The following is a 115,343-nucleotide window of genomic DNA, read 5'->3' on the forward strand; positions in this document are numbered from 1 at the left end:
ATCAAAAGAAAGTCCATTCCATATAGAATTATTATTGTAATCAAAACAGCTAAAATAACGTTTGGTTGGTATCTACCTTTCTTAGCTAAAGAAAATATTCTGTTTTCCTTAGACAAAACTGTCTTTTGTTTTTCCATAGAAAAACCCCCTCTTTCATCTACCCCTTAATTATTTATTATTAAATAATTAATTTTATTCATAAAATCCTCAATATATAATAATAAACATCTCTAAATTACTCTATACATATTTCACTTATCCTTTTCTAGTAAAAAGGATAAAAAAAAGCGACTAACAATAATCCAATATTATTTTTAGTCGTTTTTTAAAAAATTAAAATTTCCTAAGCCATTTCTATGTCATTTATGTCACCATCTCTTTTCTCTACAAGTACATTTTCGCTCCAATTACTTAACTTCAGCCAAATCATACTAACTATTGCAGCGAGACCTTCCGAGGCGGCTATACCCCACCAGATACCAGACTGTTGCAATCCCAAGTTCTTTGAAAATACATATACCATGGGAATTCTCAAGACACCGAATGTAATAATTGAAAGAAACATAGTAGTCGTTGTTTTTCCAGCCCCTCTAAATATTCCAACAACTAGCTAATGATATCATTAAAAATACAATGGGAAAACTAATGGAAACCGCTGCTACTGCTTCTGATCCAAGTCTTCCCACCCAAAGTGTATCAACTAAATTGTAGAATGTTTGAATTAGCTGACCTATCATTATAGGCAATGATAGCTTAAGTAAGGAACTTAAAATAGGTCCTTCAGTTATGTACTCATGTTTCCCTTGTTTCATAATGTTACTCACCCTCTCATCAACTAACGCCATATATATATGTGAGATTAGCGTATCTATTGATACTCTCACATATATATAGATTATTTCATCTATTAAATCTATATCCAGAGCCCCATATAGTTTCGATAATCTTTGGCTCCGATGGATTCTTCTCAATTTTTTTTCTTACTTTTTGTATATGGACTGCAACAGTTGCAACATCTCCGAATTCATCTTCTCCCCAAATCCTGTCAAATAGAGTCTCCTTGCTAAAAACTATATTTGGATTTGAAGCTAGAAAAGTCAAAAGATCAAACTCCTTTGTGGTAAATACAGTATCCTTGCCATTAACAGATACCTGTCTCCCTTGTTTATTTATAACTATTCCATTCACTTCTATATTCGATTTATTACTTGTCTTACCAAGTAACCTTTTATATCTATTAAGATGATTCTTTACCCTTGCAACTAGCTCACTTGGACTAAAGGGTTTTGTCAGATAATCATCGGCACCAAGTCTTAATCCTCTTATCTTATCAATATCAGCATCCTTTGCCGATACGATTATAAGAGGAATCTCCATGGATTCTCTAATAGTCTTGCAAATTTCAAAGCCATCAACACCTGGAATCATTAAATCTACAATTATTAGGTCGAAACTCCCCCCTAGTGCAGCTCTTAGCCCTTCAGTTCCATTTTGAATTATCTCAACGTCAAAGCCATCTATTTCTAAATAGTCTCTCTCAAGCTCTGCAATGTTTTTATCGTCCTCTATAATAAGAATTCTAGCCACGGTATCCTCTCCCTTTAAATCCCTATCAATTTAATTAACCTTTTCATCCAGAATAGTGAAATGAATCGTTGTACCTTCACCAAGTGTACTTTCACACCATATCTTTCCACTATGGGCTTTAACTAATTCCTTTGCTATGGCTAAACCAAGCCCTGTTCCTCCAATGTCCTTATTCCTTGATTCATCGACTCTATAAAATCTATGAAAAATACTGTCTAGCTTTTCATCCTCTATTCCAGGTCCATTATCATTGATCGATATCTTTACACCCTTGTCTACCTCTGATAAAGTACATTTAATTGTACTCTTATCCTTATCATTATATTTTATTGCATTATTAATAATATTAATAATTACTTGATGGATTCTTTTTCTATCAATAGTAAGCTTTTTCTCCTCGGCAAGCGCATCAAGATATTCAATCTTATGACCATTTTCTTCTAATTCAATCTTCTGTTCAGTCATAAGGTCATTCATATATGCCTTCATTGGTGTTTCAACAAATTCAAACTCAACCTGCTGAATATCCAACTTTGAGAAGAGGAACAAATCATCAATCAGCCTATTAGTATAGCTAGCATTATGATAGATAATATCTATATATTTATCTAGTTTTTCAGGACTATTTGCAACCCCTTCTTGAATTCCCTCAACATATCCTACTATGGATGTAATCGGTGTTTTTAAATCATGGGATATGTTTGCTATAAGGGTTTTACGATTCTCTTCATATTTCATCTTGAGTTCTTCACTTTCTTTAAGCTTTAAGCTCATCTGGTTAAACGCCTCAATCAGTTCACCTATTTCATTATTTGGATATTGCTTAACAACTACTCCGTAATTTCCCTCCGAAACTTCATCTACTGCTTTTTTTAACCTCTCTATTGGCATCATAATCTTATGGGACATTTTTCTTGAATATATCAGTGGAGCTATTTCCTTAACCATTATGATTCCAAGAAACATTATTAATATATAAATAGGAAGTTTTATTTTAAAATAGATTACAGCAAAATAGAAAATGGTAATATTAAATACAAGAAAAATCAAATGTGAGAATCTCACGTACCTATGATATCGTTTAAACTCTTCCCTAACAAAATAGGCATGGGGCCTATGCATTCTATGCATGGCCCTATTAATGTAATCTTTATTATGTTTACGATGATGCATTTTATTGTGATTATGATGATGTCTCATTATAACCTCCTGAAAAAACTCGTATTTCATTTATTTTACTAAATCTATATAAAGATGAGGTCCTAAAATTAAGCACTTTTAGGATCACACACCATGATTTCATTAGTTTACCCCATTAACTTTACCCTTTAAAGCAAATTTTACCTCTTTCTTTTCATTATTACTCATTTCAATATTGATTTCAACATTTTCAATATAATCCTTATCATTGATTAAAATCTCAGCCTTCAATCCATTTACTTCCATATCTTCATCGAAGATTCCTAAGCAATCAAGCTTTTTCTTCATGGTTTCAATTTCATCATCATTCATTTTCCCACAGCCCATACCTCTAAAATGTCCAGATTTGTGATGGTGTCCCATGTGATGCTTCATGCTGTGTCTATACTTAATTTTATGCATAATCATTTTCTTAAACTCCTCGTTTGACTCAATGTCAGCTAAATCTATACTTAATTTTTTGTTTCCCCCATCAAGTTTTTCTAGTTCTGCTTTGTTAAGTAAATCTATCATCAACATAAATCTTCCTACCTTATGCTTTCTTGGAAATTCTCCTATTTCATCTCCATGATCCATCATCATCATTTTTTTCATCATTCTCCTATGACCAAATCCTCTTCCAAAATGACGTAATTCATCACCACTGATTGTAGTAGTGCTCTGATGTTCCAAACTATCATCACCATAGGATATCTTAAACTTACAAGCACTTTTTGCGGTTTTCCCAGTTTTGTCTTTATCAAAGGTTTTATTAAACTGAGCAACTGTCTCATCTTCTTTTTTTACATTTACCTCAAACTCACCTGCTACCTTTTCTAATTCCTTCATATTCTTCATCACATTATAAATTGTAGATAATTTATTCATTTTCTATCCCTCCATAAAATTTGTTTTTTCTTCGTTAAGGATAGTATAAAAAATGTATTTAAAAATCCTTTAAAAAAAGTTTAAAATTTTTATAAAATAATCTAGAGGAATCTTAACGATTTAAAAATTCACCGGTTTGGCTAGTACTGACGTACAGCTAAACCGGTGAATTTCAAACTTTTAACTGATTTTATTCTGAAACACCCCACTACTAAGTTCAAAAGGTACTTTTACTTTCCTATAATTTCTTTAACATTTTTGATGTTACCATTTTCAATTTCTTCAACCAATTTATCTCTTTCCTCAACGGTCAACTGACCATCTTCAACCATTTTATCAAGTTGACTTATTATTTGTTCTATTTTTTCTTGTGGTATATCTCCTTCTGTTTTATCTGGTTTTGTACCTTTTGTTTGTTTATTTTTTTCTCTTCCTCTTGAAACTGCAATTATTTTAGAGGCTTCAGCTCTAGTAACAGTGTTATCTGGCTTAAATGAATTATCTGGATATCCATTAACGATATTTAGTTCTACTGCTTTTTTTACATAACCTTTAAATTCTTCTGGTATTTTATCGTCATCAATAAATGATGTATTACCATCGCTTGCTGATTCATTTAAAGCCCTAACTACCATCCTGCATACTTCAGCTCTGGTTATGTTTCTATCATATGTATTGAATTCTCCTTCTACAATAATACCTAGCTCTTTTGCCTTATTAACATAAGGTATATACCACTCACCTGCGTTAGGATTTTCCACTACTTCTCCCCTAGAGTTAATGATTATCTTTGTAAATTCCGACACTTTTATTTGGTTGTCTGGATAAAAATTGCCATCTGGATATCCCGATATAATATTATCTTGAACTAAATTGCTTATGTATTCATTTGCCCAATGATCCTTTGCATCAGAAAGATCATTCGTTAAAGCTGAAGTTATATTTGGTACTAAAACAATTGTTATTAATAAAATTAATAATATACTATTTTTTTTCATTCTTTTGCCTCCTAAAAGTTTTCTTTAATTTTCAAGAATTTCTTTAATACTTCTTAAGTTTCCATTTCTTATTTCTTCAACTAATTTATCTCTTTCTTCAGAAGCTAATTCCCCGTCTTCAACTTTTTTATCAAGTTGCTTAATTATTTCTTCTAACTTTTCTTGAGATAGCTTCTTCCCAGTTCCATCACCACCACCTTGTTGTTTTCTTCCTCCTTCTTCTTTATTTCCAGTTGTTTCTGAGCTCTCACTATCCGCGTTTTGCTTTTCTTTATCAGCTTTCTTTTGAGGTTTTTCTTCATTATTCTCTAACTTATCTGTTTTTTGATCAACCTCTTTCACTTCACTTTTTCCCTTTTCTAAAGCTTGTTCACCATCATTGGAGCTACACCCTAATAATCCAGCTGATAATGCTAATGCTAATACTAGAAATGTTACTTTTTTCATTTAAATGCCTCTCTTTCTTTAATTTGATAACAAAGTCATAATATTAATTTACAATATAAATGTGATATCAATATGATATGTTTTTGAGAATTGAATGAGGTTTTCAGGTTAGTATTTTTTTAACTACTAAATACTTAATTCTGTTAAATGCTATTTATATCCACATGCATTTGTGATGATTTTGTGATGCATTTGTAATGAATTTATGAATTTTTATATAAGTATTATCTAACCTAATACTTATGTGCTATGATAGTTTTAATAATGAATGGTTTTGAAGGGCGGTATATATTATGGAAAATACAAAGATACTTGTTGTTGATGATGAAGATAAAATGCGTCAAGTTATTAGAATCTACCTTGAAAAGGAAGGATATATAGTTGAAGAAGCATGTAATGGTAAAGAGGCTTTAGAGAAAATTGATACAACTAAATTTTCTCTAGTATTATTAGATGTAATGATGCCAGAAGTAGATGGGTGGACCGTATGTAGAAAGGTCCGTGAAGACTCATCTATGCCAATTATAATGCTTACGGCTAGAGGTGAAGAATATGATAAGTTGTTTGGATTTGAACTTGGTGTAGATGACTACATTGTTAAACCATTTAGCCCTAAGGAGGTGGCTGCAAGAGTAAAAGCAGTATTAAAACGAAGTAATGGTAATAAAGAAAGAGACACCCGTATTTTGAAAATGGGAGTTTTAGAAGTAAAACCTATGTATAAGCAAGTATTTTTAGAAGATACGGAAATGTCATTGACTCCTAAAGAATTCGAGCTTTTAAATTTCTTTTGTAAAAATCCAGAAATAGTTTATACAAGGGAGCAACTACTAAATCAGGTTTGGGGTTACGATTTTGTTGGAGACCTCAGAACTGTTGATACCCACATAAAACAACTTAGAGAAAAACTAGGAATATATAAAGGATATGTCAAAACAGTCTGGGGTACTGGATATAGATTCAAGGTAGGGAGCAAAAAATGAAAAGTATTTTAAGTAAGACATGGCTTGCCATTACTTCACTAGTATTAATAATTCTTTTGATTATTTGGCTCTTTCAGATAGGGTTATTAAACAGTTTCTATATTAATGAAAGATCTAATATATTGATGGAAGAAGGCCATAAGTTGGCTTCAATGTTCATAGAGAATAATGATTATAATACTGTTTCCCAAGAGATTATTGAAGAGGTAGAAACCTTCGTTCCCTCTTATGGTACAAGGATTCTGATAGTTGATTCATTGAGCAATATTTTATTCTATAGTCTTCCAAAAGAGTATTTTAAAGGCAATAAAAGTCTTGAAGAAAATTCAAAAAGCCATAGATCTCCAGAAGAAATCTTAAGAAAAGAGCTATCAATTTTTTATAACGATTTAGTAGTCGAGTCAAATATTGCAAATGGCGAAACCTTTACCTTACTAAAGAATCATTCTCGCCCTAAAGGAATGAAATCTATCTTAGTAGGTGTTCCTATTATGTCTGGAGAAGATATTAAAGGCTACGTACTTTTAACATCTCCTTTAGCTCCAATTGAGGAAACGATATCTATTTTAAAAAAGCAATTATCAATAATTTCATTGGCATCCTTAATTATCGGAACCCTATTAGCATTGTTGTTCGCCAAACATTTTACGAAACCAATCCTTAAAATTATAAACACATCCAAAAAAATAGCTAAGGGCGATTTTACAGCTAATGTAGCTCTTGATTCCAAGGATGAAATAGGTGTCCTAGGTAATACAATTAACGATATGGCGATTCAGCTCGGCCAAATAGAAAAATTTCGAAGAGATTTTATTGCAAATGTTTCTCACGAATTAAAAACTCCTATCAGCTTGATCACTGCCTATGCCGAGCTAGTTAAGGATATAGACATCGATGATACAGAAGATAAGAATCAGTACTTGCAGATTGTTATAGATGAAGCTGGCCGTTTAAATCATATGGTCGAAGATATACTCTATTTGTCAAAAATGGAAGCCGGTTATGCAAAACTCAACCTAGTTGAAATTCCAATTGTAAATCTAATAAATAGTGTAATACAAAATCTTGACTTTTTTGCAAAAAAAAGAAGCATTAAAATCAATCTGAATATTGATAACAATGAAACGCAAATCTATGGAGATAGGGATAAACTCTATCAAGTATTTTATAATATAATTAATAACGCAGTAAATTATTCACATGAAAATAGTCAAATAACTATCGATATTATTAATCTGGATAGCACTGTAAGGATTGAAATTATTGACACAGGTAAAGGAATTCCAGAGCAGGATTTACCATATATCTGGGATAGATTTTATAAGGTTGATAAATCTCGAAAAAGAGATGACAGCGGTACAGGTCTGGGAATGGCCATAGTTAAGAACATTCTACAAGCCCATAACTTTAAATACGGAATAGAAAGTGAAGTAGATAAGGGGACTACAGTGTGGTTTGAGATGAACAAATGCGTCTGAAGACGAGTTTTTATGCTGTATCTTTTAATCCATAAACAAAAGAGAGATGAATTTAATCATCTCTCTTTTATACTCTTACCCCAATTATAAGCTAGTAGCTTTATTCATGTATCTCACCATCTCTTACATGTATTATTCTACCAGCTTGTTTTGCAACTTCTAAATCATGGGTTATTAACACAATTGTATTGCCTTTTTTATTAAGCTCTAAGAAGATATTCATTATTTCACTACCAGATTTCGAATCAAGGTTTCCCGTGGGTTCATCGGCAAGCAACATATTAGGCTGACCTACTAATGCCCTTGCTATGGAAACCCTTTGCTGCTGCCCACCAGATAGCTCTATGGGCTTATGGTCTACTCTATCTCCAAGGCCTACGCTTTCTAATATTTCCCTTGCACTTTCATGGGCTTCCGCTTTATCGATCCCCCTTAAAAGAAGGGGAAAGGCTACATTATGTTCAGCTGTGTATTTAGGTAAAAGGTTAAATTTTTGAAATATGAAACCTATTTCTCTATTCCTAATATGCGCAAGTTCATCATCATTTTTTGCCTTAATATCTTGACCCGATAAAGTATATTGACCTGAATCGGCCACATCTATACAGCCTATAATATTCATTAGGGTCGACTTTCCAGATCCTGAAGGGCCTAAAACCGCAACAAATTCACCTCTTTTTATTTCCAGGGATACCCCCTTCAAAACAGTTAATTTATTCTTCCCCATCCTATAGGATTTAACAATATCCTTCATATAAATTACTGTATCATTCTTCATCTTATTACCTTCCCTGCATCATCATAACTCTAGTAATTGCTTTATTTTCCGCATCATTATCTTCAAACCAAATTGATAATGTCGACCCAACGTATATATCGGCTAAGTCAATTTCACTCATGCCATTTTGACTACGTGTAGAGATAGGTATTCCAACAGGAATAAGCAGTGTAGCAGTTTCTCCAGTTAATTTCAACTCTCTCATACCTGCCCCTTGTGATCCTTTTCCTTCACCTTTTCCTCCACCATTTCCTGCTCCACCAGTTGATCCAGCTGCTTTCTCACCCTGATTTTCGCCCTTTCCAGCCTTCGTCTGAGGCATCTCTGCAATCTCTAATATTACTTCATTTCCAATAATACTCTTAACTCTTCCAAACATATCTGGTCTTTTTCTAGCGTTCTGACCATCTTTCTGTTTATTTTCTTCTAACTGCGCTTCAGTGTTTTGATTACTTGGCGATGCATTACTCGGCTCATTAGCTTCTGTACATCCTGTAAGAACTGCCGATAGACATATTAATACTATTAAAATTCTAGACATAAGTTTATTCATTTCTAACCTCTCCTTTATTTTTTATTCATAGTTTAATGCATCAATAGGCTTAAGAGAAGCCGCCTTTGAAGCAGGATAATAACCGAAGAAAGTTCCTATTGCCACAGAAAATCCAAAGGCTAATAAATACGCAGATATACTAGGAATAGCTCTTACTTGAAAATAATCCATTATAGGCATTACAAGCATACTAAGCACTATACCTACTACTCCACCAGCTCCACTAATGATAATTGCTTCGAGTAGGAATATACGCAGTATATCCTTTTTCCGTGCTCCAATGGCCTTTAAAATCCCTATTTCTTTCGTTCTTTCCTTTACTGAAACAAATAATACGTTCATTATTCCGATTCCACCTACAATCAGTACCACAGTTGCTACTGATAAAAGCATCAGAGTCATAGTTCTTGCAGAGCTCCTAGCAGACTCAAGACTACTTCCAGCATCCCTAATCATGAATTGATCACTCTTTGACCCATATCTTTTTTGTAGGACCGTGCTAATCCCTTCAATAGCTGAGTCAACATGATCTATATCTTTAGCCAATGCCATAATAGTCGGTCTCAATCTTTTCCCAGTTATGTATCTTTCTGCCACTTCATAGGGCATAAAAAATCCTTCATCAGGGTTAAATCCTCTCTCTGCACTTCCAATATATTTTAATATCCCAATTACCTCAAATCTTTTTCCATTAACAATGACCTTTTCTCCAATAGCATCAGAAATGTCTATTTCTTCAAAAAGTACCTTGGCTACTTCAGATCCAATAACTACAACTTTATCATTACTATTATCTTCACTTATAAATTCACCATATTCTAACTCAATATTTGTAATCTCTTCATATCCATTTGCTATCCCTGCTACGGAAGAGGATGTTGATATATCCTGATAGTTTATATTTGCGCTCCCATTAATCATCATGCTTACTCTTTTCGCTGAAGTTACTTCTTCAGCTATTGCTTCCATATCTTCAAGCCCTAGTTTTATATTTGAAGGACTGCCTCTACCAAAGGCAGGCATTATATATAAGGTCCCTACGTTTAGTCTTTTAAACTGTTCTTCAACACTTGCCTGACTTCCATTTCCAATGGCCATTACTAACACTATAGTCAATGCACCAACAATAATCCCCAGTGTAGTAAGAAAGACTTTGGACTTATTTTCTCTGATGTTTATAAAAATTGACCTTAAGATCTCTCCAAAACTCATATCTATACACCTACTCTACTTTCTTCTCTTCTATGATTATCGTTTCACCTAAATTAAGGCCTTCAATCACTTCAACATATTTGCCATCGGTAAGTCCTGTAATTATTGTCTTAATTTCTATATTTCCATTTTCATCTTTAACTTTAACAACTTGTTTCCCATCTACTATACTCACTGCCTTATTTGATATATAATTGACGTCCTTCTTTTGTCTGACTATAAATGAAGCTGAACAAGTCATCCCCGATCTAATCTTTTCCACTCCACCTTCAAGCTCAATTCCCACATCAAATGTAACCAATCCACTATTATCTATGATTGGTAAGGCATCTATCGAAACAACTTTGCCTGAAAACTTTTCCCCTTCAAAGGCCTCAAATTCAACCTCTACATTTTGTTCTATTTCTACCTTAGATAGATCTATCTCTGAGACCGGTACAATAACCTCTACCTTATCGGAGTCCGACACAACCATAAAGTGTGTAGTATCCGCTGTTACTTCTCCCGATTCCCTTACACTCGAAATAGTCTCGCCAAGTTTATAAGCAATATTTAATATGGTTCCATCGGTTGGGGCCGTTAATATTGTACTCTCTAAGTCATCCTCAGCCATTTCTAAGGACAGCTTTGCTGATTCAACATTAGCCCTTTCAAGCTCTATATCTTTATTAGAGTTAATTAAAACTTCATATCTTTCCTTTTGAGTCTCATAGGCGGATTTTGCATTTTCATAGGAAGTTTTTTTGATCTCTATAGCCTGTGGTGAGTATACATCCTCAATCTCAAGCATTGGCAAGTACGTTGCTTCTATCTCTTCTAATTTTAACTTTAATTCCTCCAACTTTTGCTTTTCGTTCAAAAGGCTAAGCTTTTTATCTTCCTCTGTTTTCTCCAAGTTGGCAACAGCTTTTTTATAGTTAATCTCTGCAGTTTTTAACTTCTTCACATATTCTGTGTCATCTAGCTTCGCAAGGAGTTGCCCTGTAGTTATTTCATCTCCTTCACTTACATAAAGTTCCTTCAACTTCTCGCTTACATCAAAATCTAGGTTCACTACAGGTATCTCAGCCTCTCCATCACCATCAAAATCAATGGTTATATTACCTCTCATTACCCTTTCTTCTTTCTGTGTTTGGGCTTCACTCGAAGATTCCTCACTTTTGTTTATGTACTTAAATCCTACAAAACCTATGCCTAAAATCAATGCTATTACCAATACAACCTTAGCATACTTATTAGAAATAATTTTTTTGACCAAGTCTTACTTCCTCCTTTACTCCCATTTAACTTTAATTACTTCTATGTAGCCTTAAATCGCAAAGCTATATTCTCATTATAGATATTAAATGTGATGCAAAAGTGATGTAAGTCAGAATGATTTGTGAAGATTTTATAAGACAATAAAAAAATACATATGACATTAATAGTCATATGTATTAAGACCTTGATTCTTCAATTCTTTTAGTCTAATCTCCATCTAATAGATTACCAAGACCACCTAAAACATCAAGTACACTACCTTCTCCTTTTCTCGCTCCCCCGGTTTGCGGTGCAGCTGAGTATATTCTATCTGCCAGTCTACTAAACGGAAGAGATTGAAGCCAAACTTTACCAGGTCCTCTTACTGTAGCAAAGTATAATCCTTCTCCACCAAAAAATGCACTCTTAACGTTTCCTACATATTCGATATCATAATTTACATTCTTGGTAAAGGCCACTAGGCAACCTGTATCTACTCTAAGAGTTTCACCTGCTGTGAGCTCCTTTTCAATGATAGTTCCACCTGCATGTACAAAGGCTAATCCATCACCTTCTAATTTTTGCATTATGAACCCTTCTCCGCCGAAGAATCCCGTTCCAATCCTCTTTTGAAATTCTATTCCTACTGAAACGCCCTTAGCCGCACATAGGAATGCATCCTTCTGGCAAACTATTTTACCACCATATTCACTCAAGTCCATTGGAACAATTTTCCCTGGATATGGAGATGCAAAAGAAGCATGTTTTTTTCCACTTCCCATATTTGTGAACACAGTCATGAATAAACTTTCTCCTGTAACAAGTCTCTTTCCTGCTCCAAGCAATTTTCCCATGAAGCCACCTTGTGCATTTTTCCCTGAACCATCTCCAAAAATAGTTTCCATCTGTATTCCATCTTCGATGTACATCATGGCACCAGCTTCAGCAATAACACTTTCCTGTGGATCAAGTTCTATTTCTACAAATTGCATGTCATCTCCATGTAGTGTATAGTCAATTTCATGAGCATTTCTCATATTTATTTCCTCCTTCTTTTTTATACGTATCTAAATTATATCAGGTTTTGAAAGTATAGTTTCTTAAGACTATCTTAAATCCAGGTTATAGATAAGCAACTTCAAGGCTTAATAAATTTCAAATCTTAATGTTGCTTATCTATAACTAATTCATACTACAAACTGCATTTAACAATATAGAAGCTCTTACCTATATATTCTATTTCCTTTATATTAAAATTTGCTTCTGTCACATACTTCTTCACTATTTCTATGTCTATTCTCTTATGTATTGGTGGACCGAATTCTTCCTCAACGCTATTCCAATCTAGTATTATTAGATCACCATTCTCTTTTAGTACTCTTTTACATTCATCTAAGAATTTTTCAGGTAAATCTACTTCGTGAAATACCGTTGACGTAAATACAACATCTACGGAAGATTCCTTTAGTCCAAAGTCATTTTCCGATGATTGTATAGTCTCAACGTTTCTAAGATTCTCTTCCTCTACTCTCCTATTAGTTTCCTCCAGCATTAAAGGATTTATATCGACAGCATAAACCTTACCCTCTTCTCCGAGATCCTTTGCAAATGGAATAGTGAAATATCCTGTACCACATCCAATATCAGCAACAATTTTTCCACTTTCTACATTTAATCCCTTTACAATCTCATGGGGAGGTAACATCTTTCTCCTTACTGGATTATCTAGCTTTTCCATATTTTTTGCCTTAAATTTCTTTGTCATTTACACACCTCTTTATTTATATTTTCAAGCCATTCCAATATATCCTTTGCCCTTGGAGGGCAGCCTAAGATATGCATATCAAATCCCTTTGTACAGCTTCCGAATCCAAGACCTTTTCCATTATGGCTTCTAAAACCCTGACCAATATGTATTTTCCTCTCCAGGTTTATTAGACTTCTATCATCCAATCTATCTAATGCATGGATTAAGGAACCATAGCAGGCTGAACAAGCTTCATTTTCCTCTATATATTTTCCTAGTTCCTTTGTTCGATACGATGGTTTTATCTTCTTAACATTATAATTATGATCTAATATTTTTATATTTGCCTTCTCTAGGTTACAGCTGCCTACACCGATTTCTCCTGCTATTTTGATATAAGGAATTTCTTCTATTCCATACCCTAATAACTCCGCAGCATAGCTATCTATTAGCACAGGATCTTTTCCAACGATTATCCGGTCCATCTGTACAGGATTTCCACCTTCTTCAAAGGTAAGGTCTCCCATTAAACCATCAACAATTACAAAATCCTGCTTTAGAAGTTTATTTAGGTATGCTATTGGTTTATGTAATCCCATAGTATGAAATCTACGTTTTTCTGTATCAGGAATACATCCCTTCATGTTCTTGAGGGAACAGGTTATATTAGTCTGACAATGGGCCTTTAACACAGGAACATTTATCATAAAGTCTATCTTCATGGCTGCGTTATTAATATTTATATCCATTCCATTATATGAATAAACCTTATATCCGTCTTTTTGGGTATCAATTAATGGGACATTGTATTTCTTAGATATTTTCTCATAGCCACAAACTTTAAAGGCTTTAGCTGTACGATCTCCAATCCATGAGCCTTCTAGTATAGCAATATTTCTAAACCCTTTATCTTGGAGATATTCTATAAGTCCTTCAACAATTTCTGGAGTTGTAGTGGCTCCTAAAGTTGAAGGCTTTGCTACAACAAGATTAGGCTTAATACCAATCAAATCTGATTCTTTAATATCCTCTTCTATTTTAGAAGCGGATAGGAGTTTATTAATCATCTCCTTCGGCTTGTTCCCATAGGTTATAAGGATATCTTTCTTATCCATGTATTCCCCCCTAAAACTCTTTGTTATCCCAGATTATTCATAGAAATTTGAAAAGTATGCAAGTAGTTTTAAATTCTAAGGCGTTCATCAAGTTCGAAGGCATACCCAGACGGTACGTCAAGAATTTGATGGATGTCTTAGAATCAAAAGGACGTAGCAGAGTTTTTAATTTGCTATGAATAATCTAGGATTATATAAAACTTTATCATATTTTAACCTAGATTATCCATAGAAAGTTTAATATAAATAATACAGGTGTATCTCTAATATCTATCACACTTCCTTCTCATCATTCATATACTGTAATAATATTACTTTTCTAAGGAGTTCTATATATGTCTACCTTCAATCGATTAACAAACGTATTCAATTCTTCAAAGAAAATCCCCATAGATAATTCCTCCAAATTAATCTTAATGAGTGATTGTCATAGAGGAGATAATAGTTGGGCCGATGACTTTGCTCATAATAGCAACGTTATGTATACAGCATTAAATTATTACTTTAACAATGGATTTACCTACATCGAGATTGGAGACGGTGATGAGCTTTGGGAAAACAGGAAATTCTCAACAATAAGGCGATCCCATAATCATATTTTTGAACTAATGCGCAAGTTTTATTTAAGAAATCGTCTATATATGATCTGGGGAAACCACGATATTGTAAAAAAGAGAAAAAGATTTGTAGAAAAAAACCTGTATTCTTATTATGACCACCATAAAGAAAAGCAACAACCATTGTTTGAAAATATTGAGGTTCATGAGGGCTTAATTTTGAAATACAAAAAAACAGGAGATAGTATTTTCCTTGTTCACGGTCATCAGGGAGATTTGCTAAATGATTATCTTTGGTGGCTAGCTAGATTCCTAGTTAGATATGTATGGCGTCCTCTAGAGCTTTATCTTGGTTTTAACGATCCCACCAGTCCAGCAAAAAATTTTAGAAGAAAGCAATCCACTGAAAGGAGAATATTAGAATGGGTAGAAGCAAAACAGCAGATGCTCATAGCAGGCCATACACATAGACCTACCCTTCCTGATATAAGTCAGCCTTTATATTTCAACGATGGTAGCTGTGTTCATCCCCGCGGTATAACTGGACTTGAAATTAAGAATGGTAAAATCAGTCTCGTAAAATGGAGTATTAGGAGTAAGGAAGATGGTGTATTATTTGTAGGTAGAGAGGTAATATCCGGACCTCAAAGATTGGAGTCTTATTTTAACTTATAACATCGCCAAAAAAAGCTGCCTATAGGAATATTTCACTCCTTTAGCAGCTTTTTTAACTTTCACTAATTTGAATCATCAAAATCTGAATCTAATAGCATACATTTGAAAATAAATATTTTATGATTTGGAAATGCGTTAATAATCGATTGGGAATTATCAAAGCTAAAGACAGTGCTTTGAATATTTTCAATATCCCAGGCAACAAACCCTAATATAATTTCTTCATTTTTCTCTATTCTAACCTTCTCAGTATTTGCTGCTATAAATAAATTAGTACCTGCTTCTTTTTTTATTTCCATAGTCGAAGATCCAGGTCCAGCAGATAACTTTATTTTTTCCTCCCCATCTTCATTGACAATTCCAAATCCTAGTTCATCATCACTATTTGTTAATCCAACTATTCCAATTCTATTGTCAGAAAGTAATTTCCCTTTATTAAAATCCTCATACCACAAAGATACTCTTTTTATGTCTTCATCTAAATTACCATAATCAAAGGTAAAAGGTTGACTTAAGGACACACCATCAGAGATTAGAGCACTTGATAGGCTTCCTCTTAATTTTATATATGGATAATTTAAAATATTGTCTAGTAACTCTTCCTTTTCATTACTTTCTCCACAGGCTTCTAAAAATCTAAGTAAATAATTTATTGTTGTTTTATCCTCTGCCTCACTGATTTCCTTCAGCCTTTGAAAGTTTCTATCTAATATTTCATCATTTATTTCCTGTTTATAGATCCACTCTTCATATTTGCCTTCATAAACTTCAGAGGTAAACTTATCATCCTGCAAAGTATACCTAACTTTTTGATTAATACCTACTTTTTTTTCATCCCTAGTATCATACTCAGTATCATAAATATATGAAATAGTAAAATCTACTTCTATTGTTGGTATTCCATCAATTACTTTGCTCTTTACTGCTTTCCCAAGAATTTCGATTGGATAACTAACCGTCTCAGGAGGTACCATAACATAATCCACTGGATACTCTAGAACCTTTGTTATCTTCTCTTTTCCAATTTGATACCATCTCTCTTCTTTTATATTTATGCCAGTACCGTATCCTGCTTGAGTCTTTGTTACTATGTATTTATGATTTTCATCAATTGTAGCTATTCTAAAAGTAGGTTCTATTTCATGTTTATATCCAAAATCTATATTTCCAATAAAATCATAATCATCAGTTTTTTTATTAAAGACTAAGAATTGATAATTGAATCCTCTTTGAGTCAACAGAAGCAGTAAAGTATCAGATTCAGTATCATTTGATAGTTTAGCTTCAATCCTGTCAGCTACTTGAAACTTCTGAGCACCAGTACCAAATATGTTGCTATTTATATTAAGCTTTTCATATAATAATTTCATATTGACTTGATCGTTATCATTGATATATTCCTCTATATCTGAGAGTGAAAGTTTAGATTTGCTTATTAAATCAATATCTCTGTCATTTGCTGTCCCAATAACCTTCCATCCCTCTTCAGTCTTTAGCAACAACATGCTCAAATCATTTAATTTATTTCCATTAGAATCATTGGTTCTGACAGTAATACTCAACTCTTTTCTAAGGAAATTTTTGATCTTATATATAAAAGCTCCCTTGCGTGAATAATGTATGTCCGCAACGCTCTTATCATTAACAAAATCCTTAAAAAACTTCCAATCAAGTTCCTTTCTAGCTAGCTTATACATTGTCTTTTCTTTTACCTTTTCCCAATCCCCATCCTTTTCTATCAGATACTCAGTTATGCTTTTATTTTCCTTAGCATCATTAATAAGATTATCCACAGCCTTGTAAGGCTGAGAGAACTTCTTCTCAATAAAAGGAATAGAACACACTGCTAAAACTATTATAAGTTGTATTATCAAAGTCTTCCTTTTTCCCATCATATATACCCCTCTGTCAATATTTCATAATATAGTCATGTGCTAAAGCAGTCTTAATAGAGATGAGTTTCTGACTCTTACTAATACATAATTTTTTAGCTCACTTATCTATGATATCAAAGTATTGTAAAAATATCAAAAAAATACAAAAAGAAGCAGATCCATAAATAACTAATAAATCAGAATATAAAAGATTTATTGTTACCTCTTATAGCTCTGCTCCTCAAATTCTTTAAACAATCATTGACTATTCTTCGATTCTAAAAATCATTTTGATTCCACTATTTAAACTCTTATCATTATTTAAAGATCTTATTTCCCTATTTATATATAAGTAATATACTTTCCCAGCTTCAAATAACTCCTCATGTTTTACTTCTATTGCCTTTCCATCTTCGGATATTTCTAGCTGAATAGGGAATAGGCTATCTTCATTCTCTTTTCTAATAAATATATTACCATCGACTGATGACTCATCAATTACGTCATTGAATTTTATAGTCCATTCTTTATCACTCGTAACTTCTCTTATATTATTGGAGTCATTAAATAAGACATAGTCTTCATCTGAGTCTGTATTAGCAATTACGTTCACTATTAGATAGACTTCCTTTTCTTCGTATTTTACAACTACTCCTGAATAACCTTGTTTCAATCCAACTATTCTTCCATCAATAACACTTACTATTTCAGGATTTTCAGGTATCCATTCAGCTTCATTGCTTATTTCTATTTCATCACCATCATCAGATATTCTAAAGGCTTCAACATCTATCTCACTATCTACTTCTAGCTCGACATCCCACTGACTAAGTTCAATCTTCCAGAAGTCCTCATAGTCTCCCACATACACGTTTATGTATGCTTCATAGACTTCATATCTTATAAGCATCTGGGCATACCCCTTAGCTAATCCTGTTATTCTTCCATTGCTTACCTCTGCTATATCAGTATTTTCCGAAGTCCATTCAGCCATTGCTGTTATATCTTCTTTGATACCATTCTCATATACAAGCCATGCTTTAACGTTTACTGATTCATCTCCATCAATCTCAATATCGTAATCACTAAGTTCAATCCAGTTCTCTTGGTTTTCACCAATTACATAAACATATATGTCATCTTCTCTACCTTCATATTCCATCCATACCTTTGATTCACCTTTATGAAGACCCTTTATTATTCCATCTTCTACACTTACTACATCATCATTCTCGACTATCCACTTAGCCTCATGGGTTATGTCTTCTTCTCTACCATCTGCGTATATCTTCCATAACTTTACTTCTGCTAATTCACCTTCTTGTACTTCAAACTTCCAATCACTAAATTCCAACCACCATTCTTCTTCATGTTCTTTATATACCCATACACGTATGTCTTCTTTTTTACCCTCATATTCCATCCAAACAATTGTTTCACCTTCATATAGTCCTTCTATTACCCCATTTTCTACACTAACTATCTCATCGTTATCAGTTGTCCATTTGGCATTATGCGTTATTTCCTCTTTCCTGCCGTCTCCATATTTCTTCCAGACCTGTACTTCAACTTCATGACCCTCTTCTATTTCAAATTGCCACCCACTGAACTCAATCCACCATTCTTCTTCATATTCTTCGCATACCCACACAAATAGATCTTCATCTCTATATTCATATTCCAACCAAATCTTTGTCTCCCCTTCATTTAGACCACTAATTACTCCATTTTCTATACTAGCAATATCATTATTCTCTACTGTCCACTTTACATCATTACTTATATCTTCTTTTCTACCATCTTCATATTTCTTCCATACGGTTATTTCTCTAGTCTCTCCTTTTTCAAGTTTAAACTCCCACTCACTAAATTCAAACCACCATTCTTCTTCACATACCCATACAAATAGATCCTCTTTCATATCTCCATATTTTACCCAAATCTTTGTTTCCCCTTCATTTAAACCTTTGATTACTCCATTTTCCACACTTACTATCTCATTATTTTCTACTGTCCATTCTACTTCATGGGTTATATTCTCTTCTCTGCCATCTTCATATATCTTCCATATCTTTGCCTCTGTTATTTCGTCCTTCTTAATTTTAAATTCCCACTGACTGAACTCTAGCCGCCATTCTTCTTCGCATACTACAACAAAGATATCTTCTTTCATGTCGTCATATTCCATCCATACAATTGTTTCGCCTTCACTTAGACCCTTTATTACTCCATTTTCTACACTTACTATACTACTATTTTCTGCTGTCCATTTCACGTCACTTGTTATATCTTCTTCCCTACCGTCTTCATATATCTTCCATATCTTTATTTCATCTTGGTCTCCTGCTTTAATCGTAAATTCCCATTCATTAAATTTCAACCGCCAATCTTCCTCAACTGGCTGGTCGCCCTCACCAAATGCGATTACCGAGCTAATACTAAATATCAACAATACTACTACAAAAAAGAAGTTACTTTTAAGCCCTATCTTCACAATGATTCCTCCTTTTTATTTCATTCTCATTTATAATATCGGAGGATAGGCTGATAGAATTAAACCAGTTATTTACATATTCAACAAACATTACTTTAGTACTATTTTTCTTTTTTCATTCTATTTTGGCATAACAAAAACATACCCAATGAGATTAATTATAAAAGAAAGTACATAAATTATGTTTAGTTTATCTAAAATCCCACCAAATGCTCCTAATCTGCCTTCTACAATTGTTTTTTCTCTTTCACATCTATTCATTCTTACAGTTAAGTTCACTACTTCTTCTATATCTACTGCAACTTTTGAGAAATTAACACTTCTTATACTAAAGATATTATCTATCAGTAACAAAATCGGTATAATTCCCCATATTAACAGAAAGCCTTCTAAGTTCCTTGGTTTAAAAATTCCAAAGAAAAGTAATTCTATTAAAAAGATAATAACGCTTCCCTTAATTACACTTACCAAGCTTCTCTTAAGGTCAACCTTTTCATCTCTGCTTTTTATTAAATCCATTGTATTGTATATAAATAAAACCATACTTCCAAGGACTTGAAGTAAATATATTGGTATAATATTCATCAATGCCCCGGAAATTATAAATGCTATTGGTGATATAATCTTTACTAAGCTCATTCCCAGACTTAATACCCTGCCTCTATATTCATCAGATATGTTTTTCTGTAAAATTCCTAGTATAGGTATATCTATAAATGATATCGCTACTCCTACTATACACATTATTGTACAGTAGTAAATCAGTAATAAAGATGTATTTTTGATTATCTGAATGGGTATAATAGGCACCCCTATCAGAAGCATACATATTGCAAGTACTAAGTTCATTCGCACCAAAATCTTCTTATAGGATAGTTTCTCAGTGACCTTTCCAACAAAGACTGCACCAATTATTAAACCAATAGGAACGGAACCTTGGATTATCCCAAAGGATTTTGAACCTAGCTTTAGTATATTATTTATTATGAAGGGTAATGGTACAGTTATGGATAGTCCTATAGAAAAATTGAGGAATACAAATACTATAAATAAGCTAGTTATCTCTTTCTTATTCATCATGTATTTCAAACCTTGTTTCATGTCTAGATAAAAATCTATCTTTTCTTTTTCTTGCTTAGATTCTTCTTTATTAAAGCTAAAATCAATAAACATTTCTGAAATCCCGGAGATTAGGAATGAGATACCATTTATTGCTATAAATAGCTTTATATCTACAAATGCAAAAATTAAACCACCAATCATAGGGCCTAAAATTATTGATATGGAATCTATGATTTTACTTATAGAATTAATCTTTATAAGTCTATCCTCTGAAACTATGTTTGGTATTGCTGCTTCTATACTTGTGTTAAATATAGTCATAAAGCTAGTCATAATAAATGTACTGACATAAATCAAAGTAAGACTAAGGCCGCTTACGGAGCTAAGAAAATACAGTCCTATCATTAAAGCCCCATTTAGTAAATCCATAATCACCACTAAAAACTTTCTATTAAGCCTATCGGCCAGCACTCCGGCAAATGGATTTATAATAATTAATGGAAGAGTACTGAAAACCAATGTAGTTGCAAAGGACAACCCCGATCCCGTAAGTCTGAGAATATAAAGACCTATTGCAAAGGTATATATGAAAGTCCCAAACAAAGAGATAAACTTCCCTAAGGAAAATAGTATTAGATTTGATAGTTCCATATTACAGATCGATTTATTTTGATATTTTTTAAAAATAGTCATATTAAAGCCTCCTATCCTTTAACTCCATTATAGATAGTAGGCTCCAGACCACATCAATAGTAATATTTCAACTTTTATCAATAAAAATTAATAAAAGATAGGGTTAACCCTATCTTTAATATCGCCTTCCATAAAATCCATATGTATATACTTTTTCATCTTCCTTAAAATAGTTTTCAAACCTACCGCCTTTATTTAAAACCTCAGATACCCTCTCATCAATAGCTATATATCCAAGATTCTTAAGTTCTTCTTTTACATTTTTAAGAATGAAATTTTTTCTATAGTTATGATTTATCCAACTGGTTACACTGAATTTAGCAAAGAGAATATATCCTCCTAGTAAAAATGCATCATCCTTTACAAGTTTATCTATAAGTTTTAATAAAAACTCTTCATTTTCAAAACTATAGTTACTTGTTCCTGTATAATCTAAGAGCATGTCAATTGATTTATCCTTTATTGGTATATCCAAAAAGTCAGAACATATAAAGATAACTTTTTTCTGACACTCTGCTTTTTCAAGCATAGCTTTTAAAAATCTATGTCTCTCAATATCATGGTCAACAGCTATATATAGTGAGCTTTCAGGTAAATCATTATAAATTTGTCTTAATAAAAATCCAGACCCCGACCCCAAATCTAATATTTTTTTTCCCCTAAGTTCTTCAAAGTTCAACTTTTTATATGCCCAATCCAAGCCTTTATAAATATTATCAAGATATTTGAGATCAGTTTCATTCAAATACTCTGCTATATACAACTTTCTATCGTTATAGTTCAGGTTTTCTTCATAATCATCTATATTATTTTTACCAATTAAAACACCGTCATCTATTGTATATTCATTACCACATTTGCATCTTAGAATTCCGTTTATTACCTGATTATTTGCTATATGACCTTCATGCAATGTTAAGTCCTTACCACACATTAAGCATTTAAAAAGACTTAAAGCACTTATGTCTACACCTAAAGTACGGTTCTCTTGATCTTCATTTGATGAAAGTCTATCTATTTCATCTTCCAGTTTTAACTTAGCATTATGAAGTTCTTCAATTTGTTCTTTTATTTTTTTACATTTAGATATGAAAAATTGCCTATAGCATTCAACCTCTTGATACGGTGTAAGCTTACCAAGTCTCTTAAATAGAAAAATAGATTTTATCTCATTTAAAGTAAATTCCATACTCTTTAAAGTGAAAATTTCCTCTAAATCTCTCTTACAGACCTCATCAAAATCGTAATGACCACCAATTTTTTCAGGTATAATTAATCCCAATTCCATATAATGTCTTATAGTGTCAATACTGACATTGTTTTCAGACGAAAATTTTCCTATTTTCATTACATCCTCCATATTCAAAGGTCTAGTTTCTTTTATTATAACAATTTATTTTAAATCATTTCAAATTTTCATTTTCTATTTTTTTATTGACTTTTTGGTCGGTTAAAAATATACTTTAAATATCAAGTAGTTATGCATAACGTATAAATCAAGTTTTACATAAAGGCTTTTAGTAAGGATGGTGATGCAGTGCCTAAAATAGTTGATAAGGAAGAAAGAAGAAGAGAAATCTGTCTTGCAGCTATTGATCTATTTTCTCAAAAGGGATATGAGAAAGTAACAATAAAGGAAATTGCTGAGGCTTCAGGCATAGGTAAAGGAACTGTATATGAGTACTTTGAATCCAAGGAGGATATATTACTCAAATCCACTAAGCAATTCTTTGTTGAAGTTATTGATAATGAATTTTTAAAAGACATTGACTTTACTAATCCTATAGAAGGAATAGAAACCTTTGCAAGGGAAACCGTGAGGGTTTTCAAAGAAAACAACAGGGATTTTTTCTTAGCATACTTTGAATTATTGTTAGTAAATCTGAGAAACATATCCAATGAAGAGATGCTTAATGATATAAAAGATATATTTTTTCAGTATAGAACTTTACTGAAAAACGTTATGGATGAGGGAAAAACTAAGGGTATGATCCCTTCACATATAGATACTAATAAATTAGCTATATCTTTATTTGCCTATTTAGATGGGCTAATGCTTCATTGTTGGATTAACAATGCCCTTGGTGAAGAAGATGATTTTGAACAGATTAACGAATCCTTTATGAGTGTATTTTTGAAAGGTCTTGAAAAATAAATTATTTTTTTAATTTTAAATTGACCGTACGTTCGGTCATATACTATTGGATTTTTGGAGGTGCTACTAATGAAAGCAAAACAAATAATGTTTCTATTTTCAATTTTAGCGATTATCATCGTTTCAGGCTGTACCCATCAAGAAGTTGCTAAACCTAATTATACTGATGTAACTGTACATGAAGCCACTATAAAAAGGATTGAAGATATAAGAAGATTTAGTGGAAGAGTTGAAAGTAAAGATAAGCTAGATATTTATCCTAAGACTCCCGGAAAAGTAGTTGCAGTTAATTATAAGTTAGGAAGTGAAGTTAAAAAGGGAGATATACTCTTTGAGATCGATGAAGAGGATTTTAAAAGAGAAATTGAAGTTCTAGAAAAGCAACTGATACAGTCTAAAGTATCCTTAGACCAAGAATATAGAATTAAAAAATCCACCTATGAGCAGTCCAAAATAGCCTATAAAACTCTAGAAAAAGAGTTTAAAAATTACAAAGTCCTACATATTGAGGGAGGGATATCAAACCAAGACTTTCAAAATATAGAAGACTCCTACAAGAACGCAAGGATAAGTTATGAACAGGCTAAAAGAAATTTCGATATTGTATCTGGAAACCTCGAAGGTGAAGTTAGTGAAGGTCTAGCATCTGTGAATACTTTAAAATCACAAATTGAAAATATGAAAAAAAGCATATCGGATCTTAAAATAGAAAGTCCTATAGATGGAATAGTTTCTAGAGTCTATGTTAATGAGGGAGAAAGATATAATCTCGAGGAAGCTGCATTTGTTATATCCAGTAATACATCTATGGAAATCGAAGTGAGTGTCCCTGAGCATCTGGTCAATCGAATGAAAACCGGCAAAAAAGTGAATATATACTTAGACTCTATTCAGGAAACCTTTATAGGAGTTATAGATGGAGTTAGTCCAATGGTCCACTCTTCTAGTGGTACTTATCCTGTGAAAGTAACATTCCAGAATAACCTAGAAGTTAAATCGGGAATGTTTGCTAAAGTATATATACCTATTAAGGAGAAAAAAGGTTTAATAATTCCCCGCAAATCTATAATCAAAGAAGATGGAAGAAGCTATGTCTATATTGTATCTCCTGAAATGAAAGCTATTAAGACCTTTGTTGATATAGGTATAGATGATGGTATTAACATAGAAATACTCTCGGGTATTAAAAATGGTGATTTGATAGTAAACAGAGGCATGGAATATTTAGAAAATAACGATACAGTTGAAATAGTTACGGATTGGGAGTGATTATAAATGAGTCGGAATAATAAAAAAAATATACCTGAACTTGAGGCTCCCCTTAACTTTCTAGGTAAATGGTCCTCTTGGTTTGTCAGTAGATATAGAGTTACGTATCTTATAATGGGAGCTATCTTAATATGGGGAGTCGCAGGTTTCCTTACCCTTCCAGTGGAGTCTAACCCCGAAGTTAAGGTTCCTATTGTTCAAATCACTACCCTATATGTGGGGGCTTCGCCAACAGAAGTTGAAAATTTGATAACTGATAAGATAGAGGAGGAATTAGAAAATATAAAAAATGTTAAAAAGATAAACTCTTCTTCTAGTCTCGGTTACTCACTTGTAACTGTGGAGTTTGAAAGCAAGGTTGATATAGATGATAAAACTAGAGAAGTTAAGGACAAAATCAACGGAATAAGAGAAGAGCTTCCTGATGATGCTGAGGAACCTTCTATCATCAGTATAAAAACTGGTGACAGCCCTGTTATGGTCTTATCTGTAAGTGGACCCTTTGATGAACAAATTCTTGAAGGCTATGCTAAAGAGATTAAGGAAGACCTTAAATCTATAGATGGGATAAGTGAAATAGATATTCTAGGCGGCAGAGAAAGAGAAATACAGATAATACTTGACCCAGAAAAGCTTGCTGCATATGGTGTTAGTCTTTATGAAGTAAAAGAAGCTGTTGCTTCAGAAAACATAAGTTTTCCCGGTGGAAATATGGACTTTGATGATAAGTCCTATAATATAAGGACCATGGGAAGATATGAAGATGTTGAAAGCATTGGATATACAATCATAAGAAGCTCTGACGAGGGTGATTTGCTTCTAAGAGATGTCTCAGAAATCATAGATGGTTTTGAGGCTCGAGAAATGTATATAAGAAAGGCTTTTAAGAAAAATAATGACTACTCTACAGAGAACTCAGTTGTAATATCTATAAAGAAAAAAAACTCAGCCCATATAGTCAAACTCTGTAACAAGATAGAAAAGCGTCTTAAAGGATATGACTATGAAAGGTCTGGCATTTCTGTAGATGTATCTTCTAATATGGCTGAATTTGTTGATGATCAAGTAGGTCTAGTCTTCAGCAGTGCAGTTTCAGGATTCTTCCTAGTAATAATTGTGTTATTTCTTTTTATAGGTTTCAATGAAGCTTTGATTGTATCAATTGTCATACCCTTAGCTATATTTGCTACTTTAGGTCTTTTTAAAGTGGTAGATTTTAGCATTAATAATATAACCATCTTCTCAATATTGCTTGCTGTAGGTATGTTAGTCGATAATGGCATTGTTATTATGGAGAATATCGTAAGATTAAAGGAAAAAGGAATAAGTTCTAAAGAGTCTTCTATTGCAGCTACAAATCAAGTGGCCCCAGCTGTAATGTCCTCTACCCTTACTACCATAGCTGCCTTTGCCCCTTTAGCCTTAGTAAATGGTATGATGGGCGACTTTATACGACCTACGCCTATTACTGTTATTTTAGCCCTTAGCGCTTCCTTTTTCATTGCTATCACAATAAACCCTGCAATAAGCTCTATATTTCTTAAGGATAGAAAGAAATATAAAGAAAATAAAATTCTTTCAAGGATTTTTAATGATAAAACAAAAAAATATCTTTCTATTATATTTATATTTGTCCTCTCAGTACTTGCCTTTAAAAATGATGATCTTGAAGGTATAAGACAATACGGTTTATTATCTTTTATTGCAGCAATTGGCTTTTCCTATGCCATGTATAGAAAACAGTTCAAGAGTAGAGAAAGACTATCTCAAAAGCTTATAAATAAATACTCTCATTTTCTGACATGGATAATGGAAAGTAAACAGAGAAAGAAAAGGTTAATTATATATATGGTCATAGCTTTTCTTATATCTTTATCCTTAGTCGGAGTAGGTCTTCTAAAGGTGGAAATGACTAGAGAAATAGATATGAAACTCATGTATATTGACATAGAAACCCCGAGTTCTCAAAGCCTAGAAGATACTCTTAAGGTGTCCATGAGAGTAGAAGATCAGATTAAAGGTTTAAAGGAGCTAGATGATTATATAACTTATGTAGGTGGTTCTGGCGTAGATATATGGCAGCCCTATAATAGCGAAACAGTAGCTAATAAAAATCAAGCTAGGATAGCGTTAAGATTTATACCAAAGACACACAGAGATAGAACTAGTATGGAAATAGCTGAGTATCTTAGAAAAACTATAAATGGTATTCCTGGAGCTAAAATTACCATAACAGAAATAGAAGATGCTCCTCCTGTTGGTGCACCCGTAGACATAAGAATCATTGGAAAAGATATTAATAAAACTCGAAAAATCGCAAATGACTTTAAAAAAATGCTTAAAGATATTAATGGAACTGAAGATGTAGAAACTTCTCTTGGCACAGGAGCATCTCAGCTTGTAGTCAAGGTGGATAAGGATAAGGCAAGTAGATTGGGTCTAAGAACCCGCGATATTGCCTATAGTATTAGATATTATAGCGCGGATATGGATGTAACTAAGTATATGGATGACGGTGAAGAATTTGATGTGGTAATTAAGAAAACAGATGGTAGTTTAAATAATATAAAGGATATGAAAAGCATATACTTTTTGAATTCTAAGGGCGAAGCCATACCCTTTAGCGAAATAGCAACCCTACGGGAAGTAGAAGGCATAAAATCCATAGAACATGAGGATTCTAAAAGATTCGTTAAGGTATATTCAAATCTTAAAGAAGGTTATGTAGGAGCCGAAATTCTTAATACCTTTGAAGAAAAAATTAAAGATTATGATATTCCCTCAGGTATAGATATAAAGTTCGGAGGGGAGGCAGAAGCTTTAAACGAAACATTCACAGAAATGATGATAAATATGGTCATAGCCGTTATTTTAGTATATACAATCCTCGTTGTTCAGTTTAACTCTCTAATACAGCCTATGATAATCCTACTTACTGTCCCTATGGCTTTAATAGGTGTTATGCCTGGATTATTTATTACAGGTAACAATTTTGATTTCTTCGCCTTTGTAGGTCTTGTATCTTTGGTTGGTATAGCCGTTAATGATGCCATAGTTTTAATAGATTACATCAATTATTTGAGGAATCATGGCCATTCTTTAGAAGACGCAATTATAACTACAGGAAAGACAAGGTTTATGCCCGTTATGGCTACTACATTGACTACCATAGGAGGAATTTTACCTATAACCATAAATAGACCATTTTTTCAATCCATGGGTGTTGCCATAATCTCAGGTCTCATGATGGCGACTATTCTTACCCTAGTTATTGTTCCAGTAGTTTATTCTATGTTTGAAGATAGAATAAGCAAAGTGAAGGGTATTTCTTAAATATTGGCGTCTATAGATTATAGATGTATTGTTATTAGCATCCAGTTAATGACATACATCTATGAAAATTCCAAAATGCTATTATTTAGGAGGGTTTTAGTTGAATGGGAGAGATATAGCAATTATGATAGAGCTAATGATAACGCTATGCGAGATTGAAAAAACGATTGACGTTTTTGATGATGAAATTACTTACAAAATATATAATGTCAATGAGCCATTAGGAGGTCTCTAAATAGACATAAACACTAAGAATTTTCTTGAATCCAAAATGTCCTAAAGCCAGTAGAATAACTGATTTTAGGACATTGGATTTCATGCTCTATAAAAAACGATATATAACTGCTTCTAATCCTTTTGCTTTATACAGTTACACTTCATCTTGTAAAAACAAGAGTATCCTTCTTTGAAAGTCCTTCATTAAGCACATATCCATCAACATTAAATTCCTTCAATGACGGTATGTCTTCTACCCTATTCTTTATAATGTAGTCTAGCATTCTTCCCCTAGCCTTCTTGGCATATGTCCCTATAGTTTTATATTTTCCATCGGATGATTTTTCCTTAAAGACGATGGTAGTCATAGGCTTTTTCACTATCTTACTAAATTCATTTGAGGCTAGATTAACTATTAACTCTTCACCTTCAAATATCCTAGTTACATCATCCTGCCAATAGCTATATAAGCTTTCATCATTTAGAATATTGATTTTCATATCTAACCTATATGGCTTAATCCTATCAGAGGGTCTCAAAGCTCCATATAATGCCGAGAGTATAAATAAGTGTTGCTGAAGGAAAACAAAATCCTCCTTAGTGTAACAGTCTATATCCAATTGTTTAAATACTTCACCAATATATGATAAGATAGCTGCTCCAGCTTCAGCTTGTTCATAGTTATGATAAGATTCATATGTCTGTTCCAGAAGTTTCCCTTTCACCTTAAATTTCTTAGCCATTTCTTCCTTCGTAAGCTTTTTTATTTCTTTAACTAGATTATCTGCTTTATCTTTGAAAATTGGTTCAGAAAGATTATGACTAGTTATGTGAGTAAAATCCTGTGTTTTACTTGGTGCTATAATAATTTTCATCTAATTTCTCCCTAGTTTTTATATATATTATAAAACAAGAAAGCTAATTTAAAAATCATAAATAGTCTAATTTAATAAAAATATTAATTATCACATTTATGATTGCATAATTTGCCAATCCATATAATCCCGTTAAATCATCTATTTAATTGATACTTCTTCTTTTTTATCTCAGAAATAATCCATATAATAATTGGAAGGAAAACTTGAAATGGCATAGCATAGTATGTCCACACTTCTAAAATTCCTTCAAAATAGTCAATTAAGCCTTCATTAATAAAGTAGGATAGATTAATCATAAGTAAAGAAATTGGTATTACTATATATCGATAATCCCGACATCCTACTACCTTCGTAACTCCCTTGCAAGCAGCTAGTAAATATATACTGCCTTTAACAAATGCTCCTATTATAAATCCAGCGGTTATTAATATTTCTATTCTGTGTATAACTGTTCCAATTTCTATTCTTGTAGCACTCTTATGTGAAGGATAATATACACTTGCAGCATGATCTATACCTAAAACAAGAAGGTTCATTAGTGAAATAGCAAGTATTAATATCCCACCGATTAGTAACCCCCTAATATAAATTCTATAAGGAGATCTTTTGGTTTTAAAATTCTTAAGTACTATAGCAAATACTACTATCTGGGTAAAAGGAAATGCAAATGTTCCAAAGGCCCCATCTATCACAGGTTCTATACCTTCGTAAAAGACAGGACGGATATTGTTGATATCCATCTCTGGAATCAAAAATACTATTGTGCCAATTATAAGGGCAATGAAAGCCCTTTTAAAAAAATTGGACCATCTCCCTAGTACTTCCACTCCTTCTTTTACTATCCATGTACATAATATTACAATACATATCATGGTAATTATTTTGGGTGTATCCACTAAGGAAACTGTACCAAGAAATAGGTTTAAATTCATGAGTACCAATACTCCTGTATGAAAGAAAAACCAAGTATATACAATAATAATACCCTTTCCAATAATTTTTCCAAAGCAAATTTCACAAATTTTAAATAAATCTTTGTCCACAAAAATATAGAGTATTCGGGCATACATAAGAGCTATAGGAAATGCTATAAGTAGTGATAAGATTATAGCTATCCATATATCTTTTTTAGCATTTATTCCCGACGCATATATTATTGAAGTTCCTATTATAAACAAAATCATAAGAGCTATTCCTTGTTCGTCAGAGATAGTTTCCTTATTCATTATTTACCTCCAAGATTCAGACCATAAAAAATATCTATAATATATTTTCCCCAAAATTAGCCAATTTTATATGAAGTTACCTTTTTCTTTATTAAAACCATTATAATTTCTAAATTTTTTTATCACAGTATTTTCAGTACAGTGATATATTTTTTTAAAATATTCCATAATATAGTTGAGGTGATAAAAATGTCAAAGGTTATAAGGGCAGTTGGAATGAACAAATGTATAGGTTGTTATTCCTGTATGTTAAGTTGTTCTGCTGTAAATCATAGAAGTCATTCCCTAGAAAAAAGTGCTATTAAAATAAAGACTAGTGGTGGTCTTAAGGGTAGGTTTACGAGTACAGTTTGTTTGGCTTGTAAGGATGAAAGAGCCTGTGTTGAAAGCTGTCCATCTGGTGCTTTAGAAAATAGATCTGGTGGAGGAGCTGTTTTAAGTGGTGAAAAATGTATCGGCTGCGGAAAATGTGTATCAGCCTGTATTATAGGTGCAATTTCCTTTGATGATGATTCTAATAGGCCCATCATCTGCAAGCATTGCGGTGTATGTACGAATTTTTGTCCCCATGAATGCTTAAGAATGGAGGAAGTAGAAGATGCTTTATAAAAATCACATAAAGGTTTTATATATAGATTTGTCAACTGAAAAAATTAAAGTAGAGCTTAGAGAAGATTTAAAGGAGTATCTAGGAGGTGTTGGAGTTGCTTCAAAACTTTTAGAAGAAAATATAAAACCAGCTCTTCATCCTTTAAATGAAAATCAGCCAATAATATTTGCAATTGGAGCCGCATCTTCAATATTTCCTGTAATTACAAAGACCGTTGCAATGTTTTATTCTCCACTCACAATGGAGCTAGGTGAAAGCTATGCTGGTGGAAGGTTTGCCATGTCTCTACTTTTCGCAGGCTATGATGCCGTAGTTATTACTGGCAAAAGTAATAAGCCCACCTATATAACTATACAGAGTAAAGATATAGACTTTAAGGATGCTAGGGCCCTTTGGGGTGCGTCTAGCGATGAAACTGGCAGAATAATAAGAGAACGGGAATCGGGAGAGGGCAAGCGGAGTATACTGAGGATAGGTCCTGCCGGTGAAAACCTCTCGAGCTTTGCAAGTATATGTGTCGATACCTATAGACATTTTGGCCGTCTAGGTCTTGGAGGAATATTTGGAAGTAAAAATCTTAAAGCCATAGTTACTATTGGCGACAATGACATCGATATCGAAAACTTCAAGGAATATTTTAAGGCCTATGGTGAAGTATTTAAAAAGGTTACTGAGACAGAATTAATGCAGAAATATCATGACCTTGGTACCGCTGTTAATGTTTCTCCTATTAATAAAATAGGTTCTTTACCCACAAGAAATCTAACTCAAAATAGGTTTGAGCATGCAGAAAATATATCGGGTGAAGAGTTTGCGTCTCAAAACTTAGTAAGAAAAATGGCTTGCACGGGCTGCCCCGTAGGTTGTATACATATAGGACAATTCAGAAGAGAATTTGATAAGGGGTATGAATATGAATCTATAAGTGTAGCCTATGATTATGAATTGATATTTGCACTTGGCAGTTATCTAGGTATTGACAATACTAAGGACATACTACAGCTTATCGAAAAGGTTGAGCAAATGGGTTTTGATGCCATTTCTGCCGGTGTAGTTTTGGGTTGGGCCACGGAGGCCTACAAAAAAGGATTAGTAAACGATACCTATACAATAATTCCTTTAGAATATGGTAATGCCAACAATTATCTTAAGGCAATCGAATATATGGCTATAGCATATAATGACTTTTACAGAGCTTTGTCTAAAGGCTCTGCTAAAGCATCTGAAAAGTATGGAGGTCAAGAGTTCGCTCTTCAATTTGCAGGCAATGAGACTCCTGGATATCATACGGGCTATGGTTCCGTAGTTGGCCATACCGTTGGTGCTAGGCATTCTCACCTATGTAACGGTGGATATTCTATAGATCAATCAATGAAAACCTTTAATAAAGAAAAACTCATTGAATCAATCTTCAATGAAGAAAGAGAACGCTGTATGTTAAATTCCCTTATTATTTGCTTATTTGCAAGGAAGGTTTATGATAAAGATACTATTCTGCTTTGTCTGAATTCCATTGGCTATAATTTGAATGAGGATGATTTAATCGGTATATCCGATAAAATTTACAAAACTAAACTTAGAATTAAAAAAATGCTCGGCTTTGATTTGAATAATGTGAAATTGCCTAGAAGAATCTTCGAAACTCCTTCTGCCACAGGAAGTATTGAGGAAGATTTGGCCTATGAGCTTATAGGTATGTATAAGGAAAAGATTGAAAAATATATGAGCTTATAGAAATGTAAATTTATAAGTGCGTTATATATAGATTATTCATAGAGAAAATCTAGCATATAATAATACATGCTAGATTCTCTATTATAATCACTACTTGAATCATAGGATCTCTTTAAGCAATTCAAATATTATTATCTTTATTGCTTCAGACCTTAGACAGTAAACTTTTTAACATCAACTTCTAGATTTTGTGAAAGCTCATTTACCCTTTTCGTCTGGTTCATAACTTCATCTATACTTTCTAATCTTTCCTCAACTGTAGCCGATACATTTTGAGCCATAGAAGATGTTTCTTCAGACAGAGCAGAAATATTTGAAATTACATCTAGTAATCTATTTTTCTTCGATATCATATCCTCATTATTATTAGCAATTGCTTCTGCTTTAGAAGTCAGCCTATAGATTGTATTTGATAAAGAATTAAAAACATTCTCAGTTTCACTTGCAGAATTTTTCTGTTCTAAAGATATACTTAGTGTATTGTCTATTCCACTTACTGCTGCATTTGACTGAACTTGTACGTTTTCAATTAATTTCTTAATGTTGTCAGCTGCCAGGCCCGATTGTTCAGCTAGCTTTCTTACCTCATCAGCCACAACAGCAAAGCCCTTGCCCTGTTCCCCTGCCCTAGCCGCTTCTATTGCTGCATTCAAAGCAAGCAGATTAGTTTGTTCTGCAATTTCGCTTATTACCTTTGTGATCGAATTAATTTCTTCTGAGCTATTATTCATCATCGTTATAACATCATGTACTTGTTCAATAGCATCTTTACTCTCTAAAGATTTATCAATTAATTCTTTTACAATATCTAGTCCGTTTTCATTAAGTTTTTTTGCATCATTGAATATAGTATCCATTTCTGTTATTGAATCAGAAACCTCATCAATTGCAGTTGCCAGACTATCTACGTTTTCAGATGCATCCATGATTGACGTAGCCTCTTCGGAGGCAGCCTGTGCAATTTCATTAATTGATTCAGTAATATTCATTGTAGACTCACCAAATTCTATCATGATATTTTCAACACTTGTAGATGCTTTTGAAACTTTGTGAGTAGAATTTTGAATTTGTGACAACAGTACTTTGATATCATCTTGCATTGTAAGTATAGAATTTGCTATAACTTTTATTTCATCTTTGCGTAGTAATAATTTTTCAGGAATATTCTCTTTGAAATTTCCCTGCCCAATTTTTTTTAGATGGTCTACGATTGCATCTAAGGGTTTTGTAAATAATCTGGTAAAGAGAATAGCCACAATCAGCGCTAAAATCATTACAGCAAAGGATATCCAAATAACAAGCTTTTGAATCCCATCGGCTTTAGCCATCATTTCCTCTTCTTCTATCGCTGCAATATACTTCCATCCTGTTTCAGGTGATGTAACTACATTCATAATATAGTTCTTTTCATCCATAGAAATCTTAGAATAAGCTTTCTCCTGTTTTACAATCTCATTCAATTTTTCTATCCCTAATTCGCTGATATTCTTAAAGTTCATATCTGATTCTTTAGGATGTGCTAAAATTGTTCCATCAGCATCGGTTAAAATAATATATCCTGTATTTCCTATTTTTATGTTCCTTATCATTTCTGTTAATTGTTCAAGACTAACATCCACTCCTTGAACACCTACAACCTCTCCTGCTTCATTTGCTATGGTAGTAACTGTACTAATATTTATTGCATGGTTTGAACCTTCGCCACCATCATAAGCACCTGTTCTTACTATCTTTCCCTTATTTTCTAAAGCCTTTGTGTACCATGGTCTCAGCCTTGGATCAAATTTTTCCTTGGTGTTTCCTTCCGGCCACTGTATATACCCTCCATCTTCTGTTCCTAAATATAAGTATGCCGTATTAGGGTGTGATTTTACAAATTCATTGTAAATATTATAAATTTCTTCTTCTATCCCACCATTTTGAGAAGGCACCATCTTAATTAAGCCTCTATCTCCCGTCTGATTTACATAGGAGGTTATACTATTATCAATATTTTTTATTAAAAAACTGTTAGATAAGTAATGACAGTTTTCTTTAATCACACCAAAATATAAGTTCATGGCATTACTTACTTGGGTAATCTCGTTAGTTGTGGATGTAATAAACTCCTCTTTCAATTGCTTTTTAACGTTTGAGTTTACTGTATAACCTATTGTTCCCCCCGTCAAAATAATTAAAGCAAGAAATACAACAATAAACTTGTTTTGTATATTCCAAAAATTTTTCTTCTTACTCATTATTATCACACCCTTCTCATTTGTATACACTACTTTTCAACTTTTGAATAGCACCATAGCGGTATGTATCCTGCTAATACAAAAAATCCTACAATAGTTGAAGCCCATCCCATATCAAGACTATTTAAGTAAATCACTCCCAATAAACATAGGGGTAAATTGAAAATGCCAAATATTAATGCAACCCTATTCCATCCTTTAGGTGCTTTAAATGGCCTAAATCGATTTTTAAATCTTTCATCTTTGTATGAAACAACATACGCAAATAGGCTTATTCCATTTGCGAATACATATCCTATGGACGAAGCTGCGATAATCGCCGTAGGAGTCCTTAAACAGATGAAAAAGATATTAAAGATTGCGATAACAACCATAGCAAAAATCGGTGTCCCAAACTTATTTGATTTTCCAAAAATTTTAGGTAGGTTACCTTCTGATGCCATTGAATGCATAGCCCTCGATGACCCTAGAAAAGCTGTTTGGATAATTAAGATCATCGCTGCTATTAACATCAATACCGATATATATCCACCAATTAAGCCGAAGGTTTGCTTTGATAATGTTAACATCGGAGAATTAGGATCTTGTAAAATTCCTTCAATTCCTATTGTTCCAACACAAGATGCCTGTACTACTCCAAATGTAAAGAGACATATCGTCCCACATACAAACAGTGCCTTCGGAACATCTGTCTTAGGATCTTTATACTCAGGACCATAGATAGCAGCAGTCTCCCATGCGCAGGCACTCCACTGAGCCATGGCAAAAACTCCTAGAAGTATCATTATATGTTTAAAATCCCAAGTCCAACTCGGTGGAAGCCAAGACATACTTATGTTTGAAAAGTTAAAATCCCCTGTAAAAAATGGAGCCATTGAAATAATAATAAGTGGTGCTAAAGAAAAGATTGCTAAAATATTTCCCAACTTAGCTCCATTAGAAACACCTCTATAATTAACAATTATTAATAGAACAAAGATCACAACACCTGCAACAAGAGATATTTTAAATTCTGATACCTTATTAAGTGCTGGAATCAACCCATGTAAATAGCTACCTATAAGTAGTGAAAATATTGCCATAGCGGGAGCCCATGCAAACCAATAACTCCAAGCACTAAATCCCCCGATAAAGCTGCTTATATTATATTTATTATCATTATTACCCTTGAAAACTGTTTGGGCATAACCTGGCAAGCCGGAAGCACCTGGGAACATCACTGCCAGCTCACCGTAAGCCATGTTTTGCATAAATCCTTGCACTACAGAAAGTATCCAGACAATAATCGAGAAACCCCAAGCATAATTTGCAAACGTACCAATTGAAGGCAGTATTAGAAGAGGAACTCCTAATGCTATAAATAATCCTTGCTTCCAGTCTATAGATCTCTTAAGTTGACTGTTATTTTCTTCTATCATGTCTATACTCCTTTAACTATATTTTTAAGATTATTAATTAAATAAAAGAGACCAGCCAACCTGATCTCTTTTATTCATAGTTCAACTAAATATTTACAATATTAGTTGGCTGTAAGTTTACATAGTTCATGACATTATCAATGCATATATCTGTTTTCGTAGTTATTGCCTCTTCCGTATAAAATCCCATATGAGGTGTTAATACTACATTATCTAAGTCCAGTATTTTAGAACCACTTTCAGAAGTCATATCAATATCATCAAGCCCTGCTCCATAGATTTCTTTACTTGCTAATGCTTCATAAAGTGCCTCTTGATCTACAAGCTTTGCCCTAGCAGTGTTTATAAATATTGTACTATTTTTCATTAAGCTAATCTCTCTATGGGATATAATGTTTTCCGTCGCTGGTAAAAGAGGCATATGAATCGTTATTATATCAGTTTCTGTAAAAATTCTTTCAAAGTCCACATATTCTATCCCATACTCTTTAGCAAGATCTTCCTTTGGAAATGGGTCATAGGCAATTATTTTCATATCAAATCCCTTGGCTATTTGAGCTACTTTAAACCCGATAGCACCTAAGCCAATTATTCCTAAAGTCTTTTCTGTAAGTTCTCTTCCCTTAAATTTATCCCAATTGTATTCTCCGCTCTTTCTAACATCTATATCCGCCCCAGGTATTTTTCTCGAAACTGAAAGCATTAGACTAACAGCCAGCTCCGCTACTGCGTTCTTTGCATATCCTGGTACATTTGTTACTATTATTCCCCTTTTCTTTGCTTCTTCTATATCTACATAGTCGTATCCGGTGGCCCACAATGATATCATTTTAAGATTAGGAAGTCTACTTAAAACATCCTTTGTTATATTGGTCCATCCTAAAATTATTATATCCGCATCTTTTCCCCTTTTAATAATTTCCTCGTTATCCCTTGGTAATCCATCGAATATCTCCAGATTCCCTATGGTTTCTAGCCGTTCTTTTTGTTCTTTATTTATAACTACGCTATCTAATACTACTATTCTCATAGACCTCACCTCCTTATTCTAGATATGGAAGACAGTCTCCGCCTCTAGGTAAAACTCCCACTTTCCCGTTAGAAGTCTTAGCTAGAGCATAATCAACGGCCTCTTGCAGTGTTTTAAATCTCTCATATTCTAAAACCTTTATATCATCATCAGACAATCCATCGGTTACTATCAAAATGTTTGCACGCTCTCTAACTCTAGAATTTGCCATGGCTATATCTGCCGCTACTAAATCTGCCTTTTCATCCTCTAAAGGAATGTTTTTTACTGCCTTCTTTGCTTGTTCGTAGGTATACTTACACCAATGTCTAAGCCTAGGATGATTATGCTCCATTCCCTCGTAGCACGGTGCCACAAATATGATATATCCGCCTTCTTTAACACTGAAATATGCCGATACCAGACCCTTTTCGGCCTGCCAATAGTCAATATCACATGGTGATGAACTTACAACAACGACATCGGCAAGACTCGGAATTTGAACCCCGTATACCTTTCCAGAAAGCTTTGATCCTTCTCTATGGGCCTTTACAAAGTCACCCGTAAAGATATCTACTACCTCTCTTTCTGGAGTCATTACTACATTTATTATGAATCTTAATCCTACCTTGCCAGCAACTTCCTCAATTCCTTGCCTGCAAGGATTATTGTCTATATTTCCAAGGGGAATTTCCTTCATTAGAGCTCCTGCAATATGTGTTGCTGAGGTAGTAGCACTACCACATATACCGGGCTGTACTATTTTAGCCCCTCCTGAAAATCCTGCATCGGAATGTGGAATAATATTTCCCAGTCCAATCATGTAGTCAAACTCTAAAACCTTCTTGTTTACATGTACAGGAAAAATCATGTCACCGACTCTTATCTCCCCTAGATCTACTATCGAATCTTTGTCTGTATAATCATGCTGATGTATCTTTATAGTTTCGTATATTTCCATTCCTACCTTTTCTATTATTTCCTCTTCAGTCATTACTCTATGGGTTCCAGGTGCAGTTAATATTTCAATATTTTCCTTCCTCACTCCAGCATTTTCTAGGTAGTCTATTAATATAGGAAGTATTTTATTTACAGGAGTTATACGGGTATTGTCCTCAATCAAAATCAGTACCCTATCCTTTGCAGATACCTGATTCTTTAATGCCTCACATCCACTAGGCCTGTCTAGCCTTTCTATAAGGGTTTTATTAAAATCCAGTAGTGGATCAAAGCTTTCCATCTTGCCCTCAAATAGGAATAACTCGTTTGGTATTTTTGCCTCTAATTTTTCTTCTCCATAGGGTACAGTAATGATTCTCATATTTTTAGGCATTTGTACACCTTCTTTTCTATAGTTTAGTCTTCAACTACTTTAATAGATGTGTGACTCAGAAATTTTGCAAACGAAAGTAGACGCTGAGGTTTCCTTCGTAGCAATGTGGATAAGCTTAAATTTTCCTATTAACTTACATATAAAATTTAAGTTTACCGTCTGAGCACGAAGGATTCTCAGTGGCTACTTGAGTAGGTTAAACTTATCAATAACACATCTATAAAAGTGTAATTTGACCGTTATCGGCATCTAATCTTATTCTATCTCCATCCTTTATGGTTTTATAGAACTCTTCATCAACTCTGTCAACCATAGGAGTTTCCATGATTATTGCACTTGATACTAATACCGTTTCAGGATTTTTAATAATCATGGCCTTTGGTGCATTGTTTTTCATAGCAAGCTGGAACATTCCATCGGCCTGCACTACGGAGCTTCCTTTACCGCCTGGGAAAACAAGGATTTTACCAGCTACACTTTTTCCTTCTAATGAATGCCCCTTTTCTATCATTATGCCTGTTTCAGGATCAAGTAAGTAAAACATAATATCATCAGTTGATATTAATACCTCTCCCTCTACGACACCGTCAGAAATCTTATGACAATTATATGTTATATTACTCATTATTTTACCTCCCCTTCTAATGCCGCTTTTACACATGTCTCTAAGTCTCTTATTACAAAATTTATTCCTCTACGTCTTGGGTAGTATGCACACTTTGGAGACTCTGTAACTCCTATTTTTCCATTTAAATGCTTCCAGCACGGCTGATCTGGACAGCTATCCTCTACTATATGTCCACCTGCTTCATTTATTATCTTCAGTAGACCCATTCTATCTGCAAGTTCCTTTGTATAACTTGATGTAAGTATCCACATCTCAACTGCTAATTTTTTACCTTCAATCATTCTTGCTATTTCCTGTACCTGATTTAATGTAAAGTGAGGGCAACCAAACATTGCGAAGTCTATTTTTCTATCTCCCGCTTCTGAAATCTCCTTAAGGATATTTTCAAGGTCTTCATTGGTTATCACTACTTTTCTAGCTGGCTCTTTACCACCGAAGGCCTGTTCAAGGGTTTGAGCCTCTGGTGTTACGCCTACTATGTGATACATTCCATAGGCTCCAGATGTATTAAGCTGTGCTCCTAGGTTCATTAGGGCCTCAGGAGAAATAACCTTTGGTAATCCTGTAAACACAGGTATTCCCTTACCAATTTTTTTACCCATGTATCCTAAAAGCTGATATTCGAAATCAGACTTCATATCTGCTTGTACCTCTACTAAAATATCTCCCCTTCGATTCTCATCAAAAAGCAAACCATATTCAGGCACATATCCTGTTATCGCTGCACATAATGCACTTTGTGCCGATTCTCTATTACTTCTCGCTCCCCATACTGAGTTTACAAATGGTGTTGCACTTGACTCAGAAAAGGCTGCAACTTCACCAAACTTAGGAATATTACTTCCAAGATAAGGGGTACAATTGTAAGATAAAATAGCTCCTAACCCCTTGTACGCATCGTGAGTTCTTTGCATAAGCTTTTGGTCTTCCTCTGGAACATCTACAACCTTTGTCATGTAAGATAGACAAAAGCCAGGGTTTACCGTTGGAGCCACTGTACACTTTGCTCCAGCATTAAGAAGTTTTTCAGCAAACCATAAATCTGCTTCCTGATTACTTAGTGCTACATGGGCCCTTGTGATAGGCACCATTCTCTTTGCGTCAAAGGATTCTCCTACAGCTACCTGAATCTTCATTGCCATAGCCACGCCTTTACCATACTTACCATCTAGCATATCTTGTTGTTTCTGTGTTAACTCCATATGTTTTCCCTCCTATTTTTAGTATAATTTCAATTTGAATACAAGCTGTATACAGCTCAAGTTAAAAAAATAGTAACTTTCTTAGGTATAAATTCATTAATAAATCTATAATAGGATTTTCTGAATAGCTAAAATTTTGAGCTATTCAGAAAACCAAATCTTAACTTCTATATTAGAGATAAGCAACTTCGAGGTATAATAAGTTTCAAATATTAATGTTGTTTATCTATAGAAAAGCTTATCAAAAATACTATCTGTAAGCCCCTTAACTGCTTCTTTCTTATATGGCATTGAGCTTCTACCCTTTATAGATTCTTGAACGGTTTTTGATATTTCATCGGCAAATATACTTCTAAGTTTATTGTCTATGACTCTTCCTCTTAATGCTTCTTCTGCTCTAAAATCTCTAAAGGACTTCTTTCCTACTGCACCCAGAGCAATTCTTATATACTCTATTTCATTTGATTCCTCATTAACCTTTGCCAATACTGCAATATTTGCCTTTGATATTGTTACAGCGCTTCTAGTTCCTACTTTGACAAATCCACTTCTATAAGATTCATCAACTATTTTAAACTTTATTGTTCTTATAACTTGGTCTTCTTTTAATATTAGCTTATTTGCCCCAACAATTAGCTCACCTATTGATATATCAGTAATCTTACCCTCTTTGTCCATTACCTGTACAACAGCCTCAAGAGCAACTAAAGCAGTTATACAATCACCTGCTGGAGAAGCATTGGCAATGTTTCCTCCAATAGTTCCTAGGTTTCGGATTTGCGTAGAACCTACCTGGCTAGCAGCCTCTACCAAACAATTCCCATGCTTTTTTATAATGCTACTTTTTTCGATTTCTGCGAAGGTTACCCCTGATCCTATATAAATATAGTCATCTTCATGGCTAATTGATTTTAGTTCATCAATTCCCGATATATCAATCACTAAGTCTGGGGTACTATGCCCCTCATGAATCGCAACAACTAGGTCTGTACCTCCTGCAAGTATTTTGCTTTCAGATGTAGCTTTACCTAAGGCTTCTTTAAGCTCAGTAATATCTTTAGGAGCAAGTACATCAAAACTATGCATAGACATCCTTCCTCTCAGTTTTAATCAATATTTGTAGAGTCGGCTGCATCCTTAACAGCTTCAATTATTTTTGAATAACCCGTACATCTACATAGGTTCCCTTCTAAGGCTCTACGGATTTCTTCATCGGTTGGATCTGGATTTTCCATTAGTAATGCCTTTGCAGACATTATCATACCGGGAGTACAAAATCCGCACTGTACAGCTCCATGCTCCACAAATTTCTTTTGTAGTATGTCAAGTTCCCCATCTTGTTCTAGACCCTCAATAGTAATTATTTCTTTTCCACTAATTTGACTTGCTAATATTAAGCAAGAATGCACTGCTTTTCCATTCATGATGATTGTACATGCCCCACATTCTCCTTCACCACAGCCTTCTTTTACCCCAGTTAATCCCAGTACATCACGTAAAACATCAAGAAGTCTTAAGCTTGGCTCAATATCTATTGAATAGTCCTTGTTATTAACATTAAAATCTATTTTCATTGTCGACCTCCTAATTTCACAACAGATTATATCTCTACTTATCTTCTAAGACCTCTATTATTCTTTCTGGTGATAATGGTAAATCGCAAAGTTCTGTATCTAAGGCATCATTTACTGCATTTATAACTGCCGCAGCCACAGGAACTACTGCAATTTCCCCTACACTCTTAGCTCCGAATGGACCGTCATCTCCACCATACTCAAGTATTTTAACCTTTGTATCGGGCATGTCAGGTGCATTAACAATTGTATAATTCTTGAAGCTATCATTTTTAGGTATACCACTTTTATTTATCTTTATGTCCTCACATAAAGCGTAGCCAATACCCATTTGAACACCGCCTTGTACCTGACCTTCAATCATTCCTCTATTTATTGCTTTACCAACATCGTGGACCGCAAGATAATCTGATACCTTCACCAAGCCTGTCTTAGTATCTACTAACACCTCGGCAAAATGTACAGCATAAGCTCCAGGATTTGATACATTTGAATATGTTTCCTTAGCAATGATATCCACCTGATATTTCACCTGAGAAATAGATGCTATTTCCCTATAACTTATTTTTTTCTCAGGCTCACCTAATGGCCAAACGTATCCATCTTTACTTTCTAGATAAGATTCTGATTTTCCAAGAATAACAGCAGCTTGCTTAATTATCATATCTTTAACCTTGCCCGCCACATTAAAAGCACATTTACCAGATACATAGGTTACTCTGCTTGAAAATGTCCCCATATCATATGGTCCCATGGTAGTATCGGCCTCCATTACCTTTATAAGCTTAGGATCTACCTCAAGAACTTCTCCTACTATTTGAGCCATACTGATTAAAGTTCCACAACCCATATCATGTACTCCCGTATTTAATACGAAGGTTCCATCCTCATTCATCTTTAAAATCATAGAGCAAAGATCTTGTATTTTACCGAAGAAGCCATTCACGTGACCTCCACAGGCGAATCCTATTCCTCTTTTATATCGACCTTCATCTTTATCTCTCTTTTGTCTTTCTTTCCAGTCAAATTCTTTAGCTCCCTCTATGAGACATTCTCTTATTCTAGCATTTCCTAAGGATATCTTAGATAATATTTCCATATCACCTGGATAAACTAGATTCTTTAGTCTAAATTCAATAGGATCCATATCCATTCTCTTTGCGATATTATCCATATGTATCTCTATTGCTGTATTTATTTGAGGGCACCCCCAGCCTCTACAACCGCCTGCTGTAGGAGTGTTTGTATAAATAGTCTTCGTTTTATAGTTTAGATTAGGTATTTTATATACCCTAAAGGCTTTTTTCCCCATAGCAACGGCTAAATCTGCAGTGTTTGCTGCATATGCACCTGCATCTACTAGTGAGCTGATCTTACATCCTGTAATTTTCCCATCCTCTGTAAGACCTGTCTCAATATCTATTTCAGTAGCAGTTCTTGTGATAGTACTAAGTATTGCATTAGTCCTAGAAAACTGTAGCTTTACTGCTGACTTTGTTTCCATCGCCATAAATGCCACTAGGGGTTCTAATATTACATGCTGCTTAGCTCCGAAGGAACCTCCCATAGTAGCCTTTATTACCCTTATATTGCTATATGGAATATCTAATAGTTCACCTACAGTATTTCTAACGGCATATACACTTTGACAAGGTGTCCATATTGTAAATTCTCCCGTTGGTTTATATTCTGCAACACACACGTGGTTTTCCATAGTCGCATGATGAACCTTCTGTGTAGAAATAGAATCCTTAAAGACCATGGGCGACTTTTTTATACTTTCTTCAGAGTTCCCTACATTTAACTCTGCCTCACTTAATAGATTTCCTGCCTCATGAATCCTTGTTTTTTCGTCTTCCAATGCTTCCTTTGGATCTGTTAGAACAGGCAGTTCTTCATACTCTACTTCAATAAGCTTTACTGCCTTTTCAGCAGTAAAGGGATCAGTAGCTACTACTGCCGCAACCCTGTCTCCAATAAAACGTACCTTGTCGGCAAAGAGGTGCTCATCCTTTGGAGCATTTTGATCCACATAGAATATATAGTTACTAAAGGTCTTTTTGGGTGAGTTCTCATGGGTAAAGACCTTCACCACTCCCGGTACTGCTTCTGCTTTAGACGTATCAATTTTCTTTATTATTCCATGAGCTATAGGACTAAATAGTATTTTCGCATGGAGCATATTTGGAAACTGCAAATCTCCCGCATACTTTTGTCGTCCAGTAACTTTTAAAACCGCATCTTGTATCGGATATGTCTTACCGATATATCTATTTGATTCCTTCACCTTATCCCTCCCTAAGAAGTTGTAACCAAGTCTTACCCTTATAATAAATCACGCTACGTCAAATTACCGTCAACTCAAATCAAAAAAATTAAAAAGGGTGTTATAGAACAGAATTCATTCTAAAACACCCTAGGCTCTAAATTCAAAAAACACCTTTCTGAGACATCGCCTATTAGTATTACTATGCAATATTTTCAAGCATTTTAACTTCATTATTACATCCTAAATCTCTAAAAATCGCTAGTGCTCTTTTTCTATATACTTCTAAATCATCATCCAAATATTCTTCAAATGCCTTTCTCAATTCCCCATCGCTATTCATCATTAACTTGATTTCGGTTTTTATTCTCAAGGTTATTCCTATCCAATATTTCTTTTGTAGTTTTTCTGCCTGTCTATCGGCATTTTTTAATGCTATAAGTGCTTCTTTGTATCTTTTTTCATAAACATTGAAAAGCGCCATGAAGCTACTAGCAATTATATACCCTTTACCCTCGGTAAAGTCATTGTACACCCTTAGTGAGTTTTCAAAGTAGTTTCGTGCCCTTTCTAGATCTCCTGTTTCAAATGCTGAATGTCCAGCATTTGCATAAATCAAATCTAATCCCCAATATATATTTTTGCTCTCACATATATCTATACATTTTTCATAAAGTTCAAGGGCATCTTGTGTCCTCTCCGAATAATTATATATATTTGCAATAAAGTTTTTAGCAGCAACAATGCTAAGGGTATATTTATTATTTATATCTTCCATATCTTTAAATATTGTTATTGAATTCATTAGATAATCATGGGCTTTTTTATAGTCTCTCTTCAAGATATACAATATTCCTAAAAATCTTAGGGACGTTCCTATTCCTTCTTTAATATTATATTTAAAGCAAAGGTCATACATACTGTTCCCATACTTATCAAGTATATTTTCATTATCTGTTTGGATTCCATAATAACACATCTGTTGTAGTCCTTGAATAGTAATATTTATATCATCATCTTCCTTAGTGTTGTTTAATATAATCTCTAGCAGTCCTACTCCCCTTTCATATTCCCCCTGCCAAATCAAGTAATTACTTTTCATCGTCAGATATTTTCGCTCTTTGCCCTCTAACTCTTTAGAATTTCCCTTAGTTCTTTTTATTTCTGTAATGAGATTTTCAATTTCATCAAAGGTTTTTTCTGCGTACTCTAATGATAATCTGTTTTTACTTATAGCCTGTAAAGTTCTATCATTTATTAAGGGAAATAATTCATGACTTAGATTTAAGTATACCTCCACACTTTCTATCATATATTTCAACTGTTTCTCTAGGTTCCTGCTTTTAGAAAAATAGTATATAAGTCTCTTTAGTAACTTACTATCATACATATCCTTCTTATAATAGCTTTCTAGACAGGTAGCAACCTGATTATTTAATATTTTTGACCTTGATAAGGATAACTGGGAATATACGTAATCTCTAAGCTTTTTATGGGAAAATCGATATGAAATCTGCCCTTTGTGATTGATGAGTTCCCTAACTATATTCTTTTCTCTGAGTTCCTCTATCATATCGACAAGTCTATTGGGACTTTCTTCACTAACACACAGAAGGGTATCAAAGGTTGTTTCATCGAAAAAAATACTCAATATATTTAATAGTCTTCTAGCATCTTCCGAAATAGATGCTAGACGGTTCTCTAGTATCCCTTTCATTTTTAGGCTTAGAGATTTAAAGTCCTTCCCCTCCTTTAGTAGCGCTATTGCCTCTACTAAAAAGAATGCATTTCCTTCCGTCTCTTTATATACTTCTCTAATAACCTTATCTTTGAGTTTTAGGTCAGGCATCATAACCTTACATAATCTAAAAACACTCTTTTCTGAAAATCTATCTAATTTAACCTCAGTTAATAAGTTGAGCTTTTGAATCTGATACATATGGTTATCAATTCTCTTTTTACCTATATTTCTAGAGGTCCCCACTATCAATATGGGTAAGTTTCTTCCATCAGTTAGAATTTTAATAAACAGTTCAATACTTACCTTATCGCACCATTGTATATCTTCAATAGTAATTATTATTGGGTGTTTTTTTGCTATTTTAGTAATTAATTCACTTACTATTTCTACCACAAATTGGACTTTAAACTTTTCATTGCTAAGTAAAACATCTAGATCCAACTTTTTATTATCAAACAGAGTGGGAAAGAAGCATCCAAGTATCTGCTTTTTCAAATCGGATATATCGATCTCATCGATATTTATATTTTCAATCAGTTGCTCTAGGATAGCATTCCAAGGCTCTAATACATAATCCTGTACAGCTTGAAAGCACTCGGTTTTCAGCACAGTAATACACTTATTACTATGCTTTTCCATAAAACTTGATATTAAGGTGGTCTTTCCTGCTCCTGCTTCTCCATAAACCATCAAACAGCCTGCAGTACGTTTATTTAAAAAGGTTTTAAATCTATTATTAAATATTTTTATCTCCTTTTCCCTTTCATAGCAGTCTGTCCTGCTTATATTTTCGTGTCTGTTATTTAGTTCATTGTCATATATTTTATTATATAGATCCCTGGTAAGTGGGTCGGGCTTAATTCCAAGTTCTTTGCTAAACTTATTTTCTAGAAATTCATATAGTTCAACTAATTTGCCAATTTTTCCATTATCATAATAAAGACCCATTAATCTTCTATAGGCTTCTTCATTATATTCATCCTTTTTTATTAGCATTTTCAAATATCGCTCTATACTCGTAAAATCACAGGATTCAATACCTCGTTCTATAGCATTATTCAATTTATCTAAATAGCATTGACCATAGAAGAGCTTTTTTTCTCCTACCCACTCTTCAAATTCTTCAGATTCCTTCAGAGAAAAACCACTTAAAAATTCCTCACCAAAGGTTTCATGAATTTCATTATCCATTTCCATAAGCTCATATACATCAGCTTTAATTTCAATATTTGAGTCTAAAGCTACAATAGAACGGTTAACTATGTTTATACACTGAACCGGAAGAGTCTTTTTCAAAATATAAATTGCATTTCGTAAATTCTTTTTTGCGTCACAGTCACTTCTGTTTCCCCAAAGAAGCCACGAGACCTTATCTCTTAGTACCTTCTTATTTACAACTAAATAATAAAACAGTGCCTCCGTCTTCTTATATGGAAATTCTATTATCCTTCCATCAACCATAACCGAAGGTGTACCTAGTAATTTTACTTCTATTGCCACTTATTTAGCCCCCCTTCATAATATAAAAGAGTTAAAAGCCCTCAAAAATCTCAATATTATTTTCCTTTATTATGCTTGCTGAACTATGAATATGTTCTCTAAGTAATCTAGATAAATTAGCTCCATCCTTCTTTTCAAGAAGTTCTATTATTTCTAAATGCCTCTTAACTGTATCTTCCACATCGTCCAGAGCCATCACTGAGATCATTTGATATCTAAGTATAAGTTGATTTATATTTCTCATAATTGATTTTATGTAGCTATTTCCACATTTCTCTATAAAAAGACCATGAAGCATATTGTCATATTTGCTTATCTCTCTATTATCAATGATTTCTTTATTCTTAATCCTTTTTAATATATTTTCCCAAATATTTTTATGGGTTTTGATGTCTTCTTTAGTAATAAATTTTAGTGAGGACTCAATAGCCATACATTCTAGGTTTTCTCTTACCTTAAATAAATCTATCAAATCCTTCATACTTACATCCTTAACAAAAACTCCTAATCCATTTTTAATTTCCACAAAGCCTTCATTAGCTAGCATTTTTAATGCTTCCCTTACTGGAGTTCTACTCATATTGAGACTCTCGCTAAGACCATTCTCACTTATCCACGTCCCTGGTTTAATTTCGCAATATATTATGGCTTCCTTAATTTTATTATAGGCCTGCTGATTCAAGGTAGGTTTTGTTGACTTACTATATTCTAATTTTGATTTCGCCCCCATGTATATCAAACACCTCTACTTTCAATTTTTCATCACTTGTATACAGGTTGTATATAAGATGTATTCGTCAAATTTCATCATTTTCCTTCTAGAAAAAATTATTTTTATATAAAAAAAATAAAGCTCCTACTGGAGCTCAGACTAATGGTAAACTCAATTTTTTTATTTGGCTCTTTCGCTTCAAGTTTACTAACGATGTAAACGCAATTTTTATTATCTTTTTCATAATGTATTTAGAATACTAGACCATAACTTAAATGTCTGTATCCCATTTACATTACAAATTCCCCTCATTATCTTAATCCACTTTAAAATTCTGGATTTTATCCTTCAGATTAACTGATAAAGTATTTAAGTTGTGTGAAAAGCTGCTTATTTCTTCTATGGAAGCGAACTGCTCTTCTGTTGCCGCCGAAACTTCTGTAGTAGCTGCAGCTGTTTTATCAGATACTTCGGAAATGTTTCTAATAACAGTTATAAGGGTATCCTTTTTATTTTCCATTTGTAATGTATTATTTTGTACCTCTTCTATCTTGTTAACGAAGCTCTCAATCGAATCATTTATTTTCATAAACACCTCTTCAGTTTCTGCCACTGATTGATTTTGCTCCTTAGCAATTTTACTTACGCTTTCCATTGATATTACAACTTTTTGAGTTTGATATTTCATATCTTCAATTAGCTTCATAATATTTTTTGCCGCATTTTCTGACCCTTCGGCCAATTTTCTTACTTCATCGGCTACAACAGCAAAACCTTTTCCTGATTCACCTGCCCTAGCCGCTTCGATAGCTGCATTCAGAGCTAATAAATTTGTCATTTCGGCTATTTCCTTTATAGTTTCAGTTATTGAGCTAATCTCTTCCGACATCCTATTCATTTCTTTTACCATAGTGTTTGAATCTTCAGTCGATTTCGTTGTTTCGTTAGCTTTATTTATTAACGATTTCACTATTGCCAACCCTTTTTGAGTAAGATCTTTTGATGTTTTAGATACTTCCTTTATTTCCCCCGTAGATCTAACTACTAACTCGATCGTCTGAGCAAGTTCATTTGTCCTGCTAGATCCAATAACTAAGTCCTCTGCCTGCTTACCAGCACTTTCTGAGATATGTTCTATCGATTGAGCAACTTCCTTTACAACATAACTAGATTGCTCTGTCATTTCCATTAATGCCCTTGACGACTCCAACACGCTTTCAGACGAACTCTTAACTTCATCTATTAAGCCCTTTGTTGATTTTTGTAATATATTTATTGTCTTAAACAGTCTTCCAATCTCATCCTGTCTCTTTGAAAACTTTTCTGTTATCTCAGTTGTATAATCTCCTTTGGAAATAATTTCTAGATGTTTCACAGCAGAATTTAGAGGGATGGTAATACTTCTTATAACAAAGTAAGAAATAATACTTAGTAAAATAACCGCTGCCGATATTATTATTATGTTTATCCTAAAAATGGCTCCTGTAACCTTGTCGAAGTTGTTATTAGCCTCTAAGGCTCTTGCAGTTAAGCTATCTCTTAGCCGTTCCATAGCAATACGAATCCTTTGCTTCTGAGTGTCCAATTTGCTATCTAATACTCTTATTTCAGCTGTAATCTCTAAATTCTTTCGTATTAATGGCAAATATTCTTCTTCGTAAATTGATATCAAACTCGTTATTGCAGTTTTACCATGTTGTAAATACTCTTTTTCTTCCTCTGTTTCAACTATTTCTTCCATTTTTTTGAGCTTTACATCGATTTCTTTCTTAATTGCCGTCCATTCCTTTTCGGTTTTGCTATGGTTAAAATTAATTATTGGCTCTGTAATAATTAAATACATTCTATCTCCAAGATACGAAATTTCTGTTGTAAAAAGAGCTTCCTCAGAGCTTTTATTTACTTCGTTTTTATACTCAGACAAGTTATTTATCAATACAATGTTTGCACCTACCAATAAAATGGAAGTAATGATAGCAACAATAGAGTTGATAGTCAGTTTTTTCTTTATTGTAAAATCCCAAGCCATAATCTCCACCTCTTCTTTTGGCTTTATACTTTTTTACTTTAATATTCCATATATTATTTAATCCAAATTTCCTACCACATCTCTTATTACTCCATATTTATCTATAGGCTCTATAACTATATCCTTTGTCATTTTAGTGATACAAGCTCGTTTAACCTTTCCATTTATAATCATAGTACAGGAACCACACATTCCTCTGTTGCAACGATATCTTCTAACAGCTAAGGATCTATCCATTCCTTCAAAAATATCTAGAAGTACCTGTAATACGTTCTTATTTTCGTCATACGGAACTTTATATTCTTCAAATTCCTTTTCTCCAGTATCAATGTTGTTCCTTACAACCTTTACCCACGCCATTTGTGTTTCCATATCTTCTTTATATTTTTTAGCTTCTACTGAAATACTCTTGATGCTAACCTCATCTTTGTCTTTTTTAACAATAGTATGCTTTTTCCACATATTATTATCTTCTTTAGGATAGTCTGCTCTGAAATGATTTCCTCTGCTTTCACATCGAAACTCTGCTGCTTTAGCTACAATTATTGCATTTTCAATCAAATTACAAAGCTCTAAAAGCTCTAATATTTCCAAGTTATAAACATACTCCTTATTTTTTAGACATATCTTATTAATCTTTTCCTTTTTAATTGTAAGAATTTTGTTAATAGTCATTTCCAAACTCTCTTTACTACGAATTACCCCTACATTCTCTGTCATTAGGCTTTGAAGCTCTTTTTTTACTTCCAATACATCTATTCTTTCTTCTGGCTCTCGCTCTATCATTTCAGAAATCCTTAAGTACTCATCTTCAACTATCTTTTCATCTATGACAACATTTTCAACACATTCCGAATATCTAGCTGCATTTTCTCCTGCAATCATTCCAAAAACCACTGCTTCAGTTAATGCATTACTTGAAAGTCTATTTGCCCCATCAAAGCCTCCTGTACATTCTCCAGCTGCATACAAACCTTTAACAGTTGTCTCGGCGTTTTTATCTATCTTTATTCCCCCACATTGGTAATGAGCACTAGGTGCAACCTCTAGTGGTGTGGATAACATATCTACACCATTCATGTTCAAGTAATTATATAAAGGTCCTACTAATCCCGTTATCTTATCCTTACTACATTCTCTCAGGTCTATTATAATACCACCATGTTCTGAACCTCTCCCCTCTGTTATTTCGGTGTGTATAGCCCTTGCTAATATATCTCTTGTAGTATTTTCCTTCCTTTCAGGATCATATTTATACGCAAATTCTTCTCCTAAACCATTTAAAAGCTTAGCTCCTATTAGGCTGTCATAGTACACTTCTTCTGGTATTACTATGCCTTTAAGTCCCTTTGGATAGATAAGAGCATGGGGATAAAACTGAATAAATTCTATATCAATCAACTCAGCACCGACATCATATGCAAGCACTACTCCATCTCCAGTAGAATCAAGAGAACCATCGGAAAAGCTGTATAGAGTCTCATTTCCCCCTGTAGCTATTACAACTGATTTTGCTTTAATACTTATGAATTTACCGGTCTTAAGGTCAACACCACAAGCACCATTTACGTTGTTACTCGAAGTCAATATCTTTGTTATCATTACCTCTTCCATTACGTTAACACCAAGTTCTTTAGCTTTCTTAGAGACAGATAATGATAACCCAGCACCGCCTCCCTTTATCCACAAGCATCGTGGATGAGTGCTTCCACTGGATGTATATTGAAAAAATTCACCATTATCTAACTTTTTAAATTTTACTCCATATTCTTCTATTTTTCTAACATACTCAGGAGCTTTTGCCGCTAGGGTTTCTACCAATACAGGATCATTTATATGTTTTCCAGCATTCATAGTATCCTTGATATGGTCCTCTGGGCTATCTTCAATATGAAAGGATGCCTGAATACCACCTTCAGCCATAGGAGTATTTCCGCTCCTTCCAACACAACCCTTTGAAACTAATAGTACTTTATCCGTAATCTTTTTTGCTTCGATGGCTGCTAGGCCTCCTGCTGCACCACCACCAATAACTAATACATCTACATCAATTCTATTATCTTGCATCATCACTCACATCATCTCCTAATGTTAAAACATTGAGCTTAATTAGCATTTTTGAAAGACCCTACGATTACTTCCTTCATAGGGTCTTTTATTGTTGTAATATATTTTTTATAAGCAATTGGTATCTAAAAATTTTGGCTTTATATATTTAGATTATTCTATTTCTCCGCCTCAAAACGTTTAACATCTTCGATTAACAGATCATAGATTTTTTTACCTCTTTCACCAGCTAGCTTATTTAATGTATCCTTAACAGATGTACTTGCTTCTATAAAAGCTGCTCTTTGTTCGGAAGTAAGCTCAATTATTTCTGTGCTACCCTCTTCTTTGATCTTTTGTAATGATTCCTTTGTTATACCATCTTGCATATTGAAAAGGTATTCTGAAACTTCTGGGATAACACTCATTATTCTTTCCTGATCCTCTGGAGCTAATGAGTTAAAAAACTTTAGATTAGCTGTAAGGGTCTCAGTTACTACTCCATGATTTGATATAGTCAGATAATCTTGTACCTCGTTGAATTTATTCTTCTCAATTAGGACGATGGGATTTTCCTGTCCTTCAACCATATTTAACTGTAACGAGCTATATACTTCTGCAAATGGAATTGGCGTTGGATTAGCACCTAATGCTTCATAGTTTGCTATAGTTAGTGGTGAAGAATATACTCTCATTTTAAATCCTTCAAAATCTTCAAGTGTTCTTAAGGGCTTATTACTTGTCCAACAATTAAAATCTTCATTAAGCCAGTCTAAAGGCTTAAGCTTTTGCTGCTCAAAGGATTTATTCAATTCCTTAACTGCCTCTCCCTCATGTAATACTCTTTGGTTAACCTCCCTATCGCCGCTAAACACAAAGTTTAATCCTGTTGCTTGAATTTCTGGTATGATTGTTCCAACAAATGGAGCTGGTAGCAATGCAAATTGTAGCCCACCATTTTGAGCTAGCTCTTGAATTGCAATAGGGTCTCCTAACTGACCTGTAGGATATACTTCGATCTTAACCTTTCCATTAAATTTTTCCTCTACTTTTTTTGCAAATTCTCTACAATATAAATCAAGTACATCTCCTTCAATAACAGCATGTGAAAGCTTCCATGTAATTTGCTCATCTGAGTCTAAAATAGATTTTTTCTCTTTCACCTCAGTATTATCTGCGTTACCTTGCTCACTAGAATCACATCCAACCAACATAGTAGTTAATAACATTGCAATTATTAACAGTACTGATATCTTTTTCATAATATTTCCTCCCTTTTTTTATATTAAAGATAAACAATTTCAGAGTTAAATATATTTTTAATCTTAATGTTGCTTATCTATAAACAAAGAACATCACATAATACAAGCATATCTATTTTCTTTTAACTAGAAAAACCTATATATTGTTGCAATTTGAGGTACAAATATTATAAGTATCGAGATTATGAAATACATAATCATATATGCAGGCAACCCCTTTACCACTTTTAGGTATGGTTCATCAAAGGCAGCACATGCAGTGAAGATATTGCATCCAAATGGTGGTGACACACCTCCTATTGCCGATTGTATTGCTACAACTATCCCTAGATGTATAGGGTCTATACCTGCCTTGATAGCTACTGGGAAGAAGATAGGTATCAGTATTAGAAACGCAACTATCTGATCCACAAACATACAACTTATAAAAAAGAAAATAGTTACTACAAAAAGTACTCCTATTGCTGACGGATCTGGACCTAGTACAGCCATTGTCAGTTTTTGAGGTATTTGAACATAGGTTATAACCCATGAAAAAATTTGTCCTGATGCGATTAAAATAAATACCGCTGCTGTTATAGCTCCCGTTGAAATCGCAATAGAATAAAGGTCTTTCACCTTTACAGACTTATATATCAACACTTCACAAACAAAGGCGTATAATACTGAAATTGCCGCTGCTTCTGTAGGACTAAAGGTCCCAGAGTATATTCCCACTATTATTACTACCGGGAAGCCTAATGATAATAGAGATTTTTTTAATACTTCCCATTTTTCTTTCAGAGTTGTCTTAGAACTGCGTGGAATATTTAGTCTTCTTGCATGGAAGTAATTGTATACGGAAAACATTGCAAATATAAACAGACCTGGGCCAATACCTGCAATGAATAGTTCTGCTACCGATGTTCCCGTTAGGACGCAATACATAATCATGCTAATACTTGGAGGTATTAATGTAGCTATGTTTGCTGAGCTTATTATTAGTCCATTAACATCAGTATCTCTATACCCAGCTTCTAAAAGCTTACCCCTTAAGGGCCTGCCAATTGCCACCACAGTTGCTTGAGACGAGCCTGATATTGCTCCAAATAATGTACAAGCTCCTGCCAAAGTTATAGCTAAGCCTCCATACACATGGCCTATGATAGCTTTAACAAAATCAACCAGTCTAGTGGCCGTATGTCCTGCACTCATTAAATCTGCTGCAAAGATAAACATTGGAATAGCTAACAAAACATATGATGATATCCCGGCCATTAGCTGCTGTATAACTATTGACAAATCAAGATTTTGCATATATATCATCATTGACGCTAAAGAGCCTACAACCATTGACATAAACATAGGAAAACCTAGCACCAGACAGACTACTAAAATAACTGCTAATAGTACAATCATACTTTCTCTCCTTTATTCATATTTTTCTTCTCCTACTCCTACTATTGTTCCAATATACACATCGTTATTTTTGATATTTAGACAAAATATCGTCAAAAACTGAAATGCAGTAAACAGAAAGCCTATAAATACTACTAAAATAACAAGGTACATAGGCATTCTCAACGCTGGTGTTATTCTTTTAGTAGCATACACTCCAAGCATATAGTTATATGATAAAAAGGATAGACAGAACATAGTTGCAGAAGTTACTCCTGATATTATTAATGCAAATATCTTTTTTATTTTATGTGGTACAATATCGTAGAGCACAGACATCCTTACGTGTTTGCCATGTCTTGTAACGTAACTTATTCCTATAAAGGTAACGGAAATCAATAATATTTGACCAAGTTCTTCAGCAAATTTAAAGCTATTATTAAACATCATTCTCATAATTACATTGCCAATTAATACAATAGACATACCTAGAACGCCAAAGCCTAAAACAAATTCTTCAATTTTAGCCGTAATTGCATTGAGTTTTCTTAAGACCTTCAAGTTGATACCGCCTTTCTTAGATTTTCCATACTTTCATAGGAAGAATGCTTGTCTATTCCAAATAAACTTACAAATTTTGTGTCAGGTTAATAAATCAGAGGGGGTATGTTTATCATTTTTTAAATAAATATTAGTTAGTTAAACATTATGACTTCTTATTGACCTGACACCTCTAACTATAAAGTGTTTCGATAATCTATCTTTTAAATTTATTAATTATTAAAGTTATACACAGAAGCTATAAAATCATATATTAGATTTGCTGCAACGTTACTTGTAAGCTCTTTATGGTCTGTCATTGGGTTAACTTCCACAATGTCTATCACATCCACATGTGGAGCTAATTCTTTTACTATCGTAGCTAACTGATATGAAGTCAAACCAGCTGGTTCTTGACCTCCAGTACCAAGGGCAAAGGCTGTATCTAAAACATCTATATCAACAGTTAAGTATATATGGTCAGTATCCTTACTTGCTATTTCTAATGCTCTTCTTGCAACTTCCTTAGCTCCTTCTTCAAATACTACTTCCGGTGGGATTATCGTCATATTACTATCCCTAATGAAATCATAATGTTCAGGATAGTTATATCCTCTAGGGCCTATCTCTACAACATTTGCTCCAGATATTCTGTCTAATTCAATTGATCTTCTTATCTGACTACTTCCTGAATATTTCCCTTGGACTTTTGAATCATATTTTATATCTAAATGAGCATCTAAATCTATTATTCCTATGCGACCCTTTGTATTATCATATAAAGACAAGATACCCGGCCAAGTTACTGAATGGTCTCCTCCCAACAAGATAGGTGTATAGCCCTTTTTAAATATTTCATCGATTTGCTCTTTTATTTCACCTATAGTCTTTTCGTGGTCATATCTACTTATATTATCTGTATCTCCAAAATCCTTAAAGTCTATTTTTGAGAAATCCACTATTTTATTATTTACTACATCAAAAAGCTTATTGTTTTCAAATCGAGATTCAATCCATCCCATAGCTTTTCTTATACTTGCAGGTGCATATCTAGCTCCGGGCCATCCTTTTCCAGCCGATGTATCGTATGTTATTCCCAATAATCCAAATTTACTTTTATCTGTCATTGTGTATTCTTCCCTTCTTATTAACTTATAAATAACTTTCCATAAGAACTCCATATCCTTTTATACTACCTTTGTATCCAATAGTTTTTAAAGCTGACCATAGCGTTACCTGATTGCTTGATAGAAAAGGTTTTCCTAGTTCCTTCTCTAATACAGAAATTGCTTCTATTGATCTCGAATTGGTACAGGAAATAAATCCGCAATCCGATTCCTCTACATCCATTTCTTTGTGCAAATCGATAAACTGTTGTGGAGTTACTCTTGCAATATCCTGATCCTTCAAACAATGACAACCCTTTAAATCAACGACATTAAAACCGTTCCCTTCCAAAAATGCCCTTTCTTTAACATTGATTTCTTCAAGATATGGAGTAGCTAGAGCTACATTTTTGCAGTCTAATGCCCTTAAAGCTTCAATCAATCCAGTTGATGTTGTTGTAGCCGGAATACCTCCACTTACTTCTTCTATTCTCTTTGATAGTTTTCTATCCCATTCAATTCCTTTTATAAAACTACCTGCTGTACAACCAAATGCTATTACATCAACTCCAGCAGAAGCCAACTTCCTTGCAGCTTCTTCAACTTGACCGGACTCTAACATGTCAATCAATCCTTGTTCAGTGGCATCACAGCCATCAAGTGATATTCTTGCAATATGAAAGGATACAGAATCAGGTAATGCTATATGCCATTCTCTTTCCATAGTAAGACTTGAGGATATATATATAGCACCTATTCTCGCATCCCATTTTTCTTTACCAGCTGTCACAGCATCTCCCCTTTTCTCAGTTTTTCTGAACCAGTAATTACATATTATATATCTACGAGCTCAGACATTATTGTGTTTAATAAACAAAACTCTTAAAACCTTGTATTCTATATGCATCCTTGTTCCATACTTATCAGCTAAAAATTATTTTCGAATTATAAATATAATAATAGTAAATCTTTTTAGCTAATATCAGATTTAGGATTACATCAGTACTATTGCAATTTACATGCCAGCTATTACAAAATATATCTTTAGACCATATGTTAGTTAAAATAAAAAAGACCTGTACAATCCCAAACAAAGGACTTTACAGGCTTTTAATCTTATATCATGTTTATTGTTTTTTATTAGTTTAATATACAATTATGAATATTAATATATATGCATTTATGAAATGTGTCAGAATTTTTGACATACTAGAAATTTCTATTCATCCCTCTTAATATCAATTTTGTGTTTTTTAAGCTTATAATATATTGTCTGTCGAGGAACCTTTAATATTCTTGCAGCCATTGCAATATTATTATTAACTTTATCTAAAACCTCCAGTATAATTTTCTTTTCAAAACTATCCGTCAATTCGATTAAGGACTTTTCATTTTCCATCCTACTATTTTCGTTCTTTAAAGCTTTATCAATAATATAATCGGGTAAATCAGAAGCTCTTATATATTCACCCGATAACGAGTTAAATGCACTTTCAATACAATTTTTTAGTTGTCTAACATTTCCCGGCCAATTATACTTATTTAATAATGTCTTAGCTTTAGCTTCTATACCCTTAACGTTTTCTTTAAAGGCCCTATTGTATTGATTAATAAAATATTTGCAAAGATAGTCAACATCTTCTTTTCTATCTCTAAGGGGTAAAATTTTGGCATTAACTACATTAATCCTATAAAATAAATCGCTCCTGAATTTTCCCTGTTTGATTAAATCATCTATCCCCTCATTAGTCGATGCAATTATTCTTACATCTACACTTATACTCTTATCATCTCCGATTTTTCTGATACTTTTCTCTTCAATAGCTCTTAAAAGCTTAACTTGCAAATCAATCGACATAGAGTTTATTTCATCTAAAAAAATCGTTCCTCCGTCAGCCATCTCAAAAATGCCTTTTTTGTTTACAGCTCCAGTAAAGCTTCCTTTTGTAGTACCAAACAATATACTCTCAGCGATTGATTCAGGAATTGCTGCACAGTTTTGTGCAATGAATGGTTTATCATATCTATTACTCCAATTATGAATTGAGTGGGCAAACAATTCCTTACCTGTTCCTGTCTCACCATAAAGAAAAATATTTGAGTCTTTTTTTGCAGCTTTTTTAAGTTTATTTTTTATATCGATGATTTCTTGGTTTTGAGTTATAATGTCATCAAATGAGTATTTTGCATTGAGGCTTAACCTTAAATCATCAACTTTCATTTTCTTAGATTTTGTATTATATTTATCCAAATTTATTGAAACTACGACCCCACCTATAATTCCACTTTTATTCTTTAACGGAAATGCAGAGTTTATTGAGTTGACAACAAAATCATCACTAACTTTTATCACCTGTGAATGATTTATAATAGGCTCTCCAGTATCTATTACCTTTAAGAGTGTGCTTGTTTCCCTAGTTAACCATGGATAAACCTCCAAAAGATGCATCCCAATAACTTCTTCTTTACCAATTCTGTTCGTTATGTCATCATAATTATTGTAATAAAGTATATATCCTTCTTTATCAACTATGCATATGATATCTGTATTTTTAAGGGCTTTTTTCATTTGATTTAACTCTTTTAAATAGATAAAATCTCCTCCTTTAGCCATGTCGAATTTTTTTACACATAGTCAAATTTTTTTACACATAGGAAATACAGGTTTTTTATTCATATAATATAATATTAATACCTTTTTAGAGCGTTGTCCATAATACTCGCTTTTTGCGCAATAGAAATCTTACAGTTTTTTCAACAAGCCATATAAAAACAACTGTATCTTCTAAGCAAAAAGCTTTACAGTTGTTTAAACTCCTAGTTCAATTTTTATTCTTATCCTAATTTATATAAACTATTATCTTTACTTTGTCGATGTCATTTCTTATGCACCCAAATATCTAGTTTTATAAAATAGTACCTTTAGCGCAAAAAGTATTTTAGTAAAAAAATAAAGCCCTTCTAGAGCTTTATTTCTTTTATTAAACTTTAAGTATATCTAAGGCACTAGGTAATTCACCAAATTTATTCTTCCAATATTCAATCACTCTACTATTTTCTTTACAAACATCAGGTATTTTATACTCTTCCAACCTCTTTTGACAAGCTTCATATGCAACCTCTAGCCTCGTTTTCTTATCCTTCTCCCAGCTTTCATAGGACACCCTGTTACTTATCTGCGGATTAAACAGCTCGCTTCTAAAATGTTCAAAGGTATGCATAGTAGACATAAAGTTCCCACCTGGACCCATGCTGTGTATATCATCGATAGCTAGGGTTTTATCATTAACCTCAATACCTCTTAAATATCTAAGAACCATATTTCTTATTTCCTCATCAATAATAAATTTTTCGTAGGAGGCTGTCATAAATGAATCTAACTCTCCTGCAGATAAAATTAATATGTCTGCCTTAGCTTTATAGGATGACAGCATAAGCATCATTGTTTCATAGCCAGATTGAACATCGCATTCTATTGCATTTGAAAAGGTTCCGCCCACTCTAGATGGAATATTATAATACTCAGCTAATTGACCTGCCCCCTGAGCAATAAGGCTAGTCTCTGGCGAACCAGATGATATCCCCATTGTTTTCATATCTACCGCAGTAGATACATTTCCATAGATAACTGGAGCACCCGGACTTACTAACTGAGTTAACACTACCCCAGCTAAAATCTCAGCATTGTTTACAGCTAAGGTTCCTGCTAGAGTAACAGGAGCAGTAAATCCTGAAGTTCCGCAACAGGAAATACATATAGGCTGACCCTCATCAACATATGTAAGGATTGAATCAAGCATTTTGTCATCGTAAATTAATGGCGTAATTGCATTAGCTACACCAATAATAAAAGGAGTCTTCTCATCACCAAAAACTAGTCTTGCCATATCAATACACTCTTTAGAGCTCTTCCCATCAATTGTAAGTCCCCATAACGCTTTATCAGTGTGGGTTAACAAGCTAGTCATCATAAAAGCTACTTGTGCTTCATTGTCAATATCATTTGGTGTCACCATTATTCCACCGACTAATTGCATCATTTCACTTGTATGGGAAAGCTTTAGAAAGTTTAGATAATCCTGCCCTGTTGATCTTCTTCTACCATTAATATGGTCTCTTACATTCACTACTCCCGATACAGGCCCACAATAGGTAGTGCCTGTCCCTAAACATATGTCATTATCTTTATTTCTTGCTTTAATATGTATTTGACTTGGAGCGCTTTCAATACATCTCTCAAGAGTTTTTGGGTCAATATATACAATATTATCTTCCACTCTTACACCAGCATTTTTAAAAACTTCTATTGATCTTTCCTGACTAAACTTAACGCCTGTTTTTTCAAGGATCTGCAGTGATGCCTCATGAATCTTCTCAATATCTTGTCTGGTAAGCAACAAACTATTTACCCCTTTCTATATAACGTACATATATTTTTAATTTAGTAAAGTTATTTATCCTTTTTTATTATTTCTACAATACCTGTATCTCCATCCATTATTACATAATCATCATTTTCTATAAAGTCGCATGGATTCTGTCCCTTTGGAAAATCAACAATAGTAGGAACTTTCACTATTGCCGCTGCTACACCTGAACTCGAATCTATCCTATTAAACAGCCATCCCTTTGGATTACTCCCTGCAGCTCTTGAAGCTCCAAAATAACATGACCATCCATTCGACCCTCTACTTCCCGGTAAAACAAGAATAGTATCTTTAATACTCTTTCCTTTATTAACATTGCTATATTCTTTTATCACACCTGTTCTAGGATCAAATCCTCCATAGCCTTCTAGACCTTCAGGACAAACAAGAGCTTTACCCTCTACCTTGCCAGGTACAACGCCTCTGCCTTTTAATATTATTTTTCCCACCTGTTGCGTCCCTCCCATTTTCCTGAAATCGCAGCATCTATACAGCTATACACATCGCCAAGATAAATATTTGCATCTGCTTTAGATTTACATGTTCTACACATCTTATAACTATCAAAAACTAACCCTTTGTATTTACCTAAAAACCCTTCTCCCATAGTAGGTGGACATGTACTTGTATATATTTTTCCACCGGCATCTTCTATAATTTTTGCATATCCGTTTACCTCTGCCATATGTTTTATTTGATATACAGTCCATATCATAAAATCTACATTAGGATGTATTTTTTTCCCTTTAAGGTATTTTGCAACCATTTTTATATTGTTGATATCATAATGTGGACATCCTAAACTTACAAAATCAACAATATCATGCTCTTCATCGCATACACTTTCATACATGTTTTTTAAATCATCATTTTCTATAATAAATTCTCTCTTTGGCTCCTTACCTTGTAGAGCTTGTTCTAAAGTGATTGCCTCAGGAGTATGTCCTACAACATGGCATAATTCACAATTACTGGTTATTGAAATAGATGTCATGAACTGTCTTAAGTTATCAAAATTAACGTTATTGAATTCTCCTATTACCACAGGTACAGCACCATAGGATAGTTTTGAACCAATTGCTGCACCTAATAAATCCCAATCAATTTTATTAGTTACATCAGCTTTAATTCTATACAAATGAGTACCTGCTCTATTTTCTGTCACATGCATACCCCATTTTGGAGTCCTGCCACATATTGCTGACCAAAATGCAGCTTCTATCCCATCGGCATTGGCACGGGCCCCCCAAAGGGAATTTCCTATTGTTGTGACGCCAGATTCAGTAGTAGTAAAGTGCTCTCCCATAACTGGAATCCATCCATTTAAGTATGGTGCACAGCTATTAGCAATTATTACACCTGCATCTTGAGCCATATCCATATATTCATTATTTTGTTCAAACATTTGCTTTGAGACATTAAAGGGCTTGTAGTGATCTTTTTCACAGGCAGTTACACATGATTGTACAAAACAATTATCATCTGTATTATCAAAGCGAATTATTTCATCACTTTCCCCTAGATACATTTTTGAAAACACTTCATAGGGATCATCCATATCTATAACATTTAGATAACTATGTGCACCACAGTAAACAGTCGCTTTTGTAACTTCACAAAGTTCTTCAGCTCCTAATATATTTGCATATCGAATAACGTTTTCAAGAGCTACCTGTTTAAGACGTCCTTCTTTACCTTCAAGAATTTCTTTTTCATATTCCGTTAGCTTAATCTTAGAGATTTCAGATGAACTGGTCAAATTTGAAACTACCATCTTCTTTTTCACAATGAATCTCCACCCTCTTAATAAAATTATACATTAATTCTATTATTGAATCGTCAATTTAATGTCAATAGCTATATTGCTATTTCTTATACTAAAAAAAGACCAGCTTCTCTGATCTTTTATACTTTAACCTATTGAATATATATCTGAAAACTCAATATTTATATTTTCCACATGATTGTTTTTAATCTCATTATTTTCAACCTCACACTCACTATCTTCAAGTATTTTAACGGGAAGACTTATTATAAACTCACTACCCTTTCCATATTCACTCTTTACAACAATCTCTCCTCCATGCATCTCAACAAGTGATTCAGTGAGCGACAATCCAATGCCACTGCCTTCATGGTTTCTTGTAAATGATTTATCGATTTGCCTAAATCGCTTAAAAATCATATCAACCTTATCTTTAGGAATTCCTATACCTGTATCCTTAATAGATATAATTATGCTTTCTCCTTTATTAACTAAATTGACTAATATTTTTCCACCGGGCATAGTAAACTTTACTGCATTTGATAAAAGATTTAAAATAATCCTTTCTACTTGGTCAGGATCACAGGCCATTATCTTTTCTTCAGTATCTGTATCAAAGAGAAGCTGTATATTCTTATTTTTAACGTACTCAGCAACGGATAAGGTTATCTCTTCAACTACATTTATAAGATTATAATTTTTTAGATTTATACTAAAATATCCAGAATCAATTTTTGTAATATCTATTAGATTATTAATTAGCCTTAGTAGCCTATAACAATTTTGTCTTATAATTTGATTATTCTTTTTCGTATCTTTTAACTCCAATGTCTCACTTTTTACTTTGTAGTCTAATAGTTGAAGTGTACTAAGTATTAAGTTTAAAGGCGTTCTAAGCTCATGGGATATGTTTGCAAAAAATTCTGTTTTTAGCTTGTCATACTCTTGCATCTCATTAATTCTTTTTTTGTTTTCTTCGACCTCTTTTTGTAAATCTTCTTCCTTCTCTTTTAGTTCTGTAATATCAATACCAACAGATTGAAATTCAATTAATTCACCTTCGTTGTTAAAAAATGCTTGATCAGTCCATCTCTGCCAAACTACCTCTCCCTTAGCATTTATCGCAGAATGTTCATATGAGTCAATATTATTTTCAAAACTAAAGGATGCTATCTGCTCTTTTATTCCATCATGACATCCTTCTGGAATTAATGTCAAAAAACTTGTTCCAACTAATTCATCATATGTCTTATTAAAATAATCGCAGTAGGCCTGATTAACGTAAGTCAATTCTGTATTAGGCAAATATCTGCAAATCATATTTCTCTGACTTTCTACTATAGCAGAATACTGCTGTTCGCTAATTCTAAATTTACTTTCTTTTTCTTCATCTTCAGTGATATCATAGGCTTTACATAGAATACATTTAATATTATCTACTTCATCTAGTATAGGAGTTTTTATAATCTTTAATAGTCGCCTTTCCCCTTTACTATTTGTAATCCATTCTTTAGTAACAATCTGTTCTTTTTCATGCCACGCTCTTATATTACTACTAGTACAACCCATCGCTTCTTTTCTAATCAATACATCTTCTAGCCTTTTGTTTTCCATATCTTCTTTTCTTTTTCCCACAAAATCAGCATGAGCTTTATTTACAAAACCATAGGTTTCTATATCCTGTAAGGTCCACAGTTGTATATCTACATCATCCAACAATAATTCACATTGCTCCAACATTGATTTGTCAATTGTTCTCATAGCGACCAGCTCCTCAGCTATATAAAATGCTTATATAAATCAAAGTGCAAAGGGCATTTTGCAATTTCTATAGCACTTATTGAAATTTTCTGTTATTTGTCATATTATACTATAGATACAATGTGAATTTTGTCGAAATGTCACAGGTTTATATAATTAAATTTCCACAAAAAGGAATATCTACAGTAATTACAATTTTTATCACTATCTGAAACAATATCTTATTTTACTATGTTAACTAATTCTGCTTCTGTTACTTCAATCAATTCACTTGCTTCCAGTTCTATTTGAGCACCTATTTTCCCTGCACTAACAATAATCTTTTCTATTTTAGATGCGCTTGAATCAACAAAAGTTTTATAGTTCTTTTTCATGCCCATCGGAGAACAGCCTCCCCTAACATATCCTGTTAACTTCAGAATTTCCTTAACAGGTATCATTTCAATCTTCTTCGCTCCAGAAATTTTGGCAGCTTTCTTCAAATCAAGTTCCTCAGCCACAGGTAGTACAAAAACATATATGTTTTTGCTATTCCCTTGAGCCACAAGTGTCTTATAAACAAGTTCCGGAGCTCTGTCTATTTTTTCAGCAACCGATATACCATCTATCTTGCCATCATTTTTATCATATGTAAAGATGTTGTAGGTTATCTTTTTCTGATCCAAGATTCTCATTGCATTTGTCTTTTTTGTTTTTGCCATTTTCCCACGCCCCCTGTTATAGATTAAAACTACTTTCGTATTTTATAGTTTTCTATATTTAGTCTAGATTAAATAATACCTTCTACTGCCCCTATTTTCATTACTAAGATTTTACCAGAATTTTAGAGTAATTTCTAACTTTATTCTCAATAATATCTACGAGTAGTTTTAATCACAAAAAAATCCTCAATATGTATATAATATCAAGGATTTTAATCATTTATTTTATAAGATTTTAGTTTTCTTCAGAAATTATTCTTCCCATTAGTACTCCCATAACAGATGCCATCATTAAGCCTCTCGTCCATCCACTTGAGTCACCTAAACAATGAAGATTTTCAATATTTGTATTGAAAATATCGTCCATGTTTATCTTATTACTATAGAACTTTATTTCTGGTCCATATAATAATGTTTCTCTACTTGCGAAGCCTGGTACAACTGTATTCATTGACTTAACAAAGTTTATAATATTCATCATAGGTCTGTAAGGAATAGCTGAGGTTATGTCTCCAGCCACTGCATCAGGTAATGTAGGCTTGACATTTGACTGGTCTAATTCCTTTTGCCATGTCCTCTTTCCATCTAGTATGTCACCAAACCTCTGAACCAATATTTTACCATTACCTAGCATATTAACTAATTCTGCTACTTTCTTTCCATATTGTATAGGCTGGTTAAATGGCTCTGAAAAGTTGTGAGAGCTCAATATCGCTAAGTTCGTATTATTAGATTTTCTATCCTTATATGAATGTCCATTAACTATTGCCAAATCATCGTCGTAATTCTCTTGACTTACAAATCCACCAGGGTTTTGACAGAAGGTTCTCACCTTATTTCTGAATGGTTCTGGATATCCAATAAGCTTTGATTCATAAAGAACATTATTAACCTTTTCCATGATTTCATTTCTCACTTCAACCCTTACGCCTATATCAACCGTACCAGCAACATGATCGATATCATGCTCTAGGCACATAGCCTTAAGCCAGTCTGCACCTTTTCTGCCTGTAGCGATGATTATCTTATCTCCATATATTTCTTGTTCATCATTCTTAGTTTTTGAATCGGCTACTATTACTGCCTTTGCTACACCATCTTCAATAATCATATCTTTGACCTGCGTATCAAATCTTATCTCTACACCTGATTTCAAAAGAAATTCTTGAATCCTAAAATATATTTCCTGGGCTTTCTCAGTTCCTAAATGCCTTATAGGACAGTCAACAAGCTTAAGACCCGCTTCAATTGCTTTTCTTCTTATATCCTTAATTTCTTCATTATTTCCTAATCCCTCTATCTTTGTGTCTGCTCCGAAATCAAGATAAATCTTATCTGTATAGTTAATTAAATCCTGTGCCTTTTCACTACCTATTATTTGAGGTAAATCACCACCAACTTCATAGCTCAAAGACAACTTACCATCCGAAAAGGCACCTGCACCGGAGAAACCCGTTGTTATATGGCAATATGGTTTACATGAAACACAGACTTTAGTCTTTTCCTTAGGACAATGTCTCTTGTCTATACTTTTTCCTTTTTCGATAATTAAAATCTTTTTATCTGTTTCTCTTTTAACTAACTCTAACGCTGTAAAAATTCCCGATGGGCCAGCTCCAACAATAATTACATCATATCTCAACACCATCATCTCCTTATAATTATAGGCATTTTTAACAAAACCTTAATAATGTTCGTGTTTGTCGAAAATCAAATAATTCTAATTGAATTTTCTCTTTTCACAGCTTTCATACATTTTATTGGATACAGGGAATTTTGAAAGTAGATGGTATGAAAGTTGTATAGCTAAATAAGCACACAACACTTCTAGCCTACAACTATTTACGGTAGTTCGGTAGAGACATCCAACCCATATTGTTAGATTTATACAAGTGAACATTTTAGATATGTTTTTTAATAAAGTTCGTTTTACAATAAAAGTATAACTTATAACACGAAAAATTTCAATACTTTTTATCACAATGTTCATGATATATATTTCTTAATTTTCATAATCAATACTATACTAGCACATAAAAAAAGAGCTGACTCACAAATACATCTTATGAGTTCAGCCCTAGAGCGTTTATATGGATTTAAGTAAACCTTATACGATTAGTCTACCTTAAATTTTCGCGTTTCATTTTCAAGATTTCTAGCTAATTCCATTGAAGTCTCTGAAATAGATACTATTTCTTGTATAGAAGCTAACTGCTCTTCCGTTGATGCAGATACCTCCTGGGTCCCAGCTGTGTTTTCTTCAGTTACAGCAGAGATATTTTGTATTGAAGCAATAATATTATCCTTATTATCTAAAATTTCACTACTTACTCTACTTAACTCTTCCATTCTTGATAAAAGCGATTTTAACTTTGATTCTATCTTCTCAAATATTTTACCTGTATTATCAATGGATTTATTCTGCTCCTCAGCTATATCATTTACCTCATTCATTGTACTTACAGCATTAACTGCTTTCATTTGAATATCATTTATTATCTCGCTTATATCATCTATTGCACTTCCTGTACTTTCCGCAAGCTTCCTTATCTCCTCAGCAACTACAGCAAATCCTTTACCTGCTTCTCCGGCTCTGGCTGCTTCAATGCTTGCATTAAGAGCAAGTAAATTTGTTTGTTGTGCAATCTCTGTTATCAGATTTATTATAGACTCAGCGTTTTTAGTAGAATTGTCCATCTCTTCAATTATTCTATAAACACCTTTACCTTTTTCCTTACTATTTTCTGTTTTATCATAAAGATCAGTGATAACAACCTTACCTTCATCTCCTAGTTTGCTCATCTCATCGGTTAAGGATACTGCATTATTTATCAAATCTCCAGAAGCATTAATCTTTTGTCCCAATTCATCTGTACTCATAGCAACTGTTTCAACGTCCTTTGATTGCTCCATTGCACTTATTGCAATTTGCTCAACCGATTCGGCCACACTTTCCATAGCCTGATTAGATTCGCCAGTGATACTAGCTAGCTTATCAGATGACTCAACCATAGTATAGGCACTATTCTTTATGTTCTTCATCAGACTCTTAAGCTCATCCTGCATTTTTTCAACAGCTTTAGCTATATCTCCTATTTCATCGTTGTAGCTTAAAATATTTTTTGATATTGATTGAGTAAAATCTCCTGTTGCGATTTTTTGAATATGACTAGCTGTTATTCTTATCGGCTTCATAGAATTACCTATTACAAAGTAAAGTACTAGCGCTACCAATAGAATTATAATAGCTGATAATATAATAGATCTTTGAAAAATATCTTTTTTAGCTATAGTTAATGACTCTAATGATAAACCTACATCAATTGATCCAACGTGCTCTCCATCTATATAGAATGGAATCTGTACGTCATAGGCTTCTATACCTAACTCCTCATCAGAAAATTTATTCGCAGCCTTAACACCGTTTATAGCTGCTGATTTAGTCACTTCATCATCGTAGGTTTGACCTACAAATTTTTCGGTTCCAGCAACAGCAAGTCCTGTTTTGTCAATCTGTACTGCGTACAATACTCCTTCCTTCTCAGTTACCTTATCAAGTATTTTTTGAATCGCAAAATCCTTTTTAACTTCATTGATCATTTCTAAGGAAATACCAGCTTGTACAAAATATCCATTGCCTAAGCTTATTCCTCCAAATTTATATATTTTCCCATCTAAGGGGTTTGCCCTTGGCTCTTCTAAATATGTATTTGATTTCCCGTTAAATACTGGATCCATCTTATGTCCAACAGGATACTCCCAACCTATATTATCTGGCTCATTTGAATAATCAATAATCCTATCGGGACCTATTACACTTATTTGAGAAATACCCAAACCTTTAACAAGCCCTTCTATCTTTTCATTCGACATAGTTTCCATATCCATGTATTTAATTATAGAACAGGCTTCTATAATTTTACTATCTACTATCTCTTCTAGTATTTTTTCAACTTTTTTACCGTCACCTATTACTTCTACAATCTGCTCAGCTAATTTTTCCCCACTACTTGTCAATTCATTTTCCAGCTTGTTGTTAACAGTTCTAATGGAAATAGCGGTAAGTGCTGAAATAGAAATTAAAAATAGAGTTAGAACAATGCATATTATTCTCCACTTAAAAGGAATTTTTTTTGAAGTTTTATTCGCCAATATAAGTCACTCCCTCTTTAATGATGTAATAACAAAGTCTTTTATAAAGATTTTCAATGTGGACTTTGTTGAAACACATAACGGAAATTATATTTATCCGCAATTTAAATAAGTTTATAATTTCCTATGTGTTATAAAAAATTGATCCCTATTTCTTTTGGTCGTCTTTTCCATTTTTTTAATGGAATTTTAAGCTTTGTAATATTCCTGTAATACATTATATTTCCATTTTCCATTTTTGTCAATCACGATTATATACCAATTATGTTTATTTTCTATACATGTTTTTTGAGTAATTCCAAAAGTTAAGGAGCGTCTCATAAGATACCTTTACGAAACACTCCTTAACCTAAACGATTTGCTTAATATATAAATTCTTTAATACACTTTATACATTCATCCATGTCCGGATCAATTACCCACATTGAATTAATAACTCTTGGTTTTCCAGACTGGTTAGTTGGTATCTGCATACTCGCTACAGTCCAATCCTCAACATCATGATATCTATATATCAACTTTAAACATTCTGCATTACTTATATTTGTTTTAACATAGGGATACATGCTCGCTATCAATTTGGGATATTCTGCAAAGCTTAGTTCCTTAACCTTTCCAATAATTAATTTCAGTACAGTTCTTTGCCTCTCAGTTCTTTCATAATCTCCCTTTCCAACCTTTCTAATTCTGCAGTAAGCAAGGGCCTGTTCTCCATTCAAGTGTCTTAATCCACTTTGTCTTACGAACTGAGATCTTCCTCCTCCTAAACCTACTATGCATCTGTTAAGCTCATTGACCTCATATTTTTTTAAATTGACATCTACTCCTCCAAGGATATCAATAACCTTTTTAAAGCCTCTAAAATTAATTACTATATATTTTTTTATATCCAAGTTGAAATTCCTATTAATAGTCTCCTTCAATAATTCAGCTCCGCCATAGGCATAGGCTGCATTTATTCTATTATTCTTATGTCTTGGAATTTTTACGTAAGTATCTCTCATTATTGATGTTAATTTTATTTGACTATTAGCTTTATTAACAGAGGCTATAATTATGCTGTCAGCTCTAGCATATTTAAAGTCGCTTCTTCTACTATCAATCCCAACCAGTAATATATGCTCAATTTTTTCTTCTTTATCGTCTATATCTATGTTCTTTAAACTTTCTTCTTTTATTTTCTCACTATTATTTATTTTTCTATTTTCATCATTATGCCTAGTAACATCAATCTGTTTGGCCCGTGGTATCGAGTCGACTATTTCAATATGATTTGTATTGAAGACATCTACATCTGATCTATCGTAAAATCCGAATATAGGTGATATCATCAAAATCAGAGAAATAATTAGAGCCACTTTTTTCTTTTCTATACTATCACCTCTTTCTAAACTTTATTTTTTGTAATTTTTCTTTCTATATATGATGAATTTTTTCCCAAGTATTGAAATACTTTTTTAGCAAATTTCAAAACAAAAAGACTGTTAAAATTTTTTATATTAATTTAACAGTCCTTTTTTATTAAGTTCTACTATTTTCAATTCCATCAGCTTGTCTCAAAATCTATAAAGTATAGCTGTATATAGATTTTAATTTAATACAATAATATTAATCTGTAATTTATGGTTATCTATCTATTTTTTTATAACATCCATACTTTGTATACCCGATCTCATAACTTGACCTCTGATTATAGGATTATACATCGCAGGGGATTTTAGATTTTTAAGCAATATGTTCATTTTAATTTTTTTCATTTTTCTTTGATATCTATCAAGAAATCCATCAATTCCATCCTCAAGACTCTCAGCCAAATACAGAGCACTTTTAAATGCATAACTGAATCCCTCTGCCGAGCTTGGGCTTATAGCTCCAGCCGCTTCTCCGATTAAAGCAATATTTTCATTCCCACTAACAACATGGCTTAAGGATGTCGGTCTATAGATATATGCACCTTCTCGTTTAAGTCTATTCTCTAAATTAAATCCATGCTTTTTTAATTTTTCCTTAAGTAGTTCAAACTTTCCATTTGTGTTGTCATTAAGTTTTAAAGCTGCCCCCAATAAAACATGCTCATCCTTCGGTATAATCCATGAATAGAAATCAGTTATACTTTCATCAAAAATAGCAATAAAATACGGCATTAATTCAGATACCTTAAACCATTCTTGAATAGATATATATTTACTTGGAAAAGTTTCTTCCTTAAAGGCTATCTTTCTGATTCTTGAATTGCCACCATCGGCTCCAATGATTATTTTGGCCCTTTCAGTATATGTTTTTCCTCCATGGTTATATTTTACTTCATACCCTTCTTCAAGCTTCTTAAAGGATTTAAACATTGAATTGAACCTTTTCTCTACAGTACCAGGAACCTGTGACACCAGCCATCGGTCAAATTTTTCCCTATCCATATTAAGATAAAATCTTTGATAGAACCTTTCAATATTATTAGTAAAGTCCATGGTTCTCACAGTAAAAAGTTGAGGATCTACCAAAACGTCTCGCGGAAGAGCTAAACCAATTGTTGCCATTATATGCTGTGCATCGGGCGCAAGTAGCCCTCCACAACATTTTACAATTGGGTTTTTATTGTTTTCATTATTCAGATCTCTTTTGTCTATCAATAGTACTCTGTATTTATGAGCAATAAGATGTGCGAGGGTAGAACCTGCTGGTCCAGCACCAATAATAGCAACATCAAACATAAAATCACCTCAGTATTATGAATAATCTAGGATTATATTCTTCGATATTCCCCTTATAATAATTCACTATTTGTAATTAAAGAGAAAATTTTTCTTTTCCTCCTACATTATACTGTAAAATTACTAGAATATAAATCACAATAATTAGTTACTTAAGCTTTATACATCAAATCTACATTTTGCGAGCTTTGATAAAACTTTGTCCTTTCACCAACTTATGAATTAACATAGTATAAGGGTAAATATACCTTTTCCAGCTTAGTATTTTTATGGATTTACTAGAACATACTAATATAAGTATCCAACAGTTTCATGTCGCTAATTTTAAGACAAAGTACAACTTCGCTAAACAGTAAATCAGCTTATCCGTGAATAGTTTATTTTGTAATGTACTCTATTTTACAGTATGTAAATGCATACCAGCCAATGATTTGGAGGAGCTTTTATTGAATAAAGAAGTTATTTCCAACAAGCAAATAATCTCTATAATTATTTTATTTATAATAGGCCCAACCTCCGTATCTTTATCTGGTGTGGAAGCTAAAAAAGATATTTGGCTTGCTGTTATTTTATCGATGTGCATGGCTTTACCTATTCTACTTACATTCTGTAGATTACATACTATTTTTCCCGACAAAGATTTATTTGATATGATTATTATTTGTTTCGGAAAATTTATAGGAAAGGGAATTATAATACTGTATATTTGGAATCTTATTGTAACTACAACTACTACTTTTAGAAATTTTGGAGAATTCATAACTACAGTTAGCTTTATAAATACACCCATGATTATTCCAATAATCTGTTTTTGGAGCCCTATGCGCCTTTGTGACAAAGAGTGGTATAGAGGTTTTAGGTAGATGGGGAAATCTCTTTATAATAATAGTTATTTCTTTTACATTTATTCTAGTTCTATTATTCATTCCTAATATGAATATGGCTAATATTCAACCTACGCTTTCCGGCGGCATAAAATCAATTCTTCTAGGGGCTGTAAAACTATACTCTTTTCCCTTCTCTCAGCTAGTAGTATTTTCTATGGTTATTTCTAGTTTTCGAAGAAAAAAATCTCCTTATAAAGTCTATCTATTAGGCTCATTCATCGGAGGTCTAATACTCTTGATAACCTTTACAAGTGTCCTTTTAGTCGTAGGAATAGATTCTGTAACAAATATGTATTATCCTACATACTCTGCAATTTCAAGAATAGAAGTCATGAAGTTAGGAAGAATAGAGATACTATCGGGACCTATATTTTCATTTGGCGGGTTCATAAAAATAAGTGTACATTTATTGGCTATTTGTATAGGTATAGCTAAAATCTTTAATTGCTCCGATTATCGCTTTATAGTAATACCTGTTACTCAGCTACTGATTAATCAATCCTATTTTACATGGGATAGTGCCATGAGTTTTTATGAATTTGATGGAGAAATGATGTTGTATTTCGCATTTCCATTTCGTACGATTTTTCCCATTATTCTATTGATTGTTGCGAAAGTAAGAAATAGGTCAAGACTAATTAGATCTGGATAAAAATTTTCCTATACTGATCCAGAATTATTCATGAGAAATTCGGGATGATTAGTTTTTTAAAATATCTAAAGCCACCTTCCTATAATAAAACTAAGAAGGTGGCTTTAATTAAATTGTTATCTAACTCCCTATATCATAAAATCCTACCAGTTAAAAAGCGGAAATTTTTTACTTAAGTCAGCTATTCTCTCCTTTAGACTCTGTACATCTATAGTTTTCTCAATAGCACAAGCCATGATGTCTGCCAGCTCTGTCATTTCGCTTTCACCCATTCCTCTAGTTGTAACTGCTGGCGTACCAATTCTTATACCACTCGTTACAAAAGGACTTTGCGGGTCAAATGGTACAGTGTTTTTATTTACCGTTATACCCACTTCTTCTAACAGTTTCTCTGCCTCTTTTCCAGTAACGTTCTTATTTCTTAGGTCAACAAGCATTAAATGATTGTCGGTACCATCAGACACAAGCTTAAATCCTCTATTCTTTAATTCTTCAGCAAGCTTCTGAGCATTTTTCAATACTTTCTTTTGGTATTCTTTAAAGTCATCGCTCAGTGCTTCCTTGAAGCTTACAGCCTTAGCAGCAATCAGATGCATTAATGGACCACCTTGAATACCAGGAAAGATTATCTTATCTACTTGCTTAGCATATTTAGCTTTACATAGTATAGCTCCACCACGGGGTCCTCTAAGGGTCTTATGGGTAGTTGTTGTAACAAAATCTGCATAGTCACAAGGGTTTGGATGCAGTCCAGTAGCAACGAGTCCCGCTATATGAGCCATATCTACCATTAGGTATGCACCCACCTTGTCAGCAATCTCCCTAAATCTTTTAAAATCTATGATTCTCGAATATGCACTTGCGCCAGCTACAATCATTTTAGGTTTAACTTCAACAGCTAACTTTTCTACTTCATCATAATCTATGACTTCCGTTTCCTTATCAACTCCGTAACTTGCAACATTGTATAGCTTTCCAGAAAAGTTTACAGGACTACCATGGGTTAAATGCCCTCCATGAGGAAGTGCCATACCTAGTATCGTATCTCCTGGCTCAAGTACTGAGTAATATACAGCCATATTGGCATTTGACCCTGAGTGAGGTTGAACATTGGCATGTTCAGCATTAAATAGCTTTTTTAATCTTTCTATCGCAAGATTTTCAACTACATCAACAAACTCACAGCCTCCGTAATATCTCTTTCCAGGATATCCTTCAGCATATTTGTTTGTCAAAACACTTCCCATAGCCTCTAGCACAACATCACTAACAATATTTTCTGACGCAATAAGCTCTATACCATTAACTTGTCTGTTAAACTCATTTATAATTTGATCATATATTTCCTTATCCATAGACTCTAAATATTTTAAATTCATAACAAAGCACCTTCCTTTTATTCTTAAATTATAATTTGGGGTACCATACCCTTATTTTGCATTAAACATTTCTGAAGCATTATAGGAACTTCTTACAAGAGGGTCAGAAGCCACAAAGCTAAATCCAAGTCCCAGAGCCTTATCTTTATACATCTGAAAGGTTGTTGGATGTATATACTCTATAACAGGATGGTGTTCCCTGCTAGGGGCTAAATACTGACCAATAGTTAAGTAATCACACCCCACACCTCTTAAGTCCTCTAATACTTTTATTGTCTCATCTTCATTTTCTCCAAGGCCTACCATTATCCCCGACTTTGTAAATATGTCTTTATTCATACTCTTGATATTTCTTAATAGTTCCAAAGACCGCTCATAAATAGCTTCTGGTCTAATTTCATCGTAAAGCCTTGGAACCGTTTCAATATTATGATTAATTATTTCTGGCTTCGCATCTACTACCTTTCTCAAAGCTTCTTCATCACCTTGGAAATCGGGTATCAGCACCTCAACCACAATTTTTTCATCACGGGATTTTATAGATTTGATAACTTCAGCAAAATGCCCCGCTCCACCGTCGGCTAGATCATCTCTAGTCACCGAAGTGATTACTACATGTTTAAGCCCAAGTTCTATTACAGCATTTGCAACATTTTCTGGTTCCTTAGGGTCAACTTTTTGAAGCTGTCCATGGGATACATTGCAAAATCTACAGCTGCGAGAACATTCACTACCCAAAATCATAAACGTGGCCGTTTTCTTACTGAAACATTCCATCCGATTGGGGCAGTTAGCTTCTTCACAAACAGTGTTTAGTGAAAATCTATTAAGTATATCCTTTACATAGTCTAAACTGCGTCCTTTATTTAACTTTATCTTAAGCCACTCTGGTTTTCTTTGAACCACCATAAAATCCCTCCTTTGCTATGAACTATATTAAATATTTCTCAGCATCCAATTCTTCATAACCACCGTAGTTAAAAACTCTACAAAAGTATTCTAATACATACTTTTTCTCTTCCTCAAAGTCTACTGTTTTTCCAACTTGGTTCTCTATTGAAGTAACACCTTTATCGCTTATGCCACAGGGAACTATAAATCTAAAATGGTCTAAGTTTGTATTAACATTAAAGGCAAAACCATGCATAGTAACCCCTCGCTTAACGGCTAGACCTATTGCAGTAATTTTGCTATTTCCTATCCATACTCCCGTATGCTCTTCATTTCTCCCTGCATCAATATGGTATCTATCTTTTAAGAGACTAATAAAAATCTCTTCAAGATTCTCTACAAACTTTCTAATACCCATATTGTATTTTCTAAGATCAAATATCGGATATCCGACAATCTGGCCCGGTCCATGATAGGTTACATCTCCACCTCTATTTGTGTCAAATATCTTGATCCCATTTTGCTCTAACAGTTTTTCTGAACCAACAATATGAGCCTTTTCTGCACGTCTTCCCATTGTTATAACAGGTGGATGTTCAACTAAAATTAATGTATCTTCAATATTTCCATCTTGTCTTTTTTTCAAAATATCGTACTGAATCTCTAGTGCTTTTTCATATTCACATCTTCCTAAGAACAATACATTTAATTTCATCTAATACATCCCCTTTTTATAAATTGCTATAACTTATATCGAATCTCTATACATAAATAGAAGTGTTTCAAAATGCTGAATTTCTGAGTTATTAGAAATGTCATCGTTTTGCCAGCAGGCCTATACTAGTAAAACCGATTGAATCCCAAAACCTTGAACTCCATTCATTCTGAAACACTCTAGGTGCTAAACTTAAGATATGTTTTTCTAAGACAGTTCCATTTATAATCAAGAACCGTCTCTGGAAATTTAATCTAATTGATATCTATATATCAACTTATATTGACCCTTTCTTTCCTTCAAACCAACCTTAAGTATTACTGCTGTTTTGCCTGAATCCAAGGTTATCTTAGTATCTGCTACGCTATCTATATATGTCTTTACTTCATCAGCCTTTTCAGGCTCCACATCTTCCTTCACTCCCCACGGAAGTGACATAACCTTAACGGCGTCTCAGGTGTCACATATATTAGCTTCTCTTTCCTTTACCGAATTCATAATGCTATTTTTAAAAGCCTGTTCTACATTTCCATCATGTGCAAATAGCATTCTCTCACCTCCAAAATGATTGTTTAGTACATCTAGAATAACCCTACAATTTCTCCATCATCTAAAATATCCATCTTATTTGCTGCCGGCACCTTTGGAAGACCTGGCATAGTCATAACGTCACCAGTAAGTGCAACTAAGAAGCCTGCTCCAGCCGATGCTCTTACTGAGCTAACTGTTATCTTGAAACCACTTGGCCTTCCTAGTAGCTTAGGATTATCTGACAGTGAGTATTGAGTTTTAGCCATACAGATTGGCAGTTTGCCTAGTCCGATCCTCTCGTACTTTTCTATTTCTTTTGAAGCTTTGCTGCTGAATTCTACTCCATCAGCTCCATATATTTCTTTAGCTATTATTTCTATCTTTTCTTTTATCGGTTTATCTAGGTCATATAGAGTATTGAAGTCTGCATTGCCGCTTTCAACCAATTCAACAACCTTTTTAGCAAGCTTCTCTCCACCTTCTCCACCGTTTGCCCATACCTGAGATAGCACTACATTTACACCTAATTCCATACATTTATATTGAACAAATTTCAGTTCTTCTTCTGTATCAGTAGGGAATTCATTGAGGGCTACTACAGCTGGAACACCAAATTTCTTAACGTTTTCTATTTGCTTTTCTAGATTTCCAAAGCCTTTTTCTAATGCTTCCATATCAACCTTTGAAAGCTCAGCCTTAGGCACACCACCATGATTTTTAAGGGCTCTTACAGTTGCAACTATAACAACGGCGCTCGGCTTAAGACCAGCATATCTACACTTGATATTAAAGAATTTTTCTGCTCCAAGATCTGCACCGAACCCAGCCTCTGTCACTACATAATCAGCTATCTTTAGAGCTGTTTTTGTTGCCATTACCGAATTACATCCATGGGCAATGTTAGCAAATGGCCCACCATGGATTATCGCTGGTGTATTTTCTAATGTTTGAACAAGATTTGGCTTTATAGCATCCTTAAGGAGTAAAGCCAAAGCTCCTGTTGCGTCAAGCTCTCCTGCAGTTACAGGCTCATTATCATAGGTATATCCTACTATCATTCTTGATAATCTTTCCTTTAGGTCTTCCATACTGGTTGCAAGGCACAGTATTGCCATTATTTCAGAAGCAACTGATATATCAAATCCATCCTGTCTTGGAATTCCATTACCCCTTGCCCCGATGCCTATTACAATGCTTCTAAGGGCTCTATCGTTCATATCTAGAGCTCTTCTCCACGTGATTCTTCTTTGATCTATGTTTAATTTATTCCCTTGATGCATATGATTGTCAAGCAGTGCCGCTAAAAGGTTATTTGCTGTAGTTATGGCATGGATATCACCTGTAAAATGTAGGTTTATATCATCCATAGGCACTACCTGTGCATATCCTCCACCTGCTGCTCCTCCCTTTACTCCAAAGCAAGGTCCAAGGGAAGGTTCTCTTAGTGTGGTTATGGCTTTCTTCCCAATTTTATTTAATCCCATACTAAGACCTACATTCGTAGTCGTCTTTCCTTCTCCAGCAGGTGTTGGGTTAATAGCAGTAACTAGTATAAGCTTTCCATCCTCTTTATCTTCAAGTCTTTTATATACATCTAAGGATATTTTCGCTTTATACTTTCCATAAAGCTCCAACTCGTCTTCACCTATATTTAAATTCTTTGCTATCTCTACTATGGGTAACATCTTAGCCTCTTGAGCTATTTGAACATCCGTTTTCATCTATTCTCCTCCTAACCTTCTACCTGCCGATAAAACAGTATTGTAAATGAGCATAGTTATGGTCATTGGGCCAACTCCACCTGGAACAGGAGTTATAGAGTCGACAACATTCTTAACATCCTCGAAATCCACGTCACCAACTATCTTGTCATCTACTCTATTTATTCCAACATCAATCACGACTGCTCCAGATTTGACCATATCTGATGTAACAAATTTAGGTCTTCCGATAGCTGCAACTAAAATGTCAGCTTCTTTTGTTACCTCTTTTAAGTCTTTAGTTCTCGAATGACATATTGTAACAGTGGCATTCTTCTGTAACAATAACATCGAAATAGGCTTTCCAACAATATTACTGCGACCAATTACTACTGCTTTTTTTCCTTCTATATCAACACCTTCATATTCTAGCAGTTTGATTATTCCATGGGGTGTGCAGGGAATAAAAGTATCTTCACCTACCACTAATTTCCCAACATTTATAGGATGAAAACCATCTACATCCTTTTCATGGCTTATTCTTTTTAATACCTTCATCTCATCAATATGATTTGGTAAAGGAAGCTGCACAAGTATTCCGTGTATGCCTCTGTCATTATTTAGACGATCTATTAGTGATAATAATTCTTCTTCCGAGACATCCTCTTCTAGACTATGCAGCTCAGAATGCATACCTAATGCCTTACAAGCCTTATCTTTCATCCTTACATACGCTCTAGAAGCAGGATTGTTTCCCACTATAATAACTGCCAAGCCAGGGACTACACCTTTTTCTTCCTTTAGCTCATTGATTGTAACTTGGAGCTCTTCTCGAATTTTTTTTGAGACCTTTTTCCCATCAATTATTTTCAAATCATCCACCCTTTGCCGATTGTTAATATTAAATTAAATCTCCAGTTAGCATCTATTCAGTCCATTTTAGAATTAGCTTTCTTGCTGCTCTAGCTTCATCTATTCTTCTGACTGGTGTATTATGAGGCGCATTTTTTAGTAAGCTAGGGTCATCCTTCGCCTCCTCGGCTATTTTTACCATAGTGTCAATAAAACCATCAATAGTCTCAAGACTCTCAGTCTCTGTAGGTTCAACCATAATAGCTTCACTAACTATTAATGGGAAGTATATTGTTGGTGGATGATAGCCATAGTCAAGTAATCTTTTAGCTATATCTAATGTAGTAACTTCTAAGTTCGCGCTGCTAAGTCCACCTAAAACAAATTCATGTTTACAAACCTGATCTATAGGTAAATAGTAATGTTCTTTAAGCTTATTCATCATATAGTTAGCATTAAGAACCGCCGTTTCGCTAACTTCCTTAAGTCCTGATGCACCCATGGAAAGAATGTATGAATAGGCTCTGATCATCACGCCATAATGTCCATAAAATCCTTTAACCTTACCGATAGAGTCGGGTTTATCATAGTCTAATATAAACTTACCATCATTCTTTTCAACTACAGGCACAGGAAGAAACTTAACTAGATGTTCTTTTACTCCTACTGGTCCACTACCAGGTCCACCCCCACCATGTGGTGTAGAAAAGGTCTTGTGTAAATTGTAGTGCATTACGTCAAATCCCATGTCTCCAGGTCTTGTAACTCCCATGATTGCATTCATATTAGCTCCATCGTAGTATAGAAGTCCACCAGCCTCATGAACAAGATCTGCAATCACTTTTATATTTGTTTCAAAAAGTCCAAGGGTACTTGGATTAGTTAACATCAATCCTGCAATCTCATCATTTAAAACAGCCTTTAAACTATCTATATCAACTGCGCCCTTTTCATCTGACTTTACTTCAACTATTTCAAAGCCTGCAACAGCAGCAGTTGCTGGATTTGTACCATGAGCAGAGTCGGGAACTATAATCTTATTTCTTTTAGAGTCTCCTCTACTTTCATGGTATGCCTTGATTATCATAAGACCTGTAAGTTCTCCATGGGCTCCAGCTGCCGGCTGAAGAGTAACTCTGTCCATTCCGGAGATTTCTGCTAGCATAACATCTAATCTATACATAAGCTCAAGAGAACCTTGTATTGTCTCGTTGGGCTGATAAGGATGTAAAGCGGTTAATCCTTCTAACGCCGCCATATCCTCATTTATCTTTGGATTGTACTTCATTGTACAAGATCCTAATGGATAGAAACCCGTATCCACTCCATAATTTTTAGTTGACAGATTTGTAAAATGTCTTATTACATCTACTTCACTTACCTCTGGAAGCTCAACATCCTTTTCACTCAAAAATTCACTAGGAATAATTTCATCTATCTCACCCTTACACAATTCACATTCAGGGAGAGAATATGCTCTTCTTCCTTCTTTAGAAATTTCAAATATTAATTGGTCGTATGTCCTCACTATATCACCTCCATAACACTGGCAAGCTTATCTATCTCGCCTTTAGTTCTCTTCTCGGTAACACAGAACAGTAATCCATTTTTAAATTCAGAGTAATCCCTGCCCAGTTCATAGCCTCCAATAATTCCGCTCTTTAGTAGTGCTTTATTAACCATTCGACTATCAAAGTCACTAGTTATTGCAAATTCTTTAAAGAATGGCTTGTTGAATAATGGTTTAAATTTGCCTATCTTCGTAAGGGCTTTAAATGCGTAGTTAGCTTTATGTGCAGAGTTAATAGCTACTTCCTTTAAACCCTCTTTACCCATAGTTGTCAAATAAATAGTCGCCATCAGAGCATTTAGCCCTTGATTTGAACAAATATTTGAAGTTGCTTTATATCTTCTAATATGTTGTTCTCTCGCTTGTAGAGTTAATACAAATGCTCTTTTGTCATCAACATCAACAGATTGACCTACTATTCTTCCTGGCATTTTTCTTGCTAGTTTTTTCGTTGTTGCCATAAAACCTAAATATGGACCTCCCAGATTAAGCGCATTTCCAAAGGATTGAGCGTCACCGATTACAATATCCGCTCCTAACTCTCCTGGATTTTTCAATACACCTAAGGAAATTGGATCTACATAATTTATAAACATCGATTTATTTTCATGAACTATTTTTTCTACATCCGTTAAGTCTTCTATGATTCCAAAGAAGTTTGGATTTTGGATGATAACTCCAGCTGTTTCTTTATTGACCATGGACTTTAATTTTTCTACGTCTGTAACACCATCGGCCATATCCACTTCAATAACTTCAAACTCTCTAAATTTCATATAGGTATGAAGAACCCTTCTAACCTCTGGATGGACTGTCTTTGAAACAATTATAGATTTACGTCTTGTATTTGCGCAGGCCATCATCGCTGCCTCAACAGCAGCCGTTGGGCCATCATACATCGAAGCATTCGATACATCCATACCAGTAAGATTACTGATCATAGTTTGATACTCAAATATTACTTGAAGAGTTCCTTGACTTATTTCAGGTTGATACGGTGTATATGCCGTATAGAATTCTGATCTCATAGCTAAGTGTTTTACTATCGACGGTATATAGTGATCATAGGCTCCTGCTCCTAAAAAGCAAACTAAATCCGAAGTGCTTTGGTTTTTATTAGTAAGCTCCTTCATATGATTTTTAAGTTCTGTTTCTGATAAAGATTCTCCTAGATTGAGTTCTCTGCCTAGTCTAAGTTCCTTAGGTATATCTTCAAACAAATCTTCTACAGAGTTAACTCCAATAGTTTCTAGCATCTGCCTCTTATCGGCTTCAGTATTGGGAATATATCTATGCATAAGCTCCCTCCTTACTACAAATTTAATTAATGACTTTCACTTTTACAAAACTCTTCGTATTCCTTATCACTCATTAGATTATCTAGCTCAGATTTATCTGACATTTCTACCGCTAAAATCCAGCTTTCATACGGCTTCTCGTTTAAGAGTTCTGGTGAATCCTCTAATTCTTCATTTACTTCTGCGATCTTTCCTGAAATAGGTAAGAATGAATCAGAGGCAGCCTTTACAGACTCAATAACCCCAAAAACATCGCCAGCATCTATTTCGTCATCAACATCTGGCATTTCAACATAAACGATTTCTCCAAGGGCATGCTGTGCATAGTCTGTAATTCCAATAGTAGCCTTATCGCCTTCAACCTTAACCCACTCATGATCCTTTGAATAATAAAGTCCTTCAACTATTTTCATAATAAATTCCTCCTCAAAATTTTTTTCTTTCTCTCTATTTCTTATACTTTTTAGTATAGAATCTCTTACTTACCACCTTAGCCTTCAAGACTCTCTTTCTGACTTGAATCTCTATTGGAGTTTCAAGCTTAGCATATTCAATATCAACCATGGCTAAACCTATATTTTTATTTACAGTTGGCGCAGCATAACCAGTGGTTACAAAACCTATCTTCTTTCCATCTGCCATTACATCGTATCCGTGTCTTGGTATCCCTTTATCTATCATTTCGAAACCAACAATTTTCCTCTTAAGACCCTCTTCTTTTTGCTTTACCAAGGCTTCTTTTCCAATGAAGTTTTCCTTATCAAGTTTTACGAAGAATCCAAGTCCAGCTTCTAACGGCGTTATATCCTCAGATAGTTCATTGCCATAAAGGGGCAGTGTAGCCTCAAATCTTAAGGTATCTCTTGCTCCCAGTCCTGCAGGCTTCAATCCATATTCTTTCCCTGCCTCCGTTAGTTTATCCCATACCAATTCAGCATCATCATGAGCAAGATATATTTCGAATCCATCTTCACCTGTGTACCCAGTTCTAGATACTAGACAATTGGCACCGGCTACTTTTACATCCCTCTTACAATAGAAAAAACCTATTTCCGAAAGCTCAGTGTCTGTCAGTTCCTGCAATATTTTCTGCGCATTTGGACCTTGAATAGCCATTTCAGATACATCATCGGATATGTTAGCAAGTTCCACCTCATAGGTTCCCACATTTTCCTTCATCCATTTAAAATCTTTTTCTATGTTGCTTGCATTAATTACAAGGAAAAAGTGATTGCTTGTAAATTTGTAAACTAGAAGATCATCTACAACTCCGCCATGGGGGTAACACATAAAGGTATAGATAACCTGATTATCTTCAAGTACCGATACATCATTAGTAACCAAGTTTTGAACAAAATCAAAGGCTTCTTTTCCTTTAACCTCAACTTCACCCATATGGGATACGTCAAATAATCCTGCAAAGTTTCTAACTGCTTCATGTTCAGCCGTCAAACCCTCATACTGTACGGGAAGTGCCCATCCTGAAAAGTTAACAATTTTTCCTCCATGCTTTTCATGGGATTTAAACAGAGATGTTTTTCTTAATTCATTCATATTAGAATTCCTCCCTCCAAATTTTCAATCTCAGATCTTTGTTAATGCTTCAGAATATAGTCATAAATTCGTGTCCGATTATTAATTAAATCATCCTTAGTATTATAGGTTAAAGTAATAAATAATATCATTTCATATTAAAAGTTATATGCTATATTCAAAGAAATATTCTCCCCATAGACTCGGGGGGTATATATCACCGCCTTCTACGCCTCATCTTCTTCATTCTATGCAATAAAAAAAGAATATAAGGACATGTAAAATAATCATGCCATCATATTCTCTGTCTTCTGACCTGAGAGCGTCTACATTATTTCAGTCAATAATGTATTTCCCCTTCGGCGCCGAATCCCGGACTCTCCAGAGTTCCATCAAGTAGCGCTCCTTTTGCCTGAAAGTTTCTATAAAAGGCTGGCCACCTTTCATATTGCTTCTTCGGCTTCTTCAATAAAAGATATCTCACGCTACCATCATTTGGCAATTTTCAATTTCGAATAAATATCATCTTAAATGTTATTTTTATAATATAACATTTTTCTGAAAATTTCAACAGTTGATATTGTTTTAACAACAACTTTTTTTATTTTCTTATAAATATATGATTTTTATCGTAATCATGCCACATACGAAGCTTAGCATATGACTTTTTTAGCCCAAAAATGATTTAAACGTGATAACTTTATGCATATTAACAAAATATTACTTTAAGTGACTTGAATAAATATTTGTCAAAGAATACTATTTATAACCTAACGCCTTGCTCTAATAGTTCCTTTAAGAATCTATCATATTCACCTTCATTTTTTTCGATTTCTAGTTTTTCAGCAAAATACTTTCCCAATTCTTTTTCTAGTTCTATAATATTTTCATCAAGGCTACTTTTTCTTTGATAGTATTCTTTCAACAATCTATGTTCTTCTTTAGTAATGGAGTATTTATAGTTCTGTTCTCTGATTTCATTTATTCCTAAAACTATAGGAATATCCTTTTTTTCTACCACCACTACCATTGTTGACCCAACATAATCACCAACTCTTTTATGCTGCTTTGAAAAAAAGATTAGTACTACACCTACACCATAGGCATCAACAATGATTCTAAAAAGATTTCTAATAATAGAGTGTTTTATTGTTATTGGTTCTCCATTATTTCGAAGAGTTCTAATACCTAAAAGTTTTTTACCTGGAGTCATTCCATTCATGGTCATCTCAAATATTATAAAATATCCATAGGTTATTAGCCACACAAGTATTATAACTCCTCCTACAAACCATCCTCCATGTTCATCAAATAAATCCTTAGGATTTATTTGCAGGGCGATAATGGTTATTACAATTACTAGTATGGCAGCCGTTTGAATCAAGGAGTCTACTACGGCAGCTGCTCCTCTAGACCCTAATCCTGCTAACCTATATTCTACCTCTATATTTTCAGGGGTTGTAATCTTTACTGTATTCATGATTTCACTCCATTCCTATCTTTCAATTCAAACCACAGCCCTCTGACACACTTATAATCATTTTCTGGAATTTACCCATTTATTTCTAATTATTTATTTGATACAATGGTTGAGGAGAGGTGATTAAATTTGAAAGATAATCAGTTTATACAGAAACATTCATCTTCTTGGGAAGAATTAAAACGACTTACTGATATATTAGATAAAAAGGGAATTTCAACCCTTGATCCAAATCAATTACGTAAATTTTTATATCTTTTTAGGATGACAAGCCATCATCTTGCCTATTCTAGAACCCACTTTCGAGAAAGTGACGTAGTTCCCTACTTAAATTCTCTAATTGGGCGAGCCCATAATCATATATATGCTGTAAAAAAAGGTAGCATTTCTGGCATATTTAAATACTTTAAAATTGAGTTTCCAAGACAAATAAAACTATTTCGTTCATATATACTTTCAGCGTTCTTAATCTTTATGATTGGTTTCATCTTAAGTTTGGCCCTTGTTACAATAAATTCTGAAAACGCCTCATATTTTTTACCCCAAAGTATGATTGACAGTATAGATTGGGATATGGATAGCAATGAGGCTTGGGATTATCCCCTAATGTCTAGTATTATAATGGTTAATAATATTTCTGTATCATTTAAAGCCTTTGTACTTGGTATAACCCTTGGCATTGGCACAATATACGTTCTATTTTACAATGGAGCCATATTAGGCGCCTTAACGGGTCTCGTATATATTTTCGGAAATCCCATCCACTATTGGTCCTTGATTTTACCCCATGGAATAATCGAGCTAACTGCTATCTTTATTTCCGGCGGTGCTGGACTAATACTAGCTCGCAGCATTCTAATTCCAAGGGAATATTCAAGAAGACACTCGATTATGAAAGGTGCAAAGGAAGCTGTTTCATTAGTTTTCGGTGTTATTTTAATGCTTATTATAGCAGGAATTATTGAAGGCTTTTTCACTCCACTATCTATTTCACCAAACGGTAAACTAATGTTTGCTGTAGCAACAGCAGTGGGACTTGTGATTTATTTCTTGATTCCCAATTTTAGCAAAGGTAACTAAAGTACCTTTAGAGTTGCAAGTTACATGTTCCAAGTTACAAGTTTTGTAGTCATTCTTTTACGTCAAAGACATAACCAACTGACTTTATTAGCATGTAAATTAACTTCTTGTGCTAGTAAATTATACATTGGTATTTTGTAATATCTAGGGAGTTATGATATTTCATTTGAGTGATTTCAATGAACGAAAAAGAAATGTCATAACTCCTCGCTTTGGCAACTAGCAGCTCTACAGCATCCTATTCTTTACGTGTAAATATCTATTTATGACGTTCATGGCTAGCTTTTCCGGTGTACATTCAATACACATGATCCCCTTTGAATTTAGTTTATGAATGATTTTCTTACGTTCTCTAAGGGTTTCAATGGCTACTCCCTTAGTAAATATTTCATTCTCCTTTTCAGCCGACGCCGATGCTATATTTTCAAGTTTTTCATCCTTCATCAATACCAGCATTACAATATTGTTTTTTGATAATACTGAAAGTACTTTTATCATTTCTTCAGCCTCTTCAATCGTATCGAAGTCAGTAAATAGAACCATCAAACTTCTTCGCCTTTCCTTTCTTTTTAGATGGTAAAAGGCTTCTTCGTAATTTGACGTATCATTAGTATGCTGAGCATGATATAGAGCCTCCATAAGTCTGTTTCTATGATGATTCCCCTTTCCAGGCATTATGAGATTATTTACTTCTGTGTTGAAAAGCATAAGACCTGATCTATCTCCATTTTGATTTACTATATCCGATAGCAATAGGCCAGTATTAATTGCAAGATCCAGCTTCTTGTATCCTCTCACAGAGTAACTCATGGGTCTTCCTATATCAATAAGTACATATACATGCTGATTTTTTTCAGGTTCATATTGATTTACAATGGGTCTATTTTCTCTTGCAGTTGCCTTCCAGTTTATTTTTCTATATTCATCACCTTGAACGTAATCTCTCAAACTTTCAAACTGGGTTCCGCCTCCAGGGGTCTTCATAGACTTTTCGCCAACCTTACTAAATTTACTATTATATACTGCTAAACGATATTTCTTTAAATCTTTAAGATTAGGGTATACCTTATATTCTCTATCCATGACTACTTTAAACTGCTTCATACAAAGCTTAAGGTTACTTTCATATCGTATATGAATATTACCAAATTTAAATACTCCTCTTTTTTTAGGTATAACTTCATATTCAAAATCCTGTTTTTCATGGGGATCGATATAGTCTCTCATGATTTTCTCATGGGATTCAAAATGAAAATCAGGTATTTCATCCTTTAGCTCCATATATATCCTTCTATCAGATTTATTATAGACCTTCAGCTTTATTTTCTCCCTCTCATAAATTGAAAGTTTATCTTCCCCAATTCTTTCAATTTCAAATTCTTCACTCGATGGAGAAATATAATAATCTAATATCAATACGGTAAAACACACTAAATTGTACACAATAAATGCAGTCAAATGAAGTCCTACAAAATAAGATAATCCTACAAATAAAATTCCTAGTCCTAAAACAAATATAAATCGTTTTGTAAATACCACTTTAATCACCTAGTTTCTTACCTCGGTACTTTAACCTGAGATAGTATACTGTCAATTACTTGGTCTTCGGTCATACCTTCTATTTGAACCTCTGGCTTTAAAATAATTCTATGCCTCAACGAAGGAATTGCAACACTCTTAATATCTTCAGGGATAACATAATCTCTACCATTAATAACTGCATATGCCTTTGATGCCATGAGTAGAGTTATTGATCCCCTCGGGCTGCTTCCTATATCAATAAAAGGATGATTTCTAGTCTCCGTTATAATGCTAATGATATATTCCATTAGTTCTTCATCTATTTCCGTATTCTTTATCTCATCCCTACATTTTAGTATATCATCACCATTACATACCTCATTGACCCCCGCACTGTCTAAATCAATGCTTGTAAATCCCTCATTGTACTTCTTCAGCACTTGTTTTTCAGCTAGGGCCGATGGGTAGTTTACAATCAACTTCATCAAAAATCTATCCATTAAAGCCTCTGGTAGAGGGTAAGTTCCTTCATACTCAATAGGGTTTTGTGTAGCAAAAACCATATAAGGGTTTGGCAGTTTCATAGCCTCACCATCGATCGTTACGGTTTGCTCCTCCATTGATTCAAGTAGTCCTGCTTGGGTTTTTGGCGGAGTACGATTAATCTCATCGGCTAAAAGAAAATTGGTAAATACAGGTCCTTTTTTTAGTTCAAATTCCCTTGTCTGCATATTGAAAACCTTTATACCAGTAACATCGGCAGGCATCAAATCCGGGGTAAACTGTATCCTTTTGAAATCAACTCCAATTGTCCTGGATAATGCTCTAACCATAAGGGTTTTTGCAAGGCCTGGAACACCCTCAAGTAAAACATGACCGCCACACAGAAGGGCAGTCAAACTAAACTTTAAGAGTTCATCTTGTTCTACAACTACCTTCTTTACTTCTATATTAATCTTGTCTACTATATTTTTTGTGTATCCCTTTTCAACGCTTCCCACTGTTTTTCTCTCCTTTTTACTAGTATTTTATTAAGGTCCTGGGTAATAGATATCATTTCTAAGTACTTTTTACTCTTCCTTTTCTTGCTTACTTCACCTGTTATTCCGTTCTCTATAAAATCATACAATTTCCTAGCTTTATTAAATCTAGGAAGGTTCTTCTCTTCCCAAAATCCTATCCACTTCTGTTCAATGTTTTTACTTCCACCAAATATTTTTTCACATTCCTGTAAGAAACCTTCATAGTAGCTTTCTAAAATAACTTCCCAGCTTCCCGCTTGTCTATACAAGGATGCCACCGAAAGAATATATTCATTTTCAGTTCTTTCTACCTCCTCATAAAATGGAATAGGCTTACCAAACCGTCTACCCTTATAAAAAATAATTGCTATAATCAAGAAAGCAATCTGGTATAATATGAATTTAATTCCCTTTGGTATGTCACCCCATAGAGATCTATTTTCTCCTCCTGAATACTGATAGAACTCATTGAATCCGATTATGTTATAGCTCCATTTATCAATCTTTTCAAGTATCCAATATGCACCATCGGTATTCTTCGCTAGAGTCCTATTTAGTATGAGATCTCTATCTCCTATTAAAAAGCTTCCCTCTTTATAATCAAAAACCGCTGCTCTTTTATCATTAACTGAATAGAATGCATCTACTTCTTCTCCATAACTCGCTTCTATCTCCTCCCATTCATTACTTAAAAAAATCAACTTCCCACCTTTTGCTATCCAATTCTTGATATTTTCACTATTTATATCGAGCTTTTCATTATTTATAGTAGTAATAACAATTTGAATCTCATCATAATTATTATCCTCAATTCTATCTAAAGTCAGCTGTACTGGATAATTCAGCTCCTTCATTGCTTCATATATTACACTTGCACCTATGGTGCCTTTATTTAAAATCGAATAGGGAATCGATTTATTATTTTTATTTGTAGAAAAATTTAAACTCAACCACAAAACGATAGGGATTAATATAATAAAGATAACTATATCTCTTCTATTTTTTATCTTCAATAGCATACACCCCATTTTCAAGTACTAGCAACATATTTTCCCAGGATTCGTATGTCTCCTCATCTATTTCCTTATGCCCATACCATACTTTATTGAATAACCCTGTGACACTTTCGAATAATTCTATACCTTTAAAATTACTCTTTCTTAGGGCTCTAGTTAACTCACTATTGGTTTGAGTTTCATCTAGATATAAGAGATTAGCATTCTTCATTTGAAGAAGAAGAGCTATAAATCCATACCTAAGAGCCTCTCTATATTCTCCTAAATCCTTAAGCCTCTTAGCCCTATCCTTAAGGCTTTCTTTTGTGGTTTTCTCATCAATTATTTCCCCTAGGATTTTAATTACCTTCTTTTCCTTCTTCACCATTCTTTTTATAGATAAAACTATTAATACTACAATTAAGGCAATAAGGATACACCCTATAATAATCACTCCATTAGAAATAGATGGCGCAGACCTAACTATTCCCCTTTCATCAAAGTGGATTGATCTAAGCAATGTTTCTATCCACGAAACAATCTTTTCTTTAAGCCTCTCCATTAAATCTGCATAATCTCTAAGGTGCCTATATTCTAATTTTTGTAGAATTTCCTCTATGGTCTCATCAAATTTTTCTTTCCTCGGAGTCATCAATATATGTAATAGGTCTCTCACTGTTATTCTCCTTTATGATTTTCTCATTCTCTTTCAATCTCTCCAGTTTTAGCTGCATATCATAACCCTCCTTCTTAAATCTCTGATTATAATATAGAGCAGTAAGAAATATCCCAGTCACCGGTGATATAAACAAAGAAAATAATAGTTGTAGTGGTACTCTTAGTAAATTTCCAATCATTAGTAAAGCAGCTAACGTCGATTCATCACTACTGAAACTTTTTATAATTATATACAATAGTCCACCAAAAATCCCGAGGATTGAGTACGTAGAATACGTAATGGCTGCAACAGTTATATAAAACAGGATATTGATACCTAACAGTTTCCAGAAGCAATCCTTTACAAGAATTCTACTCCTTTTTAGAGCTTTAAAAAAATAGAGCTTTTCTATCACTGCTACTGGAATAGAAAACATAAAAATCGTAGCGAAGTAACCATATATGCATGCAGCTCCTAAACCTAAGATGATCATCCCAATGCTCAACTGGTCAACTTGTTCTATTAAGCCTGACATAAATATTAAATAAGCAAAAACACATATTATAGGAATAAAGATTATGGAGTATGCCAGTAATATACTTAAAATACGAGGAATATTTTTAAATGCCTGACCTAAGGCTTTCTCTAATCTAACTCGCTTATTTAAAAGTCCTTTAGAAGCTATTTCTATAATACCTGCTTCCCTTATAAATCTAATAAAGTATGTCAGGAAAAGGATAATGATAAATATAGATGTAAATGTGGTTATTGATCCTGCACTTATATCATTACCCAGAAAATCCCCTTGAATATCATCGATAATATTCAAGAATACTACGCTAAAGGAGATCACTCCTATGAAGATAAGCACAAAGGAGGTTATGAGACTTATTACATAAAATATCAATAGATATAAGGCAGATGTCCCTATATTTTTCTTGTGTATATTAAAGGCCTTATCCAATACATCGGTATAGGACATTGCAGAAAAATCTTTAGAATTCATTTTGACCTCCTACTTTGACTGACAGTGAATTTTTTACATGATAATTTTCTCATAGTATGAATTATATCCCAATTGTCTGGATTTTACAATTGGCTTAGGGTTTAATTTTTTTCTAAAATATCCAGAGCTATCATTGTAAACATCTTTACAGCATTTATTACATCTTTCTCATTTACATCAAACTTTGCATTGTGATGTCCACCCTTAGTATCACTTCCAATAATAAAATATGCCCCTTGTCCGCCTGTATCTTGAACCTTGTTTAGCATAAAGGTAAAATCTTCACTTCCACCGGCTTCATCGGAAATATTAGTTATATTATCAAAACATCCTAAGCTATTGCCAATCTTACTTATACGCTCAACTAATTCTTTACTGCAATCTCCACACATAGCAGCTCCCATGTATTTCACTTCATAATTTGTATTGTGCATTTGGGCTGAGTTTTCAATAATTCTTAAAGCATAATCCCTAACATAATCATTAATTTCTGTACTCTCACCTCTAGTTTCCACCTTCATGAAACTTTCTTCTGGAATTACATTTCTATCTGTTCCTGAAGATAGTACCCCTACATTTATTCTACTAGCACCAGCCATGTGTCTCGGTATTGCATTCAAATTAAGCACAGCAGTACATGCTGCAAGCATGGAGTTATTACCTTCATTAGGAGCTCCTCCTGCATGGGAGCCCTTGCCCTTGAAGTTTACATCAAATTTGGTAGTTGCCATAAATCCATTGGTTCCACATACAAGAATTTTCGACGGTTTTAAACCTATATGCCCGCCTATAATGTAGTCTACATCGTCTAAAACACCGGCTCCCACCATTGCTTTAGCTCCCCTTACACCTTCTTCTGCAGGCTGAAAAATCAACTTTATCCTCCCAATTCCATCTATCTCATCTTTAAAGCTTGATAAAACCTCAGCAACGCCTAATCCAATTGCGGCATGGCAATCATGTCCACAGGCGTGCATGACATTTTGATTAACAGATGCGAATTTTAATTTATATGGTAGGTGTTCATCGCTGCTGTCTTCAAGGACTTTAAGTGCGTCAATATCAAACCTCAAACCAATGCTAGGTCCATCACCTAGATCAAGAATTCCCATAACTCCAGTGAAACCATTCTTTAAAGGAACTATAAATTCCTCATCAGCCCCCTGTTCTAATGCTCGCTCATAGTGATACCCTAATTCTTCTTCAGAAGGTAATCCCATTCTATCTTCGTCCTTTAGTACTTCTCTCCCAAGCTTTACTTCAAATCCAAGCTCAATTAGCCTTCTAGCTATTTTTGATGCAGTTCTAAATTCCGTCCAACCGATTTCTGGATATTTATGAAAATCCCTTCTATATGATATAATCTTTTCTTCGATACTATCTATAAACTGAATAATTCTTTCCTTCACACTAGCCACCCCTTAAAATTTCATTTTGTACTCTACGATTACATATAATAAATTAACCACACACCAGTTTATTCTACTTTTTGTAATGATATCCTCTTCGTTTTTGAAATTGTGCAAAAAAGAACTAAACCCAGATTATTAATAGATGATTCAAAAATAATCTGAGCTTAAAATACTTTTTTAGTAAATCCTATGCTCTGTATTTTAGGATTTTTTAAAATATTGAAGTAACACTCCAAACACAATAATAACAAGGCCAATTATTGAACTTATTAATATTCTTTCATTTAAAAATATAGAAATATATATTAATGAAACAAAGGGGGTTAAATACAACAGATTTGAAATTATATGTGTTTCTCCATTTTCTAGAGCTTTAAACCAAAATATATAGGATACACCATTTACAAATATACCATTGTAAATTATCCAAGGTAATATCTTTAAACTTGGCCATACAAATTCTGAGTATATAGAAACCGTTGGTATTAAGAATACTAAGGCTGAAGTAAAATAAATGAATACACTTATGGTTTTATCAAAATTATACTTTTTTCCCAGTACTGAAAATAAAGCAAAAACTAATGCACCACCGAGTGCCAATATATTTCCTGATAAGTTTGTTAAACTAAAGTTTAATATATCTCCCTTAGTAGTTATTATTACAATACCTGAAAAACTAATAAAAATCCCTAAGAGTTTCTTTATAGTAACCTTTTCTTTTAGTATGATAAATGATAATATCAATACCAGCATAGGCCAGGTATATGCAAGTATAAACCCTTCAGATGCAGTGGTTTTCTCAAGGGCACCATACAATAAAATATAATAAAGGTAATTTCCTAGAAATCCCAGCAAGAGCATTGTTATATATTCTTTTATGGTGCATCGCTTCAGGTCCTTGGCTTTCTTTTGAAATATTACTAGAACACCCAGCACTAGAGTTGAAAGGACAGTAGAGTGAAATAATATCTGCAAATTATCTAACTCAACCAGTACTTTTTTCGTTACGACAGGTATCGATGCCCATAGTAAAATACAAAGAGATAAATTGAAATAAGCAATGAATTTCTTGTTGTCTTTTAAAAGCTCCAATGTCATTCCCCCTCAAAAACTTAAACATAAATCAAATAGAGAACCATATCTAAATATAGTCCTCTTAAGTATTATTATATATTTCTTTTCATATAGAATATTTTCCAAAATCAAGCTATTTTTTAGCGGATTTCCTCTTTTTCCTCCTATACTCAGCAGGTGTAATCTTCTCTAATTCCTTAAACACCCTTGTCAATGATGAGTTGTGATTATAGCCTACCATCTGTGAAACCTGTAATATTGTAAAGTTTGTCTTTGAGAGAAGTTTTTTTGCTTCCTCTATCCTTAGCTGCTGTATATATTCTTTGGCAGAAATCTTCATAGCTCTTTTAAACCATTCGCTATAATAGCTCGTACTATAATGTTCAATATCTGCTAAAGTTTTTAACTCTATCTCCTCAGTAAAGTGTTCATTAATATACTTAATTGAGTCAGGTAGATTATTTTCTGCAATAAGACTGTAAAAATAATAAAATAGCTGGTTAATTGAATTAGATTTTTTTTCATTGGAAGCTTCATTCAACAGCAAAACTCTTATTGCCTTCCATCTATCATCAAACAGAATTCTATTACCACCTTGCATTCTTGACATATCATCTCTATGCGTCATATAGCACGGTATATCTAGTACTAAAAACTCGTTGCTTTTATCCGCCTTAAAGGTATGCATACAGCTCGGTGGTAAAAAGAACAAGTGCTTATCATCTAGTAGAAGTTTCTTGTAATCTGTTTGTATATGCAAATTTCCACTCAGAGGCAAAATCAATTGAGAAAATTCGTGGGAATGAGTGTTAAATTTATCAGTGTATATCCTCCGCTCGCATTTTATCCCCTTCAAGATATCTCACCTCTATTCTTATAACACACAAAATTACTATTACACCTTTTCATTCACTTCTTCTTTTACATCCTCGACCTTTGATCTTTGAACCATGAACACACCTAGAATTATTATTAGCATTGACGTTATTACTGATAAAGTAAATGGCTCATCCAGTACTACAGCCCCTAATATCACCGCAACAACTGGATTCACATAGGCATAGGTTCCAGCCTTTGATGCAGGCCACTTAGCCAAAACATATATATAACAGCTATACCCAATTATAGATCCAAAGACTATAAGGTACAGCATTGCCAACACTGAGTTCTTTGTAAATTGAGCCCTCGATATCTCACCCATCAACAGGCCCACTGTGAAAAGCCCCAACCCACCAGCAAACATTTGAATCCCTATATTAGAGATTATAGCTCCACTTGCCTTGAAGGTTTTTGAATATACCGAACCAATAGACCAAGATAAACTTGCCAATAGTAGTAATAGAGTACCTGTAAAATCTATTATAGCTGCACTACTATCCCCTAAGGCTAAATATGCAACTCCAGCAAATCCTACGGCAAGGCCTACAAAGCCTTTATAGTCCATTTTTTTGTATCTTAGAACAAATATCTCTATTATCGCCATAAATAAAGGTACTGTTGCTACTAAAAGCGATGCAATACCAGAGTGAACCCACTGTTCGGCGTAAACTACTAGTCCATTTCCCCCGAGAAGCATTAAAAGTCCTACGATTGATATTTTGGCCACATCATTTTTATCATTAGGGAAGGGATTTCCTTTTAGCTTAGAATATAGAATTGTCAATCCCCCAGCAATAATAAATCTGATTCCTGCAAACATAAAGGGTGGAAAATCCTTTACACCTATTCTAATAGCAAGATAGGTCGATCCCCAAAAAAAGCATACTGCTAAATAGGCAAACAAAGCCCTACGATTTTCACTATTCATATCCATCCTCCATAAATTTTATGCCATACTCCTACAAATCTCTCTATATAATAATATAGTTTTTCGGGATTCACTAAAAGCGATTTTCGGAGATTACATTCTTGTATATTTTATTAAAGTTCTTTTGAATAATTACTTATAACCTAGATTATTCATAGAAATTTTAAAACTCTGCTGCGTCCTTTTGAATTCTATTAGCTTCTTAATATCATAAATTCATTATACTATATGTTATACTAAAAATATAACAGTTTCTGGTTTTAACCTAATTCGGAGAATTCCTAATAAAACTTAATTTATAGATATATATAAATTAAAGTCTTTTCCGGAATCTCTAAATTACTCTCTATTAACCTTTTTAAATCAGGAGGCATTTACGATGAGTTTTGGAAAGTACTTGAGATCAACTAGAAAAAAGCTGATGTCTCAAAGAGAACTGGCAAGTAAGATAGGAGTAGGCTATCCCTATATTAGCAAAATTGAAAACGGGATTGAGCCACCACCGAGCGAAGAAGTATTAATCAGAATGTCAAAGACTTTGGAAGTAGGTTTAGATGACTTATTTATTATAGCTAAAAAAATCCCTACAGATATACAGAATCTGATTATTGATAATCCAGAAATATATCACCTTCTCAGATTAATCAAAAATAGAAGCATCTCTAAAAACACCTTAAAAGAAATAGAAACCCTTATTGAGGATAAAGAAAATAGGTATCACAGTATATTTTACAATAACAAGAATGTTATGCTTTTAATAAATCCTGAAACTGGAGAAATAGTCGATGCTAATCTTGCAGCCTCTACTTTCTATGGATATTCTCTTGAGGAATTTAAAGACAAAAGAATTACTGATATAAATACACTTTCAAAGGAAGAAATCTCTAACAAAATGCAAAAGGCCAGAATGGAGGAAAGAAACCATTTTCGTTTTAAGCATGTCATATCTCAGGGAAAAGTCAAAGATGTTGAGGTATATAGTAGTCCAATAATTCTAAATGGAATGGAATATTTACACTCTAGTATATACGAAATGACAGGCGATATTATATAGTTCATAATTTCCTGTATATTACGAAACGAGGCAAAGCAAGTATGTTTTATCCTGCTTTGCCTCTATTATATTCTAAATCATACGAGATTCTAATCACTATTTTCATAACTTTCGACTAGTTCATTATACCTATTCAAGGCTATATCTAGCTTCCTACTCATTTCTATAATTTTGAAATCTGTAAAGCTTCTTTTTTCATTAATCATACTGTTTAATTGCTCTCTAAGCGCTTCTATTTCAAATACTATAGCCTCTACTTGTCCCATACCTAACCTCCTTTTTAGGTTTTATAAATTCTAATCCAGGTTTAACTTTAGTTTTTTCATATTCAACTAATAAATTTGTAAATAAATATTGTGTATTTACACAACATTTATACAAAAAAATGGCGTCCGTCAATAATTTACAATTCAGTACTTACCCAGTTTTTTCTTAAATCTAGTGTAACTTCTTTAGTAGTGTAAGGTACTTTTGACCATCTTAATTATTTTTTATCATGATTTCAAATTTTTCTGCACTCATAGGCCTGCTAAAGAAATACCCTTGTCCCATTTCACAATCTAATTTCTTTAAATAGTTAAGTTGATTTAAATCTTCAATCCCCTCCGCAATCACTTGAAGTTTTAGGCTTCTAGCAATTGCCATTATAGCAGATATAATTGGATTATCATCCATTTCACCCTTTATATCATCTATAAAGGTTTTGTCAATTTTCAATTTATTTATGGATAATTTTTTAAGTTGTCCTAAAGAAGAGTACCCTGTTCCAAAATCATCTATAGAAATACTTACACCTAATTTATTAAGCTTTTGAAAGTTACTGATACAACTGTTGATGTTTTTCATATTTAAACTTTCAGTAATTTCTAACTCTAAAAACCTTGGATCAAGGCCTGATATATCCAATGCCTTTAATATCTCATCAACAAAATTTTTCTGCTCCAACTGCCTGACTGAAACATTGACTGCCATCACGATTGGTTTATATCCTGCATTTTGCCACTTAATATTTTGTAAACATGCTGTTTTAAGGATCCATTCACCAATCTGAAGTATTAACCCATTATTTTCAGCAATAGGGATAAACTTGGTTGGCGATATATATCCTAACTTAGGATGCTTCCATCTCAATAAGGCTTCAGCCGCAACTATTTCATTTGTTTTCAGATCAATAATTGGTTGATAATGAACCTCAAATTGGTCTTTAGATAATGCTTTCCGTAGATTATTAAACAAAATAAATTGGTCTTCAATTTCTTCTCCCATATTGCTTGAAAACATTTCTATGCTATTACCGCATTTTTCTTTAGCTTTATACATGGCGATTTCGGCATTTCTAATTAATACTTCTTTATCAAATCCATCATCTGGATATATTGAAATTCCTATACTCCCTGATATATCAACTTCATAATCATTTATCCTTATTGGGTTATCAAATATATTTATTATCTTTTCAGCTATTCTTCTCACGGTTTCTTCATCTCTGACATCAGTCATCAATATCATAAAATGATTTCCAGAAATCCTAGCAATAGTATGCTCATTGCTAATACTGCTTATCAATTTATCTGCAGTTGATTTTATAATCTTATCTCCAATCAAATACCCCAATGTATTGTTTATTCTCTTAAAATTGTCAAAATCTAGAACTAATACTGCCAATTTGTTATTAACTCCATTACACATTACTTCTTCTATTTTCTCTAAAAAAAATTCCCTATTATAGAGTCCTGTAAGACAGTCTCTATGAATTAGGTATTCAATTCTATCTTCCTTTATTTTGTTTTCCGTAACATCTCTATATATTAAATACATACCCGTCTGTTCTTTATCTATTTTAATTGGCCAGGTCAATATATCTGTAAATAGTACTTTACCATCTCTTCTTATTTTTTTAATTCTTCTCTTTACGTATCCCTTCTCCTCAAGTTCTTGAAATACACATTGATTATCACAAAACTCCTTGTGGCATATTATTTCCTTAATTTTTCTGCCCTTCAATTCATCTAATTCATACTGAAAAAGTCTTTCAAAGCTTTTATTAACGTTTATCACTTTGAACTCATTATCAATTATAGCTATAGCCTCAGTAGAATTTTCAAATATTTGTTTATAATGCTTTAGTCCAATCTTATAGTAGTATAATGGATATTTATTGTTATTTTCTTCACAATCAATCGTACCCATATTTCTCCCTACTCCTCCACCTGTAGTATTTAGATACGCAAATTACTGGTTATAATTCAATTCATTCATTGGAACAAAGTTTTTGATAAAAATTGTTAAGATTGGCTTCTTTGAAACATATAACAATTCTAATCATGATTATCAAATTACCCTCAAAAACTCCCCGTTCCAAAAGTTCAACTATCCACCTTTAGTAGTTTAGAAGTTCTACTTTTCACACATAATATTTGTAACACCAGCACTTAAGCCAATTATAGCAAATTATGTTTACACCGTAAACATGTATATATTGTGGTATAATTTCATAAAATATTAATTTTACATATAAGGAGTGCTTTATTTGATAAAACAAAATTATCATCATGGTAACTTGAAGGAGACCCTGATAGATAAAGGACTAGAACTTTTAAACCAAGTAGGCTATGAAGCTTTTTCAATGAGGAAATTAGCAACTATTTGTGGTGTCAGTCATTCTGCACCCTATAGACATTTTAAAGATAAAGATGAACTTATCTCTGCCATAAGACTTAAAGCACTAGAACATTTTAAGCAATACTTAAATGCATCACTAAAATATTTTTCCGATCCTAGAGAATTATTAAAGGAAACAGGAAAACAATCCGTAAAATTTTTTGTTGAAAACCCTGATTATCTGGATATCCTCATTTTGAACACTTTGCCTAATAACATTAAAATCCAAAACAATCAGGTTTTATTTAGCGATAATCCTACAATTAATTTTCTTGTAGAAAACTGTTTAAAATGTCTAGAGTCTATTTCTGTTGATCAAAATGACTTTATGATAAATGTTATGTCGATAGGGAGTATGATCTATGGTCTAACCATATTACTAGTAAAAGAACATATTATTATTAAAGATTCTTATATGGATTATGTTGATAAGATTCTAAGTAAATTATTATAACCCTTTTTGCAAAACTACCATTATGTTTTTACATTAGTTCTTCATTTTTTTCAATTCAACCCTCTTGAAGAATGGTTATGCATAAATACCCTGAAAATCGATTAGTCTTCAATTTAATAACTAATCACATGTCTAGGGTCAATTAATTATAAATTGGCCCTTAGACTTTAATAATACTGTTATTTTAGTATTCTTTTATTAGATGTACTATATCATTCATACTTGTATGGAGTCAATAACTTTGTATAATAAATCCTTGAATTTTTTTAATAATTCAAAAATTATTGATGATTTATCAGCTTTTATACTATTTTATATATCATCTTATAACTTGTCATTAACAAACTTTACATATAATGTGCGCAGTACCAACATTTGATTAATTACTATTTTACCCCAATTATGTTTGCACTGTCAACATTATGCGCTATTTTTTATTAAAATTCTTTCTATTTTGACAAGATAATTTTATCTATATAATACGATAAACATCTTAGATTCTGGAAATTTGACAGCCAATGTTTTTTGGGGATGCTAAATCTTCGTAATGCAATAGATTGGCCGTAACTTATATAATGGCTAATGAAAATATATTACTTTCTATTTCATGATATACTATTGTATTGTAAGGAATACATTATTGCGTTTATTCTTCTCGACAAAAAGATATTAATTAAATTGGAGTGATAGAGTTATGAAAGTAGATAGATTGCTTTCTATAGTTATAATGCTTCTAAACAAAAAAAGAGTTACTGCAAAGGATCTTGCTGAATACTTTGAAGTTTCCATAAGAACAATTCAAAGAGACATTGAGGCCATTAACATGGCTGGAATTCCAATAGTATCCTATAGAGGTCAGTATGGCGGATACGGTCTCTTAGAAAACTATAAAATCGACAAAAATTTTCTATCAGATTCCGAACATAAGCTTTTAATGGTGGCATTAGAGGGTATAAATATGGCTTATGAGGATAGAGAGTTAAAAAATATTATTGAAAAGCTTACATCCATTAAATCTAATAAAGTCGCTACCAACCACAATAAAATATTAATGGATTTCAGTCCATGGGGCTTTTCTAAAAGTTTAAAATCTAAAGTTGATTCAGTAAAAAAAGCAGTCGACGAAAAGAGATTAGTCAAATTTAATTACGTCGACTTAAATGGAAAAAACACTGAGCGAGAAGTTGAACCATGCTTGCTTGCATTAAAATTAAATCGTTGGTACCTGCACGGATTTTGTAGACTACGACAAGACTTTAGGCTATTCAAATTAACACGAATAAGGGATTTAGTTGTTACCAACGAATTCTTTGAGCCTAAGGAAGGTATCTCTGAATTTAGTTTTCTCTTTCCCTCTGAAGAAGTTAAGATTAGACTCAAATTTAATCAGAAATCCCTAAGCAGAATTGATGATTATTTTGACCTTGAGAGCTTAGATTTTAATAGTGACGGATATATATATGCTACTGTAAATTATCCAGAAGATGAGTGGGTTTATGGCATGATTCTGAGCTTTGGAGACTGGGTCGAAGTCATTGAGCCTGAACACATTAGAGAGATTATCAAAGAGAGGGCAAAAAAAGTTTTTGAAAAATATTAATGAATTACGACAGTCCGTTGTCATATTACCTTTGTTATAATACCTCCATAGTCAAAAATACTTAAGGAGGTATTATTATGGATCAAAAATTATGTCAAAGCTGCGCTATGCCGATGAGTAATGAAAATTTATTTGGAACAAATGAAGATGGAACTAAGAATGAGGACTATTGTAGTTACTGCTTTAAGGATGGTAAGTTTACCAGTAATACAACCATGGGTGAAATGATAGAAATCTGTGTTCCTCATATGGTTAAACAAGGATTTGAAGAAAGCAATGCCAGAGGAATGCTTAATAAGCTTCTTCCAAATCTTAAAAGATGGGCTAAATAATTTTTTGTAGGTATGGTGAAGTAATATGGGTGTATTAATAATAAGTGGATCACCAAGAAAAAATGGTAATACCATGGAATTGCTTAAAATATTCGAAGAAGAACTATACGCAAATGAAATTGAAACCGATTTTATCAGTTTATCAAATAAAAAAATGAATCATTGTATAAATTGTGATAGATGCTATAAAAAAGGCAAATGCGCTCTAAATGATGATTTTAATTCTATCTATGAAAAAGTATTGAATAATCATGGTCTAGTACTCGGATCCCCAGTTTATGTTGGAATGCCAACTTCATTATTGATAGCCTTTGTTCAAAGACTAACCTATGTTTCCCATAACAATGGTCATACATTAACAAGAAAGGTTGGTGGACCTATAGCAGTGGCTGGAGAAACAGGGCAATTAGCAACCCTAAATAGCCTAGTAGACTTTTATCTGGTAAATGAAATGATAATTCCTAGTTCTGAATATTGGAATATAGGAGTAGGCGCAAAAAAAGGTGCTATCAAAAGTGATGAAAATGGAAAAAGATACATTAAGAAATTTGCACAAAATCTAGCATGGCTATTAAAAAATATATGGGGAGATATATATGAAAAAGGGAGATAAACTATTTATAAGAATAGATCACAGAATTGAAGAAAACGAATTTGGTTCTAAGGATTATGATGATCATATTGAGTATCTTCAAGGTATAGCTTCAGAAAGATTCTTTCTCGGCGGTGGGTTTGTCAATCAAACCGGTGGAATGATTATTTATAAGGCTAAAAATATTGAAGAAGCCCATCTTATAGCAAAAAAAGATCCTCTCATTCTAAGGAATTTGTACTCCTATGAATTGGTTGAATGGAACTTAGTAATTGTTTCTGATTTAGCTAAATAACAATATTGATGGCTAATAATTATAAGGAAAAGACCAATTATACCTGTCAAAGTATATATTGGTCTTTTTGAAATCATTTCACAAAGAGAAATCTCACTAAAATTTAGGTACTCGATGTCTCTGAATTTTTATTTTCATACCTGTTTATTTAGATAATAAATATCTAGCAGTATCTTCATCAGTTATAATAACATTAAATAGACCACTCCTTAAAGCTCCTAAAGCAGCCTTATTCGCACCTTCTCCACCAACAATTCCAACTAGATTCTTTACCTTTTGTAATTTTTTTTGTGTTATAGCAACGGTTTTATCCCCTATCTGAGTATCAACAAAGTATCCTCTATCATTGAAATAATTTAAACATATCTCACCTGCTGCATCAATATTATTAAGATAATTGATTCCTAATAGATTAAGATAATTAATTCCTTTTACTTTGCTTTCCGACATAGATGCTCTATACACTTTGTTTGCAGGCTTTATCTCCACAAAGGCAAAATCAAGATTTTCGTATGCAGAAAAAACCTCTTCAAAAAGTGGACCTCTTAAGATTGCATCTCTAACTTTTTCATCCTCAATTATATAGGGGGCATTTAGAAAAACTAAATTACCATTTATTTTTTTTGCAATCAAACTCATTATATACTGGCAGTTCTCAAAGCTCTTATTTGAATTTACGCCACCTATTAGTTGAATAAGGTCAATACTATTCAAAGAAGCATCAAATACATTTGTATTTATATATTCAGCCATAGATTCTAATGCTTCACCAATGCCAATCCCAATCTTCATTTTAGACATAATAGCCTTCATGAAATATTCACCAGCTGCTTTTCCTAACTTGTGTATAAGTTGACTATCAGAAATGGTGTCATTTTGAATTACAACAGCATCTTTCAAGTCAAATCTTGATTCAAGTTGTGTCTCTAATTCAATTATTTCTTTAACAGGGCTTTCAATATTGATTTTAACGATTCCCTCATCCTTTGCTTTTTGTATAAGCCTAGAGACCATTTGCCTAGTCAGATTAAACTTTTTGGCGATTTTAGACTGAACCTCATCCTCATAATAGTACATATAGCAAATTTTCGTTATTAAGCGAATTTCTTCTTTATCCATAATATACCTCATTTTCTTATTGATAACTATGATAAGTATTTATTAAAATGAACTTTTTAGATATTTTTTTAAAAAACTATATACAAGTAATTAATTCTCTTATCATAGTATCAATATTTTTCCTTTTATTCAATCAAAATCTTCTGTGAATTTTGGTCTCATCTAATCCTTTTTCATATTATTTGCAATTATAGATATAGACAGAAGTATAATTAGTGAAGCTATTGAACTCATAAACATAGGGTGAATATCTCCTAATATTCCTTCTACCTTTTGATACAACCAGAACTTAGAAATTACTGCCACCGTTCCCCCTACTATTATAGAATAAAATGCTCCCCTAGTACTTATCAGTCTTGTCTTTATACCTAATATTATAGGGAAGAAAATACATGCTGAATAAATAATATTTGCAAAAACGACCATTTCAATAACGCCCTTAGTAAAATAGGATGCAAATAGGGCTATTATAGCAATTATTACAGTAGACCATCTAGCAACGAGCAAACACTTAATATCATTGGCACTTGGATTTATAATTCTTTTATAGATGTCTATTGTGAATATTGACGCACATGCATTTAAATAGGAGGAACTACTAGACATAGTTGCAGCTAAAATAGATGCCAACAATATTCCCCTCAATCCAACCGGTACTGCATATTTTACAATCGAAGGTATAGCCATTTCTGGATTTTCAATTCCAGGTACAATTATATAAGCACAAATACCTAACAATGCGACAATCAGTCCATATATAATATAATTTATTCCAGTATATACGTAAGCAAATTGTGCTGTTTCATCATCCTTAGCTGCCAATAATCTTTGAACAAAATACTGTTTAGTTGAATACCAAAAGAAATTCATTCCAATCCATGCAGCCGGTTCCATCCACCCTATAGAACTCATATTCCAGAATGATGGTGGGGTATTATTAACTACATTTGATAAGCCTCCAATATTTATAATACTAAAAATTAATGCCGCTATTAATCCTAACATTAACACTAAATAAGCAAATATATCAGTCCATATTACCGCTATAAGACCTCCAGCCGTTGTATAGGCCACAAATACTAGGGTTGCTGTCAATACAGCATAGTTTTTTGGTATTCCTGTAATAGTTGTTATCACCATTGACGCTACAATTGTTTGTGCTGCAATAGCAAATATGGTACCAATCAAGTGTAGAATTGCTGCAAGTATTCGGGTTTTTAAATCATATCTTTTCTCCAAATATTCTGGTACAGTCGATATCTCTAGTTTTCTATAAAGCTTAGCTAAAGTAACCCCTAATATCATCAATGCTGGAATAGCACAAAAATTCCACCATCCACCGGCAATTCCTTTAGAATAGGCTAGTCCAGCGGCACCAATCAGTCCGGCTCCTCCAAAGTCTGTAGCCGCAGTACTTAATGCTGTAGGGATCTTTCCAACACGCTTTCCTGCCAATAAGTAATCTCCCTTACTAAAAACTCGTTTACTTGCAAGCCTACCGATATACAGCATAATAATAAAATATATCAATATGAAGATATAGTCTAGCTGCATCATAATAATACCTCCTTTACTATTCTAAATACTGCAAGTTACAAACAGTATTTATACTTCCTCCGATTCCGATCTTAATCAAAAGCATTAACATATTCTCATCTTCATAACATATTCCCATTATATCATAACTCTTTTCGTTTTACATTATACCGGCTCTAGGACTACGACTAAATTACAGATGGAGTGATTGCATCAACATTCTTTCCAATTGTAGTATAATTTATATATTCTCCTAGATCATTCATAGTCTTTTCAAAAACAAAAAAGGGTTGACTCATAAAATATGATTTCATGAGTCAGCCCTTTTAGAGTTTTGACTAATGTCTATTGTTCTTTTACATCGTACATACCTTTAGCGTACATAATTCTTGCTGCTAATATGGTTCCAAAAATCGGAATAAGTATAACTGCAACAAATGGATCTACTGGCATCCAATTAAATAGACCACTCTTGTACATTAAAAGCGTTATAATTGCTATCACCATAGCAAAAGCTCCCGTCTTTTTATCATCAATTGCAAACTGTGCAAAGACTGCACCGAATAATGAAGGTAAAAGATAGTTAAGACCTGCTTTAACACCTTCTGGCATCTGCTGAAATACTGTACTACCAATTATAACAGCAATCGTTAGCAGAATAACGTTTACATACACAGAAGCAGATATCCCTATCGTAGAAACAATAGTTGCCTCATCAGAACCAGGTTCAACGCCAACTGCTCTCTGTGCTGCTGCCGCACAAGGTATTCTAAGATTTGATATATTTCCTGATAAAAAGGCAATATAAGTTCCCGGTACACCTAGAATCGGGTAGAATGAAATTGGTTCAATAACCCACCAAATAGCATTAACGGATAATTGAGCAGTTACAGCAATCATTAAAAAGTCCATGTTGGGAACAATCCCATAGATTAAGGTAACTGCTAATACAGGAGCAAATACCATTAAAGCACCAATCCAACCTGTAGCTTTACCAAATTTATTAATTGACTTTAAGTACGTATCTTTGTAATATGAACTCTTGTTTATCATAATTCTCCTCCTTCATCTAAATTAATGCTGCAAGTATCATACCTGTAAACATCGCAATGGTTAGTCCCCATTCATTGAGTAATTTATTTTTTGTTCTACGATATATCAATGTAATGCCAGTCATTACAATGAACCCTGTTGCAATTGCTACTGTGTTGTTATTTAAGCTTACAACATAACCTGCGTTGAAATACCCATAAGCTCCCAGCATAGCCGCTGAAGAAATCACAGGTATTAGCTTTGATTCACCACCTGCCATCTTATCTCTTATTACCTCAAGTTTATCAGTAAAGAGTACTGTAAATAGAATCCAACCAATACAGCCTATTGCCATACACCATAAAGAAGTAACAAATACTTCCGGTGTAATTTCTGCAGCAGTACGTCCAACACCATAGGCATCGGCTGCAAATCCTACAGACATCAGTTCATAAACAACGTTCCCGATATATGCAAGACGCATAAGTGCAGTTGGCCCTCCTACTGTAATCAGAAGTGATACCATCCCTACAACAATAACGATTGATGGTCCTACCGATGCAATTGTACCAGTTTTAAATGCAAGTTTAAGTTGTTCATCTGTAAGTCCCATTTCCTTACCAGCATTAAAACTTTTCTTTAGAAAAATAGTTGCTTGGAATAACACTAACGCAACTGCCGTGAATGTAATCCCCCAAAGTAAAGGACTATTAGCAATCTCTAAAAAACTCATAAAAAAACCTCCTTCAATTATTCACATATTATATTTGTACCTTTCATATTTCAGATATATTTACTCATATACTGTTTCTCCATCTAAGGGATAGATAGGGCGTTTTATATTAACATAGTCTAATAAATTCAGGTTAGAAGTTGCTATTCCTTTTGGATTGGAAGGAATAATAGATAGAGCCTTACTTTCAAAAAAAGCTTTGAAATGCTGTGCCGATTTTAGACCTAGTAATCTCTTTTCATTGATATCAATGCCTACTACAAAAAATGCTCGGTCATCATAGGTTTGATTTTGAACTGAAGCAATGACTATTTCGACATTCCCAACCTGTACCCTCACAGTATCACCAAAAGAACCAGGAATTCCCTTCATGAGTGGGGTTGTTGAAATATGAACGCCATCAGAAATAGAACGTACAATTGCGCCCTTAATATCTATAGAATTACCATGATATTTAGCATCCTCAATCTTGCCACCAAGCATAAGATCTACTTTATTGCCTACTCCAGCATTTTTGACTTTCTCTACGGATTCTGGATCATAGATGTAAGCAAATGCGCTTCCTTCAATATTTGCTTTAATCATTGAATCCAATAAAAAGGTTGAGTCTCCCGGTGCACCACATCCGGGATTATCTGAAGCCTCATTGATAACCACAAAGCCTTGTAATTCCTCCGTAAGATATTTACTAGCTAATTCAACAGCTTTATCTGTGCCAGTTGTATCTAAAACAACGAGTTTTTCACGCTGTTTCCATATATATTTTGCTATGAAATCGGCATGCTCTTCTGCAGCATGTTCTGCTGTTACAAAAACACTAGCCCTTGAATTCTCTACATCTGCAAAGGGAAAACCTGGAAAGAAAGCAACATCAAGTAATTGCTTATCTTCTTTATATTTTTTTATATAATTTGTTATTTTTTTATAAATACCAGTTGTTGTTGGAGTCATTGGCATGAGTATTGGGATAGGTTTTACATAAGTGTAGGGCTTGATTTCCTTTTTTATAGTTGATATAAGTGCATTCATCGCTTCGTATCCGCTGATGGTATAATCGATATGTGGATTTTCCTTTATTCCAAACATACCAGTTGAGAGCTCTGCCATCCGCCGACTTATATTACCGTGTAAATCTAAGGTAATCATAATGGGCATATCTTCTCCAACGATTTTTCTGATGGCTTCTAAGGTATAGGACTCTATATCGTTACAAGTCTCTGAAACGCCTGCTCCGTGAAGGCCAAGACAGATACCGTCAATTTCACTTACGTGATTCTTAACATACTCACAGAGCCTATTTACTACATAATTTAAACAATCATCGGTCAGTGTTGGACCGGCGTTCTCAACAGCAAGAGTAGGAATCAAGTCAATACTATTTTCATCAGCAGCCTTAATCATGCCACCCATATAACTTGGAGTATCTCTAAATGTATTTAATATATCTTCTCCTTCCCAATATCCTTGGGAAGCTAATAATTTAAAATCACTTTTCTTTCTAGAAAAAGTATTAGTTTCATGTCCAAACCATCCAATAAGTATATTCATTTTTGCCTCCTTATACATAGAAAGTGGGTTCAACCACTTTCTATGTATTATCACTATTTATTTACTTTACTAGGTTTGTGATATTCAGTATAAAGATAACCATCATTTTTAATATTTTTATATAGAGATATCATCATAATAATCGATACGACCATTAAAGGTATGGCAGTAATTAATGATGCGGCTTTTAAGACATTAAGAGTTCCTAACGAAAGTAATGCAGCTGACAAACCAAATAATAAAATTACCCAGAAAATTCTATTCCATCTTTCAGGATCTTGATTTGGCGTGATATTATCTGTTGTTGTTGCAGCAAGAGTATATGCTATAGCATTAACAGAAGTTGCCGAATAGAAAAATGCTGCAAGAATAAACGTAGGTAATATAAGAACCGCTAACGGTGCATGGGATATGATTTCAATGATTGTAGAACCACCAGGACTACCACCTACAATCTTATCTGCTGCTGAGTATACACCAGTTATATCAAGGTTCATAGCAAAATTACCCAGCACAGCGTAGATTACCCAACAACCAACAGAACCACCTAAAGTTCCACCTATTGCCAGTTCTCTAATTGTTCTTCCCTTTGATATCTTAGCTAAGAATATTCCTACAGTTGGCCCATATACCAACCACCATGCCCAGTAGAAGATTGTCCACCATTGTGGAAAGCTTGATTGCCCTATTGAGTCTGTCCATGTACTCATTCTAAAGAAGTTACTTGCCATGATTCCTAGACCAGATGAGAATGTATCAATTATAAATCTTGTAGGGCCAAATATAAATATAACACCTAATACAATATATAAGAGCCAAACATTGATATCTGAAACTAATTTAATTCCTTTTTCTAGATTAAAAGCAAGGGTTGCTGCTACCATAATTGCCCAAATCCCAATAACTATATATGTTAAAGCTGTATTATCTGGAATTCCAAATAACTTAGAAATACCGGCCGATACCATTGGTGTACCAAATCCCATAGAAGTGGCTGTACCAGCAATAATTCCGAACATAAAAGTGAGGTCAATAGCCTTACCTATAATTCCATCGGTCTTTTCCTTCAATACAGGTCGGCAAATTTCACTAATACGTAAAACTGGTTTCCCCTTAATAAAGTAGATATACGCAACTGCTATTCCAAATAATGAATACATCGACCAGGCTATCAGTCCTTCATGGAACATCCCGTAAGCTGCTGACCATTCTCCAGTATTCCATGCACCTGGTACAAGTCCTAAAGGTGTAGATCCACCACCACCTTTAAAGTAGTACGCCCATTCAATTGTTCCCCAATACATAACTGATGAGCCTGTACCGGCTGTAAAAATCATACCCAGCCAAGAAACAGTAGAAAATCTTGGTTTTTCATCATCGCCGCCTAGTTTAATTCTTCCAATTTTAGAAAATGACAACCATAAAATCATAAAAAACATTGCTAATCCAACCCAAAGAAAAGCGCTTCCTAAATCTCCTTTAGCAAAATCCGACATAATTCCTAGAATCTTAGAAGAACCTTCTGGAAATAATGTAAAGATGACACTTAGCCCCAGTGTAAAGGCTACCGCCAAGGTAAATAACGGCTTATTTAGTCTTAACTTATTCTGCATTGTTTTTCCTCCCTTTTAGTGAATAGTCTCTTAGAATTACCTAAGTACGATGTTTCAATGTTTTCCTAAACTCATAGTAGTTTCTATTTTCTCTCTTTATGGTTATAAAATTTCCATATATTTTTTCCTCTCAGTGGGTTTTGCTTATTTATTAAGAAAGATTATTTTAAGATAACAACTTTAATGTAGTATTTATCATAACAGCCTGAACAACGGTCATACATGATTCATCCATATCAAATTCAGGATGATGGAACGCAGCCGTGCAGTTCTTTTCTTCATTTCTTACGCCAAAATAGAAATAGCATGATGGAATCTTATTTGAAAAATACGAGAAATCCTCACAACCTATATCAACATTTGGCAATACTTCTACATCTTCTGCTCCTACGGTATCTATGGCAACATCGTGAAATATCTTTACGATATCGTTATTGTTACGTAGGATTGGGAACATAAAAGTATCTTTGAACTCATAACTACAACCGTTCATCTCACAAACATGTTGTAAAATCTTATCCATTTTGCTTATAATATGCTCTCTAACACCCTCGTCCAGGGTTCTTATAGTACCAGCGAAGGATAAAGTATGTGGAATAACATTTTTTGCATCTCCACTATGAATGTTGCAAACCGATAAGACTGCGGGTTTCACAGCATCAATTTCCCTGCTGATAATATTTTGAAAAGCCGATATTGCCAATACAGCTGTATTAATAACATCATTACACTGATGAGGATATGCGCCATGTCCGCCTTTTCCGGTAATCTTCACATCAAAAAAGTCACCACTGGCAAATAGTTCATCATATTTTACAATAATTTTTCCCGATTCATAGTCTGCATGTGTATGTGCACCAAGCATTACATCAACATCATCTACCATACCGCTTTCCATGATGAGCTTAGCTCCTCCAGGAGGCGGACCTTCTTCTGCTGGTTGAAATACAAACTTAATTTTGCCAGTAAGCCCTTCACGATTCTCAGAAAAGTATTTTGCTACACCTAGCAAAATAGCTGTATGACCATCATGTCCGCAGGAATGACACACTCCATCATTCTGTGACTTGTAGGACACATCCTTAAGATCTTGCATTCCTAATGCATCCATATCTGCTCGGATCCCAACTACTTTTCCTGGTTTTTTTGTATCTAAAATCCCGATTACTGCTGTCTTACAAAAGTCCTTTACGACTTCAAGCCCAAAACTTTCTAGAAGCTCTGCAACAATTCTAGACGTTCTTATTTCTTCAAAACCCTTTTCAGGGTGCATATGAAAGTCTCTGCGCCAAGCAATCATATCAGCTTCATATTGTTTTAGATCTATTTCTTTTACCAATGCATTTCCTCCTCTACCTTTATATACACCCATTCTATTATTTCCTACTATAAAATAGATGAGCTTGTCCAAGCTGTAAAAATCATTCTGACCAAAGGTCTAATGTCGATTTTCGTTTCTGTTTTTATGCTTTTGCTTGTTTTGAATCTTTTAGTTTGAGCAAATGTTATGTTACGTAACATAAGTTAATTGTAGCATAACTTTTAACCTCATTCAAATATTTTAGAAAATTCAATTAAAACAATTGGCTAAGTACATACAAAAGTAAAATAATTCTTCCTATACCAAATGCCCTTATCTAGCTTTTTTTGCTAGATAAGGGCATTTATATTTTCACTTATTCTATTCTTCTACTTCGCTTCCTGTCAAAATCTCAAAGGCCTCCTTTGAATCAATTAATCCATATCCCGATAACACGTCCTCCCCATCTTTCATTATGTCCTTTGAGGATGTTTGTAGTATTTCTTTAATTTTGATGCTGTCAATACTCGGGTCATGGGCCTTAAGCATTGCTGCAATTCCCGAAACTACTGGTGCTGCCATACTCGTTCCATCCCAGGCTTCATAACCGCCATTTGGTACGGTACTTAAAATTTTAGTTCCTGGTGCAGTAATATCTACACTTTTACCAAAGTTAGAAAATCTGGCTGTTCTATTTAATAAATTTGATGCTGCTATTGTGTAAACTCCGTTAACACCCGCAGGTGTATATTCATCACAATTCCTCTTATCATTTCCTGCTGCAGCAATTACTAGTACTCCTTTATCTAGAGCATTGCTTACTGCCTTTTCTATATCCTCGTCTCTTTCTGTTCCTCCTAAGCTTAAGTTGATTATATCTGCACCTTTTTCAACTGCATATTCTATTCCCTTCGCTATTGTATCGGAATAACCAACGCCATCTTTATCTAATACCTTAATAGGAATTACATTTACATCTAAATTTCCAACAACACCTACTATTCCTTCTTCGTTATTGGCCTCAGCGGAGATTATACCGGCAACATGGGTCCCATGCCCATTATCGTCCATTGCATCCCCATCATCATTTACAAAGTCATATCCCATATCTTGCTTTACTCTATTTTTTAAATCTGGATGGTTATAGTCAACACCCGTATCAATAACTGCTATATTCACCGTTTGTTTTTGCTCTATAAAATCCCATATATCATTGCTATTAGTATATGTTAGTGCCCATTGTGACTTTGCACCAGGGTCGTTAACATCTATATCATTATTGGCTTCTATCTTATCGATTAGAAAATCTTTCCCTACCACAATTCTAGTTACTGGTTTTACAATACCAACCCTTTTACGATTTGCGACTTTTTTTATAACTTTAAATTTTTCTAAGCTTCTTTCTAGTTTTTTGCTTTCTATATTATTGATAAGGGTTATTTGCTCCCCGTTTTGTGAAGATATTTCTACCTTCTGCTTTTCCATTACTTCAGTATCTCCATTTATTTCTTTGCTATTGTTAGGCTTTGAGCTGCATCCTGAGATCAACATCCCTATAATAGTAATTATGCAAATTAGTTTCTTATTCATTTTCATGCTTTCAACATCTCCCCACTTTTTAATGACTATTTCTTTAATATGATTTTATCCATAAACTATGGGAAAAGTATGTGAAAAACATGAAATTTATGTATGAGTTCTATGCTTTTGCCATTCTCGAGGGTAATGAAAGTAATCCTTATATAGATATACAAGAATAATATTTATTCAGAGTGCTACACTAAAGTAGTAAAAAACCTAAATTAGTAATTCAAGGAAAGAGGGTGACTAGTATGCCAAATTGGATATGGTACTTAGGTCTAACAATTATTAGCCTACTTGTAACAGGGTTCACACTTTGGAAGAAAAAAAATCTAAAGCTGATCCCCTTTTATTTCTTTTTAAGTGTAATAATTATTTATCTTGAATATGTTATATTTATTATATTTGAAAGCTATACTTATCGTCCGAATGTTTTACAGAATCCATACTTCGATAACATCTTGGGGGCCGTGGTCTCCGACTTCTTCAGCGTTCCTGCTGCTGCCTTTGCTATAGCAGCTTTTCAATTAAACTATATATGGATGATATCTATTTCAATTCTATTTATGGGCATTGAATATATCTTTCTTAAATTAAATATCTACGAGCAACATTGGTGGAAAACTATATACACTGGAATTGGTCTGCTTATTCATTTTAAGATATCTAAAGAGTTTTGGAAGTCTCTATCCCAAACCCCTTCTAAAACCTATGTTCGAATTATATCTTTATATGCAAGTTATCATTCTATACACGGGCTACTTACATATTTTCTTATAGTATCATTTAATCTGTATTTGTTTCATATCGGCTTAGTTTCAAATCCATTTCGAGATCACTTTATAGTTAATGTAATATACAGCATTATAATAGGTTGGATTGCTGCTATTATAATTGGTTTCGATTTGAAATGGTACTATAGAACTCTAGGCCTTTTAACCTTTTATATTCTGGATTGGGTACTCATCAAAACAAATATGCTGCAAATGTCCCCAGGTTTTTCAATAAATAAATTGTTCGTTATTCATTTACTTGTATTAATTCTAATAGTGAAATTCAACTCTTATCTAATTAGCAATTACGCAATTAATGATTAGTTAGATACACTATTAAAGGGATTAGTTAAAATAAATTGTTTTAACTAATCCCTTTAGATTTAATGATTTTCTACTTGTAATTACATTCTTTATAGATGTGTGTAATTAAGAAGCTTAACTAACTCAAGTTTCTGAGTCATACATCTATAGTTGGTAACTCTATTACAAAGCTTACTCCTATATCATGATTCTTGGCAGAAATGTCTCCATTATGAAATTCGACAATCCTTTTACAGATAGCCAATCCTAACCCAAAGTT

The 115,343-nt window shown here is 33.6% G+C and carries 100 protein-coding genes and 2 riboswitches (2 of these 102 cut by a window edge); of the genes, 19 read left to right on the plus strand and 81 right to left on the minus strand.

Annotated elements, in window-relative coordinates:
* The 8 genes from R9X47_RS08145 to R9X47_RS08180 form a co-directional block, all read right to left on the minus strand.
* Window positions 1–137, minus strand: partial view of a CPBP family intramembrane glutamic endopeptidase gene (locus R9X47_RS08145; protein WP_432666296.1) — the 5' end (the start) only. It extends 784 nt beyond the left edge of the window; 137 of the gene's 921 nt are visible here — the first part of the coding sequence; it begins with the start codon at window positions 135–137; its stop codon lies beyond the left edge, outside the window.
* A 206-nt stretch (window positions 138–343) separates the two neighbouring features.
* Window positions 344–523 (minus strand): hypothetical protein, encoded by a 180-nt coding sequence (locus R9X47_RS08150; RefSeq protein ID WP_432666297.1) that lies wholly within the window; start codon window positions 521–523, stop codon window positions 344–346.
* A gap of 67 nt (window positions 524–590) precedes the next feature.
* A complete protein-coding gene (locus tag R9X47_RS08155) occupies window positions 591–812 on the minus strand; it encodes an MATE family efflux transporter (RefSeq protein ID WP_432666298.1) in 222 nt (73 codons plus the stop codon).
* Window positions 813–900: 88 nt separating this feature from the next.
* On the minus strand, window positions 901–1,587 hold the full coding sequence (locus tag R9X47_RS08160) for a response regulator transcription factor (protein ID WP_432666299.1): 687 nt from the start codon (window positions 1,585–1,587) through the stop codon (window positions 901–903).
* 30 nt (window positions 1,588–1,617) lie between these two features.
* Window positions 1,618–2,787 carry a sensor histidine kinase gene (locus R9X47_RS08165; protein ID WP_432666300.1) on the minus strand — a complete coding sequence of 390 codons (1,170 nt, stop codon included), beginning with the start codon at window positions 2,785–2,787 and terminating at the stop codon, window positions 1,618–1,620.
* 102 nt (window positions 2,788–2,889) lie between these two features.
* On the minus strand, window positions 2,890–3,654 hold the full coding sequence (locus R9X47_RS08170) for a hypothetical protein (RefSeq protein WP_432666301.1): 765 nt from the start codon (window positions 3,652–3,654) through the stop codon (window positions 2,890–2,892).
* 230 nt (window positions 3,655–3,884) lie between these two features.
* Entirely contained in the window at window positions 3,885–4,652 is a 768-nt protein-coding gene (locus tag R9X47_RS08175; protein WP_432666302.1) for an S-layer homology domain-containing protein, read from the minus strand.
* 24 nt (window positions 4,653–4,676) lie between these two features.
* On the minus strand, window positions 4,677–5,099 hold the full coding sequence (locus tag R9X47_RS08180; protein WP_432666303.1) for a hypothetical protein: 423 nt from the start codon (window positions 5,097–5,099) through the stop codon (window positions 4,677–4,679).
* A 293-nt stretch (window positions 5,100–5,392) separates the two neighbouring features.
* On the opposite strand from R9X47_RS08180, the gene R9X47_RS08185 reads away from it, so the two are divergent.
* Both R9X47_RS08185 and R9X47_RS08190 read left to right on the plus strand, forming a co-directional pair.
* On the plus strand, window positions 5,393–6,082 hold the full coding sequence (locus R9X47_RS08185) for a response regulator transcription factor (protein WP_432666305.1): 690 nt from the start codon (window positions 5,393–5,395) through the stop codon (window positions 6,080–6,082).
* Window positions 6,079–7,560, plus strand: coding sequence for a sensor histidine kinase (locus R9X47_RS08190; protein ID WP_432666307.1), 1,482 nt, complete (start codon window positions 6,079–6,081; stop codon window positions 7,558–7,560). Before R9X47_RS08185 ends, R9X47_RS08190 begins: the two co-directional genes overlap by 4 nt.
* Before the next feature lie 100 nt (window positions 7,561–7,660).
* On the opposite strand, the gene R9X47_RS08195 is transcribed toward R9X47_RS08190, so the two are convergent.
* The 7 genes from R9X47_RS08195 to R9X47_RS08225 form a co-directional block, all read right to left on the minus strand.
* Window positions 7,661–8,338, minus strand: coding sequence for an ABC transporter ATP-binding protein (locus R9X47_RS08195; protein WP_432666308.1), 678 nt, complete (start codon window positions 8,336–8,338; stop codon window positions 7,661–7,663).
* Window positions 8,339–8,342: 4 nt separating this feature from the next.
* On the minus strand, window positions 8,343–8,891 hold the full coding sequence (locus R9X47_RS08200; RefSeq protein WP_432666309.1) for a hypothetical protein: 549 nt from the start codon (window positions 8,889–8,891) through the stop codon (window positions 8,343–8,345).
* Between the two features lie 21 nt (window positions 8,892–8,912).
* A complete protein-coding gene (locus R9X47_RS08205; RefSeq protein WP_432666310.1) occupies window positions 8,913–10,103 on the minus strand; it encodes an ABC transporter permease in 1,191 nt (396 codons plus the stop codon).
* A gap of 10 nt (window positions 10,104–10,113) precedes the next feature.
* A complete protein-coding gene (locus R9X47_RS08210) occupies window positions 10,114–11,361 on the minus strand; it encodes an efflux RND transporter periplasmic adaptor subunit (RefSeq protein ID WP_432666311.1) in 1,248 nt (415 codons plus the stop codon).
* A 208-nt stretch (window positions 11,362–11,569) separates the two neighbouring features.
* A complete protein-coding gene (locus R9X47_RS08215) occupies window positions 11,570–12,379 on the minus strand; it encodes a TIGR00266 family protein (protein ID WP_432666312.1) in 810 nt (269 codons plus the stop codon).
* 155 nt (window positions 12,380–12,534) lie between these two features.
* Entirely contained in the window at window positions 12,535–13,107 is a 573-nt protein-coding gene (locus tag R9X47_RS08220) for a class I SAM-dependent methyltransferase (RefSeq protein WP_432666313.1), read from the minus strand.
* Window positions 13,104–14,204, minus strand: coding sequence for a DUF362 domain-containing protein (locus tag R9X47_RS08225; RefSeq protein ID WP_432666314.1), 1,101 nt, complete (start codon window positions 14,202–14,204; stop codon window positions 13,104–13,106). Before R9X47_RS08225 ends, R9X47_RS08220 begins: the two co-directional genes overlap by 4 nt.
* 335 nt (window positions 14,205–14,539) lie before the next feature.
* Between R9X47_RS08225 and R9X47_RS08230 the strand changes: the two genes are divergently transcribed.
* A complete protein-coding gene (locus tag R9X47_RS08230) occupies window positions 14,540–15,436 on the plus strand; it encodes a metallophosphoesterase family protein (RefSeq protein ID WP_432666315.1) in 897 nt (298 codons plus the stop codon).
* Between the two features lie 62 nt (window positions 15,437–15,498).
* Here R9X47_RS08230 and R9X47_RS08235 read toward each other — a convergent pair whose 3' ends face one another.
* The 4 genes from R9X47_RS08235 to R9X47_RS08250 all read right to left on the minus strand — a co-directional run bounded on the left by R9X47_RS08235 (window position 15,499) and on the right by R9X47_RS08250 (window position 22,907).
* Entirely contained in the window at window positions 15,499–17,331 is a 1,833-nt protein-coding gene (locus R9X47_RS08235; protein ID WP_432666316.1) for a hypothetical protein, read from the minus strand.
* Window positions 17,332–17,575: 244 nt separating this feature from the next.
* A complete protein-coding gene (locus tag R9X47_RS08240) occupies window positions 17,576–19,804 on the minus strand; it encodes an Ig-like domain-containing protein (protein ID WP_432666317.1) in 2,229 nt (742 codons plus the stop codon).
* Between the two features lie 120 nt (window positions 19,805–19,924).
* Window positions 19,925–21,559: an MFS transporter gene (locus tag R9X47_RS08245; RefSeq protein ID WP_432666318.1), complete on the minus strand. Its 1,635-nt coding sequence runs from the start codon at window positions 21,557–21,559 to the stop codon at window positions 19,925–19,927.
* Between the two features lie 115 nt (window positions 21,560–21,674).
* Window positions 21,675–22,907: a MerR family transcriptional regulator gene (locus R9X47_RS08250; protein ID WP_432666319.1), complete on the minus strand. Its 1,233-nt coding sequence runs from the start codon at window positions 22,905–22,907 to the stop codon at window positions 21,675–21,677.
* 189 nt (window positions 22,908–23,096) lie between these two features.
* Here R9X47_RS08250 and R9X47_RS08255 point away from each other — a divergent pair, with 189 nt between their 5' ends.
* The 4 genes from R9X47_RS08255 to R9X47_RS08270 all read left to right on the plus strand — a co-directional run bounded on the left by R9X47_RS08255 (window position 23,097) and on the right by R9X47_RS08270 (window position 28,551).
* The gene (locus R9X47_RS08255; protein WP_432666320.1) at window positions 23,097–23,714 is read left to right on the plus strand and encodes a TetR/AcrR family transcriptional regulator; all 618 of its coding nucleotides are present in this window, start codon (window positions 23,097–23,099) and stop codon (window positions 23,712–23,714) included.
* Window positions 23,715–23,783: 69 nt separating this feature from the next.
* Window positions 23,784–24,983, plus strand: coding sequence for an efflux RND transporter periplasmic adaptor subunit (locus R9X47_RS08260; RefSeq protein WP_432666321.1), 1,200 nt, complete (start codon window positions 23,784–23,786; stop codon window positions 24,981–24,983).
* Between the two features lie 6 nt (window positions 24,984–24,989).
* Window positions 24,990–28,316: an efflux RND transporter permease subunit gene (locus tag R9X47_RS08265; RefSeq protein ID WP_432666323.1), complete on the plus strand. Its 3,327-nt coding sequence runs from the start codon at window positions 24,990–24,992 to the stop codon at window positions 28,314–28,316.
* 100 nt (window positions 28,317–28,416) lie between these two features.
* Complete coding sequence (locus R9X47_RS08270; protein WP_432666324.1) at window positions 28,417–28,551, plus strand: hypothetical protein; 135 nt, start codon at window positions 28,417–28,419, stop codon at window positions 28,549–28,551.
* Window positions 28,552–28,693: 142 nt separating this feature from the next.
* Here R9X47_RS08270 and R9X47_RS08275 read toward each other — a convergent pair whose 3' ends face one another.
* Both R9X47_RS08275 and R9X47_RS08280 read right to left on the minus strand, forming a co-directional pair.
* Window positions 28,694–29,407: a YaaA family protein gene (locus tag R9X47_RS08275; RefSeq protein ID WP_432666326.1), complete on the minus strand. Its 714-nt coding sequence runs from the start codon at window positions 29,405–29,407 to the stop codon at window positions 28,694–28,696.
* A gap of 137 nt (window positions 29,408–29,544) precedes the next feature.
* Entirely contained in the window at window positions 29,545–30,636 is a 1,092-nt protein-coding gene (locus R9X47_RS08280; protein ID WP_432666327.1) for a GerAB/ArcD/ProY family transporter, read from the minus strand.
* A gap of 189 nt (window positions 30,637–30,825) precedes the next feature.
* Between R9X47_RS08280 and R9X47_RS08285 the strand changes: the two genes are divergently transcribed.
* The gene (locus tag R9X47_RS08285) at window positions 30,826–31,245 is read left to right on the plus strand and encodes a 4Fe-4S binding protein (RefSeq protein WP_432666328.1); all 420 of its coding nucleotides are present in this window, start codon (window positions 30,826–30,828) and stop codon (window positions 31,243–31,245) included.
* Window positions 31,235–32,980 (plus strand): aldehyde ferredoxin oxidoreductase N-terminal domain-containing protein, encoded by a 1,746-nt coding sequence (locus tag R9X47_RS08290; RefSeq protein WP_432666329.1) that lies wholly within the window; start codon window positions 31,235–31,237, stop codon window positions 32,978–32,980. Before R9X47_RS08285 ends, R9X47_RS08290 begins: the two co-directional genes overlap by 11 nt.
* A 152-nt stretch (window positions 32,981–33,132) precedes the next feature.
* On the opposite strand, the gene R9X47_RS08295 is transcribed toward R9X47_RS08290, so the two are convergent.
* The 28 genes from R9X47_RS08295 to R9X47_RS08430 all read right to left on the minus strand — a co-directional run bounded on the left by R9X47_RS08295 (window position 33,133) and on the right by R9X47_RS08430 (window position 72,474).
* Window positions 33,133–35,217 (minus strand): methyl-accepting chemotaxis protein, encoded by a 2,085-nt coding sequence (locus R9X47_RS08295; protein ID WP_432666330.1) that lies wholly within the window; start codon window positions 35,215–35,217, stop codon window positions 33,133–33,135.
* Between the two features lie 29 nt (window positions 35,218–35,246).
* A complete protein-coding gene (locus R9X47_RS08300; RefSeq protein ID WP_432666331.1) occupies window positions 35,247–36,635 on the minus strand; it encodes an APC family permease in 1,389 nt (462 codons plus the stop codon).
* 85 nt (window positions 36,636–36,720) lie between these two features.
* The gene (locus tag R9X47_RS08305) at window positions 36,721–37,665 is read right to left on the minus strand and encodes a 2-hydroxyacid dehydrogenase (protein ID WP_432666332.1); all 945 of its coding nucleotides are present in this window, start codon (window positions 37,663–37,665) and stop codon (window positions 36,721–36,723) included.
* A 13-nt stretch (window positions 37,666–37,678) separates the two neighbouring features.
* A complete protein-coding gene (gene larA, locus R9X47_RS08310) occupies window positions 37,679–38,977 on the minus strand; it encodes a nickel-dependent lactate racemase (RefSeq protein ID WP_432666333.1) in 1,299 nt (432 codons plus the stop codon).
* Between the two features lie 217 nt (window positions 38,978–39,194).
* Window positions 39,195–39,602, minus strand: coding sequence for an aconitase X swivel domain-containing protein (locus R9X47_RS08315; RefSeq protein WP_432666334.1), 408 nt, complete (start codon window positions 39,600–39,602; stop codon window positions 39,195–39,197).
* Window positions 39,602–40,807 (minus strand): aconitase X catalytic domain-containing protein, encoded by a 1,206-nt coding sequence (locus R9X47_RS08320; protein ID WP_432666335.1) that lies wholly within the window; start codon window positions 40,805–40,807, stop codon window positions 39,602–39,604. The genes R9X47_RS08315 and R9X47_RS08320 overlap by 1 nt, the downstream gene beginning before the upstream one ends.
* 222 nt (window positions 40,808–41,029) lie before the next feature.
* Window positions 41,030–41,893, minus strand: a complete 864-nt coding sequence (locus R9X47_RS08325; RefSeq protein WP_432666336.1) for an FAD binding domain-containing protein — start codon at window positions 41,891–41,893, stop codon at window positions 41,030–41,032.
* A 20-nt stretch (window positions 41,894–41,913) separates the two neighbouring features.
* Window positions 41,914–42,381: a (2Fe-2S)-binding protein gene (locus R9X47_RS08330; protein WP_432666337.1), complete on the minus strand. Its 468-nt coding sequence runs from the start codon at window positions 42,379–42,381 to the stop codon at window positions 41,914–41,916.
* Window positions 42,382–42,415: 34 nt separating this feature from the next.
* Complete coding sequence (locus R9X47_RS08335) at window positions 42,416–44,668, minus strand: xanthine dehydrogenase family protein molybdopterin-binding subunit (RefSeq protein WP_432666338.1); 2,253 nt, start codon at window positions 44,666–44,668, stop codon at window positions 42,416–42,418.
* A gap of 181 nt (window positions 44,669–44,849) precedes the next feature.
* Window positions 44,850–47,888: an AAA family ATPase gene (locus R9X47_RS08340; RefSeq protein ID WP_432666339.1), complete on the minus strand. Its 3,039-nt coding sequence runs from the start codon at window positions 47,886–47,888 to the stop codon at window positions 44,850–44,852.
* Window positions 47,889–47,919: 31 nt separating this feature from the next.
* Window positions 47,920–48,618: a GntR family transcriptional regulator gene (locus R9X47_RS08345; RefSeq protein ID WP_432666340.1), complete on the minus strand. Its 699-nt coding sequence runs from the start codon at window positions 48,616–48,618 to the stop codon at window positions 47,920–47,922.
* A gap of 298 nt (window positions 48,619–48,916) precedes the next feature.
* A complete protein-coding gene (locus R9X47_RS08350) occupies window positions 48,917–50,629 on the minus strand; it encodes a methyl-accepting chemotaxis protein (protein WP_432666341.1) in 1,713 nt (570 codons plus the stop codon).
* A 57-nt stretch (window positions 50,630–50,686) separates the two neighbouring features.
* Window positions 50,687–52,699, minus strand: coding sequence for an FAD-binding protein (locus R9X47_RS08355; RefSeq protein ID WP_432667606.1), 2,013 nt, complete (start codon window positions 52,697–52,699; stop codon window positions 50,687–50,689).
* A gap of 155 nt (window positions 52,700–52,854) precedes the next feature.
* Window positions 52,855–53,937, minus strand: coding sequence for a DctP family TRAP transporter solute-binding subunit (locus R9X47_RS08360; RefSeq protein WP_432666342.1), 1,083 nt, complete (start codon window positions 53,935–53,937; stop codon window positions 52,855–52,857).
* A 126-nt stretch (window positions 53,938–54,063) separates the two neighbouring features.
* Window positions 54,064–55,335: a TRAP transporter large permease gene (locus R9X47_RS08365; RefSeq protein WP_432666343.1), complete on the minus strand. Its 1,272-nt coding sequence runs from the start codon at window positions 55,333–55,335 to the stop codon at window positions 54,064–54,066.
* Between the two features lie 12 nt (window positions 55,336–55,347).
* The gene (locus tag R9X47_RS08370; RefSeq protein WP_432666344.1) at window positions 55,348–55,875 is read right to left on the minus strand and encodes a TRAP transporter small permease; all 528 of its coding nucleotides are present in this window, start codon (window positions 55,873–55,875) and stop codon (window positions 55,348–55,350) included.
* A 212-nt stretch (window positions 55,876–56,087) separates the two neighbouring features.
* Window positions 56,088–56,981, minus strand: coding sequence for an agmatinase family protein (locus tag R9X47_RS08375; protein ID WP_432666345.1), 894 nt, complete (start codon window positions 56,979–56,981; stop codon window positions 56,088–56,090).
* A gap of 25 nt (window positions 56,982–57,006) precedes the next feature.
* A complete protein-coding gene (locus tag R9X47_RS08380; protein ID WP_432666347.1) occupies window positions 57,007–57,750 on the minus strand; it encodes a maleate cis-trans isomerase family protein in 744 nt (247 codons plus the stop codon).
* A 429-nt stretch (window positions 57,751–58,179) separates the two neighbouring features.
* The gene (locus tag R9X47_RS08385; RefSeq protein ID WP_432666348.1) at window positions 58,180–59,529 is read right to left on the minus strand and encodes a sigma-54 interaction domain-containing protein; all 1,350 of its coding nucleotides are present in this window, start codon (window positions 59,527–59,529) and stop codon (window positions 58,180–58,182) included.
* A 412-nt stretch (window positions 59,530–59,941) separates the two neighbouring features.
* Entirely contained in the window at window positions 59,942–61,360 is a 1,419-nt protein-coding gene (locus R9X47_RS08390; protein ID WP_432666349.1) for a trimethylamine methyltransferase family protein, read from the minus strand.
* Window positions 61,361–61,410: 50 nt separating this feature from the next.
* Window positions 61,411–61,836, minus strand: a complete 426-nt coding sequence (locus tag R9X47_RS08395; RefSeq protein WP_432666350.1) for an aconitase X swivel domain-containing protein — start codon at window positions 61,834–61,836, stop codon at window positions 61,411–61,413.
* On the minus strand, window positions 61,824–63,173 hold the full coding sequence (locus R9X47_RS08400) for an aconitase X (protein ID WP_432666351.1): 1,350 nt from the start codon (window positions 63,171–63,173) through the stop codon (window positions 61,824–61,826). The genes R9X47_RS08395 and R9X47_RS08400 overlap by 13 nt, the downstream gene beginning before the upstream one ends.
* 126 nt (window positions 63,174–63,299) lie before the next feature.
* Complete coding sequence (locus R9X47_RS08405; protein ID WP_432666352.1) at window positions 63,300–64,913, minus strand: PAS domain-containing sensor histidine kinase; 1,614 nt, start codon at window positions 64,911–64,913, stop codon at window positions 63,300–63,302.
* Window positions 64,914–65,134: 221 nt separating this feature from the next.
* Window positions 65,135–65,614: a Cys-tRNA(Pro) deacylase gene (gene ybaK / locus R9X47_RS08410; RefSeq protein ID WP_432666353.1), complete on the minus strand. Its 480-nt coding sequence runs from the start codon at window positions 65,612–65,614 to the stop codon at window positions 65,135–65,137.
* Window positions 65,615–65,849: 235 nt separating this feature from the next.
* Entirely contained in the window at window positions 65,850–67,256 is a 1,407-nt protein-coding gene (locus R9X47_RS08415) for an NAD(P)/FAD-dependent oxidoreductase (RefSeq protein WP_432666354.1), read from the minus strand.
* Window positions 67,257–67,422: 166 nt separating this feature from the next.
* Window positions 67,423–67,526, minus strand: a riboswitch (purine riboswitch).
* Between the two features lie 203 nt (window positions 67,527–67,729).
* Window positions 67,730–69,766, minus strand: coding sequence for a methyl-accepting chemotaxis protein (locus tag R9X47_RS08420; RefSeq protein ID WP_432666355.1), 2,037 nt, complete (start codon window positions 69,764–69,766; stop codon window positions 67,730–67,732).
* A gap of 362 nt (window positions 69,767–70,128) precedes the next feature.
* Entirely contained in the window at window positions 70,129–71,124 is a 996-nt protein-coding gene (locus R9X47_RS08425) for an LCP family protein (RefSeq protein WP_432666356.1), read from the minus strand.
* Between the two features lie 276 nt (window positions 71,125–71,400).
* Complete coding sequence (locus R9X47_RS08430; protein ID WP_432666357.1) at window positions 71,401–72,474, minus strand: FAD-binding protein; 1,074 nt, start codon at window positions 72,472–72,474, stop codon at window positions 71,401–71,403.
* 446 nt (window positions 72,475–72,920) lie between these two features.
* Here R9X47_RS08430 and R9X47_RS08435 point away from each other — a divergent pair, with 446 nt between their 5' ends.
* Entirely contained in the window at window positions 72,921–73,337 is a 417-nt protein-coding gene (locus R9X47_RS08435; protein ID WP_432666358.1) for a GerAB/ArcD/ProY family transporter, read from the plus strand.
* Window positions 73,306–74,013, plus strand: coding sequence for a GerAB/ArcD/ProY family transporter (locus tag R9X47_RS08440; protein ID WP_432666359.1), 708 nt, complete (start codon window positions 73,306–73,308; stop codon window positions 74,011–74,013). Before R9X47_RS08435 ends, R9X47_RS08440 begins: the two co-directional genes overlap by 32 nt.
* 143 nt (window positions 74,014–74,156) lie before the next feature.
* On the opposite strand, the gene glyA is transcribed toward R9X47_RS08440, so the two are convergent.
* The 11 genes from glyA to R9X47_RS08495 form a co-directional block, all read right to left on the minus strand.
* Window positions 74,157–75,392 carry a serine hydroxymethyltransferase gene (glyA, locus tag R9X47_RS08445; protein WP_432666360.1) on the minus strand — a complete coding sequence of 412 codons (1,236 nt, stop codon included), beginning with the start codon at window positions 75,390–75,392 and terminating at the stop codon, window positions 74,157–74,159.
* Between the two features lie 51 nt (window positions 75,393–75,443).
* Entirely contained in the window at window positions 75,444–76,298 is an 855-nt protein-coding gene (gene lipA, locus R9X47_RS08450; protein ID WP_432667607.1) for a lipoyl synthase, read from the minus strand.
* A gap of 25 nt (window positions 76,299–76,323) precedes the next feature.
* Window positions 76,324–76,998, minus strand: a complete 675-nt coding sequence (gene lipB, locus R9X47_RS08455; RefSeq protein ID WP_432666361.1) for a lipoyl(octanoyl) transferase LipB — start codon at window positions 76,996–76,998, stop codon at window positions 76,324–76,326.
* Window positions 76,999–77,247: 249 nt separating this feature from the next.
* Window positions 77,248–77,406: a hypothetical protein gene (locus R9X47_RS08460; protein ID WP_432666362.1), complete on the minus strand. Its 159-nt coding sequence runs from the start codon at window positions 77,404–77,406 to the stop codon at window positions 77,248–77,250.
* Between the two features lie 173 nt (window positions 77,407–77,579).
* Window positions 77,580–79,250: a formate--tetrahydrofolate ligase gene (locus R9X47_RS08465; protein ID WP_432666363.1), complete on the minus strand. Its 1,671-nt coding sequence runs from the start codon at window positions 79,248–79,250 to the stop codon at window positions 77,580–77,582.
* Window positions 79,251–80,111: a bifunctional methylenetetrahydrofolate dehydrogenase/methenyltetrahydrofolate cyclohydrolase FolD gene (folD, locus tag R9X47_RS08470; protein ID WP_432666365.1), complete on the minus strand. Its 861-nt coding sequence runs from the start codon at window positions 80,109–80,111 to the stop codon at window positions 79,251–79,253.
* 43 nt (window positions 80,112–80,154) lie between these two features.
* The gene (gene gcvPB / locus R9X47_RS08475) at window positions 80,155–81,609 is read right to left on the minus strand and encodes an aminomethyl-transferring glycine dehydrogenase subunit GcvPB (RefSeq protein WP_432666366.1); all 1,455 of its coding nucleotides are present in this window, start codon (window positions 81,607–81,609) and stop codon (window positions 80,155–80,157) included.
* A complete protein-coding gene (gene gcvPA, locus R9X47_RS08480) occupies window positions 81,609–82,949 on the minus strand; it encodes an aminomethyl-transferring glycine dehydrogenase subunit GcvPA (RefSeq protein WP_432666367.1) in 1,341 nt (446 codons plus the stop codon). Before gcvPA ends, gcvPB begins: the two co-directional genes overlap by 1 nt.
* Window positions 82,950–82,975: 26 nt before the next feature.
* Entirely contained in the window at window positions 82,976–83,362 is a 387-nt protein-coding gene (gene gcvH / locus R9X47_RS08485) for a glycine cleavage system protein GcvH (RefSeq protein WP_432666368.1), read from the minus strand.
* A 34-nt stretch (window positions 83,363–83,396) separates the two neighbouring features.
* The gene (gene gcvT / locus R9X47_RS08490) at window positions 83,397–84,503 is read right to left on the minus strand and encodes a glycine cleavage system aminomethyltransferase GcvT (RefSeq protein WP_432666370.1); all 1,107 of its coding nucleotides are present in this window, start codon (window positions 84,501–84,503) and stop codon (window positions 83,397–83,399) included.
* A gap of 369 nt (window positions 84,504–84,872) precedes the next feature.
* A riboswitch (glycine riboswitch) is annotated at window positions 84,873–84,977 on the minus strand.
* 268 nt (window positions 84,978–85,245) lie between these two features.
* Window positions 85,246–85,962 carry an RDD family protein gene (locus R9X47_RS08495; protein ID WP_432666371.1) on the minus strand — a complete coding sequence of 239 codons (717 nt, stop codon included), beginning with the start codon at window positions 85,960–85,962 and terminating at the stop codon, window positions 85,246–85,248.
* Between the two features lie 129 nt (window positions 85,963–86,091).
* Between R9X47_RS08495 and R9X47_RS08500 the strand changes: the two genes are divergently transcribed.
* Complete coding sequence (locus tag R9X47_RS08500) at window positions 86,092–87,042, plus strand: stage II sporulation protein M (RefSeq protein ID WP_432666372.1); 951 nt, start codon at window positions 86,092–86,094, stop codon at window positions 87,040–87,042.
* A gap of 228 nt (window positions 87,043–87,270) precedes the next feature.
* On the opposite strand, the gene R9X47_RS08505 is transcribed toward R9X47_RS08500, so the two are convergent.
* The 9 genes from R9X47_RS08505 to R9X47_RS08545 form a co-directional block, all read right to left on the minus strand.
* Window positions 87,271–88,581 (minus strand): DUF58 domain-containing protein, encoded by a 1,311-nt coding sequence (locus tag R9X47_RS08505; protein WP_432666373.1) that lies wholly within the window; start codon window positions 88,579–88,581, stop codon window positions 87,271–87,273.
* Window positions 88,582–88,598: 17 nt separating this feature from the next.
* Complete coding sequence (locus tag R9X47_RS08510; RefSeq protein WP_432666374.1) at window positions 88,599–89,564, minus strand: AAA family ATPase; 966 nt, start codon at window positions 89,562–89,564, stop codon at window positions 88,599–88,601.
* Entirely contained in the window at window positions 89,528–90,598 is a 1,071-nt protein-coding gene (locus tag R9X47_RS08515; RefSeq protein ID WP_432666375.1) for a hypothetical protein, read from the minus strand. Before R9X47_RS08515 ends, R9X47_RS08510 begins: the two co-directional genes overlap by 37 nt.
* Window positions 90,582–91,256, minus strand: coding sequence for a DUF4129 domain-containing protein (locus R9X47_RS08520; RefSeq protein WP_432666376.1), 675 nt, complete (start codon window positions 91,254–91,256; stop codon window positions 90,582–90,584). The genes R9X47_RS08515 and R9X47_RS08520 overlap by 17 nt, the downstream gene beginning before the upstream one ends.
* Window positions 91,207–92,244 (minus strand): glycerophosphoryl diester phosphodiesterase membrane domain-containing protein, encoded by a 1,038-nt coding sequence (locus R9X47_RS08525; RefSeq protein ID WP_432666377.1) that lies wholly within the window; start codon window positions 92,242–92,244, stop codon window positions 91,207–91,209. The genes R9X47_RS08520 and R9X47_RS08525 overlap by 50 nt, the downstream gene beginning before the upstream one ends.
* A gap of 101 nt (window positions 92,245–92,345) precedes the next feature.
* A complete protein-coding gene (locus R9X47_RS08530) occupies window positions 92,346–93,653 on the minus strand; it encodes an amidohydrolase (protein WP_432666378.1) in 1,308 nt (435 codons plus the stop codon).
* Between the two features lie 204 nt (window positions 93,654–93,857).
* Entirely contained in the window at window positions 93,858–94,748 is an 891-nt protein-coding gene (locus tag R9X47_RS08535; RefSeq protein WP_432666379.1) for a DMT family transporter, read from the minus strand.
* Window positions 94,749–94,863: 115 nt separating this feature from the next.
* Window positions 94,864–95,586 (minus strand): AraC family transcriptional regulator, encoded by a 723-nt coding sequence (locus tag R9X47_RS08540; RefSeq protein ID WP_432666380.1) that lies wholly within the window; start codon window positions 95,584–95,586, stop codon window positions 94,864–94,866.
* A gap of 39 nt (window positions 95,587–95,625) precedes the next feature.
* A complete protein-coding gene (locus R9X47_RS08545) occupies window positions 95,626–96,537 on the minus strand; it encodes an EamA family transporter (RefSeq protein WP_432666381.1) in 912 nt (303 codons plus the stop codon).
* Window positions 96,538–96,916: 379 nt separating this feature from the next.
* Between R9X47_RS08545 and R9X47_RS08550 the strand changes: the two genes are divergently transcribed.
* Window positions 96,917–97,591: a helix-turn-helix domain-containing protein gene (locus R9X47_RS08550; protein ID WP_432666382.1), complete on the plus strand. Its 675-nt coding sequence runs from the start codon at window positions 96,917–96,919 to the stop codon at window positions 97,589–97,591.
* Between the two features lie 89 nt (window positions 97,592–97,680).
* On the opposite strand, the gene R9X47_RS08555 is transcribed toward R9X47_RS08550, so the two are convergent.
* Window positions 97,681–97,857, minus strand: a complete 177-nt coding sequence (locus R9X47_RS08555; RefSeq protein WP_432666383.1) for an aspartyl-phosphate phosphatase Spo0E family protein — start codon at window positions 97,855–97,857, stop codon at window positions 97,681–97,683.
* A 214-nt stretch (window positions 97,858–98,071) separates the two neighbouring features.
* Entirely contained in the window at window positions 98,072–99,781 is a 1,710-nt protein-coding gene (locus R9X47_RS08560) for a sensor domain-containing protein (RefSeq protein WP_432666384.1), read from the minus strand.
* 340 nt (window positions 99,782–100,121) lie between these two features.
* Between R9X47_RS08560 and R9X47_RS08565 the strand changes: the two genes are divergently transcribed.
* The 5 genes from R9X47_RS08565 (at window position 100,122) to R9X47_RS08585 (ending at window position 103,525) form a co-directional block, all read left to right on the plus strand.
* On the plus strand, window positions 100,122–100,706 hold the full coding sequence (locus R9X47_RS08565) for a TetR/AcrR family transcriptional regulator (protein ID WP_432666385.1): 585 nt from the start codon (window positions 100,122–100,124) through the stop codon (window positions 100,704–100,706).
* Between the two features lie 694 nt (window positions 100,707–101,400).
* The gene (locus R9X47_RS08570) at window positions 101,401–102,306 is read left to right on the plus strand and encodes a helix-turn-helix transcriptional regulator (protein ID WP_432666386.1); all 906 of its coding nucleotides are present in this window, start codon (window positions 101,401–101,403) and stop codon (window positions 102,304–102,306) included.
* 77 nt (window positions 102,307–102,383) lie between these two features.
* Entirely contained in the window at window positions 102,384–102,638 is a 255-nt protein-coding gene (locus R9X47_RS08575; RefSeq protein ID WP_432666387.1) for a zinc ribbon domain-containing protein, read from the plus strand.
* 25 nt (window positions 102,639–102,663) lie between these two features.
* Window positions 102,664–103,251 carry a flavodoxin family protein gene (locus tag R9X47_RS08580; RefSeq protein WP_432666388.1) on the plus strand — a complete coding sequence of 196 codons (588 nt, stop codon included), beginning with the start codon at window positions 102,664–102,666 and terminating at the stop codon, window positions 103,249–103,251.
* Entirely contained in the window at window positions 103,235–103,525 is a 291-nt protein-coding gene (locus R9X47_RS08585) for a YciI family protein (RefSeq protein ID WP_432666389.1), read from the plus strand. The genes R9X47_RS08580 and R9X47_RS08585 overlap by 17 nt, the downstream gene beginning before the upstream one ends.
* Window positions 103,526–103,669: 144 nt before the next feature.
* Here the strand turns inward: R9X47_RS08585 and R9X47_RS08590 are convergent, their stop codons facing one another.
* The 9 genes from R9X47_RS08590 to R9X47_RS08630 form a co-directional block, all read right to left on the minus strand.
* A complete protein-coding gene (locus tag R9X47_RS08590; protein WP_432666390.1) occupies window positions 103,670–104,644 on the minus strand; it encodes a sugar-binding transcriptional regulator in 975 nt (324 codons plus the stop codon).
* A gap of 162 nt (window positions 104,645–104,806) precedes the next feature.
* Window positions 104,807–106,201 carry a sodium:solute symporter family protein gene (locus R9X47_RS08595; protein WP_432666391.1) on the minus strand — a complete coding sequence of 465 codons (1,395 nt, stop codon included), beginning with the start codon at window positions 106,199–106,201 and terminating at the stop codon, window positions 104,807–104,809.
* Window positions 106,202–106,368: 167 nt separating this feature from the next.
* A complete protein-coding gene (locus tag R9X47_RS08600) occupies window positions 106,369–106,494 on the minus strand; it encodes a hypothetical protein (protein WP_432666392.1) in 126 nt (41 codons plus the stop codon).
* A 31-nt stretch (window positions 106,495–106,525) separates the two neighbouring features.
* Window positions 106,526–107,233, minus strand: coding sequence for a hypothetical protein (locus R9X47_RS08605; protein WP_432666393.1), 708 nt, complete (start codon window positions 107,231–107,233; stop codon window positions 106,526–106,528).
* Window positions 107,234–107,249: 16 nt separating this feature from the next.
* Complete coding sequence (locus R9X47_RS08610) at window positions 107,250–107,945, minus strand: DUF5058 family protein (RefSeq protein ID WP_432666394.1); 696 nt, start codon at window positions 107,943–107,945, stop codon at window positions 107,250–107,252.
* A 60-nt stretch (window positions 107,946–108,005) separates the two neighbouring features.
* Complete coding sequence (locus R9X47_RS08615) at window positions 108,006–109,493, minus strand: M81 family metallopeptidase (RefSeq protein ID WP_432666395.1); 1,488 nt, start codon at window positions 109,491–109,493, stop codon at window positions 108,006–108,008.
* A 53-nt stretch (window positions 109,494–109,546) separates the two neighbouring features.
* Entirely contained in the window at window positions 109,547–111,106 is a 1,560-nt protein-coding gene (locus tag R9X47_RS08620) for a BCCT family transporter (protein WP_432666396.1), read from the minus strand.
* Window positions 111,107–111,272: 166 nt separating this feature from the next.
* Window positions 111,273–112,445 (minus strand): M20 metallopeptidase family protein, encoded by a 1,173-nt coding sequence (locus tag R9X47_RS08625; RefSeq protein WP_432666397.1) that lies wholly within the window; start codon window positions 112,443–112,445, stop codon window positions 111,273–111,275.
* Between the two features lie 342 nt (window positions 112,446–112,787).
* Window positions 112,788–114,002: a S8 family peptidase gene (locus R9X47_RS08630; protein WP_432666398.1), complete on the minus strand. Its 1,215-nt coding sequence runs from the start codon at window positions 114,000–114,002 to the stop codon at window positions 112,788–112,790.
* 236 nt (window positions 114,003–114,238) lie between these two features.
* Between R9X47_RS08630 and R9X47_RS08635 the strand changes: the two genes are divergently transcribed.
* Window positions 114,239–115,084: a hypothetical protein gene (locus R9X47_RS08635; RefSeq protein WP_432666399.1), complete on the plus strand. Its 846-nt coding sequence runs from the start codon at window positions 114,239–114,241 to the stop codon at window positions 115,082–115,084.
* A 136-nt stretch (window positions 115,085–115,220) separates the two neighbouring features.
* On the opposite strand, the gene R9X47_RS08640 is transcribed toward R9X47_RS08635, so the two are convergent.
* Window positions 115,221–115,343: the 3' portion of a sensor histidine kinase gene (locus R9X47_RS08640; protein ID WP_432667608.1), read on the minus strand. 1,227 nt of this gene lie beyond the right edge of the window; 123 of the gene's 1,350 nt are visible here — the last part of the coding sequence; its start codon lies off the right edge, out of view; the stop codon is at window positions 115,221–115,223.

The sequence above is a fragment of the Wukongibacter baidiensis genome, from assembly GCF_050888315.1.
Classification (GTDB): domain Bacteria; phylum Bacillota; class Clostridia; order Peptostreptococcales; family Caminicellaceae; genus Wukongibacter; species Wukongibacter baidiensis.

Bases quoted from the DNA above. Each gene is read 5' to 3' on its own strand.
- R9X47_RS08150 (WP_432666297.1), bottom strand. From the start codon at position 523: ATGGTATATGTATTTTCAAAGAACTTGGGATTGCAACAGTCTGGTATC.
- R9X47_RS08155 (WP_432666298.1), bottom strand. From the start codon at position 812: ATGAAACAAGGGAAACATGAGTACATAACTGAAGGACCTATTTTAAGT.
- R9X47_RS08165 (WP_432666300.1), bottom strand. From the start codon at position 2,787: ATGAGACATCATCATAATCACAATAAAATGCATCATCGTAAACATAAT.
- R9X47_RS08170 (WP_432666301.1), bottom strand. From the start codon at position 3,654: ATGAATAAATTATCTACAATTTATAATGTGATGAAGAATATGAAGGAA.
- R9X47_RS08175 (WP_432666302.1), bottom strand. From the start codon at position 4,652: ATGAAAAAAAATAGTATATTATTAATTTTATTAATAACAATTGTTTTA.
- R9X47_RS08180 (WP_432666303.1), bottom strand. From the start codon at position 5,099: ATGAAAAAAGTAACATTTCTAGTATTAGCATTAGCATTATCAGCTGGA.
- R9X47_RS08185 (WP_432666305.1), top strand. From the start codon at position 5,393: ATGGAAAATACAAAGATACTTGTTGTTGATGATGAAGATAAAATGCGT.
- R9X47_RS08190 (WP_432666307.1), top strand. From the start codon at position 6,079: ATGAAAAGTATTTTAAGTAAGACATGGCTTGCCATTACTTCACTAGTA.
- R9X47_RS08195 (WP_432666308.1), bottom strand. From the start codon at position 8,338: ATGAAGAATGATACAGTAATTTATATGAAGGATATTGTTAAATCCTAT.
- R9X47_RS08200 (WP_432666309.1), bottom strand. From the start codon at position 8,891: ATGAATAAACTTATGTCTAGAATTTTAATAGTATTAATATGTCTATCG.
- R9X47_RS08205 (WP_432666310.1), bottom strand. From the start codon at position 10,103: ATGAGTTTTGGAGAGATCTTAAGGTCAATTTTTATAAACATCAGAGAA.
- R9X47_RS08215 (WP_432666312.1), bottom strand. From the start codon at position 12,379: ATGAGAAATGCTCATGAAATTGACTATACACTACATGGAGATGACATG.
- R9X47_RS08220 (WP_432666313.1), bottom strand. From the start codon at position 13,107: ATGACAAAGAAATTTAAGGCAAAAAATATGGAAAAGCTAGATAATCCA.
- R9X47_RS08225 (WP_432666314.1), bottom strand. From the start codon at position 14,204: ATGGATAAGAAAGATATCCTTATAACCTATGGGAACAAGCCGAAGGAG.
- R9X47_RS08230 (WP_432666315.1), top strand. From the start codon at position 14,540: ATGTCTACCTTCAATCGATTAACAAACGTATTCAATTCTTCAAAGAAA.
- R9X47_RS08235 (WP_432666316.1), bottom strand. From the start codon at position 17,331: ATGATGGGAAAAAGGAAGACTTTGATAATACAACTTATAATAGTTTTA.
- R9X47_RS08245 (WP_432666318.1), bottom strand. From the start codon at position 21,559: ATGACTATTTTTAAAAAATATCAAAATAAATCGATCTGTAATATGGAA.
- R9X47_RS08250 (WP_432666319.1), bottom strand. From the start codon at position 22,907: ATGAAAATAGGAAAATTTTCGTCTGAAAACAATGTCAGTATTGACACT.
- R9X47_RS08260 (WP_432666321.1), top strand. From the start codon at position 23,784: ATGAAAGCAAAACAAATAATGTTTCTATTTTCAATTTTAGCGATTATC.
- R9X47_RS08265 (WP_432666323.1), top strand. From the start codon at position 24,990: ATGAGTCGGAATAATAAAAAAAATATACCTGAACTTGAGGCTCCCCTT.
- R9X47_RS08275 (WP_432666326.1), bottom strand. From the start codon at position 29,407: ATGAAAATTATTATAGCACCAAGTAAAACACAGGATTTTACTCACATA.
- R9X47_RS08280 (WP_432666327.1), bottom strand. From the start codon at position 30,636: ATGAATAAGGAAACTATCTCTGACGAACAAGGAATAGCTCTTATGATT.
- R9X47_RS08285 (WP_432666328.1), top strand. From the start codon at position 30,826: ATGTCAAAGGTTATAAGGGCAGTTGGAATGAACAAATGTATAGGTTGT.
- R9X47_RS08290 (WP_432666329.1), top strand. From the start codon at position 31,235: ATGCTTTATAAAAATCACATAAAGGTTTTATATATAGATTTGTCAACT.
- R9X47_RS08295 (WP_432666330.1), bottom strand. From the start codon at position 35,217: ATGAGTAAGAAGAAAAATTTTTGGAATATACAAAACAAGTTTATTGTT.
- R9X47_RS08300 (WP_432666331.1), bottom strand. From the start codon at position 36,635: ATGATAGAAGAAAATAACAGTCAACTTAAGAGATCTATAGACTGGAAG.
- R9X47_RS08305 (WP_432666332.1), bottom strand. From the start codon at position 37,665: ATGAGAATAGTAGTATTAGATAGCGTAGTTATAAATAAAGAACAAAAA.
- larA (WP_432666333.1), bottom strand. From the start codon at position 38,977: ATGCCTAAAAATATGAGAATCATTACTGTACCCTATGGAGAAGAAAAA.
- R9X47_RS08315 (WP_432666334.1), bottom strand. From the start codon at position 39,602: ATGAGTAATATAACATATAATTGTCATAAGATTTCTGACGGTGTCGTA.
- R9X47_RS08320 (WP_432666335.1), bottom strand. From the start codon at position 40,807: ATGGAGTTAACACAGAAACAACAAGATATGCTAGATGGTAAGTATGGT.
- R9X47_RS08325 (WP_432666336.1), bottom strand. From the start codon at position 41,893: ATGCATAGTTTTGATGTACTTGCTCCTAAAGATATTACTGAGCTTAAA.
- R9X47_RS08330 (WP_432666337.1), bottom strand. From the start codon at position 42,381: ATGAAAATAGATTTTAATGTTAATAACAAGGACTATTCAATAGATATT.
- R9X47_RS08345 (WP_432666340.1), bottom strand. From the start codon at position 48,618: ATGGGGGCGAAATCAAAATTAGAATATAGTAAGTCAACAAAACCTACC.
- R9X47_RS08350 (WP_432666341.1), bottom strand. From the start codon at position 50,629: ATGGCTTGGGATTTTACAATAAAGAAAAAACTGACTATCAACTCTATT.
- R9X47_RS08355 (WP_432667606.1), bottom strand. From the start codon at position 52,699: ATGATGCAAGATAATAGAATTGATGTAGATGTATTAGTTATTGGTGGT.
- R9X47_RS08360 (WP_432666342.1), bottom strand. From the start codon at position 53,937: ATGAAAAAGATATCAGTACTGTTAATAATTGCAATGTTATTAACTACT.
- R9X47_RS08365 (WP_432666343.1), bottom strand. From the start codon at position 55,335: ATGATTGTACTATTAGCAGTTATTTTAGTAGTCTGTCTGGTGCTAGGT.
- R9X47_RS08375 (WP_432666345.1), bottom strand. From the start codon at position 56,981: ATGACAGATAAAAGTAAATTTGGATTATTGGGAATAACATACGATACA.
- R9X47_RS08385 (WP_432666348.1), bottom strand. From the start codon at position 59,529: ATGAAAAAAGCCCTTAAAAATACAGATATCATATGCATAGTTGATAAA.
- R9X47_RS08405 (WP_432666352.1), bottom strand. From the start codon at position 64,913: ATGAGAACAATTGACAAATCAATGTTGGAGCAATGTGAATTATTGTTG.
- ybaK (WP_432666353.1), bottom strand. From the start codon at position 65,614: ATGGCAAAAACAAAAAAGACAAATGCAATGAGAATCTTGGATCAGAAA.
- R9X47_RS08430 (WP_432666357.1), bottom strand. From the start codon at position 72,474: ATGTTTGATGTTGCTATTATTGGTGCTGGACCAGCAGGTTCTACCCTC.
- glyA (WP_432666360.1), bottom strand. From the start codon at position 75,392: ATGAATTTAAAATATTTAGAGTCTATGGATAAGGAAATATATGATCAA.
- lipB (WP_432666361.1), bottom strand. From the start codon at position 76,998: ATGAAATTAAATGTATTGTTCTTAGGAAGATGTGAATATGAAAAAGCA.
- R9X47_RS08465 (WP_432666363.1), bottom strand. From the start codon at position 79,250: ATGAAAACGGATGTTCAAATAGCTCAAGAGGCTAAGATGTTACCCATA.
- gcvPA (WP_432666367.1), bottom strand. From the start codon at position 82,949: ATGCATAGATATATTCCCAATACTGAAGCCGATAAGAGGCAGATGCTA.
- gcvH (WP_432666368.1), bottom strand. From the start codon at position 83,362: ATGAAAATAGTTGAAGGACTTTATTATTCAAAGGATCATGAGTGGGTT.
- gcvT (WP_432666370.1), bottom strand. From the start codon at position 84,503: ATGAATGAATTAAGAAAAACATCTCTGTTTAAATCCCATGAAAAGCAT.
- R9X47_RS08495 (WP_432666371.1), bottom strand. From the start codon at position 85,962: ATGAATACAGTAAAGATTACAACCCCTGAAAATATAGAGGTAGAATAT.
- R9X47_RS08525 (WP_432666377.1), bottom strand. From the start codon at position 92,244: ATGAATTCTAAAGATTTTTCTGCAATGTCCTATACCGATGTATTGGAT.
- R9X47_RS08545 (WP_432666381.1), bottom strand. From the start codon at position 96,537: ATGAATAGTGAAAATCGTAGGGCTTTGTTTGCCTATTTAGCAGTATGC.
- R9X47_RS08550 (WP_432666382.1), top strand. From the start codon at position 96,917: ATGAGTTTTGGAAAGTACTTGAGATCAACTAGAAAAAAGCTGATGTCT.
- R9X47_RS08555 (WP_432666383.1), bottom strand. From the start codon at position 97,857: ATGGGACAAGTAGAGGCTATAGTATTTGAAATAGAAGCGCTTAGAGAG.
- R9X47_RS08560 (WP_432666384.1), bottom strand. From the start codon at position 99,781: ATGGGTACGATTGATTGTGAAGAAAATAACAATAAATATCCATTATAC.
- R9X47_RS08570 (WP_432666386.1), top strand. From the start codon at position 101,401: ATGAAAGTAGATAGATTGCTTTCTATAGTTATAATGCTTCTAAACAAA.
- R9X47_RS08575 (WP_432666387.1), top strand. From the start codon at position 102,384: ATGGATCAAAAATTATGTCAAAGCTGCGCTATGCCGATGAGTAATGAA.
- R9X47_RS08580 (WP_432666388.1), top strand. From the start codon at position 102,664: ATGGGTGTATTAATAATAAGTGGATCACCAAGAAAAAATGGTAATACC.
- R9X47_RS08585 (WP_432666389.1), top strand. From the start codon at position 103,235: ATGAAAAAGGGAGATAAACTATTTATAAGAATAGATCACAGAATTGAA.
- R9X47_RS08590 (WP_432666390.1), bottom strand. From the start codon at position 104,644: ATGGATAAAGAAGAAATTCGCTTAATAACGAAAATTTGCTATATGTAC.
- R9X47_RS08595 (WP_432666391.1), bottom strand. From the start codon at position 106,201: ATGATGCAGCTAGACTATATCTTCATATTGATATATTTTATTATTATG.
- R9X47_RS08600 (WP_432666392.1), bottom strand. From the start codon at position 106,494: ATGAAATCATATTTTATGAGTCAACCCTTTTTTGTTTTTGAAAAGACT.
- R9X47_RS08605 (WP_432666393.1), bottom strand. From the start codon at position 107,233: ATGATAAACAAGAGTTCATATTACAAAGATACGTACTTAAAGTCAATT.
- R9X47_RS08610 (WP_432666394.1), bottom strand. From the start codon at position 107,945: ATGAGTTTTTTAGAGATTGCTAATAGTCCTTTACTTTGGGGGATTACA.
- R9X47_RS08615 (WP_432666395.1), bottom strand. From the start codon at position 109,493: ATGAATATACTTATTGGATGGTTTGGACATGAAACTAATACTTTTTCT.
- R9X47_RS08620 (WP_432666396.1), bottom strand. From the start codon at position 111,106: ATGCAGAATAAGTTAAGACTAAATAAGCCGTTATTTACCTTGGCGGTA.
- R9X47_RS08630 (WP_432666398.1), bottom strand. From the start codon at position 114,002: ATGAAAATGAATAAGAAACTAATTTGCATAATTACTATTATAGGGATG.
- R9X47_RS08635 (WP_432666399.1), top strand. From the start codon at position 114,239: ATGCCAAATTGGATATGGTACTTAGGTCTAACAATTATTAGCCTACTT.